Origin of the sequence: Chryseobacterium luteum, assembly GCF_000737785.1 — a bacterium.
Taxonomy (GTDB): Bacteria; Bacteroidota; Bacteroidia; order Flavobacteriales; family Weeksellaceae; genus Chryseobacterium; species Chryseobacterium luteum.
This window is the reverse complement of sequence record NZ_JPRO01000002.1, coordinates 1-115343: the sequence shown is the minus strand read 5'-3', so window position 1 is coordinate 115343 and position 115343 is coordinate 1. Positions and strand designations below refer to the sequence as shown.

Here is a 115343-nt window from a genome sequence, read left to right as displayed (position 1 = left end):
CTTAGGAGCTTATCTGGTAATGAAAAACTGTCTGGAAGACGCAGGCTTAACTGCTGATGAAGTAGACCATATCAACATGCATGGTACCTCTACTCCATTAGGAGATATTGCAGAATCCAACGCAATTTCAAGATTACTGGGCGAGCACGCTTTTGATATTCAGATTAATTCTACAAAATCAATGACCGGCCACCTTCTGGGTGCTGCAGGTGTTATTGAAGCTATTGCTGCATTAGGAACTATTATTCATGGTATAGTTCCGCCTACCATCAACCATTTTACTGATGATGAAAATATTGACCGCAGACTGAATTTCACATTCAATACAGCTGTTAAGAAAGATGTAAAAGTAGCCATGAGCAATACTTTTGGATTTGGCGGGCACAATGCCTGCGTTCTATTTAAGAAAATCTAAATTCAATGAATGGAGTTACAGAAATACTTTTCTAAATTCCTTCTCAAACAAAGAAAAAGAAAATTAACGGAGAGAGACTACTTCCTTAGTACCGAACTGAAAAAAATGTTAGGTGCAGAGGTTGAGAATATTGCTCTTTACCGTGAGGCTTTTTCTTTAAAAAGTTCTTCTAAAAATCAAGACAGCAATTACGAAAGACTTGAATTTTTGGGAGATTCTGTTTTGGGTACAATTATTTCCTGTCATCTGTTCCAGACCTATCCTCAGGCTAACGAAGGATATCTGACCCAGATGAAATCTAAAATTGTTAATAGGAAGAATCTTAATAAATTAGGTGAAAACCTAAAGCTTACCGATCTTTTGCAGAAGCAAGGATCCGCAGCATTGGGCGAAAACATTTCCGGAAATTTATTTGAGGCACTTATTGGTGCCGTATACCTGGACTTCCATTATGATGCCTGTAAAAGAATCATTCTGGAAAGACTGCTTACACCCACGGAAATTAATAAGCTTGAAAATAAAATTGTAAGCTACAAAGGCCTTTTGCTTGAATGGAGCCAGAAGAAAAAAGTAAATATAAAATACGAGACCTGCGAGGAATTCCAGGCCAATAAAGCAGTAGTATTCAGGTGCCATGTCTGGCTGGGAGAGGAAAAGATCGCCAATGCGACAGAAACTTCCAAGAAGAAGGCGGAAGAAAAAGCAGCACAGAGAGCATTTTATATTTTAAACAAAAAAGAAAACATACTTGGAAATCCAAAAACTTTATGATCTGAATGATATAGAATTTGAAGATATTGCCATAGGATTGGTAAGATTAGCAAAGGATATACCTGATCACGAGTTTTTCTACAAAGTCAATCAAATCAACGGTCTCGCTTTTTCCAGGAAGAAAGATGTTATCATTCACGGGGCTTATTATGACTATCATTTTCCAAGATTTGAAGCTTATCACAGGTTTACAAAGACATGTTTTACATTCATTTCAAACCGGTCTTCGGAAAGTAAGCAAAAAAAACTACAGACCGAGCTCTTCACAGAAGAAGAAAACATTAAATTTTTATTAAATAATCAGGTAGATGTAGAATATATTCTGCATACTTCGGAACAAATTCCTGATTTTTCCGTAATTTTGCTCCCGGAAAATCTTGTGTTTCCGATACAAGATTATATATTAGGTTCTGAGGAAGAACTTTATCAAATTATCCAGTATTATGAATAAGTATTTAAAGAAGACAAAAATTATTGCAACACTAGGACCTGCTTCATCATCGAAGGAGGTAATGTTAGGACTAATGAAAGCGGGTGTTGATATTTTCAGAATAAATTTTTCACATGCAGACTACGATCTGGTTCGGACTAATATTGAAATTATCAGGGAGCTTAACCAGGAATACGGCTTTTCTGTAGGTATTTTAGGAGACCTTCAGGGCCCGAAACTGAGAGTAGGTGTTGTAAAGGAGGGTTCATACCTGAACCCCGGAGATATCCTTACCTTTACCAACGAGAAAATAGAAGGTGATTCTACTAGGGTTTATATGACTTACCAGCAGTTTCCTCAGGATGTAAAAGTTGGGGAAAGAATCCTTATTGATGACGGAAAACTAATGTTAGAAGTTATTGAAACCAACCAGATAGATACGGTAAAAGCAAAGACCATTCAGGGGGGACCTTTAAGCTCTAAAAAAGGAGTAAATCTGCCGAATACCAATGTATCTCTTCCTGCCCTTACGGAAAAAGATATTCAGGATGCCAACTTTATGCTTGATATGGAGGTTGACTGGATCGCACTTTCGTTCGTTCGTCACGCACAGGATATTATTGACCTTAAAAAACTGATTGACGGCCATCCAAACGGTAAATTCAAAACTCCGATCATTGCCAAGATCGAAAAGCCTGAAGGCGTTAAAAATATTGACGAAATCTTATTGGAATGTGACGGACTGATGGTTGCCCGTGGTGACCTTGGTGTGGAAGTTCCGATGGAAGAGGTTCCGGCTATCCAGAAAAACCTGGTAGAAAAGGCAAGATTCTATTCAAAACCGGTAATTATTGCGACCCAGATGATGGAAACAATGATCAACAGCCTTACACCTACAAGAGCGGAGGTAAATGACGTTGCAAACTCTGTGCTAGATGGTGCGGATGCAGTAATGCTTTCCGGAGAGACTTCTGTAGGAAGATATCCGGTTCAGGTAGTTGAAAACATGTCAAAAATTGTAAAGAATATCGAAAAAACTCACTTTTATCAGCATAAAAATGAGCCTATCGAAAAAGATTATAACTGTATTGACGACAGATTCATTACGAACAGGGTATGCCTTGCAGCGGTAAGAATTGCTAAAACCACCAATGTTTCTGCCATTGTTACACTGACTCATTCAGGATATACTGCATTCCAGCTTGCAGCTCACAGACCGAATTCACACATCATTGTATACAGCGGAAACCGAAAAGTGATCACGATGCTGAATCTTGTCTGGGGAGTTCATGCCTTTTATTATGACATGAAGAAATCTACCGACGAAACCATCATCCAGGTGAACATGTTAACGCATAACCACGGTTATATTGAAAGCGGAGACTTTGTAATCAACATCAATGCTACTCCATCTTATGAAGGCGGAAAAACGAATACGTTGAGACTGACAACAGTTTAAGCAATAAGCAATAAGCAATAAGCAATAAGCAATAAGCAATAAGCAAAATTACTTTTTGACTACCATACAAAAAAGTCCCGGAAATAGATATTTCCGGGACTTTTTATATTGCTAACCATAGGTTTACATGAGTACACTATACTTTGTACATTTTACATTATATAATTAATTCCCCACAATAGTTTTAGGAGTAACAAATTCTCTCAATGCCAGTAATGACAGCTCAGTTCCGTAACCGGAAGCTTTAGTTCCTCCAAATGGAAAACGCGGGTCAGAACTTGTCATTCGGTTGATATTCACGGTTCCGGATTCAAGATTTTCGATAAAAAATAACTGGCGCTCTTTATCTGCTGTCCATACAGAATTTGAAAGCCCGAAAGGAATATCATTCGCCATTCGCAATGCCTGTTCATCATTTTCAGCAACCATTACCATTCCCAGAGGCCCGAAAAGTTCTTCCTGGAGGATTGGATTGCCTTCTTTCACCCGGATCAGTCCCGGGTTGAATTCATTATCAGAAATTCTTTCCAATGGAATGATAATTTCGGCTCCGTTTTCCAGAGCTTTATTAAACTGCTTTTCCAGATCATCAGCAAGGTCAGGTCTTGCCATACCGCTGATTTTGGTTTCTTTATCGTTGGGATCTCCCGGAACAAACTTTTTATATTCTTCAATAAATTTCGGAAGGAATTCTTCTTCTATTTTCTGATCAATGATGAACCTTTTAGCGGCAACACATGTTTGCCCGCAGTTCTGAAGTCTGGCCTGGGCTCCCACTTTTGCTGCTTTGTCCAGATCTGCATCATCCAAAACAATAAATGCATCGCTTCCGCCCAGCTCAAGAAGAGATTTTTTTATATTCAATCCTGCCGTGGCAGCCACTTCTCCTCCTGCTCTTCCGCTTCCTGTAAGACTTACCCCTTTCACGGCATCATGCTCAAGGATTTCTTTTACTTCTTTGTGTCCCACTTCCAGATTCTGGAAAACACCTTCCGGAAAACCTGCTTCTGAAAATATTTCTTCAATAGCATTTCCGCTTCCGAAACAGATCGAAGCATGCTTCAGAACAACTGTATTACCGGATAAGATAGCCGGTGTTACAAATCTCAGTACCTGCCAGAAAGGAAAGTTCCATGGCATAACCCCTAAAATTACTCCTTTCGGAACATAACGGATTTCAGAGTAGGTATATTCAGAATCTACTTTTTCAGGTTTTACTGTATTTTCGGCTTCCGCATAATAATTCATCATTAATGCAGACTTTTCAACCTCAGCAATGGATTGTGAGATTGGCTTATTCATTTCAGCGGTGATAATCCTACCGAATTTTTCTGAATTATTCTTTAAAATTTCTGCCGCTTTTGCGATCAGCTTCTGCCTTTCTTCAAACGGCACTTTTCTCCATTCTGAAAATGTCTTATCTGCTTTGATAAGCTTATCTTCAATTAACTGTTCCATAATTTAATTCTGTTTTAAATTCAAAAAATGAATTCATTAATGCTTTTTTCTAAAAGCAGTGTGAAAGTAGCAAATTTTGTTTCTTTAATGCGAAATAAAGCAATGATTTTTCTCTATCGGAATAATATAGTATCCTTAAATCATAAACCATTCATTCACAAGGCAGGCGGCCAGCCTTGAGGTCATGTCCTGAATATCCAGTGAAGGATTAACTTCTGCTGCATCTAATGCTATCAGTTTTTTGCTTTTCAAAATATGCCTGTAAAAATGCATAAAAGCAGCATCCGCAAAGATTCCATTGTAGGCAGAAGCGGAAACTCCCGGAGCAACCGATGCATTGAAAACATCCATACAGATGGTAAGGTAGACAAAATCCACACTCTCCATCAGCTCATCAATACGCTGATAGATGGACGGAAGGTTTTCAAAAAAGAGTTCATCGGCAAGGATATATTTCATCCCGTAATGATGGGCTGTATCGAACAGTTTCAGGGTATTGGAATTTCTCTGGATCCCGATATGGAGTGAATTGATCTGTCCTTCCTGTGCAATCTGCCAGAATCCGGTTCCTGAACTTGCCCCTACTCCATTTTCCGGCTGCCTGTTGTCGAAATGGGCATCTATATTAATTACTCCTATTTTCTGTTCCGGAAAGGCTGTTTTTACGCCTAAATAATGAGCATAGGTTACTTCATGACCTCCGCCTAAAACAAGTGATTTTCCCCCTTTCAGCAGTACCTTTGAAACATTTTTCGCAAGGCTGTTTTGGGTACTTTCCAGATCACCGTTTTCACAGGTAATATTTCCGAAGTCAAGAAGGGAGAAATCCGGACGGATCACCGGAAAATTGGACATATTTTTACGGATTACATCCGGGGCATCTTTAGCACCCTGACGGCCTTTATTTCTTCTCACGCCTTCATCTACGGCGAAACCATGCATAACGAAATCATCTGCTTTAATATTGTCGTAATTATGCTCTTCTTTAACTCTCTGAAATATTCTGTGGAAAAGAAGGTCTTCTCCGTCTAATCTGCCTTGCCAAACCATAAATCTGTTTTAATTTACATTATAATGCTCAAAACTTTGCCAGTATTTATCTTTATAAATTTCCAGCGAAATGTTATATTCAGGATTTTCTTTTATTATCCGGTCAAAAACTTTAGAAGGCTGTCTGAAATCTTGGCCCGCTAAATAAATGCTTTTGCTGTTATCCGCAGTTTCTCTTCCAATGTACAAATTTCCGTCTTTTGGGGTAAGAAGTTCTATCGCCTGGTCTTCAATAGCATTCATTTTATTGTAATCTGCTTCTTCCGGAAAACCGGTATTGTTGTTTCCGTCGTAAGCAATTTTCAGAACGGAAATCCACGGATATGAAGCTTTGGCACTGTATTTTAATAAAGAAGTATTCACGGTGGCCATAAGCGGCATCCCGTTTTCCAAAGTGGCTTCAAGAAGAGAAAACTCATCTTCATTTTCCAAAACCTGTAGGTCTTTATACTTTTCTGTAAATTCTCTTTCTCTCCAAAGCAGAAATTCTTTTAGTTTTTCTATCGGAATCAACTCGTTCTCCGCCTCATTTTTACCAATAATACTAAAGGTATCAATTTGAGTGGCAAAATTCAGTTCACCTAAGAAATTATCCAGAAAAATACAGACCCCTGTTGTAGCTGTTCCTCTGTTTTCTTCGTTTAAATCTTCATATACAAAAGCCAGATCTATCTCATCCGGATAGCCTTCTATTTCGTTTGAATAAAAGTAAATATTGTTTTTTGTAAACTCACAACCGCCCATTCTTACCCCGACATTTTCAATATCCATTTCCGGTTTTAGGGCTGTAAATTTCCAGTGGCCAAGCTTTGGAGCAGCAGAAATAAGCTCTTCAGCAAAAACTATTTTTTTCACATCACCTTCTACCGTAATAATAAGTTCGGCCGTATTGTCATCACACATTCCTGTGAGAAAATAGTATCCATCATTTATCTTAGTAAGCTCGGGAGACATGATATCAAAAAACTGTTCTTCAATATGCTCTCTGTTCTTAACAACTTCAAAAAAAGTTTTTTCTTTTGTCAAAAACCAGTCCCAAAACTCTTTATATGTTCCGGTCTCCTTTTCACCCAGTATTTTATCAAAATTTTCCATAATTAATGAATAAGATTTCCATTGATATAAACATTTTCAGCATTCAGGCTTCCCTGATTGTAAAGAACATTCTGGAAATTATCTGTTTTAAAGGTTACAAAATCTGCTTTCTTGCCAACTTCCAGCTTTCCTCTGTCTCCAAGTCCTAACGCATGGGCTGCACGGAATGTCATTCCGGCTAAAACTTCAGCTGTAGTCAATTTTTCAAACGCAGCTAAAATGGAAGCCTGGGTAATTAAATTCCCCATCGGTGCAGAGCCAGGATTCCAGTCACTGGCAATGGCCACAATTGCTCCTGCATCCAATAGTTTTCTGGCAGGTGTAAATTTTTCACCCAATCCTAAACTGGCACCCGGCAGTGCGGTAGCTACTGTATCTGATTTTGCTAAAAATTCAATATCTTCATCAATGGTAGCTTCCAAATGATCCGCAGATTTCGCGCCCACTTCTACTGCAATTCTAGAACTTCCCGGCGTAAACTGGTCTGCATGAACTGTGATATCAAAACCTAAATCTTTAGTTTTAAGGAGAAAATCTTTACTTTCTTCAGGCTGGAACGCAGATTTTTCAATGAATATGTCTACACGCTTAGCCAATGCTTCTTCTTTTACTTTCGGTAAAATTTCTGTAAGGATATAATTTAAATATTCCGGGTTGCTTCCTGCAAAATCTCTTGGTTTCAGGTGTGCGGAGAGACAGGTAGGAACCAGCTTAGCTTTTGTATGATCCTGTGCTTTTTTAATTATTCTGAGCATTTTAAGCTCGTTTTCCACATCCAATCCGTAGCCGCTTTTTATTTCAATGGTTGTAATTCCTAATGATACCAGGAATCCTATCCTTTCCAGTAAGGTCTTTAACAGCTCTTCTTCTGAAGCATTTCTCGTATGCTGGACAGAACTCCAGATTCCGCCTCCGCTTTCGGCTATTTCGAGATAGGTTTTTCCGGCATTACGCATCGCAAAATCATTGGCCCGGTTTCCTCCAAAACAGATATGGGTATGAGAATCTACAAATCCAGGAAGGGCAATTTGTTCTCCCTCAATGGTAACCGTCTCTATATTTTGATTTTTAGATTTCAGCGCTTCAAAATTTCCTGTTTCTTTAATTTTACCGTCATCTACTACAATTCCTCCATCTATGATAACTTGTAATTGTTCGTCAGATAATTTTCCTCTCAGGGGAAGGTCTGCAAGGGTTACAATCTGCTTAAAGGGTCCTATTAACTTCATTGATCTAAAAATTAAGCTACAGCTTGTTTATAATTCGTTTTTCCTCTCAAAAATACTTAAAATATCTTTAATCTGCTAAATCTAAATTAACATGTGTGCTATCTTCTACCCTCGTATCTATCCCCGCCCACGATCACCTCTGAAATTTCTCAGTCTAAGTTTTACCCTTGGTCTAAATTTCCTATCTTTGAGGTAAATGAAATGAATTAATGCCAGATTTTTTACACCCAGATAAGGACAACTACTCGCATGAAGAGCTGATGCAGGAGGAGCAGATCCGTCCCCAGAGTTTTAAAGACTTTGCCGGGCAGAGAAAAACTTTGGAAAACCTCGAAGTTTTTGTGAGTGCTGCCAAGAGACGGGGTGGTGCTCTGGATCATGTTCTTCTCCACGGTCCTCCGGGTCTGGGTAAAACCACTTTGGCCAATATTATAGCCAATGAACTTGGGGTAAACTGCAAAATTACTTCCGGCCCTGTTTTGGACAAACCAGGTAGTTTGGCAGGCTTACTGACGAATCTGGAAGAAAATGATGTTCTTTTTATTGATGAAATCCACCGTCTTTCTCCTGTTGTGGAAGAATATCTGTATTCTGCCATGGAGGATTATAAGATAGATATCATGCTGGAAAGCGGTCCTAATGCAAGAAGTGTGCAGATCGGCCTGAATCCTTTTACCCTGGTAGGTGCCACTACAAGAAGCGGGATGCTTACAAAACCAATGCTGGCAAGATTCGGAATACAAAGCAGACTTGAATATTATTCGGTTGAGCTTTTGTCTATGATCATACAGCGGAGTTCAAGGGTTTTGGGAAGTAAAATTTATGAAGATGCAGCTATAGAAATTGCCAGAAGAAGCCGCGGAACACCGAGAATTGCCAATGCTTTACTGAGAAGAGTACGTGATTTTGCAGAGATCAAAGGAAACGGGGAAATTGAAATTAACATTACAAAATATGCATTGAATTCTCTCAACGTGGATGAGTTTGGTTTGGATGAAATGGATAACAGGATCATGCGGGTCATGATTGAAAACTTCAAAGGAAAACCTGTAGGAATTTCTGCCCTCGCTACCTCGATCGCTGAAAACCCTGAGACTCTGGAAGAGGTTTACGAACCGTTTTTGATCCAGGAAGGATTCATTATCAGAACACCAAGAGGAAGAGAAGTTACTGACAAAGCCTATGATCATTTAAAAATATCCCGTCCGAAAAATCCGGGAGAATTATTTTAGCAGTCTATGTTTATTCCAAAATTATACAGAAGCGAGGATCATGATCTGATGAAAGAAATCATCAGAGAAAATGCTTTTGCCTTACTTATTTCTTCCGTTGAAAGAATAAGAGCGACCCATTCCATGATGATGCTTAATGAGGACGATCCTGAGAACATCTATGTGGAAACTCATATTTCAAAAGCCAATCCTCAGGCAAAAACATTAAAAGACGGGGAAGAAGTTCTCTGTGATTTCCTGGGAGCTCATACTTATATTTCGAGCAGCTGGTATGACCATATAAATGTTTCAACATGGAATTATGAAGCTGTACAGATCCACGGAAGGATACAGCTTATGAATCATGATGAGCTTTATCAGCATTTGGAAAAACTAACTTCCAGGTATGAAATTTTTCAGAAATGTCCTGTAATGGTAAAAGATATGGGCAGGGAGTTTGTGGAAAAGGAAATGAAAGGAGCTTTCGGGCTGAAAATAATTCCTACAGAAATATTCATCAATCAAAAGCTTTCTCAGGGAAGGAAGGATCATGATTATCAGAATATCATCTCGGAACTTGAAAATTCGGATGAGAATGGAAGAAAAATTGCTGAAAAAATGAAATTAATAAAGAAATAATAATCAAAATATATATGAAATTATATCCAATACAATGTGGAAAATTTAAACTGGATGGCGGCGCCATGTTTGGAGTCGTCCCAAAGAGTCTGTGGGAAAAAACAAACCCTGCAGACGAAAAAAACCTGATCGAGCTGGGAACCCGATCCCTGCTTATAGAAGACGGCAAAAAGCTGATTCTCGTAGACTGCGGTCTCGGCAATAAACAGGATGATAAATTCTTCGGGCATTATTCGCTTTGGGGAGATGATAATCTTGATAAAAATTTAAAGAAGTTCGGTTTTATAAAAGAGGATATTACGGATGTATTCCTTACCCATCTTCACTTTGATCATTGCGGAGGTGCTATTGAATGGAATGATGACAGAACGGGATACAGACCAGCCTTTAAAAACGCTCAGTTCTGGACCAATGAAAATCACTGGCAATGGGCTACAGAACCTAATGCAAGAGAAAAAGCGAGCTTTTTGAAAGAAAATATCCTTCCGATGCAGGAAAGCGGACAGCTTAATTTTTTGCCGCTTCCCGGTACGGGAAATTACGGTTTCGCGCCTGATCTGAAAATGGACGTTATCTTTGTAGACGGGCATACGGAAAAGCAGATGCTTCCTGTGATTCAATATCAGGAAAAAACGATTGTATTTGCAGCAGATCTAATTCCTACTGCAGGGCACATCAACCAGGTGTATGTAATGGGATACGATACAAGGCCTCTTCTCACTATGGAGGAAAAAGGAAAGTTCCTGAAGCAGTGTGTAGATAATGAATATCTTCTGTTCTTTGAACATGATGCACACAATGAACTGGCAAGTCTTAAAATGACTGAAAAAGGGGTAAGATTAGACCAAATTCACAGTTTTAATGATGTTTTCGGATATTAATTTGATTATGGAAGAGTTACATTCAGAAACACAGAAGACAGAACCGGAACCCAAGGTTATAGGACTTACAGGCGGTATAGGTTCAGGAAAGACTACCGTAGCCCATTTTATTGAAGACTTTGGATTTCCCGTTTATTATTCAGATGACAGGGCTAAAGCTATTGTTAATGAGAATGAAGATTTAAAGGCCAAAATAAAAGGTTTACTGGGCGATGAAGCTTATGATGCGAAAGGTCTTTATGACAGGAAATTTGTCGCAGAAAAGGTTTTCAATAATAAGGAACAGCTTCATGAATTAAACGAAATTATACATCCTGCCGTACGCATTGATTTTGAAGAATGGCTGAAAAAACAGACTAAATACATGGTCTTTAAGGAAACGGCCTTACTGTTTGAATTAAAGCTGAACAAGCAATGCTACAAATCGCTCCTGGTCACTGCAGAAGACAATATCAGAACAAAAAGGGTAATGGACAGGGACGGAAAAACCTACCGCGAAGTAGAATCCGTCATGGAAAAGCAGATGTCTGAAAAGGATAAGATAAAACTGGCAGACTGTATTATCCACAATAATACAACCCTGGAAGATCTTAAGGAACAGACTGAACGGATCATCTTCAGTATTGAATAAAAAAGCCTCGTTAGGAAATCATTCTAACGAGGTTTTTTAATGTTTTTTTACGAAAACATAAACTTTTCCAACAATAAAAAAGCCCTCATTACTGAGGGCTTACTTGTATTTGAAATTTAAATATTATTCTTTAATAAATTTCTTTTGAACTGTTATACCATTGTCTTCGATATCTATTACATAAATACCATTGATCAATTTGCTAACATTAACCTGGTTGTTAAGCAGAATACCGTCACCGATAACCTGTCCTGCAGCATTGTAGATCTTATATTTAGCTCTTTTGCTGATATTCTTCACATACAATACTGAGCTTACCGGGTTAGGGTAAATCATGATATCGGTCTGATTAAGAGAGTTTGGTATTCCCGGTTTAGCGATTCTTACTGAGTAATCCTCTACTTCCCCGTTGGCAAAATTAGTACAGTTCACAGGAACTCCGTCTCTCATCATTGCCACTCTCATTACTACATACTTATAGTTTGTCATGCTTATGTAAGCATCTACAGGTACGCTGAATGTTCCGGTAACAGGACTTGTAGTGTTCGGAGGTGATGTAAACACTCTTTCATCAAGATCAAAATATCCGTTTCTGTTGAAATCGATCCATACCGCAATACCTTCATCATGGTTGGTTCCATTCCATTTTTTCTCAATCGTGATCTGATTTCCTGTAGATCCCTGTACCATTTCTATGAATGTACCAGGTACTCCCGTATAATCTGTATAGCTGGAAGGTCCTGAAGCATTTTCCATTTTCGGTCTTCCGGTTGGTATTACTGTAACTTTTGAAATATGTTCGTTAACAGCGTTTTGAGAACCCATCTGGCAGTAGATTACAGTAGGTGTTGTGAAATAGTATGGAGGTGTATATGTACCCGGCGTACCGCTACAAACGTTCACAACCTGCATTTCATATTTCGTTTCTTCCAGTAATCCTGATATCGTATAGGTATTCGTTGTTAAAGGAACATTTGTCCAGCTTGGAATACCCACTTTTCTATATCTCAGGATGTAGGTTGCCCCAGGGAAACCTTCCCATGTAACTTCAGCCGATGTAGGCGTAAGCTGGGTAATCGTTAATCCCGGAGGAGGAAGTTCACATATTCTTTCCGTAGTAAATACTTTCGGATTTGAGTACGGGTTAAGAGCAGTTTCTCCAACACATTTATTAGCAACTCTTACTTCATATTTTGTATAAGGATCTAAACCTGTCAACAAATGATTATTGGTAGGAGGCGCAATATTAGGTACCTGAGTCCAGGTAGCAGCTCCTACTTTTCTCCATTCCAGTGTATATGTAGAGCTCGCTGCAAGCGGTGCCCAGGTAATCAGTGCAGAGTTGGTAGTAATACCGCTTACTGTAACATTTGGAGGGGTAGGGTCGCATCGGGTTACGAATGTTTTAATAGCTGTAGGTGTACCAACAACATCTCCACAAACAGTAGCAACCTGAACTTCATAGATTGTAGCTGGTGTTAAACCTGTTAATACAAGAGGAATATTATTCAGCAATGTTGAAGCATATACTTCTGTCCATGCTCCCGGAGGAGTTGCCTGAACTCTGTATCTTACAAGGTATGTTACAGTGTTTGCAGCTCCCGATAAAGCAAGCGAAGCAGAGTTATGAGTCGCTGTTATCGTAGGCTGGTTTGGCATTGTATTACTACATGGTCTTATTTTTACCGCATAGTCTTCAACCTCACCATTTATTGCATTCTGGCACAATACCGGAGCACTGGTACGTTTAAGCACTACTCTCATTGTAGTAGTAAGCGCTCCCGTATAAGCTGTTCCCGGAACATTAAAAGTTGCCGTTACAGGAGTTGCCGTGTTCGCTGCCGAATTGATGATCCGTTCTGATGCGTCAAAAACTCCGTTTCTGTCATAATCTATCCAAACTGATACCGCATCATTGCTGGTTGAACCTGTCCATCCTTTTGCTATAGAGATCTTATTATTTAAAGAATTTGCATCAAGGGTGATCAATGTTTGAGGTGTTGAATAGCTTGTATAGTTATTCTGTACAGTTGTATTACTCATCACCGGAACTCCAGGGTTAGAAGATATAACGGTTACATTTGAAATGTGGTCGTTAGTTCCTGTACCTGTCATCTGACAGTATGAAAGTGGCGGTGTTGTAAATGGCACCAATGTAGAATACGTTCCTAAAGTTCCATTACATCTTGTTGCAACCTGAACTTCATACTGGGTCTGTTCCGTTAAACCTGGAATAGCAGCAGTTGTATATACATTTCCAGGTGCTGGTACCGGATCCACAGTAGTCCATCCAGCTGTTCCGGATCCAACTTTTCTGTATCTCAAGGCATAAGTTGCTCCTGTAGTGGAAACCCAAGAGAATGTAGCACTTGTAGCTGTAAGGTTAGAAACAGTAATACCGGTTGGAGCAGCAGTTGAACATACCTGCTGATCAATAAATCTTACAGCATAATCCTCTACTTCACCTTGGCTAAATGTACCACAAGCTACAGGCACATCAAAGTATTTCATAGATACACGCATACGGGTAGTAAGGTTTCCATTATAAACATTTGGCAGTGCAGGCACTACGAAATTATTATTGGTTACCGGAGTAGTTGTATTATATGTAGTATCTAATATCTTTTCATTGGTTTCAAAGATCCCATTTCTATTATAATCTATCCATGCAACCACACCAAATGATGATGAAGAGCCTGGATAATATTTGCTGACACTGATTTTATTCCCTGTAGAGTTTCTTACCAATGTAACTAATCTTGCTGGATCTGCAGTATAATCCTTATACCCATCATATGCTGAATTGCTCACCATAAGCGGTGCATTGGTTGGAGTAATAACTACGCTACTTATATATCCGTCTGAAGTAGTACCTGTAGGGTTGGAAGTACAGTAAGTAAGAGCCGGTGTAGTAAAGTTTACACTAGACGAGAATGCTCCCTGGCTTCCACCGCATATTGTAGCGATCTGAACCTCATATTGCGTCTGCTCTGTAAGATTGGATAATGTTAAGCTACTTGAAAACGGTGCAGTAAGAGTAGTGGAAACCCATGGTCCTCCTGCTACAGGTCTGTACTGTACAACATAAGTACCTCCTGTTGTTGGTATCCATGAAACAACAGCAGTGCTTGGCGTCACATTATTAACAGCAATATTGGTGGGTGGTGCTGCACTACATGGCTGTAAAGCCACAACATTTAATGTAAAATCTACAAAGTTACCCCAATCCGCAGGTCCGCAGGATACAAGAGTTCCAATATATGATACTGCGGTTCTCACTCTGTAGTTTCCGGCTGGCTGCCCGGCTGGTATAGGAATGGTTGCAGTTGCTGAAGTAACATAACCGGCAGTTGCCAGCATGGTTTCCCCCGCATCATTAAAACTCATGTTATTATTCCAGTCAACCCAAACATAGTAATAGTAAGTACTGGTTCCACTGCTCAAATTCATCGTCACTGTATTAGTAGGCAGTGCCGTAATAACAGAAGCCGTACTATTAACATAAGCTGAATAAGAAGAAGCAGTATAGTTTAAATTCGTAATGGCGCCTGATGTGTTAACCGCTTGCATATAATGGTTAGTAGAACTTGATCCTCCTGTCGGTGTACAGAATCCTGTAAGGACAGTCTTTGGTCCTGTCCATGTACTCTGATCTGTTCCTGTACATCTTGATCTCACCCATACATAATATGTAGTATTGGCTACCAAAGGGCTAAGCGTTGCGCTGGTTGTTGTAACCGTTTGTGACGGCACTGTTGCACCAGTTGGTGCTGTAGCGGATGTGCTGTAATAAACATCGTATCCACCGGCAGGTGCAATAGATGGTGCTGTCCAGCTGATTACTGCATTCGTTTGCGTTACAGCTCCTACAGCCAGTGCTGAAGGTGCTATACATGAAGGTGGCGTAGTTAGTGTTAATTGTCCTATCCACGTACTCTGATCACTGGCACTACATTTTGATCTTACCCATACATAGTATGTAGTATTTGGCACCAATGGAGAAAGAGTTATCCCTGTTCCGGTAACCGTTTGTGACGGCACCGTTGCACCAGTTGGTGCTGTAGCGGATGTACTGTAATAAACATCATATCCTCCTGCAGGTGCTGAAGAAGGTGCACTCCAGCTGATTGCTGCAGTCGTTGCTGTTAAAGTTCCTAAAGTTACACCCACGGGTGGTAAACAGGAAGGCGGAGGACCAAAAGTTAACTTAACATTGGGTCTGTTGGAATTAACTGTTCCGGCAGTTGCTAATGAAGCAGAATTATCTTCTTCAATATACATATGCCGTGAAGCAGAATTAGAGTAAGTAAAGTCATTTCCTGCTATACCTCCTGTCCCAGTGCCGCCGTAGCTTACCTCAACTAATACCACCAGATTTTCTACCCCGTTATAATAAAAAGGGGATTGCAGAGTAATTGTATTCCACCCTGTAGTTATATTATTGAGGGTTCCGGTATAGACCAAAGTGGCTCCGGCAGTTGATGTAGCCCAGTTTTGTGCTGCAATAGTGGTCGTTGCAGCAGGAACAGATTTTAAATAAACCTTTACCGGAGTTGTTGCACTCGAAGCTGTTGTTGCATTCCATGCTACCGAAAGCACACTACCTCCTGCAGGCAGGTTGATTTCTGCGGCAGTATAAAGTGATGCATCTCTTTGAAATCCATAGTATACACCCAAAGGATATCTTTGAGTAGCCGTTCCTGTACCAACGGTGATTGTTTGTGCCTGTGAAAACAGTCCGAAGACCATACAAAGCAATGTTATGAGCACCTTAAAGGGTCGGCTCATTTTACAGAGTAAAAATCCACTCATATTTTTAAATTTAGTTATAATAACAATAGTAAATAAGTATAGTGTTTCCTATTTGTGGTGTTCAAATGCGATTTTGAACATCCATTTTTACAGATCAACTGTAATAAAAAAAATAGTTTTTTAATTCATACGCTAATATTTTAATAATTACACAAATCTAATAATTTTTTCACTATTAATGTATTCATTCCAATATTTTTTTGTAAAAATTTCACGATAATAATGCATTATATACATTAAAACATAAAATCCTCAAGCAAGCCTGAGGATTTTATATTATTTTTAATGAATGTTATTTTTTAATGAATTTGGATCTGAACTGATCTTTTCCTTTATCATCAATTGTAATCACATATCCACCTTTCACTAAAGATGAAACATTGATTTTTCCGTCGTTGATATTTCCATTTCCTACAATCTGTCCCGCAGCATTGTAAATTTTATAAGCCGCTTTATCTGAAACTTTGGTTACATTTAAAATGTCGCTTACCGGATTAGGATATAATTGAATACCATCCTGAGGGTTAGCAATATCTTTTGTTCCTAAACCAGATGTAACTACCACGTTATAATCTTCAAACTCTCCATATGCACTATATGTACCACAAGCATCTCCGATATATTGATTAGCTGTAGTAGTATATAACATACCCACACGCATTCTAAGACCTAAACCTGTAACTGCAGTTGCAGGCACTGTGAATGTAGCTGTAACAGGACTTGCAGCAGTAGTTGCAGAAGTCAGAATTCTTTCAGAATCTTCAAAATTCCCATTTCTATTAAAGTCGATCCAGGCTGAAGTTGCTCCAGAGTATGGGCCAGTACCGCTTAACCATGCTTTTCCAACTGACAGGGTATATTGAGTACCCACTACTAAGTTCACCTGTAATGCAGGGTTAGTAGAATAATCTGTGTATAAACTAGCAGAAGAAGTATTATTTAAGTTTGCAAGAGTTACGTTTGCAATATGATCATCAGTATCATCAGCAGAAGACGCTGCACAATAAGTAAGCCCTGAAGTTGTAAAGTTTGAAGAAGCAGAATAAGCTCCGGTAGTTCCTGAACAAACTGCTGCTACCTGAACCTCATAAGCCGTACCATCAACAAGACCGGATAGTGTTATACTATTGCTTGAAGTTGTAGTTTGCTGCCATGTAGTTTGTGATACTTTTTTATAACGAACAACATAAGTTGCAGAAGTAATAGGAGCCCAGCTTACACTAGCATTACTTGCGGTCACATTACTTACAGTAACTCCAGTCGGAGCAGAACCGTCACATGCAGCAAAAGTAGTAACCAATACAGATTTAATAGCATAGAATACATTCCCGATTGAAGAGACTCTTAATTTAATTGTCTGTCCATTCAATGAAGAAGGGAACGTTACACTTTCAGAACCATCATTAGCAGTAGAAGCCGATAATGTTGTCCAAGTTGCACCATTAGGATCTGTAGTGTAATCGATTTTCACATTTGCTACACTATAAGGTGCAGCTGTAGTATTTGCCACATCCCATTCAACTGTAGATGCTGCATTAGATGCTGCATACTGAGTATTGATTTTAAATGGTCCGTCATTACCTACAACAATAGTCTGTTCTGTAAACTGAGTTTGCTGTTGAGCAGGATCAGGGTTATTATCTCTTACTGTTACAGCATATTTAGTAGTTCTAGGAACCATAGAGACAGACTCCCACTGATTATTTGAGTTATTTAAAACTCCTGCTAATACAGAGGATAATTTAGGAAAATATCTCGTAGGATTAGTAGTTGGCACTACTGATCTGAACGAAGCCCCGCTAGTGGTAGTTCCCAAGTTATTTTTATTAATTGCAACACTTGCACCGTTAACCTGCTCCCATGTATAAGTCATAGGATTGTTTTCGGCATCTGTAGCAGAAGCTGTCAATACAAATGCAGTTCCTTTAGGAATGTTATAGGTAGGCAAAGCAGCAATTACCGGAGCATTGTTTGCAATGGATGTTTCTACATCACAAGTTTTACTGATCAGGTTTGCCTGAACCTGCTTGATACTTGCAATATGAAAATAAGCATCAGAATGAGCCTGAACATCAGTATTAGGGCCTGTAATTCCAGCATATCCCATAATTGTAGTTCCTGAACCCGGCTCAACATTTATTGCTCCAGTTCCTTCAAGAGCATGAGAGAATGTATGGTTACCTCCCAACTGATGACCCATTTCATGAGCCACATAATCGATATCAAAGTTATCACCCTGAGGAATACCATCTGCAGGGGAAGTATATCCTGATCCTTTTTGTTTAGATAAAGAAGTGGCTGGTGTTGGTGTCTCCGTAGGATTTACACAAACACATCCTATACATCCTGCATTTCCTCCGCCTCCGGAATCACCAAATAAATGCCCTATATCATAATTGGCACTTCCAACATTAGCATTTAATGTTTGCTGAAGCTGAACATTCCAACCATCAGCATTACTAGTGTTATTCTGATCAGTACCTACAGAAGGGATAGAATAAGGATCAGTAGAACCATTTAAATAAATAACATTAGGAAAATTCTGCAAGTTAAGATGAAGTGCAAAATCTTTTTCAAAAACGCCATTTACTCTGGTTAAAGTAGCATTTATTTGTGTCAGAGCACCAGCAAGGGTACCTCCAAACTTTTGAGAATACTCCCCTGTTACAGACACCACCAATCTCATAGTTCTGTATTTCTTATCAGACATCTTTGAGAAATCAGTTGTCTGATTGGTAAATGAGCTTCCGTTCTTCAACATCTGGTCAATCTGAGCTACCGCAGCAGGGCTTTCTGTAGTACTACACGTAAAACTCTTCCCTGCAGTAGGTTTTGATTTAGGATGAATACCATATACCGTTTTATCTGCATTTTGCGGTTCTATGAATTCATAATTCCCATTTTTCATAACCATTGACTGGAAATCATTATTCGAAAAAGAGAATCTTAATGACTTGGAGGGATCATCAATCCCAACTCCCACATAAGATCCAAGCTGATATTGATCCGCCAATTCTTTTACAACAACCGGGAAGCTGTATACCGCAAATTTTTCAATTTTACCACTCAGAGTCGGTAAAGAAATTTCAACAGGTTTTGCATTTGGCCCTGTCTCCTGAGCATTCTTAAGTTGCTCTTTAATCTTATTAAGATCTAACTTATAATAATTACGTACCAGAGAGAATTTTTCTTTTCCTCTCTCGTAGGTAGTGGGTGTCCACTGTGCCAAAGCAGAGCCTCCTATCAAGCTACAAAATAAGGCAGTAATGATTTTTTTCATAAAAAAGACTATTTTTAAATTCCTCAAAAATAATCATACATTAGCAAAAAACATCAAAAATATTTACTTTTATTTTAATTTTTTATTAGATCGTCTTAAAAATGAAAGCATAAAGCCATAAAAAGTATAAAAAAAAGTATTAGAAAGATCACTAATACTTTTTATAATTTTATAGGAATTACAGTTAATTCCCTGCATTATTATACGAATTCAAAATTTCCACAGGATACCATTATATAAGATATCCACATAACATTAATAAAATTTATTCTAAAATTTATAGGCAATATTCCATGCGAAGCCCATATTGAATTTGGTGGAACTTCTTCCGAATCCCGGAACAATCATAGGTGTAATATCATCCTGTTTGGAAGTATATACTAAATATCTGGGTTGAAGATTGACGTCTATATAAAAATCAGATTCAAACAGCTGCACTCTTCCTCCCAATGTTCCTTCTACCCAGGCTGAGGTCTGTGATGAGGAAGGAAATGCTACAGATGAAGAGCTTCCTCCAAATCCGCGGACCGGAACCGACAAATATTCCTGATTATAGAATGCTCCTCCGATTTTACCTCCTGCATAAAACCCGTTAAATTCATTTTCCAGGTCTTTTGCCAGCATATAAAACGCGCCAATTTTCACAAACGGGCCACTTGCTTTTGCATCGTACCCGTTCTTTTGATATATATTTTTCTCAAAACCGGCTTCTGCAACAGCATGAATATTTCCTTTCACCTTTGATGAAATAAAACCCTGGTAAAGCACTCTGTCTGAGAAAAAGGAAACTCCTGCATTAAGAACATCAAGACCTACCATAAAATTAGGTTTGTATTTTTCCTGTATTTTTTTGGTTTCTGTGGTCTCCTTTTTTTCCTGAGCGAACCCGGTTATTGCTATGATGCTAAAAAAGAAGGAAAAGATTAGTCTTGTCTTCATTCTCTATTTGGTTTTGTCCTGCTTCGAGCTTCTGTACAGGGTTTGATTGTATTAATTGTGGGTTTAAATTCTCATAGGTCTTTTTGATTCCGCATCCCGGAGAAACATACATGCTCTTCGTTGTATAATTAATCCTGACATGAGATTCTTCTCCTTTATCTGCCAGCCTGAAAAAAACGTCTGTATAAGGTGAATCATCAACTCTTAACGGGATAAGCCTTGAATCTATTTTCGTGGTTTTCCCCAGCTGTACTTTTCCGGAACCGTAATCTACGGCTACATATAATGAGTCCAAAGTCACTGCTTTTCCGGACTCCAAAGACTTGAATGCTACTTTGATTCTTGGTGTTCCTTCACCGCTTTCACAGATATCGTCATCTCCTCCACAGGAAAAAAGCATTCCTACAAAGCAGATGATGATGAGAAATTTAAAATATTTCATATTAATATTTGAAATTCAAATTTAAATAAATTTATTTTTTAATAAGCAGTGCTATATTTTCCACATGATGGGTTTGCGGGAACATATCTACCGGCAGGATTTTCACTAATGTATAATGTTCTTTCATCAAAGCAAGGTCTCTTGCCTGTGTTGCTGAATTACAGCTTACATAGACTACTTTTTCCGGAGCAAGCTTCAATATCTGCTCAACTACTTTCTGGTGCATCCCGTCTCTTGGGGGATCGGTAATTAAAACATCTGCTTTCGGATGGTTTTCCAGGAATTCATCGTTAAAGACATTTTTCATATCTCCACAATAGAATGTGGTATTGGTAAGACCATTTAATTCGGCATGTTCAATGGCTGCATCTATTGCTTCCTGAACGGATTCTATCCCTATAACGTGTTTTGCTTTTCTGGCAACATATTGGGCAATAGTCCCTGTTCCCGTATATAAATCGTAAACGATTTCATGACCCTTTAAATCAGCAAATTCTAATGTTTTCCTGTAAAGTTCTAATGCCTGTTTGTAATTGGTCTGAAAGAATGATTTGGGTCCGATTTTAAATTTCAAGCCATCCATTTCTTCCATCAGGAACCCTTCTCCGAAATAGATATTGATATTTAAATCGTAAATAGAATCATTCTGCTTCGGATTAATGGCGTAAACCAGGGTTTTGATCTGTGGGAATTTCTCCACCAAGAACTGGAAAAGTTTTTCTCTGTTCTGCTTTTCTTCTCTGTAAAGCTGGAACAGTACCATCCATTCGCCTTTAGAGTTTTGTCTCATCATTAAGGTTCTCAGAAAGCCTTCCTGATTTCTTACATCAAAGAAATCCAACCCATTATCTACGCCAAACTTTTTCACAGCTAAACGTATGGCATTGGAAGGATCTTCCTGCAGGAAACATTCTTTAAGATCCAGGATCTTACTCCACATCCCGGGAATATGGAAGCCTAAAGCGTCCTTGCTGCCGAAATTCTCTTCGGAACTTATTTCATATTGGGTAAGCCATCTCGCATTGGAAAAGGAAAACTCCATTTTATTCCTGTAGAAATACTGTTCTTCGGCACCTAAAATTGATACGGTTTCAAAGTCATCAATTCCGCCGATTCTTTTAATGTTATTATATACTTCTTCCTGTTTGAAATCAAGCTGTTTTTCGTAGCTCATATTCTGCCATTTGCATCCACCGCATGTCCCAAAATGAATACATTTAGGTTCTACTCTGAATGGCGAAGGCTCTACAATTTCTACGGTTTCTGCCTCATAGTATTTGGACTTGGATTTTTTCACTCTGGCATTTACCACATCTCCCGGAACGGCTCCGGAGATCAGTACTGTTTTTCCTTCTTCCGTTTTTCCTATCGCAACACCTTTTGCTCCTGCACCGAACAGCTTAATATTTTCAAGAATTATATCTTTCTTCTTTCTCATCCGTAAACTCAATTTCTTTTAATGGCTGGAAGAAACCCTCCGGCGCAATGCTACACTTTATTTCTATTTTTCTAATACAGCCGAAAGAAATCTTCCGGTTTGATTCCGCAAAAATACAATAAAAAAAACCTTATCCGAAGATAAGGTTTCCATCTATGTTAAAGTTTATTATTTTGTAGGGGCAGGCTGAGGATTTACAGGCTGTGCTGAAGGATCCATTTGCATTCCCGGCTGCATCTGCATATTAGGATTAGGTTCTACTCTTGGTGCAGAAAGACCTGTAAGTTTATCCAGGATGGTTACAACCTCCTGCTCTCCTAAGTTCACAAAAGATCTGCTGGCAATCTTCCCGTCTTTATCTACAACCACGAAGCAAGGCAGTTTGAATCCGTAAACTCCGTATTTTTTAGCGATATCAGATTCCAGACCTTTTTCTCCATAAACATTTGTACCAGAAATTCCTTTTAATAAGGCACTGCTGGTTTTTATAAACTGATCTTTTGTATCATCAACGTTTACAAAAACAAAGTTCATTTTGGATTTATAGAAATTCACAACTTCTTTCAGTACAGGAACTGTAGCTTCGCCGATGTAAGGATTCCAGGATGCATAGAAGAACAGCATATATGGTTTTCCTTTATTTTCAGAAAGCTGATAAGATTTACCGTCTGCTTTTACCAGTGATGCTTCGGGAGCGGCTTCTCCTACTTTAAGTCCATTGATTGCCAACTGCATTTTAGCCAAATCTGCTTTGATTCCTGCATCTGTAATGTTTGCATCAATGATTTTTTTAACTTTTTCAGTATTTTTTGCAGGAGCACCCGGATGAATATCCTGAGCGACTACAAATGCCAACAGGTAATCTTTAGCGGTCTGCGAAATTTCTTTTCTGTCTTTCAGGAATGGAGCAAAGACTTCAGAAGTCATCATGTCTGTTTTTCCTTTGGTCTTAGCTTCAGCATATTTTTGGAAGTCAGGACTCATTTTTACAAGCAGATACTGTCTGTATAAAGGAATGGTTTTCACCATTACATCTTTGTTCTCTTCCAGTTTGGTTTCGTAATCTTTGAAAGCTTTGGAAACTTTAAATGAAGGATTTCCTGATATCTGACGCTGTGACATCTCATAGTTGGCAAGAAGGTTAAGTATAGTTACTTTAACGTCATTCTTTTTCCACTCCAGGATTCCTTTGCCAGGGTTATTTTTCTGAGCCAGGTCTTCTACATTCTTATTGATATCGGCCTCGATTTTCTGAGCTCCTTTTAAGAAAGTTTTTTCGTCCCCGGACATTAACTGCTGGATGTTGATTTTACCTCCATATTCACCCAAGAATTTTTGGCTGGCCTGAAGGAAATCATTATTTTTCTTGGCATCTCCTGTAACTACGAATTCATTTGGGAAAGTCATTGCATTTCCTGAGATATTCAGCTTCTGCCCGCCTTCAAGATAAATCAGATTCTGTCTTCCTGCATAGTTGATCACATACATTCCGTCTTTAGGAGCATCGAAGCTTCCTGTAAAGTTTCCATTTTTATCTAAACCAATATTAACAAGTGGAAGGGTTGCCACACCAGAAGCTTCAACAAATTCAATTCTTTCGAGTGGTGAACTTCCGGTAATTTTTCCTTTAACTTCAACTTTTTTTGAACAAGACATCACAAAAGCTGTGATGATAAACAATAAAAGATATTTTTTCATTTCAATTTTAATATTACGCAAAAATACGTTTTTTACGGCTTGTTGATTAACACTATTTATTTTTTTTGAAAATTTTATGAGAACCTGTTAAAATGAACTTTAAGGTTTTTTTGATCTATAAAATTTTTCACGGAAAAAAGGATATTCAAAAATGATGATCCTTTTATCCATACACTAAGTGCTCACCAAATATAGACTTATTATATAAAGAATATATAATCCAAATAACAACTTAACAAATTTTAACAGGTATAGTGCATGCATAAAAAAATCGTCTCCATAATGAAGACGATTTTTTATGTATTTGAATAGGTTTTATCCCTGATCTACCATAGCAGCCATATATTCTCTGTTCATTCTGGCGATGTTTTCAAGAGAAATTCCTTTCGGGCATTCAACTTCACACGCACCTGTATTGGAACAGTTTCCGAATCCTTCTTCGTCCATCGCTTTTACCATGTTCAGAACTCTTCTTTTAGCTTCTACTCTACCCTGAGGAAGTAAAGCAAACTGGGAAACTTTAGCTCCAACGAATAGCATTGCAGATCCGTTTTTACAAGTAGCCACACACGCACCGCATCCGATACATGCTGCAGCATCCATTGCTTTGTCTGCATCTTCTTTTGGAACCGGAATCGCATTGGCATCCAATGTATTACCTGAAGTATTCACGGAAATGAAACCTCCGGCAGCCATTACTCTGTCGAATGCGCTTCTGTCTACCATTAGGTCTTTGATAACAGGGAAAGCTGCACTTCTCCAGGGTTCAATAACGATGGTTTCACCGTCTTTGAACATTCTCATGTGAAGCTGGCAGGTAGTGATACCTGTATCCGGGCCATGTGCTCTACCGTTGATATAAAGGGAACACATCCCGCAGATTCCTTCACGGCAGTCGTGGTCGAAAGCAATAGGTTCTTTTCCCTCGTTAATAATATTTTCGTTCAGGATATCCAGCATTTCCAGAAATGAGGAATCTGTAGAAACATCCGATATTTTGTAGGTCTCGAACTGACCTTTGGTTTTGCTATTTTTCTGTCTCCAAATTTTTAAGGTAAGATGAAGGCCTTTTTTTGCACTCATAATTATTTATTTATAGGTTGGAGATTATTTGTAACTTCTTGCTTTAACTTCAATGTTTTCGTAGATCAGATCTTCTTTGTGCAGAACTTCAGTTGTGATATCATCTGTTTTATATTCCCATGCTCCCACATATTTGAAGTTAACATCATCTCTTTCAGCTTCACCTTCAGGAGTAGCATGATCTTCTCTGAAGTGTCCTCCACAAGATTCGTTTCTGTGTAATGCATCGATTGCCATTAATTGTCCCAGTTCAATAAAGTCTGCTACTCTGAATGCTTTTTCAAGCTCAGTGTTCATCCCTTCTGCGTCTCCCGGAACTTTCACATCGCTCCAGAAATCTTTTTTCACCTGTGCAATTTCAGCAATAGCTTCTTTCAAACCTTCAGGAGTTCTTCCCATTCCCACCTTATTCCACATGATGTGTCCTAATTTTTTGTGGAAATAATCTACTGAATGCGTTCCTTTATTATTTAAGAAGAAATTTACTTTGTCTTTAATTTCTTTTTCAGCCTGATCAAACTCACCAGAAGTCGTAGGAATTGTTCCTGTTCTGATGTCTGCAGAAAGATAATCTGCAATCGTGTAAGGAAGTACGAAATATCCGTCTGCCAACCCTTGCATCAAAGCAGAAGCTCCCAATCTGTTAGCTCCGTGATCTGAGAAGTTAGCTTCACCGATTACGAAACATCCAGGGATTGTAGATTGTAAGTTATAATCTACCCAAACACCACCCATGGTGTAGTGAACTGCAGGATAAATCTTCATAGGCGTTTTGTAAGGATCATCGGCTGTAATTTTTTCGTACATTACGAATAAGTTACCGTATTTCTCCTCAATCCAAGCTTTTCCTAAATCATAGATCTGCTGATCCGTAGGATTGTGAATATGTTTTTCGATAGCGGCTTCTTTACCTTTTTTGATGATCTCTGTAGAGAAATCCAGGTAGACACCCTCTTTAGTATCATTATTCTCGATTCCGAAACCAGCATCACACCTTTCCTTACCAGCTCTCGACGCAACGTCTCTAGGCACTAAGTTTCCGAATGCAGGATATCTTCTTTCTAAATAATAATCTCTATCTTCTTCTTTAATATTTTCAGGTCTTAATTTCCCTTCTCTAATAGCAACTGAATCTTCAATTTTCTTGGGAACCCAGATTCTTCCTGAGTTTCTTAATGATTCAGACATCAAAGTAAGTTTAGACTGCTGTGTTCCGTGAACCGGAATACAAGTCGGGTGAATCTGTACATAGCAAGGGTTTGCGAAGTATGCTCCTTTTTTGTGGATTTTCCAGGCTGCAGAAACGTTGGATCCCATTGCGTTTGTAGAAAGAAAATATACGTTTCCGTAACCTCCCGAAGCAATGACAACGGCGTGAGCAGAATGTCTTTCGATTTCACCTGTTACAAGATTTCTTGCAATAATTCCTCTTGCTTTTCCGTCTACAATAACAAGGTCAAGCATTTCATGACGGTTGTACATCTTGATTCTGCCTTTACCGATCTGACGGCTCATTGAAGAATATGCTCCCAGCAATAACTGCTGTCCTGTCTGTCCTTTTGCGTAGAATGTTCTTTTTACCTGAACTCCACCAAATGAACGGTTATCTAATTGACCACCGTAATCTCTTCCGAAAGGTACTCCCTGAGAAACACACTGGTCTATGATATTGGCAGAAACTTCAGCTAGTCTGTAAACGTTAGCCTCTCTTGCTCTATAGTCACCTCCTTTGATGGTGTCATAGAATAATCTGTACGTAGAGTCACCGTCGCCCTGATAGTTTTTAGCGGCATTGATCCCCCCCTGTGCAGCAATTGAGTGTGCTCTTCTTGGGGAATCCTGGTAGCAGAATGCTTTTACATTATATCCCTGCTCAGCCAGTGTAGCTGCTGCAGAACCTCCTGCCAAACCTGTCCCTACAACAATAATATCAATCTTGTCTCTGTTGTTTGGTGCAACAAGGTTCATATGGTCTTTATGATGCTTCCATTTATCCTTTAAAGGACCAGCCGGAATTCTTGAATCTAATTTACTCATATTGGTATACTGATATTATTGAGTTACGAAGTGAAAAATTGCAATAAAAATAAAGCCTGCAGGAATAAGGATTGAATACCATTTTCCAAAAGCTTTGATTACCGGAGTATATTTCGGATGTCTTGCGCCGATAGACTGGAACGAAGATTGGAAACCGTGAGCCAAATGCAGCCCCAGCAAAACAAAAGAGATCACATATAGAGCAACTCTCCAAAGATCTGCAAACTTCTCATGCAGCTCCGGCCAGAAACGTTCTGCATCAGGAGCAAGTCCTTCCACATACTTGTAATTGATTTCATGAAGCCAGAAATCATATAAGTGAAGCGCCAGGAATGCTAAAACAACCGCTCCGGAAATAATCATATTCCTGGACATCCATGAAGAATTCACAGAAGGGTTGTTTGAAGCGTACTTTATAGGACGCGCTTTATTGTTCTTAATTTCAAGTACGAATCCCATGATGAAATGGAATAGAACTGCAAAACCAAGAACAGGCTGCATTAAGAACTGCACAAAAGGATTATAGCCCATAAAATCTGATGCTGTATTGAATGCATCACGATTGAGGACTGATAACAAATTGGTCGTCAAATGCAGTATAAGAAAGATCAGCAAAAATAGAGCTGATAATGCCATCGCATATTTTCTACCTATCGTAGAACTCGTTAAACCTGCCATATAAGTTTAAATTTGAATTTCCCACAAAATTAAGAAATGTTAACAATATCGCGAAGTGAGAAATCTCACAATTAGCCAGTTTGTAATCTTTCTAAATAAGAATGTATCACATTATTTAAAGGGGAAAATGAAAAGTACGGTTTATTATTTCAAATCATAAATTTTGCCATCATAAACTACCTTTTCTGCTGTCTGGGGAAAGGTCTTTATTTCCATGATCCGGATACGTCTTGAAGAGCAGTATGGACCTGCGATAAATTTTAAAATTTTCTTTTTGTCCGAATTTTCTCCTATCCAGAAACAAGCCTTACTCCCTTTCTTCACTGATATTACTTTAGCCTTATTAAAATCGTGGAACACAATTTCCTCTTTCTGATTTTCAAAAATATTAAACCCTATCCTGATCATACAAAAAACCATAACCATCGCTACTATCCTGATTAAATTTTTAAAATTGATATTTAATAGCAATGGTCTCAGCGCATAAACGATAAGGGATAAGGATATTACTTCAGCAATATTCATCGCTATATTTGAGTAAAACAGCATATCTCTTTCTGAAAACCAGTGAATAAGGTTCAATAATATCCGGATAGATTCGTCATATACGAAATTGATCCATGTAAAATCTATCTTCAATCCTATGAGAAGCGTCATGAAAAAAGAAAATACGATGAGTATTTCTGAAAACGGAACAATCAGAATATTGGCAGGTACAGAAACCAGCGAGAACTGGTGAAAATAATAAAGAACCAGCGGAAGCGTTGCAAGTTGTGCAGAAATAGAAATGGTAATAGTATTGATTATCAGTTTTTTAAAATAACCTTCCTGTCGGGGAAAATATTTTAAAAGAGGCTGATTGAGCCAAAAGATCCCTAATACCGCCAGAAAGCTGAGCTGAAAACCTACATCAAAAAGCTGTTGTGTATCAGCCACCAAAATTATCATCACCGACAGTGAAAGGGAATGAAGCAGGTCCGGTTTTCTCTGAAGCAGCACATAGACAAAATATACAGTGAGCATAATGCAGGAACGCATTACTGAATTTCCGAAACCGATAAATGCAGCAAAGAGCCAGATAAAGGAAATACTGGAAATAACTGCATATTTTCTGAGCCGGAGAGGACTGAAGCGTGTCAGCAAAAAATAAAACATTCCAAAAATGACGACAATGTGAGTCCCTGAAATAGCCAATAGATGGACCATCCCGGATCTGTTGAAATCCTCCACGGTCCCGGAATCCATTTCTGTTCTGTCTGCCAGGATAATCCCTTTTAGAAACTCCCGGGTTTTGGAAGACATTTCAACGTTGTCGATCTTTTGCAGTATTTCTATTCTGCGTTGCTGAATGCGTTCATTTAAATTCAAATCTGTTCTTTCTGCTGAAAGAATATTACTGGATATATAACATTGATATTCAATATTTTTCCTTTTCAGATACTTAGCATAATCAAACTGAAAAGTGTACTGCGGAGATTTTGTTTTTGACACGTAGGCATCAGCTTTGTAATAATGTCCGAAATCAAGTTCTTTATTGGTTTTAGGGATATAGAGAATGGCATTGAAATATTCTTTTCCGGCACGAATAACGGCTTCATATTTTTTATTTTTTTCTGTAGAGTTCAATTTTTTGGAGATCTTAAAGAATACGGCCGCGTTTTGAGGAACAGACAGGTTACCGGATGAAAAGGTATTGAAAAAATGAAGGATTATTCCAGCTCCGAAAAACATCAGTCCCAGCAATATTGCCTTTGCTTTGTGCAGAAAGTAAGAATTCAAAAAATATAAAATGAAAATTACGAAACAGCCTGCAGACACCATGTAAATCATCATTTTGTCCAACGGTAATTGATCCTGAAGAAGGATTCCGAGGATAAAACAGACGGATAAAATGAGAAGTGGCTGCTTGTTCAACTGTTCAATATTTATAATCAAAAAGGTATTAATTTGTTTGATTATTAAATAACACAGATTTTGCAGAATTTAAATAGTATTTCTCACCCGAATGAATAAAACAGGGCTTGATTATTTACTATGAAATAAGATTTTATGTGGAAAAAATAAAAGCCCTCCGCTAAAGACAGTTTGGTATTAAAAATGACCGTTACCGCAGTTTTATTATTCCAGTTAAAATGTTTAATACAATATCTTCTTCTGGGAATTAAATTTCCTTATAAAGATTTACTTACAGAATTATTTACCGCTTAAAAAATGATCGGCCAGGCGCTTGGTTTCTTTTATATACAACCGGGAGTCTTTTCCATAATCTTCATATTTGAAATCTCATGATTTTTTGGGAACTGCAGGTTCTATCTGTATTCCTTCATGCCATTCATTAAAGGAAGTGATCCCTATAAAGTCCGGATTTACGTTTACAGCAGTGATAATATTTCCCATCCATTTTAGGGTTCCGTACCAGCCATAATAGAAAATCTGTACTTTATCTCCGGATTTGCTGTTTTTTGCGAAATTTTTCGGTGAAATGCAGATGAATAGAATTACCGCCAGAAAGCTTTAAAAAAAATTCATTTGATAAAATTTAAATCTATAAAATTATTCAGCATATGGATGATCAGAAGCTAAGATCATTTCAGAAAGAGTCATTAAATGCTTAAAATAACATCGGCCGCTTTTTCACTGGCTCCTTTTCCGCCAAGCTTTTCTCTTAAAAGACTGTAATCTGCCAAAACCTGGTTTCTTTTTTCGCCTTCTATCATTTTGTTGAGTTCTTCAACTAGATTTTTCGTATTCAGATCGTTTTGGATCAGTTCTTTCACAACTTCCCTGTCCATGATCAGATTGACCAGAGAAATATATTTGATATTTTTAACGAGTCTCTTTGCAATGGCGTAAGAGATTTTGCTTCCGCGGTAGCAGACCACTTCCGGAACATTAAGCAAGGCGGTTTCCAGTGTCGCTGTTCCTGAGGTTACTAAAGCAGCTTTCGAGCACCTGAGCAGATCGTATGTTCTGTTGGAAACAAAATGAACGTTATCATCCACATATTTTTGATAGAATTCTTTCGGAAGGCTTGGTGCACCGGCAATGACAAACTGGTAATCTTTAAAATGCGGTCTCACGGAAAGCATTATTTCAAGCATTTTCTCTACTTCCTGTTTTCTGGAACCGGGAAGAAGTGCAATGATTTCTTTTTCATTAAAGCCGTTTTCTTTTTTAAACTCTTCAGCACTGATGTCTTTCAGACCGGCAATAGCATCAAGAAGCGGATGTCCTACAAAATGAGAATGAACACCGTGCCCTTTGTAAAAATTTTCTTCAAAAGGGAGAATAACCATCATTTCATCTACATACTTTTTAATGATCTCTACCCTGCTTTCTTTCCAGGCCCAGAGCTGCGGAGAAATATAATAGACTACTTTTATCCCTAGTTCTTTTGCAAATTTTGCAATTCTCAAATTAAATCCGGGATAATCAACCAGAATAAGAATATCGGGCTTATTTTTTCTGATATCTTCTTTACAGAATTTGATATTGTTCAGGATGGTTCTTAAATTCATAGCGACTTCCAGGAAACCCATAAATGCCAAATCACGGTAATGTTTTACCAATATTCCTCCCTGTGCTTTCATAAGATCGCCGCCCCAGAACCTTATTTCCGCCTGCGGATCTTTCTGTTTAAGGGCTTTCATTAAGTTGCTTCCATGCAGATCACCGGAAGCTTCTCCTGCAATAATATAATACTTCATTTCTATAGTAAGGATAGAGAACAAATTAAGGTTTACTTGATCTTAATTTGTAAATTTGTCCAAAGATAATGATAAAAAATGTCAGAAGAATTTGAAATCCGAAATAAAATTGCTGAAAGCGGCTTTGTGAATTTTGACCTGTCTACCCTGATTCCTAAGGGAATAAGAAAGGGTATTGACCTTAAAGATTTTCTTTTCCAGGAAATGATCCTGAAGGAAAAAGATTTCAGGGAAAAAGTAGACGCTATAGATGCTGAAGAGTATAAAGACGCTTATATATATATTTACAATTCTGTGGACACCATTGTTCCGCTGTGGGCGTATTTTGTACTGACAGCTAAACTTACGGACGTCGCCAAAAAGATAGTATTCGGGGACCGTGAAGATCTGGAAGTGATCCTGATGCATAATGCTGTTCAGACTTATGATTTTGAGGATATGAGAGGCAAAAGAGTTCTTGTAAAAGGCTGCTCTGATAAAGAAATTCCTGAAAACGCGTATATAGAACTGGTTGAACAACTGAAACCGATGGTAAAATCCCTGATGTTCGGCGAAGCCTGCTCTAATGTTCCTATTGTAAAGAATTAACATGAGGAACTCTTTATCCGCCTTATTTTTATTCTTTATTTTTCTGGTAATTTACTATTCCGGGAGCTTCACAAAAATTCCTTTTGCAGACTGTGTTGGTTTTGTGCTGGATGCTGAGAAAGGTAAATTCATGACAACTGCTACGGCAACTACTCATTTTTTATACATCAATACGGTCATTTTAATTAAAAACATAACCGGTCTTAATGGAATCGAGGCAAGCCGTTTATTAGTAGTTTTTTCAGGAGCTGCAACCGTTTCCGTAATCTATCTTACCGCTAAAAGCATTACGAAAACAGAATGGGCTTCTCTCACAGCAGCTTTTGTTTTTGGTTTCAGCTTCTCATTCTGGCGAAATGCAGAGATTGTAGAAGTATATACCTACAATACCTTATGGGTAAGTCTTTTTTTCTTTTCAATCATTAAGAGTTTTATAGAAAATAAAAAACAATATATCGTATTGGCAGGTCTATTTTTAGGCATCAGTCTTTGGGTACATATCCAAAATATTTTACTGATCCCTGCTTTTTTGCTTTTCCTTTTTTATTTTAAAGATGATAAAAAATATTCCTATCCATCCCTGCTGGTGTTTGGGCTGTTATTCGCATCATTATTTATTCTGAATATATCTCAGGGGCTTCCCTTCAAGTCCCCATACAGCTCGGATCAGGGAAACTGGGTGGAAGAATCTTTCCAAAAAACCTTTTTACAGTATGTTAAAGATTTTCTCCAGTCTTTCGCTTACCTCATCTATAATTTCAATATATTTACTTTTTTCGGAGTAATGGGTGCTTTATTTCTATACAAATCCAATAGAAAAATGTTCTTTGTTTTTCTTGCAGGATCTTTGTGTGTGTATGGCTTTTCAACTTTTTATGCAGTTTCGGATAATTATGTTTTCTTTCTTCCTTTCAACATTATTTTTGCACTGTCTGTGGGATACGGACTGTCTCATCCAAAATATGCAGCTCTCAAAAAAATGTCATGGGTGTGCCTGCTTATTCCCCTGGGATATTTTCTCAGCTATAAAACCGTTTTCCAGACCGAAACAGGAAAAGCACTCCACAACTTTAAAAAGTATAAAGGAGGGCTGGATTATTATATGCTTCCGTGGATGAATGACAACGTGGGTATTCTTGAGTTTACAATTGATAAAAAAGAAGCTCCGGAACCTATTAAATGGATGACTTTGAGTGCTGTGGAATATATAAAACTGATGAAAAGCAAAGGATATACAGAGGAGGAGATCAAAAAACTTTAACAATAATTGTGAGGTGAAAAATTTCGTGAATCACATTTTTTGATATCTTTGATTTACTTAATACTTTAAAATAAACACAATATGAGCTTAATCGACCTACTTACAGGTAACACCAGCAATCAGGTTGCTGAACAGGCAGAAAACAAATTCGGAATCAGCAGAAACCAGATCATCGCGCTATTGGCAGTAGCTGCCCCTTTGGTTATTTCTTACCTTAGAAACAAATCCCAGGATGCTAAAGAAGCAGAAGCTTTAAATAATGCATTAGATAAAGACCACGACGGAAGCATTCTTGATGATGCCTCACAAGCCGAGGCCAGACAGGCGGAGGGAGGATCAATCCTTGACCATGTTTTTGGCAGCCAGAAAAGTACTGTTGAAAATCAGCTTTCTCAGAATACGGGAATCTCAATTGACAAAATCGGACCTGTTTTAGCGATGCTGGCTCCGGTAATTATGGGATACATCGGTAAAGAAAAACAACAGAACAATGTAGGAGCAGGAGGTCTGGGAGATCTTTTGGGAGGGATTCTTGGAAATGCATCCAACCAGGCTCAGGCCCAGCAATCAAGTCCTTTAAATGATATTTTAGGAAGTGTTTTGGGAGGAGGACAATCTCAATCGGGAGGAAACCCGCTTAACGATATCCTGGGAAGCGTACTCGGCGGAGGCGGAGGACAGCAGCAACAGGGAGGCGGATTAGGAAGCATCCTTGGTAATATTTTAGGAGGAAAATAATTTAATTTTGTATATTGAAAAAGGCTGAAGATTATAATCTTCAGCCTTTTTATTTTTAGCTCTTCGCTTTAGTTTCAGAAGAACCAACTGGCTTGGAAGATTTTCTGGGTCTTCTCTTGCCATAACTTCCCGCATTAATCTTTCCTCTTCTTGATTTTTTGTCTCCTTTTCCCATAATGTATAGATGTTTTTATTGGTTAAACACTAAATTAGAAAATATTGTATACATCAAAAAATTAAGGCTGTTAAAATTTTTATAAATCTAATATAAGTCAGGAAGCTTGAGGGGAAGTTATTGAGGCTGAAAGCAAACTAAAGCACATCTGTATTACTTTTTACACCTGATAAAGTATCCCGAGGTACAGTCTGGAGAAATCCTAGATAAGGATATATTAGTAACTTCCTCTTCCAACCTCCATCTATTTAAACCTTCACCGTCTTCCACTTCCCTTTTTTAAACAAAATGAAAGCAACAATAGTAATTAACATTTCTGCAGCAGGAATAGATATGAACACTCCTTTCGGGCCCATCCCGAAATGTTTGGAAAGAAAGTAAGCCAGCGGAATCTGAAACAGCCAGAATCCGAAAAAATTCACCCAGGTCGGTGTCCAGGTATCCCCGGCTCCGTTAAAGGCATTGATGAGTACCATTCCGATTCCATAGAAAATAAATCCAACGCTCATAATGTGCAATGCATTTTTGGCAACATCTTTAATCTCTGTTTCCTGTGTGAAAAATCCTACAAGAAAATCTCCAAGCAGGAAAAATATCAAACTTACCGCCAGCATAAAGATCACATTATATTTCACCGTTTTCATGACAGACTGTTCCGCCCTCAGCATCTCATTAGCTCCCATATTCTGTCCGACCAGTGTAGAAGCGGCATTACTCAGTCCCCAGGCGGGAAGCATAAAAAACATCATCAGCCTCAACGCCGTCTGGTATCCCGCAGAAGCATTTTCTCCTCCGGTAGTGGCCACCAGTTGGGCGAGAAAAATCCAGCTGCATGAAGCAATCACAAACTGGAAAATTCCGGGAGTGGCTATTTTTACAATAGATTTTATCTGCCTGAAATCAGGAGTAAAATAAGAAACTGCTATACGGATCTGGGTATCAGCAACCAAAAGATGGTACAATTGATAAATTACTCCAACACTTCTTCCTATCGTAGTGGCCAAGGCAGCTCCCGTAAGACCCATCGCAGGAACAGGTCCGAAACCTTTGATGAGAACCGGACAGAGAATGATATTCACAATATTGGCGATCCAAAGAGATTTCATGGCAATGGCCGCATTTCCGGCTCCTCTGAAGATTCCGTTGATCAAAAATAACAGCATAATGATCACACTGCTTCCCATCATGATTCTCGTAAAATCTTTTCCATAAGCCGCAGCTTCAGGTTTTGAACCCATCAGGATCAGAATTTCTTCAGCATAAATAACTCCGAACAAACTTAGAATGGCGGTAATAATAAACGAAACGAGTAAAACCTGCGCTGCACTTCTGGAAGCCTGCTCCGGATTCTTCTCCCCGATCCTACGGGCGACCAGCGCCGTTGCGGCCATACTCATTCCTATTGCAATAGAATACATGACCGAAAGTACAGATTCCGTTAAACCAACGCTCTGGATTGCATATCCGCTTTCTTTCAAATGCCCGACGAAATATAAGTCGACCAAAGCAAATACGGATTCCATAGCCATTTCCAGCATCATGGGAACAGCCAGTAAAAGCACGGCACTTCTTATCGTTATTTTCGTGTAATCCACTTCGTCACCACTAAAGGCTTTTTTCAAAAACTCTATATATTTTGCCATTTCCTGATCAATAATTATCTGATTTTCAAAAATACAAATTCAATTCTTATAAAAATTTAGTTACTCATATCAAAAAAATAATTTAGATTTGTATATTCTTAAAATGAATCTTATGAAAAAAATAATCTCTACTGCTTTTCTACTTGTAATTTCTGCATCTGCCAATATGCTTTCTGCTCAGACTCAGACACTCAGCAAAGCTCAGATTCAAGCCATTCAATCTGACAATGTTGCTTCATTTAAAAAGAATTTTTCAAAAGCAGATTACAACAAATGCTTTCCCCTTAAAGATGAAACTTTCAGTGCATTAGGTTTCAGCTCTCTTTATGGCAGAAATAATATTGTTAAATATCTTTTGGACAGCCAGGCAGATATTAATAAGGAATGTAACGGTAAAACTCCCCTTGCATTAGCTAAATTGGGAAACAAAGAACAAACCGTACAGCTGTTGATACAAAAAGGAGCTGCCAATAATTAATTAAAAGCCCTTAAAATACTATACAAAACTTCCGAAAGGAAGTTTTTTTGTTTACAGAACCTGCAAAAATCCTATCTTTGCATCCGGAAATTATGGTTGAAAACTTCATGATCAGAAAGCTCAACCCTATATCTTAAACATTGAACCTTAAACAAATTAGTATGTTTCGATCACACACGAACGGAGAATTATCTCTGAAAAATCTTAATGAAGAAGTTACACTTTCCGGATGGGTACAGACTATCCGTGATAAAGGATTTATGATTTGGATAGATCTTCGGGATCGTTACGGAATTACTCAGTTGGTTTTTGACCAAGACCGTTCTTCAGTGGAATTGATGGAAAATGCAAAGAAACTGGGGCGTGAATTCGTGATTCAGGTTACTGGAAAAGTTATCGAAAGAGTAAGCAAAAACCCCAATATTCCAACAGGAGAAATCGAAATTTTAGTTGATAAATTAGAAGTTCTTAATGAATCCCAGCTTCCGCCTTTCACCATTGAAGATGAAACAGACGGTGGCGAAGAATTAAGAATGAAATACCGTTACCTGGATATCAGAAGAGCTCCGGTAAGAGATAAACTGATCTTCCGCCACAAAATGGCGCAGAAAGTGAGAAATTATCTTTCAGACGAAGGATTTATAGAGGTTGAAACTCCGGTTTTAATCAAATCTACTCCGGAAGGAGCAAGAGATTTCGTTGTACCAAGCAGAATGAATCCGGGACAGTTTTATGCATTACCACAGTCTCCACAGACTTTCAAACAGCTTTTAATGGTTGGAGGAATGGATAAATATTTCCAGATCGTGAAATGTTTCCGTGACGAAGATTTGAGAGCCGACAGACAGCCGGAATTCACACAAATCGATTGCGAAATGGCTTTCGTAGAGCAGGAAGACGTGATGAATGTTTTTGAGGGAATGACAAAAACTCTGATCAAAGATATTACAGGTCAGGAATTCGGAGCGTTCCCAAGAATGACGTTCGCCGATGCGATGCAGAAATACGGAAACGACAAACCGGATATCCGTTTCGGAATGGAATTCGTGGAATTGAATGAATTAGTAAAAGGAAAAGATTTCAAAATATTTGATGAAGCCGAATTGGTTGTCGGAATCAATGTTGAAGGATGCGCTGACTATACAAGAAAGCAAATCGACGAATTAGTTGATTGGGTTAAAAGACCGCAAATCGGAGCTTCAGGAATGGTTTGGGCTAAATTCCAGAATGATGGTGTGAAAACTTCGTCTGTAAATAAATTCTACAACGAAGAAGATTTAGCAAAAATCATCGGGAAATTCGGAGCAAAAGAAGGCGATTTAATGTTAATTCTTTCAGGAAACGAACACAAAGTAAGAACCCAGCTTTCTGCGTTGAGAATGGAGCTTGGAAACCGTTTAGGATTAAGAAAAGGAGACGTATTTGCACCACTTTGGGTTGTTGACTTCCCGTTATTGGAATTCGACGAAGAAAGCGGACGTTACCACGCCATGCACCACCCTTTCACCTCTCCAAAACCGGAAGATATTCATTTGCTAGAAACTGATCCCGGAAAAGCAAGAGCCAACGCATACGATATGGTCTTGAACGGAAACGAGATCGGCGGTGGTTCGATCAGAATTTTCGACAGAGATTTGCAGTCAAGAATGTTTGATCTATTAGGATTCTCGAAAGATGAAGCAGAAGCACAATTTGGATTCCTTATGAACGCCTTTAAATACGGAGCTCCGCCTCACGGTGGTTTAGCTTTCGGGTTTGACCGTTTGGTAGCGATTCTTGACGGAAACGAGGTGATCAGAGATTATATCGCATTCCCTAAAAATAATTCAGGGCGTGATGTGATGATCGACGCACCAGCAGCGATTGCCGATGAACAGCTCGATGAACTGGAATTGAAATTAAATTTAAAAGCATAAATTAGAAGCGGAGATTTTTCTCCGCTTTTTTAATAATTTCAAATGAAAAAACTAATAACAAAACTAAATTATCTTTTTATTCTGATAGGATTTTTCGGTTCAGCTCAGAATTATATAGTTGAAAATGAAAAACTAAAAGGGAATATAAAATCTATCGATTTATTTATTATCGAACATGGTAACAAAGAAAAACCTGTGGATCTACAGACCTTCGATTCAAAAGGGAGACCTCTTATCGTAAAAAAATACAATGATGGATATTTGAGAAGCGAAGAGAGAAATGAATATCTGCCGAATCAAATTATTACTACGCTTTGCCAATCTTGTGGTGATAATTTTGACAGTTATTTTTCTAAATTTTCAATCAAAGAAAATCAAAAACATCCGTATTCTGGTTATGGAACGAATGACCCAAGTGTAAAACGAAAAATTTTCAAGACCACAGATAAAAAAGGCAATGTTGTTTTAGCAAAATATTATAACGTAGAAGGATACCTTATTTCTATCACAAAATCTACTTATAACGCTCAATCTAAACTTCTTTCAAGAGAAAGCTCTGATGATGAAAATAAATTGCTTTCAAACAGCAAATATATTTACAACAAGAATAATTCAGTAATTGAAGAAATCAGCAAAAGTGAAACCCAACCTGAATTAAAAATGAATTATTTCTACGATAATCTCGGAAGAATAAAACTTGAAAAACAAAACTATAACAATAGCCTTTACGAAACATCTTATGAATATGCTAAAGTAAAAGATACTGCAAAAATTTTAAAATATTCTGCAAGTCCACCAAAAGAAAAAAAGCTGTACCAGATTGAATTAACTTATCCAAAACAAAAAGGTAAAATCATAGAAAAACAAAATGTATCTGACAACAAAGTCGGCTACAAAACAGTTTATGAATATGATGAATCCCAAAAATTAGTTGTACAGAAATATTACGATGACAAAAGTGAACTCATCAGTGAATCGCATTATTTTTATGATAAAAATGGAAACTGGAATGAAATCAATACTTCCGAAACGATAAGTGTAATTTATAATAACGATGCACCTAAAAAAGAAAATCAAAAAAAGAAATACATCAGAAAGATTGAATATTATTGATTTTAAGGCAATTTTATCTTTTTCAGTATGAAAAGCAATAATCTATCTTGAAAACAAAAAAGCGGAGAAAAAATCTCCGCTTTTCTTATTTTTGTGATTCCCTAAAAAAGAAATCATCCAATTCAGAAGCCAGTTCCCCAACTTTTTTCATAAGAATTTCATCATACTTTGCATAAAATTCATTATTTTTCACTTCAAAATATTCCGGATAAAAATTCTTAACTTCTTTTTGCACAGCTTCATCTACCGCTTCTGTAAATAAGGTGCGTCTCGAATTACTATTGGCAAGATCAGGCTGAAGCTGACGTTCAAATTCCCGGAAATCTTTAATATCGGAAGGATCTATTGTTTTTTCTGACCATTCAATATGTCTATTTATTTTATCCGCAGGAAGGTTTTTAAAATACTTTTCTACAAAAGAATGCACCGTAAATTCTTCTTCATGCAATACTTTTAAGATCTTGCCATCTTTCATCCCATAACTTCTGATACTTTCGCTAACTTTATTAATGTAAGCCGCAGCATCAGGTTCAGAATTTCTAAGATACTTTATTATATCCCACAAGTATACAATAAAAGGAACAGAGACTTCATTTCCGTCATCTTTTTTAAAGAAAATATAGAATTTCACAAGGTCCGTTCCGAAATCTTGCATATCACTGATTTCTTCAATACGAGTAATCTTATTCATCATTTGTAATTTATTTTAGATATTTTAATTAAGGATTTACAACAAATATATTAAATTTCCCTACGGCACAATCATTGCATTTTCATACAAAACGTATGACAATGAAAGCAATTTGGAACGGCGCCATTGGCTTTGGTTTAGTCAATATTCCTGTTAAAATTTACTCCGCCACAGAAACCAGTAAATTGGATTTGGATATGCTCGATAAATCCGATTTTTCTAATATCAAATTCAAAAGAGTCAACGAAAAAACAGGCAAAGAAGTCAAGTGGGCAAACATTGTAAAAGGCTATCTTATGGACGATAAATACATCGTTTTGGATGAAGAAGACTATGAAGCTGCGAGTCCCGAAAAATCAAAAATTCTTTCCATAGAACATTTTGTAAAAGAAGCTGAAGTTGACAGTGTTTATTTTGAAAATCCTTATTTTCTTGAGCCTCAAAAAAATGGAGAAAGTGCTTATAGACTTCTGATAAAAGCCTTATCAGAAACAAAAATGGTCGGTATAGGAACTTTTGTTCTTCGTGACAGCGAAGCGATCGGAATGATCCGTCCTTACAACGATGAAATTTTGGTTTTAAACAGATTGCGGTTTGCTCAGGAGATCAGAGATTACAAAGATTTAAAAATTCCTGCTAAAAAAGCTCCGAAACCTGCCGAACTTAAAATGGCGAAAAATCTTATTCAACAATTATCCGAAAAATTTGATCCAACTGTTTATAAAAACACGTATTCCGAAGAGTTATTGAAAATTATTAAGAAAAAAGCAAAAGGTAAATCCGTAAAGCTTAAAAAGTCAGAACCTGCAAAACAAGGTAAAGTGATTGACCTAATGGCCCAATTGAAGGCCAGTCTACAAAGTCCAAAATCTAAAAATGCATCATAATGGCTCTCAAAGATTACAATGAAAAACGTAAATTCGACGAAACAAGCGAACCTAAAGGAAAAACAAAAAAAAGCAAAGACAAACTTATTTTTGTAGTACAAAGGCATGCTGCATCGCGTTTACACTATGATTTCAGGCTGGAAATGGAAGGCGTTCTGAAAAGCTGGGCAGTTCCGAAAGGTCCGTCTTTAGATCCAAAAGATAAACGTCTGGCGATGGAAGTTGAAGACCATCCTTACGATTACAAAGATTTTGAAGGCAACATTCCCGAAGGAAATTACGGAGCCGGACAGGTTGAAGTCTGGGACAGCGGAACATACGAACCTTTGGACGATACAAGCCAACTTTCCGATGAAAAAGAATTGTTGAAAGAGTTAAAAGCCGGTTCAATAAAATTCATTTTACAAGGCAAGAAACTGAAAGGTGAATTTGCTTTGGTTAAAATGAAAAATGCTGAAAATAATGCCTGGCTTTTAATAAAACATAAAGACGAATTTGCTGAAGAAAATTATGATGCTGAAGAAAACACATCCAAAAATTCTGCGGTAACGAAATTTTTAGAGGAAAAAAAAAAGCCTGAAAAGCAACAAAAAGAAGTCATAACTTCGGAAACCAAACCCAGATTTCAAAGATTCAACTCTTTGGTAGACGAAAAAAAATTAGAGAACTACATCAGGCCTATGCTGGCCAAATCTTTTGAAAATGCCTTTGATGATGAAGATTGGGTTTTTGAAATAAAATGGGACGGTTACAGGGCCATTGCCGATCTCAGCCATAAAAATCCCCTGTTCTATTCCCGGAACGGAATTTCATTTTTATCAAAGTTTGAAAAAGTCACCAAAGATTTTAAACAGCAAAAGTATAAAATGATTCTCGACGGAGAAATTGTAGCCTATGATGAGCATGGAAAGCCCAGTTTTCAACTCCTACAACAAATTGGGGACAATCCCGCTCTTGCTTTAACATACCAGGTATTTGATCTTCTGTGGCTGAACGGCCATTCTACAGAAGAACTCCCTCTTATACAGCGAAAAGAGCTTTTAAAAGAAGCGTTAATTGAAACCGATGTTATCAAATACTGTGATCATATTCCCGAAAAAGGCATTGTTTTTTTTAACCAGATGAAAAAATTGCAACTGGAAGGAATGATTGCTAAAAAGGCCAACAGCTTATATACCGAAAATTACAGAACCACCGACTGGCTTAAAATAAAATTCTCCAATACTGATGAAGCCATTATTTGCGGATTTACGGAACCCAGAGGATCCCGGAAGAATTTCGGAGCTTTGATTCTGGGGAAATACATTGATGGAAAGCTTATTTATTGCGGACATACGGGAACAGGTTTTAATCATGAATCTTTGAATCTGCTTCATCAACGGTTATTAAAACTAGTCGTAAAAACTTCTCCTTTTGAAAAGAAACCCAAAACAAATATGCCTGTAACCTGGGTAAAACCTGAATTGGTGTGTGAAATAAAATATTCTGAAATCACGAAAGACGGCATTTTCCGGCATCCTGTTTTTATGACAATCCGGGAAGATAAAGAACCCGAAGAAATTACCGTCAGTCCAACTAACGAAAAACCTAAAGAAATGAAAGCTAAAACTTCAAAAAAAACAGAAAATCCCGAAAAAGAAAAGGAAATCACACTGGATAAACATACAGTAAAGCTCACCAACCAGGATAAAATTTATTTTCCGAAAGACGATATTACAAAAGGTGATGTGGTAGAATATTATCAGTCTGTTGCTGCTTATATTTTACCCTACTTAAAAAACCGTCCTTTGTCACTTAACCGCTTTCCAAACGGAATTGAAGAGCAAGGGTTCTATCAGAAGGATGCGGGAGACAGCATGCCGGACTGGATCAAAACCACGGAGGTTTATTCGGAATCCAACGATAAATATATTGATTATGTGTACTGCAATGATAAGGCAACTCTGGCTTATCTGAATAATTTAGGCTGTATTGATCTCAATCCGTGGAACAGTGCACTTCCGGATCTTGAACATCCTGATTATCTTGTATTAGACCTCGATCCTTCAAAGAAAAATACATTTGACGATGTGATTGAAACTGCCCTTCAGGTAAACGAAGTTTTAAGTTCAATCCATATTAAAGGGTATTGTAAAACTTCAGGAAGTACAGGAATTCACGTTTATATTCCGATGGACGGAAAATATGATTTTGACCAGGTGAAAGATTTTGCTCATATTTTGATGAAACAGGTCAATGAAAAGCTTCCGAAAATCACCACTTTAGAAAGAAGTCTACAAAAAAGAGACGACAAGAAAATTTATCTGGATTATCTGCAAAACAGGACCGGACAGACTTTGGCCAGTGCCTATAGTTTACGACCAAAAGAAGGCGCTTCTGTTTCGATGCCTTTGGAATGGGAGGAATTAAAACCCGGACTGAAGCCGACTGATTTCAATATTCACAATGCTTTGGAGAGAATTAAAGAAAAAGGAGATTTGTTTAAACCTGTTTTGGGTAAGGGAATTGATATGATGAAGGCTTTGGAAGTGTTGCAAGAAAATGAATAGTTTTTGTATTTTTGAATGAACGAAAAATAAAGAATGAAAACTTCAATTTTATTATTAATTCTCATTTTTTGCCTGAGTTGTTCTGAGAAAAAAATAGATAAAAAGTCAAACTATGATCAACCGAATTATTCATTTAATAATATATTAAGCTACGGCAAAGAAGATACCATATTTATAAAATCACGATTTCAAGATTGTGGAGAATGGGGTGGTCATGAGGAATTAGTTAAAATCTACCGCTCAGAACGAAAACCCAAGTTGACTTATGTCAAATTCAAGGTTGATTGCGGAATCAGAAATTCATTAGGTCAAATAATTCAAACCAAAAAATTTACTCAACATATTTTATTATCAAATTCACAGCAATTAGTATTGATGAAATATATGAATGATTTAATGAAATTTCAGTTTCTTAAAGAAGAAATTTCACATTCCGGAAACTCCTTTTATTTAAGTAATACCAAGGGAGATTTGAAAATTTCTCATTATGGAGACCAATCTTTACCTTTAAACAGTTACAATACTTTAATGACTGCATTAAAGCTTCCAAAAGTAAATATTGAAAACAGGTAATTAAGGCAATTTCGCCACCAAACTCTCCGGCAATATTTTCAAAATAATATAAATCATCTTCCATTTAAAATTCGGAACGATGGTGAAAGAATTTCCTGCATTGACGATATGTTTTGCAACATAATCGGGCTCCATGATTAAAGATTCATTTAATTGTAAACCTTCATTGATTTTTGTTCTGATATAACCGATTACCAACGCATTTACTCTGATATTTCTTGAAACCAGTTCTTGCCTTAAACCAACTAAATAAGTTGTAAAAGCTGCTTTTGTACTTCCATACACGAAGTTGCTTTTTCGACCTCTTACTCCGGAAAGTGAAGAAAGCCCGATGATTCTTTCCAAGTTTTTATTGCTTTCGTCCGTCGCAATGATATTGAGGATAGAGACCGCACCCATATAATTCACCATTATCATCTGTTGAGTTCCTTTAAAATCTCTCAACGCTTTTTCGTTATCAACTAAAAATCCGGCTGCATAAACTACAATATGAGGTTTTGAAGGAAGTTCATTATAAAATTTCTGGTGAGAGCCGAAATCTACGGCATCAAAATAAAGAATGGTCACCTTTAAAGAATCAAGCTGATTATCTCTAACAAATTTCTCAAGGGAAGCTGTATCCCGCGAAGCCGCCAATACCGAAAAACCCTTTTCCATGTACTGTTTCATACATTGTTTAGCTACATCTGAATTAGCACCTAAAATAAGAACGGTTTTGCCTGTATTTTGATTCATCGGATAAAGATATTTTTTTAGCACAAATTCTACAAATGTTTTCTAGAATAACACGATCATTATTCAGGTTAAACCATTAAGTTTGAATTCTTCACTGCGCTCTAAGTGACAGTTTTGTGTGAAGATAATTATATAAAAAGGTTCGGCGCGGTGAGCAAAGCTCACCGCGCCGAACCGCAATATTCATTAAAACTGGAAAATTATTTCTTCTCAGTTTCGATTTCTTTTTTCTCCGTTGTTTTATCTGCTGCTTTTGCCTTGTCTCCAAAACGCGCTTCAGTAAATTCTCTGGAAACAGCAGCTTTCTCAAATTTCAGCTTTCCGGATAAGGTTTCGATAACGAATCCATCATCCTGAACCTGGGCAATTCTTCCGTGAAGACCAGAAGTAAGCACTACTCTGGTTCCTACTTTTAATGCTTCCTGAAAATTTTTCTCTTGTTTTGCTTTTTTTTGTTGAGGTCTTATCATTAAGAAATAAAAACCTACAAACATCACCCCCATCATGATCAGCATCATAGATGAAGATCCTCCGCCTGGAGCTGCCTGCAAAAAGATTGATAATATAGTCATATTATGGTTGAATATTTGCCGTGAATGTTAATTTAATAGGAGCTTTTTCTATATTAGCAAATACATCTGCATACTTCTGAACGTTTCCGTCGAAGCTTGAAGAATCAAAATGCAAAGTGATTTTCCCTTTTTTCCCCGGAAGGATAGGATCTTTGGTAAAATCTGGAGCTGTACATCCGCATCCTGGCTTTACTTCAGATATCACCAAAGGATTTTTTCCTGTATTGGTAATTTCGTAAACATGCTCTACTTTATCTCCTTTTTTGATCTTTCCAAAATCGAAGTTGTTTTCAGACAGGGCAACTGATGTTAATGGCTGGTTAGAAACCGGGGCCACAGCAGCTGTTTCAGCCGGAACCGGCGCAGCGGCAGGATTACCGGGAGCTAAATTGGTAGCACCCGCCGTAGAATCTGTAATATCAGCAGCTTCTGCACCGGCAGCAGCTTTCTGGTTTTCTTTTTTACAAGAAACCAAACCAAAGCCTATGATAGACAAAGCGATAATCGATAACGTCTTTTTCATATTTAAAATATTTTATATTCTATTTAAATCTTTACAATATTTATCTAAAATTCCGTTAATGAAAATATTGGAACGGTCTGTTGCAAATACTTTTGCAATTTCAATATATTCATTGATAATAACTCTTGAAGGTGTGAAAGGAAAATTGTCGAGTTCCGAAATAGCAGTTGACAAAATGACTTTATCCATTAAAGAAACTCTTTCCAGATCCCAGTTTTCCAATCTTCCGCTCAGGGTTTTCTCATTAGCTTCCCAGTTGTTCAGGGTATCTCTAAGTAGTTTTCCGGCGAAAGCTTTATCTTCTTCATCTTTAATCATTTTAATTAAAGTTCTGCTTTCTTCATCTTCTTTCAGGAAACCGATTGTTTTCTGTACCATAGAGTTGGCAATATGAATATCATCATACCAGGAAAGTTCTTTATCACTAAGATATTCCTGAAAATCCTCATTCTCAGCAATGTATCTTAAAAACAGCTTCCCGATAAATTTCTGATCAGCTTCAAAAGAGTATCCGTCTTCTTTCATAAAATCCTGGTAACGCTTTCCTGCTGTCATTCTCTGGAAAGTTTTCACCAATACATCATCATGCAGATCCCATTTCAGCTGTTTGTACTGTCCTGTGAAAAATAACCTTTCAGGATTTTCTTCAAGCTTGATCAGTACCTGGTTGTTGATGAATTTTTGGTTAGGATTAATTTCGGCATCAGTTTTAAGATATTTGTTCTTACCAATCTCGATTTGGGTTTCTGCCAATTCTTTCAGAGCCACCAAAAAATTAAGCTGATAGATATAGAGATTATAGATTTTCTCTATTCCTGAGAACATATTTTTCTCTAAAACATCAAATTTCAGAGGATTCTGATAGTATGAATACACTGTTTGTACTACTTTTTCACGGATTTGTCGTCTTCCTAACATTCAAAGAGCTTTTTATGGGTGCAAAGATACAAAAATTAAAATTGATGAAATTCGTAGTGTGCCTACATTTTTGTAAATTTGTAAAACTTTATGAAAGCGCTAAAAACCTTAAACCCTTACTTTTGGAAGCACAAAATATTATTGTTTTGGGGGTTGTTATTTATCATTGCCAGTAATTTCTTCAATATCTATAAAGTCCAGTTTGTAGGGAAGTCTGTGGACGAGCTTACAAAAGGCGGGAATCTGGGCTTCAATAATCAGGTTTTGGTTTATGTTGCCATTATTGTGGGATGCTCGCTTCTAACGGGATTTTTTACTTTCATGATGCGCCAGACGATCATTGTCGCTTCAAGAAGAATTGAATATGAACTGAAAAATAAAATTTACAGACATTACCAGGAGCTGTCTCTGACGGATTACAAGCAGACTACTATCGGGGATCTTATGAACAGGCTGAGCGAGGATGTTGTGGCGGTCAGAATGTACCTGGGTCCGGGGGTAATGTATGTAGTAAATCTCATAATTCTTCTGCTGATCACCAGTATTTATATGGTGAAAACGGACGCATCTATGACTTTATGGACGTTACTACCGCTTCCCATTTTATCCTATATCATATTTAAGGTAAGTTCAATTATCAATAGGAAATCGAAGATTATGCAGAAAAGCCAATCTGCGATCTCTACTTTTGTACAGGACAGCTTTTCAGGGATCCGGGTGGTGAAGTTTTTTGCCAAAGAAGACTATATCAAGAAAAACTACGGAATAAAAGTAACCGATTATCAGGACAAAGCATTGGATCTGGCTAAAACTGAAGCCTATTTCTTTACCATCATTTTATTCGTAATCGGGCTGCTGAATGTGGCCGTTATCTTAATCGGCGGACAGAAATACATTGCAGGGGAATTAAGTGTCGGTAAAATTGCCGATTTCTTCATGTATATTAATATCCTGATCTGGCCGTTCTCTATGGTGGGCTGGGTAACTTCCGTCAACCAGAGAGCTGAGGCTTCGATGCAGAGAATTAATGAATTTATGGATAAAAAATCCGAAGTCATCAATACCAATTTTGAGAATTATCCTATTAAAGGCGATATTGAATTCAGAAATGTTTCGTACGTCTATCCGAATACGGGAATCCGGGCACTGGATAACTTAAGCTTTAAGATCAAGGCCGGACAATCTCTTGCGATCATGGGGAAAACAGGAAGCGGGAAATCTACCATTGCTCTTCTGCTGTGCCGACTTATTGATCCTACAGAGGGAGAAATTTTAATTGACGGTAAAAACCTGAAGGAACATAATCTCACCAATTATAGAAATTTCATCGGGTATATTCCCCAGGAGAGTTATTTATTCTCTGATTCTATTGAAAACAATATAGGCTTTGCGATTGATCATCCGTCTCACGAAAAAGTGGTGGAATACGCCAAGATTGCAGATGTCGACAAAAATATTGTAGGATTTAAAGAACAATACAAAACACTTGTGGGAGAACGCGGGGTGATGCTTTCGGGAGGACAGAAGCAAAGGATATGCATCGCAAGGGCTTTAATTAAGGATCCAAACATCATTATTTTCGATGATTCCCTGTCTGCCCTGGATACGGAAACGGAGCAGAATATCCTTGAAAATATTGATAAGAAAATAAGTAATGCCACATCTATAATTATCACGCACAGAGAGTCTAGCGCTCAAAGAGCAGATAAAATCATCAACCTCACCGAAATTACCAATTCTGTAACTGCTTAGCGATTTCATTCTCAATTGTTAAATAAATCATAAAAAAAATTTTGTGATTAAAAGAATTCTTTTATATTTGTTCTTAACAAGATTAAAAAATATCTAACAATGAGTGAATACAAGGAACGCCATGAAAATGAAATTTTCACGAAGGTGTTAAAAGCAGGAAGAAGAACTTATTTCTTTGATGTGCGCGAGACGAAAGCAGGAGATTATTATCTTACGATTACTGAGAGTAAAAAGAACTTCGGAGAGAATGGAGAAGCTACATTCGAGAAGCACAAAATTTATCTTTACAAAGAGGATTTTAAAAGTTTCCAGGAGATGTTTAATGAATCCACAGATTTCATCATTAATGAAAAAGGTGAGGATGTAATATCAGAAAAACATGACAAAGACTTCAAAAGCAAATCATTCACAATTGATTCTGACGACGAAGTTTAAAAAAAGAATATTCTAAAAACACAAGCATCTGAAAAAGGTGCTTTTTTTATGCCGTGACGGGAAATAATACAGACTTATAATTCTTTTAAGCTTAATTCTAATCATTCGTTCTTAACGGTTTGAAATCTACTTCTATTCATTGTTCATGTTATAATGAAAAAAGTACACTGTTGAAGTGTACTTTTTACCGGATGTTTATTTTAACCTGAGTTTGGGATAAGAAAGAAATGCTTGAAACTAATTTTATTTTATCACAAAGGTGTTTATTTTAATCCTTATCCGAATTCATCTTATTTTAAGACTTATATTCTTTTTTTATCTGGGAAAGAATGGTTGGATCCTGTATTTCATCGTCTTTGGCTAATAACAATACTTTAGACATCAACTCTGCTGATTTCGGATCATCATCTGCAAAAGGCAGGAACAGTCTTCCTCTATGCTGGGAATGAACAGGAAGGATGGAGAGGTATTTCCCCGGAACCTGGTGAACTATGGCACTCCCTAAATGCACACTGTATTCTGCCATTTTACCTTTTACCAATACATGTGAACCTTTAATTCTTACATTATCCAGCTTGAACAAACGGGCCGTTTCCTTCATAAGCACAGCCCTCATTTCTATAGAAGAATGGCTGGCTTCCGGATCTACTCCGCCTGCATGAGCCACAGAAACCACCAGATCTATATCACGCATTACCTCTGAAAACAGTCTTGGATTGATGTCTTCAAAAGGAATGTTTTTATAGTCTTTTAATGAATGGAATTCTATCGTTTCCAGCGTTGGGGCTTCTACTTCAGCCGGAGAAAACCAATTGGCTTCGGCATACATTTTCACCTGGAAGCCTTCTTTATGATATACTTTCTGTAAGCCTTCTTCATAGTCTACTTTCCAGCCTCTTGTTTTGAGCAATGCCAATGTCTGCATCGGCTGAACCTGGTGTCCTGCGTAGCGGCGGGAAACGGATTTTTCCTTCAGCTCATCAGGTGTCGGCACATACAGTTCCCTGAATATCTGCTTGAACGGCTGAATAAGCTTTTCCGTAAAACAGTAGTGTTGATAATCATTCCAGACGGAATGCTGATGCAGATCTACACAATGGGCAATGCGTAAAGTACCGGTTTCGTTCAGCTCGTGAATTTCTCCGTGAACACTAACCAGGTTTCCTTCATGATAGAATCCTATTTTGTGATCGCTGGAAATCAATACCAGCTTTTCCAGGTGTTTTACAATAACGGGATGATCAAAAAGATTCCTGATTTCTGCAAAAAGAAACTCGTCACCCCGTACCATGGCTTCTTCCAGTCCTTTTCTGGAACGGGTCCATTGTTCGCGCATGATTTTACGGTAGCTTCCTAATTCTACAATCGCTTTGTCTTTTTTGATCTTTGGCGGAATAGATTTCAACTGTTTATCATCTCTGAATACAACGATTTCAGCCTTTCCATCAGTCTCTATAATCAAACCTACTGTAACTCCGTCTATGGTAACCTGTGTTTCTTTAGACAGAATGGTCTGAATTTGCTTGGTTTCCATAGCCCAGGTTAATCTTACCGGGTCCGGATAACCTGCATTCCGGGCTAAGTTTTCCAATGCCACGCGGATAGCCAGGGCTTCACTTGACTGCTTCATAGAGCCAAATTCCTTGCTTTCTTTTTTAAACTGCTGAATGTATTCGTATCTGCTCAACACATCTTTTTCAGGATTGGCTTTACTCAAAGGTACAAGCCCGTACACACGAAGATAATCCTGATCACGTTTGTCTTTTACTTTTGCGGTTACTTCTTTTATCTTCAAATCGCCTGTAAGTGTATCGGAATAAAGTCTTGCCCTCCGGTGTCCGTTTCCGTCAGATATATATTTAGCAGATTCATAGAGCATTTCCCAACGGGCTTTGCCTAATTCTTTGTAAGCTTTTGTAAACCAGTCTTTATCTACTGCCCCATCCTGAAATTCCTGAACATCTACTGATGAATATTTGGCTACTTCACTTTCCAGTTCCGAGTTCTGAGCCTGATACGCGCTGGTTTTGGTATGGGCATGCATCCACCAGATCGCTGAATCTAGGCCTTTCCAGCCTAAATAACTACTGATCAGTTTCTGCCACTGCGGTGCATATACGGCAGCCTGTATCAAACGAAGTTCTGCGATCTTCTCTTTCTTCATCATTTCATTGAATGATTCCTGTGTATCACTTTCTAAAGGATAGGAATTTTTGATCAGATAAGAGAACAGTTTCTGCCTGGTCATGCTTTCATTACCATAACTGTAGATATAATTGGCATAAAATCCTGATTTACCGAGTCCTTTCAACAGCTGTACAAGCCGGTTGGTTCCATGTATAGTTTGAAACTCCTGTACAAATTGGGAAACCGGAGTATTGGCATCACCGCGAATGAGCTCCACGTCCAGGAACTTATTCTGTACTTCTTCTATCATGGGTTTCAGGAAAGGAAATGTTTCCAGATATTTTTCATAATGGTGGTATGCTTTAGCCCTGGTAAGGTCCCGTATGGCAGATTCTGCAGTAAGAATTCCTTCATACAGCTCACCTTTGGTAATGAGCTCCAGTTCATAGGCTTTACAAAATAAATAGAAAGGCGGTACACTGATTGTAATATTTTCCTGTAAACCATTATACTGCATCCACCGGTATAAATTCCATTGTTTAATATGCTGCTCATCGGTGAGGCCTTTTAAAGGAACCGCCTTTAGAAACACATCGAAAAAGCCCAGCTGCTGCCACCCGTTTCCTCTATAGGTGTAGTAATAGTCTTTATCATCTTTTCCTTTATAGTTGATGATATCCGCAGGAAGATTGGCAAACAGGGTACTGCAGGCATCAAGTAAGAAATCCGTCTTTTCTTCAAATGAAAATTTATATTGCAGTGATTCAAGAATTCTGCTTATTGGATTATTCCAATAATAATTTTCTTTCAACGGATTGGGTATGAAATCTTTATGATAAAACACATAGTCCTGTAAAAAATCTCTGAAAGCTTTTCTGTCGCAATTTTCAATAAAAGTTATCAGGAATAAATCCTGCGGCTGCAGCCCTGAATCTTTATACCATTGTTCCCATACTTCATGCAGAGGGAAGTTTCCGGTCAATTGCTCCGGGGTAAAACCTTCAGTATTGTTTATGATATACCGGAAGGTATTTCCCAGCAGTAATGTTATTTTAAAGGAACCATTCCAGTCGTCTGCTTCATATTCATGGTCTTTATTTTTAAGGAATAAATCGTTGAGCTTTTTTAATTCTTCCCTGATATGGCTGATTGATTGGGTGAAACCGTACTTATCCTTTTTAGTTGCCTGTGCATAGACAGAACCGGAATCAACTTTAGGCAGTTCAAACTTTGACACCACGGAAGGATCATAAAATCCGAATCCATTTTCTGCTGAAAGTACTTTTTTATCATCAGAGGGAGTAAGCTGATCGAGCAGGCTTTGTTCCCTTTCTGATACTTTCGGTTTTTCAGTGTATTGCAGGATCCAGTTTCCAATTTGTGCAGCTACCCTTTTATCTTTTTGAAGCTGAAGCATGATATCCAATGAAGCCGTTCGCTGCTCAATGTCTCCTTTGGCCATCAATTCATCAACCAATGAAGCAGCTACTTCATCTTCCTGCTGTACAATAAGCTCTATCAGTTTCTTTCGGAGTGTACCGCCTTTTCTTTTAAACATATCAAAGAAGGTAAGCACTTCCTCTTTATTTAAAGGGCTTTGCTGCAACACATTGATACCCGAGGCTACCATGGATTCACCTCTGTCTTTTATAATTCTAAATGCAAATTCTTTTTGGAAGGGAGTGACAGCCTTTTTCTTTTTTCCGAAATTATAGGAGTAAGAATAACAGTAGAAATCCCCTAAAATAGCCCGTGAAAGCTGCTCACGCAAGGACAGATCAAACTGGTCAAAATAAGAAAGGACCAGGTTCAGTTTTTCTGTATCCTCGCCGACCAAATAAAACATGGAAGCGTATAAATTGCTTTTACTGAAAGTCGCATTAAGCCAGGAGAATATCTTCCCTTCAAATTTCTTTTCCTTTACGTCAATCTTTTGAGTAAGCTCGTGTAGTTTTTCAAAGAAACCGGGATAATCTGTATTATTGATATAGAATTTTGAAGCCGCATTGGCACTTAATAATGTTGATAAAGGTTCGCCCGTAAAAGCCAGAACCTGCAGATCACCTTCCAGAACCGCTTTGTAGTATAATGGCATTTGGATGTAGGGATCATAGGTTTCTCCGGCGAACTTTATAGCCAGACACTTCTTTTCCACAGTACCGTGGTCATACAACTGATGCAGATAAGGAACGGCTTTTTCAACGTCCCATACGGACTGTACCCACAGGGCCATATAAACTTCATTGTTATTCTTGCTTTTTATAGCATCAGGAATCTGTCCGGGATTATTGAAATAGGTATTCGCTAATGATACAATATTTTTTACGACAGATTCTTTTTCCGCATCCCAGCCTAATCCAGTCCAGGTATCTATGGAACGGACAACGGATGAAAAACGAGTCAGTTTATGCTCTACAATCACATTGGTCATATATTGTAAAGCTCCAATGCTGGTTTCATCCAGAGCTTCCAGCACAGTCTGCCGCAAACCTTCCTGACGTTGAGCTGCCAGCAAGAGCTTTTCCACCAATTCCCAGCAATGCTGCTGTTCACTGTTGAGCAATGCTTTTATAATGTTCCGGGAAACTTTTCCTTCAGGATGTTTATTGAAAATAATATCTTCAATCAGCTGATAAATGGCTGTATTTCCCGTATCTATAGCTGCTGACCAGATGTAGAACTGATTGGGACTGTTCGATATTTCATTGTCATAGATGATCTGCTCTTCCAACGAAAGGTCATAATACTGTTCACTTCCGTCACTGTAAGAATAAATGCTCGGAAACTGCAGCAGATTCCCCAACAAATTCATCTGGTTAAGAAGTATATACCTGTCATTATGAGGTGCCCGGAATGAACGCCGGTAGTAGCCTGTCTGATACATTTTATAGGGCATTTTATTCCAGGCGTGTTTCACCAGATCTGCATTCCCTCCAAAAAAATAAGTCAGCAACTTATAATACTCTTCATCATCCCAAATATTGGGCTTTATATATTTTTTGATTTTTTCGGACTTTTCAGAACCTAAGGTCAAATTCTCAAAATAGTTGGTCTTACCAACGATCAGCAATCCTAATTCTGCCACTTCTTTTTGAAGTTCGGGTTTTGAAAGAAGTTGTGACAACACTTCTTTTTCTACCTGTTCTTTTAAGTCTTTCCGTAAATTCCTGTAATGATTTACCGTCTTTTTTGATTCTAATTTTTCTGTGATTTCCATTTATTTTGAATTCGGTTTTCCTTAATTACCAATAACTTCCTGCGAGAAATGTAAGCCTGATGAAAGTAAATGTATGCTGTAAACTCAGATCTACAGTTTGGGTGAGGCTGTCAAGCTGTTCATCATTATAAAATACAGCAAACATACCATCTTCAAAAGACTGAACAGCATTTTCCTGTGCTTTTTGAAGATCTGCTTTTTTTTCATTATAAATGCTTCCGAAGCCTGCCTTGCCGGTATCAGTAAGAATATTCAGGTAGTCATCCAAAGGAATTTTTGTATCATCCGCATCTTCCAGCTCAAATGATTTCGCATTGAATGTTTCTACCTGCTGCTGAACAATTAATTTTAATAAATTCTCTAATGAGATTTTGGGATCGTTGTATGCAATTTCAAGTTTCTGCTCAGAAAGAATGGGATGCTTTCTGCCCAACTGCTTCACCGTAACCTTTATTTCCATATATATGAAGTTGATATCAATAAATATAGGAAAATTTTATGATGAAGAACGCTTTCAACCTTCACAAAAGGACATGAATTAAGTCAGAAATCAGGTTTATATTTTTACATCTTATCATTTTATCCTGAACTCAGCTTATTATTTAAATAAAGATTTTACACACTTAAAATGTTGAAATCATTCCCCATTAAATAAGATGATATTTGAATATTGCAGAATTTTTTATAAAAGAAAATCGAATAGTACAGAATTTTTAGTGGCCGAAATTCACTTCAATAATGCTATAAAATAAAAAAGTACACTTTAAAAAGTGTACTTTTCTTGGGTGAATGAGGGGTCTCGAACCCCCGACCTCCGGAACCACAATCCGGCGCTCTAACCAACTGAGCTACAATCACCGTTTTGGTGGTGCAAATATAAGAAAGATTTTTTAATTACAAAATAATTCCTTCAAAATTTTTCATCGCAATAAGCTTCTCAGACGTAAATCCCTCAGCATAAGCAACTCCTGACAACCGTCCCAAATCCTGAGCACGGTAGGTAAGACTTTCAAAGAAATCTTTTGTCGCAATGGGAGTAACGGGCTCATTGGAAGCAGGATCGTAGAACTGGGTTTTGAAGGCCATGCAGGCTTCAATTTTTTTATCTAAATGTTCTGATATATCAATAACAAATTCCGGTTTGATATCTTTCCACTGGATATAGTGAAAGATTTGCTTTGGCCTCCACACTTCCTGGTTTTCTCCTTCCAAAACGGTTTCAATTTTTCTGAGTCCGGATAAAAAGCACGCATCGGACACTAATTTTGCTCCTTTTGCGTGATCCGGATGTCTGTCATCAATGGCATTGGCCAGAACGATTTCAGGGCGGTATTTGCGGATCATTTTTACGATCTCCAGCTGATATTCTTCGGAATTCACCAAAAACCCATCTTTCATGCCTAAATTTTCCCTGGCAGAAACGCCAAGGATCTTTGCGGATTCACCTGCTTCTACTCTTCTTGTTTCATCAGTTCCCCGGGTTCCGAGCTCTCCTCTTGTAAGGTCTACAATGGCACATATTTTACCCTCCGAAATCATTTTGGCAATAGTGCCGCCACATCCCAGCTCTACATCATCAGGATGTGCTCCAAAAGCAAGTATATCTGTTTTCATATTTTCAAAGATAAGATTTAAAATAAAAACTTCCCAAACATTAAGAATGGGAAGTTTTAATATTTATAATTTAAATTTTAAATTATTTATTGATTTCTGCATTTAATTTTACAGCATCCTGATAAGTAGGATCAAGCTGTAAAGATTTAGCTACATAATCTTTAGCTTTTGCACGATCGGTATCTTTATTCATATACGCTACTGCAAAGTAAGCATAGGCCAAAGTCTGCTTGTTAGCTTCCTGATCTGCAGGTTTTACTGTACTGATGAATTTTTCATAAGCAATTTTCGCTGCATCATTATTTCCTGCCTGCTGGTAGGAATACCCCTGGCTGTAATAAGCCGGAGCCCAATCAGGAAGAAGAGTACTCATTTTCTGCCATGTAAGTATTGCACCGTTCCAGTTTTTAGCATCCTGGTAAGCTGTTGCCAACTTAAACAAAGAGTCCGAATCCTGCGGATTAGCCGCTACTTTCTTCTTCAATGCTTCAATTTCCGGTGTAGACGGTCCTTTTTCAGCCTCAGCCTGGGAAGCTCCTCCTCCTGCAATGTTGGCAAGTTCCATATCCCACTTCATTGTTTCATCTTTAGCAGCTTTAGCAATTGCAATTTTCTGCTGAGATTCCGTCATTAAAGCTGATTTTTTAGCCGCATCAGTTTCAGTTTTAGCCAGTCCTGCTGCGATAAGTCCCTGAAGACCCTGATCTGCAGGCTGCAGTCTTGTTTTTTCTGCCTGAGATATGAAAGTATCCATACTCTGCTTTGCTTCAGCATAGTTTCCATCTGCATAAGACTGGTAAGCTCTTAACTTAAATTTGATTGGATCATCAATTTTATCAAAGATCTTATCCAGTACATTTTTGGAGTTGGCATAATCTTCGTTTGTGAAGTATAATTTTGCTATTTCCAACTGTGTATATGGATCCTCATCAGCATATTTTGTATAGTTGATAAGGTCTTGAGTTGCTTTTGCATTCTCCTGGTATCTGATATCGTAAGAAGCCAAAGCTTTGTATGCCGGAGCATAAGTCGGATCTACACCGATTGCTTTGTCAATGCTCTGCTTAGCCTGCTGCCATTGCTGTGCAGCCATCCATAACGTAGCCATTCTTGTATAAACAGACGCTTTATTTTTAGCTAAAGGCAATGCTTTGTCATAAGCAGACATTGCTTCACCCGGTGCTCTTTTTATTCTGTATGCATCTCCAAGGGTATAATAGTAGTGAGCAGGAACTCCTTTTTTCTCAGCTTTTTCGATAGCTTTCGTCAGATACTGAATCGCTGCATCAGGTGCATTGTTTTTCTCAAACAAAGTTAGAGCCTCTGCTGCTCTGAATAACACTTCAGCATCTTTTTCTCTGGAATCAGCTACAATTTTCTGAATTTCAGCAACTGCGCTTTTATCTCCTTTACCCAGCTTCACGGTAGCCAAACCGATTTTGTTAAGGTAGCTTTTGTTATCTGCAGCTAAACCTTTGTTAAAGCTCTCAATCGCTTTAGCATAATCAGGCTCTCCCTGCTTTAAGAACGTATTTCCTAAATAGAAGTAATTTTCTGCTGTAGGTGCTTTGGCAACCATTTCCGTAAAATTGGTTTTAGCCTGTGCGTATTTATCACTGTCTATACTGTTAATACCATCCTGCAGCGTCTGTGCAGTGGCTAAACCGGAAAAAAACACTACGGCTGCTCCAAAAGCAATTTTCTTTACATTCATAATCATTATATCTTTCATTTTATATTTTTCTATATTTCGAGTTATATGCTCCACAATTTTTAGACCAAAAAAATAATTTTATAGGGGGTATACTATTTTTTAGTATTTTTTAACGCATCTGTACTTCTCTTTTATATATATTGTAGGGCTGCAGACCTTCTTTCTGTACGATCATCTGGCCTAACTGAGTACATGAATATCTGATAAATCCGTTAGCAATATTAAAGTTGCCTTCATTTGTTAAAAAGTAAAGAACACGGGTAAAAGGATAATTCATTTCACGAAGACCGGCAGCATCTGCATTATATAGTTTTCCGTTATCTTCAACCGGAAGAATTTTAACCATATCTCTCAGCTTTTCAGAAGTTTTATCGTAAGGACGGCTGAACGTGTTCAAGCCTATAACCCCTATTTTATCCGGGTATTTCCCCATCTCTTCTATGATATTCTGATTTCCCGGAATAATGGAAAATTTAAGCTCTTTTGGCTGCTTACCGAGTTTCTGTGCAACAAAGTTCAGGTTGCTTGAATTGGTCCCGTCAAAAATAAAATTTTTATCATCAGATCCCAATCCGTTCTTTATTTCATCCATGGAAATACTCTGTTTCGGAGAATCTTTTGGAACAACGAATACGACTGCATCTGCGGCAAATCTGGCAGGGAGAAACTTTAGATCCACCTGTTCTTCATATGCTTTTTTCTCTTCGGGAGTAAGATCTCTTGACATTACGGTTATTCTTGCTTTATCTTTCAAAAGATCAAGAAAAGCCAAATCTTCTTTTTGAGTTACAATTTTGATACGGGTTTCCGGATAATTGATCATATATCCGTCTGCCAGTGCCTCGGTAACGCTTTTAAAAGACTCGTCAGTAAGTATGGTAAGATCTCCTTTGTGATAGGAGGGAGATTTGTCTTCTTTTTTGCAGCTTACAGCAACGATGCTTATAAGAGAAAGCAACGCAATTTTTAAACTATTTCTCATCTCCTGAATCTTTAAGTCTTGAAACTGCTCTATAGATTCTGAATATTCCATAAAGAATGAGCACTGAACCCATCGCGTAAGCAATAGCAGGCTCTAAAATCGTAAAGAAAAATTTGTAGATAATAACTACAATTCCCAGCACGATATAAAATAATCCGGTAACTAAGGATAACCAATTGAACATCATGTAACAAAAATACCAAAAAAAATAAAAAGAGAAGCATATGCTTCTCTTTTTATTTATAAGTTGAATAATAAATTTTATTCAAAGTTCATCGTAAACGGTACGCTATAGTAAGATCTAACGCTCTCCCCGTTTCTTTTCGCAGGAGTCCATTTTTTCAGTTTCTTAACTACACGAATCGCTTCACTGTTGAAGTCGCCGTTTGGAGATTTCTCTTCAATAGTAACTCCGGAAACAGTTCCGTCTCTTTCTACAACGAACTTAAGTTTTGCCTTAAGGGTACCTTCACCTCCTTCCATTAAAGAAGTGTCAAAATTTTCCCCAAGATATTTTCTTAATGCGGCCATACCTCCAGGATATTCTGCAGACTGGTCTACATCTTTGTAGATCTCGTTAGGGTTATTTGTTTTTACTTCCGCAGTACTGGCTTTGTTACCAGTAGATGGCGGTGGTGGCGGTGGTGTATAAGCCGGAGCTTTTACCCCTTCCTGATTATTTAAACCAGTCGTCGTTTCTAACTGCTTAGAAATTGGCGGCGGTGGTGTTTCAATCTTTGGAGCTTTTACAGGCTCCGGAACTACGTTCTGAATAACCTCAATTTTCTCCTCTTCTTTTGGAGGAGGTGGTGGAGGTGGTTCTTCTTCTTTTGGCTGCTCAATGATCGGATCTTCTTCAATAATGTTTACCAGATCCGCCTTCACTTCTTGCTTAGGTGGTTCAGTAAGTCTCTTAATTGTAAGATAGATAAAAGGAGACAAAGCCGCAACCAGGAATAATGCCGTTCCAACAATAAAAGATTTTGTCAGAAGTCTTGGATACTGATGTCTGAGATCATAGGCACCATATTCCTTATTTCTATTTTCAAATACAATTTCATCTAAAGTAAGATTCTGATTGTATACATTTTCATCTGCCATAGCTTTACAGTTTTATGGTTAAATTACTTTGTAGCTGGTGCAGCCGCAGCTCCATTATTCCCAACTTTTCTATCATAGATGGCTTTTTCCCAAGGCTTCACATCGGTTACCCCGTACTGCTCGCTTTTGGTAATGGCCATTTCGTCAAGAATATCTACAAAGTTCTTATATACAGCATCGTCAGTCGGCTTGATAATAACAGTAAATTTTGTTTTATCTGCTGCGCCTGCTTTTGCTTTCTCAATTATTTTTCTAATACCTTCTCTGTCGTAAGTAGTCTCATTAAGATTCTGATCAGTTAAAGATGTATTATCCTGCTGATGCCAAAAAATCTTATTGTTTTTACCCAATAATAAAGAGATTGAGTTAGAAAGCTTAATTTCTGTTGGAGGTGGTTTTGGCTGATCCTCTTTTGGTTTCGCCGGAAGACCTAAATCCATTACATTCGGTTTGCTAAATGTGGTTGTGAACATAAAGAAGGTAATCAATAGAAAACCCAGGTCCACCATCGGAGTCATATCTACTCTGGTATTCTGCTTCTTGGAACGTACTTTGCCGCCTTTGCCGCCTTTTTCCTGTACTTGTACTTCTGCCATTTCTAAATGATATTATTATGGTTTACCTTCTTGTGATGTAATCAACCAGAATTTAAGAAAATCAATATCTCTTAAACCTTCAAATAAGCTTTTAACTTTAGGATATTCAGTGGTAACGTCTCCTTTGATTGCCAATTTGTAATCAGGATTTACGCTTAAACTTTGTTTTACCCATTCTACTAACTGCTTATTTGTACTATCCATAGGAATCCCGGTAGGACTCTTAAAGCTTTTCTGCTCCTCATCTGACAAATCAAGATAGCCTTTCAGTTGGTTCATTGGAACCCCAATTGCTTGTACTTTTTGAAAGGCAGCTTTTTCCTGGTTGGTAAAAGTCATATTATACTTTTGGCCCATTTTTTCTAAAAGCTGTAATCTTTCTGATGCATTTTCAACCGGCTGGAAATAGAATTTCCCGTCCGGAGTCGCGTTGATGGTCATCAAACTTGCATCAGGAAGTAACTTCTCTGATATTGAAGATGGCGGTTTAATCTGCTCCACGTCAGGTTTTTTAAACTGAGTGGTCAATATAAAGAATGTAAGCAGCAGGAATGCAACGTCACACATTGCCGTCATATCCGTCACTACTCCATGTCTTTTTGGTTTGACTCTCGCCATTTGTTTTGAATTATTTAAATTAAACTTCTTTTTAATTGGAATGCAAATTCCTTGCTAGAAATTCTTAGTTGAATTCAGCGAAAGACTGCTGGATGCTCATAGCGATCTCGTCGATCTTATAAGTTAATCCGTCAATTTTAGAAGTAAAGTAATTGTAAAGAATAATTGCGATAGCTGAAGTACCAATACCTAATGCCGTGTTGATCAAGGCTTCGGAGATACCTGTAGAAAGTGCAGCTGCATCCGGAGTACCACCTCCTGAACCTAATGCAAAGAATGCTTTGATCATCCCGATTACAGTTCCTAAAAGTGCGATTAGTGTAGCTACAGTACCTAATGTAGAAAGAATCATCATGTTCTTTTCAAGCATTGGCATTTCAAGAGTAGTAGCTTCTTCGATAGCTTTGTTAAGAGCTACCATTTTCTGCTCTTTATTTAAAGTAGTATCGTGAGAAAGCGCTTTGTAAGTAGTAAGACCTTCTTTCACTACGTTACCTACAGATCCCTGTTGTCTGTCACATTCTTCTAAAGCTTCATCAATTTTGTTCTGATTCAATAAGTTTCTTACCTGAACCACGAAGTTGTCTAAGTTTCCTTTTCCAGCAGCTTTACCTAGTACGAAATATCTTTCAAAAGAGAAAACGATTACAGTAATCATGAAAGTAATCAAGATTGGTACGATAACCCCTCCTTTGTAGATAATACCTAAGAACGATTCCGGGTGAATGTCTTTTCCTTCAACACTAGAGAAAGCTACAGAACCACTACCTAGTTTTTCTGCGTCTTTAAAGTTTCCTGGGTTCCCAAGAACAAATAAATAAATACAAACTCCTATAACGAATAAAATAGGAATAATAACAGCCGGGTTTAAACCTCCTGCTTTTCTAGCAACTACTTGCTCATCATTTTTTGAAACATTCATTTCCATATTTAACTAAATTATATTGTTTTAAAATTTTACAAGGTGTAAATTAAAGGCAAAATTAATTAAAATGCAAGAGTCTGAAATAAACATTTTGCATTTTTCTGATAAAGAAAATTTAATACGATTTCGATATAGTAATTATTTTTAATTATTTTATTTATTTTCCTCAATTTTAACATTTCAATTATAAATTTAAAAAAATAAGGCCCTCATTTTTTTAAAATTCCCAATGTTAACTTTTTTTTAAATTACGATATTCACAATACGGTGATGCACTACGATGATTTTTTTGGGTGTTTTACCCTCTAAAACCGACTGTATCCTTTCATCTGAAATCACCAAATCTTCTACCTCCTTAGCGGATAACTGAGCCGAAAGTGCGATTTTGAACTTCATTTTACCGTTTACACTTACCGGATATTCAATTTCGTCTTCTACCAGATAATCTTCATTCAATATAGGGAATTTTTCAAACTCAACAGATTCTTTATTTCCCAGTAAACTCCAAAGCTCTTCACAGATGTGTGGCGCGTACGGAGAGATGATAACGGCTAACGGCTCCAAAATATTGCGTTTGTTACATTTTATTTTTTGCAGCTCGTTCACAGCGATCATAAATGAAGATACGGAGGTATTGAATGAGAAGTTCTCAATATCATAAACGACCTTCTTTATTAAGGTATGCAACACTTTGTATTCTGCTTTGGAAGGCTCTTCATCGGATACTTCAAACGTATCTCCGTTGAAATACAGGTTCCAGAATTTTTTAAGGAAACCGTAGACTCCGCTTAGTCCTTGTGTGTTCCATGGCTTGGACTGCTCCAAAGGCCCCAGGAACATTTCGTACAGCCTCAATCCGTCTGCTCCGTATTCTTCACAGATATCATCAGGATTTACGACGTTGTATTTGGACTTGGACATTTTTTCTACCTCGCGGTCCGTGATGTATTTTCCTTCTTCTAAAATAAATTCTGCATCTGCATAATCCGGTCTCCAAGATTTGAATGCTTCAGTATCTAATTCGTCAGATGCTCCTTTTAATAAGGATACATCCACATGGATTTTTTGAGTCTGATAATTACCCGCCAGATTTTTGGAAACATATTGGTTGGTTCCGTCAATTCTGTATACAAAAGCACTCATCCCCAAAATCATCCCCTGGTTGATCAGTTTCTGGAAAGGCTCATCCTGATTAATATATCCTCTGTCTTTTAAGAACATATTCCAGAAACGGGAATATAACAAGTGTCCGGTTGCGTGTTCGCTACCTCCGATATATAAATCTACCTGCCCCCAATAATCAGCCAATTCTTTTTTCACAAAAACCTCCTGATCATTCGGGTCCATATATCTAAGGAAATACCATGAGCTTCCCGCCCAACCCGGCATTGTAGATAATTCTAATGGAAATACGGTTTTATCATCAATAAGATCTGTGGAAACAACTTTTTGACCGGCTTCATCCCAGGCAAATACTTTTGCATTTCCTAATGGTGGATCCCCGTCTTCTGTCGGCAAATATTTTTCAACTTCAGGAAGTTCCAACGGTAAAGCGGAAACCGGAATCGTGTAAGGCATTCCTTCTTTATAATATATAGGAACGGGCTCGCCCCAGTAACGCTGTCTTGAAAAAATGGCATCACGCTGTCTGTAATTGGTAGTTCCGTGACCGATCCCTTTTTTCTCAATAGCATCTATTATTAATGATTTTGCATCACTGTAATTTAATCCGTTCAGAAAATCAGAGTTGACACAAACCGAATCTTTAGAATCGAAAGATTTTTCCTGAACATCTTCTTCAGTTTCAACCACTTTTTTAATTTGCAAATTAAATTTCTTGGCAAATCTGTGATCGCGTTCGTCATGTGCAGGAACGGCCATTACAGCCCCTGTTCCGTAACCCATCAATACATAATCTGAAATATAGATTGGCATCTTCTCATTACTGAAAGGATTGATGGCATAACTTCCGGTAAAGGCACCGCTCACGTTTTTCACGTCAGACATTCTGTCCCTTTCGGTTTTTTTGGAAGTTTCTTCTATATAAGTATCTACTTCTGCTTTCTGAGCTTCTGTAGTAATGGTATCCACTAAAGGATTTTCAGGAGCCAATACCATAAAGGTAGCTCCGAAAATGGTATCGGGTCTTGTGGTGAAAACCTCAACGGTTTCATCGTGACCTTCAACATTGAATCTAACCTGTGCTCCCTGGGATTTCCCGATCCAGTATTCCTGGGCATCTTTAAGAGGCTGCGGCCAGTCTAATGTGTTAAGCCCCTGCAATAATCTTTCAGAGTAAGCGGAAATTCTCATGCTCCACTGCATCATTTTCTTTTGGAATACAGGGAATCCTCCTCTTTCGGATTTTCCGTCTTTTACCTCATCATTGGCCAATACGGTTCCCAAAGCCGGACACCAGTTTACGGTAGTCTCTGCCCTGTAAGCCAGACGGTAATTTAACAGGATGTCTTCTTTATCAAGAACTGAAGACTCTTTCCATTCTTCTGCCGTGAAATTCAACTCATCGTTCTGACTGGCATTTAATCCTTCAGTTCCTTTTTCTTCAAAATGCTGAATTAAAGTATTGATGGATTCTGCCTTATCCGTATTTTTATTGTACCATGAATGATACAGCTCTATAAAGATCCACTGTGTCCATTTATAATAAGAGGCGTCTGAAGTTCTCAGTTCCCGGCTCCAGTCGAATGAAAAACCGATCTTTTTCAGCTGCTCTTCATATCTGTTGATATTTTCCTCGGTTGTGATCGCCGGATGCTGTCCTGTCTGGATGGCATACTGCTCAGCAGGAAGGCCGAAACTGTCGTACCCTACCGGATGAAGAACATTAAACCCCTGGTGTCTTTTATATCTCGCATAGATATCTGACGCAATGTATCCCAGCGGGTGCCCCACGTGAAGCCCTGCCCCGGATGGATACGGAAACATATCGAGAACATAAAATTTAGGCTTGTCTGTGTTATCGGAGGTTTTATAGGTTTGATTTTCCTCCCAGTACTTCTGCCACTTTTTTTCTATCTGCTGATGATCGTAAAACACTTTTTATAATAGATGTTAGATGTTAGACTTTAGATATTAGAATTAGTTCTTTATCATTAATTCCAAATCAGGATTCACAAAAATAATGATTTTAAAAGAAATGGAAATTTTAATTTTTGATTAATTAATGAATACCCTTCAATAAAAAAATCTCATCCGGAGATGAGATCTATGATAAGGTATGAATGTATATTTACTGAGGAATTCTTTTCATGGTAAAGGTTCTTGTCTTATATACAGTCGGGTCCTGAGTCTCTTCTCTAAATGCCACGTTTAAGGTAGTATCATTGAGGGTAATTATTTTACCGCTGGATGGCTCCACGGTACCCTCATATTTAACTATTACCGTTTTCGCACTTCTATCATATGTATAGGTAAAGTTCCTTTGTGATGTAATAGCACACTGTGGAGTTGTACCAATTTCTCCCCAATCGTTTCTTTTTCCGGATGTCTGGGTATTGAATCTCCATCTGGAATTTTTCTGACAGTCGGTATATGTAATAAGATCCGAAACAGGGTCTTCACCTACCTCTACAGTAGTAACCACTTCTTTCAGCGGCTGCCAGAGGCCTATAAGCGGATATTCCATCTCATTATCGCCATCATCATTACATCCCGTAGCTACAAACAATGATAAACCTGCAAATAGTAATGCTAATTTCTTCATAAATAAAATTTTCAAGGGCTAAAATTATAATTTTTTTGATTTATATCACCATTTTTTGTGAAAAATAATTTCGATAAAGTATATTTCTGAAAATTTTAGAGCATTAAGCTTCAAAACAAACATTATTTAGCAAAATAGTGAATCTCGGTTTCGCCCTCTATTTATTAAAAAAACTATTTTTGCAGAAAGAAACAAAAATGCAAAGTATAACGAAAAATAATTTTGACTTCATCCGTGTTCTCCTCGCTTTCATTGTCTTTGTAGGACATTTGGGGGCTTTAAGCGGCTCCAGCCGGCTCACCTTTCTAACCCACAGCCCCGTAGAAATTGCTGTTTTTTCGTTTTTCATTGTCAGTGGTTTCCTTATTGCAAGGAGTTACGAAAGATCTTCCAGCCTGAAAAGCTATGCAAAGAAAAGATTCAACAGGATCGTTCCTGCCTATTTACTGGTTGTATTTCTCTGCACTATTCTTCTGAGCCTGGTAAGTACACTGTCTTTTTCTGATTATTTTGGCAACATACAGGTGTATAAATATTTCTTTTGGAATTCAATTTTCATGAATTTCATGGCACCTTCTCTTCCGGGAGTATTCGGAAATGCGGCTGTAAACGGTGCTCTTTGGACGCTTAAGATTGAAATGTGCTTTTATTTCGCGGTCCCTCTGATCTTTTTATTGTTCGGGAAAAACAATAAGTACAGGAATCTCAGCCTGATTGTCCTGTATTTTCTTTCGCTGATCTTTCTTAATTATTTTGAAATGACGGGAAAGTCCCAAATTTCGAGGCAGCTTCCGGGTTCACTATGCTATTTTATTGGAGGAATGCTGATTTATTTTCATTTTGAAACTTTCATCAAACATAAAAATACCCTGTTCATTATTGCCATCATAACGGTTTGGATAGACCTGATCCTGCACATCAAACTATTCTCTCCCATCATGATCAGTATCATTGTGCTGTACATCGCCTACTCCCTGAAATTTCTTAATAATTTCGGAAAATACGGAGACTTCACTTATGGCATTTATATATTCCACTTCCCTATTATCAGGGTGTTTGCTGCGCTTGGACTGTTTGCCGGCTACAATCCTTTTTTCATGAGTTTTGTCTGCATGCTGGTAGTTATCGGAGTAGGAATTGCATCATGGCATCTTTATGAGAAAAAATTTTTATAATTTTACCCCCAGTAAAAACACCAATGAAAGACCTGGTCTCCATCATCACCCCAAGTTATAATTCTGCCGAATTCATCGAAGAAACGATACAATCTGTTCTGAACCAGACCTATGACAACTGGGAATGGCTCATTACGGATGATCTTTCCAAAGACAATACCGTAGAGATTATACGAAAATACAATGATCCCAGGATAAAGCTACAGATCCTTAATAAAAACGGAGGTGCCGGAAATGCCAGAAACAACAGCCTGGAAAGAGCCACGGGAAGATATATTGCCTTTCTGGATTCCGATGATTTCTGGTATCCTGAATATCTGGAAACAATGACAGATTATATGCAGGAAAACAATGCGGAACTGGTCTACTGCAATTATTCGAGGTGTAATGAGCAGTTACAGCCTGTTTTAAAGGACTTCATGGCAGATAAGGTGGTAACCTTCTCTAATCTTCTGAAAACCTGCAGACTGGCCCCGGTTTCTACCATGTACGACACCAAAAGGGTTGGGAAATTTTTATTTCCTGTTAAAAGCAAACGTGAAGATCATGTGATGTGGCTGAATCTTCTGAAGGTAATTCCCGAAGGAATGCCCATCAATAAAACTCTGGCAAAGTACAGGATGCGTGAGAACAGCGTTTCCCGAAAGAAAAAAAATATCATCATGGATCAGTATCTGGTCTATAAGGACTTTATGGGGTTTTCTACTGTAAAATCTTTTTATTATACGGCCAATTGGGCTATTAATGGGTTCCTGAAATATTCAAAAATTTTTAATTAATGGAATATTCAAAAGAGTTTAAAGCGGCATTGAGTGCTTTTTCCAACGTAGAAAAAGACCGTCTTATTTTCAGGCTTCTGAAAAAGGATAAGCTTCTGTCTAAAAAACTGTATTTTGAACTGATCGATCAGGAAACTACGGATGATAAAAGGAATGCAATGGAAGAGAATGTTGCGGAACAGGTTCTTCTGGCCTCAAAATATGTTGGAAATGCCAAATATTTCCTTACCATTATCCGAAAACTGAGCGCAGAGATAACGGAACATATTAAAATTACAACGGATAAATTCGGGGAAGTTTCACTGAACCTTTTGCTGGTCAACAGAATCCTGGATTCCAACAGTGATTTCAGCAGACAGAGATTTGATAACGTGTATAAGCTTTATATTTATATCATCAATAAAGTGTTCAAGGCACTCGTATTAACTAAAAAGCTGGATGAAGATTACTGGATGGAGATTGATGAACTTCTGAGAGAAACGCAAAGTAAAATTTCGGAAAATCATTATCTGCAGAAGCTTTGTATCAATAATGGCCTAGATTTCAACTGGTTTGAAACCGAAAAAATTCCGGATCATATAGATGAGATCATGAAAGATATCAAAAGCCAGGGATTTTTAAGATAAAATCTTTTGCAGGATAAGCCTTGTGGCATCAGGCTTTTCGTCTACAAATCTCCGGGCATTCCCGGACATTTCTTTAAGTTCTTCCTCATTATTCAGAAGAAACAGCACAAAATCTGCTGCTGCATATTCCTCTGTAAAAGATTTCCCTCCATCGGCCGCAATAAGATCGTCTGCCTCAGGATTCTTTCTGTAATGATTTCCAAAGATTACAGGAATACCAAATGTAGCCACCTCCAAAATATTGTGCAGCCCGGCATCATGAAAACCGCCCCCTACCACAGCTAAATCTGCATAAGAATACAGTTTTGACAATAAACCGATACTGTCGATGATCAGGACCTGAGAATTGAGGCTGGAAGGTTGAACATTTTTAATTTCACTGTATAATAAGGCGTCCGGAAAGGAATGTTTGAGATTAGCTACTCTTTTCAGGTCATGAGGAGCCATAATCAATTTTAGACCGGCACTCATTCTGGAAATCGTGACGGCTATTTTTTCCTCCGCCTGCCAGGAACTCCCGAATACTACAGCTTTATGATCACCTATAAACTCTGAAATAAAATCAACATGATTGTTACGTTCTCTAAGCTGTTTTACCCGGTCGAATCTGGTATCTCCCGTCACTGAAGAATTATTTAATCCGATACTTTTCGCTAATGCAAAAGAAAATTCAGTTTGATGAAAAAACCAGTCCACATTTTTTCTGAGCTGCTTCACAAACCATTTCCCGTAGGAAGTAAAGAAGGCCTGTCTTTCATAAAACAAAGCAGAGATGACATAGATTTTAGCACCTTTATTTTTAAGTTCTGCCAAAAGATGATACCAATAATCATATTTAACCGTAAAAAATAATTCTATATCGAATTGGGAAATAAATTCTTTTACGGTACTTTTCTTATCAAAGGGAAGATAACAGATCACATCTGCGATATGTTTCTTTTTCATTACATTTTCGTAGCCGGATGGAGAAAAGAAGGTCACAAGGATCTTATGCCCCGGAAATTTCTCTTTCAGCTTTTCCAGAACCGGAAGCCCCTGCTCGTATTCGCCCAGACTGGCTGCGTGCATCCAGATTACTTTATCCGACGGCAAAAATGCAGCTTTTACTTTGCTTAAAGACTGCTTCCTTCCTTCAACGCCTTTTTTAGTTTTATCATTAAACAAAGCGAAAACTTTCATTCCGAAGATGAGAAGGCTGATAAATAGGCTGTATAGAAAGGACATTTAATTATTTTTCAATTTCAATTCGGTCATTATGGGTAGACGGGCTGGAAATAACAAGAAACTCCAATTCATCCTTAGATTCATTGGAGATACGATGTTCCGATTTAGGCTGAATGGAAATACTTTCTCCTGCCTTTACCGGAATTTTTTCATTATTAATATCAAATACAGCTTCGCCTTTTAAAATGTAAAAAACCTGCTCTGCCGTTTCATGGAAATGCAGTTTCTCAGCCGTTCCTGCGGGCATTTTTTCCTGTTTTACGGAAAGTTGGGCAGAATCATTCAAGATCCAGCTGTCGCAGCTGTTTCCCCAGATATAATGTTTTGAATTATTTTTAGATTGTATCATTTGAATATCGGTACAAAAAATCCGGTCGTATTTATGAATGGAGCAAGTTTTTGATTACTCTCAGCTTATGCGTATGCTTATTCATTTCTTTGTTGAAGATCCCGGTAGAATCCAGGATATCTATCCTCACCTTTCCTGAAGCATGAATGATCTTCTGGTTTTCAAGCATAATTCCTACGTGAATAATTTTGCCCTCGGGGTTTTCAAAAAAGGCCAAATCACCGGGCTGGCTCTCTTCCACAAAACTTAAAGGTTCGCCTATTTCTGCCTGCTGATAGGTATCTCTGGGCAGTTTGATATCATGAATTTTATAGACAAGCTGGGTAAAACCTGAGCAGTCTACCGCAAAAAAGCTTTTCCCTCCCCATAAATAAGGTACATTAAGAAATTCCCTGGCGGCCAAAGCTATGCTCTCACGAAGATCATGGCTCCTTCTTGAAGCCACCGCCTGAAATTCCACCTCGGAGCCCATAGACAGGAGGGTTTTTCCATCATTCATCAATACGGAAGAAAAATCTTCAGTCACTATGGTCACTTTTCTTTTTGCCAGCTCTTCCTCTGTTACAGGTTTCAGCTGTTTGGTATCCATCCATCCTTCATATCCGTCATAGTGCATTTTTATTCTGGTCCAGTTTTTATTCACTTCCAGAATATCTGCACTTTCTCCAAACAGTATTTCCGTAACAATTTCCGCTTTGTCAGAATTCTCTGCACGAACCGGTGCTACTGTAACATTACAAATTCCTTTATTCATTTATTAAGATTAAAAGATTGAATGATTTCAAAAAATTTAAATCATTCAATCAGATTCCGCAAAATCTTTTAATTATTTAATGATTTAAATTTTTAAATCTCGTAATTTATTTTCTTCTCAGAAAATTTACTCCGTCACGCAAAGGTAAAATAAGATTTTCAAAATCGTCGTCTTTTGCGATCAAATCATTCAGTTCTTTGATGACCTGTGTAGATCTTTGTTTCGGATTTTCTTCCAGCACTTTCCCGTACCACAAGACGTTATCAAACATCACTACTGAGCCTGTTTTTGTTCTGGGCTTGATCAGCCGGAAGTATTCAGCATAATTTTCTTTGTCGGCATCTATGAACACAAGGTCAAAAACCTCATCCGTTTCCTTTAAAAATTCTTTGGCATCCTGAAGCTTAAAATTGATCTGTCCGGCATATTCGCTTTCTTCAAAATATTTTTTCGGGAGATAGGCCAGATCTTCATTGATGTCTAATGTGGTAATTTTCCCGTCTTTAGCCAGCCCAGATGTCAGACAAAGTGTGGCATATCCTGTAAAAGTTCCGATCTCCAGCACATTCTTAGGCTGCATCATGTTGGAAATAATCGTTAAAAGCCTTCCCTGCTGATATCCGGATATCATATGCGGCTGTGTGGTTTTCTGATAGGTCTCTCTTCTCAGTTTTTTCAGAATTTCAGGTTCTGAGGAAGCATGTGTTTCCAGATACCTGTCCATTTCAGGATTTTGTTCTTCAAAAAAGCTCATACTGCAATTCTTTTATGTTATTCAAAAATACTTAAATAACCTGACTCCGGGGTAAAAAAATGAAAATTAGGTAGCTGGAAGTTATGATCAGGCTTATATTTCCGACAGTTACAGAGAAATGTAAAAACAGCCTTCAAAACAATAAAAAATAGAAGCACAGCTGTTATTCCTGCTCCCATCTTCCTTATTCTATTAAAATATTCCGTAAAAACCCTGTTTAAAATACCGTGAAAATACGGATATGTTTGCATTGAAGTTAATCATACATTTGCAGAGAACAAGGGTAAATACTACAGAAATGAATGTAGGGGCAAAACTAATAAACACCGAGAATCAGAAGACCGCAGGGCCAAAAGGCAAGGCGGATTCTTCGTCTAAAAAAACCAAGACAGAAATATCCACTTCTTTTTTTCAGCGAATTATTTCATTATTGAAAAAAGAAGAATTAATTTGATTAAAAAAATAAATCCCGAATAATTTCGGGATTTATTTTTTATGGGTATATTTCAATTACTTCTTAGGAGTAATATCCATTAACTTCATGAACTCATCCAGCTTAGGCATAATGATGATTTCCGTTCTTCTGTTTTCCGCTCTTCCGGAAACGCTCATATTGGTTGCTTTAGGATTGTATTCAGAACGTCCGCCAGCTGTCATCCTCGCAGGATCCACACCAAACTGCGTCTGAAGAACCTTAGCTACCGCCGTACCTCTCAATGCAGAAAGATCCCAGTTGTCTCTTGGCAGATTAGGTGAGCTTAAAGCTGCGTTATCTGTATTCCCTTCAATCAGTACAGAATATTTATCATAATCATTGATGACCTTGGCTACTTTTCCTAATACTTCCTGGGCAGCAGGCAGTACATTGTAATCCCCTGTTTTATATAACATTTTATCTGAAAGTGATATCATTACCACACCTTTCAATACTTTTACCTGTACATCATCATCCGCAACATTATCAAGAGATCTCTTAAGCTTGTTGGACAATGCCATATTCAGGCTGTCATTTTTGGCATTGTTTGAGATCAGCTGCTTGATATATGAATTTGAGGCATTGATTTCTCCTACCAGTTTATCAATATTAGCCGAGCTTTTCCCTGTATTTGAAAGACAGGCATCCAAAGACGATTTCAAAGCATCATGCTGACTTTTCAAGAGATTATTCTCACCTGACAATGCAGAATTCTGAGACTTTAAATCCTGGATCTCTCTTTGTCTTTCCCCGATATTTTCAATACACTGCTTATAGTTGGAGCTTAATGCGTCATACTGCTTTTTGCTGACACAAGATGTCAGTCCCAATGCCATTACAGATACTCCTAAAATTTTAATAATCTTCATATGTAATCATTTTTAGACGAATCAAAGTTAGGAAAATTGAATTGAATTTTATGGATTATCTTTGCATAAAAGAAATCCTCAACATACCTCTTGGAAAAATTCAGTTTTAAAAAACAGCTTGAAAATCTTGTCAGAAATCCGGAAAATCACAGCTATCTTCTGGCTGTAAGCGGTGGTGCCGATTCTATAGTTATGGCCTCTCTTTTCCGGGGTTTAGGGCTTACCTTTCAGATAGCCCATATCAATTATAAGCTCCGGGGTGAAGATTCTGATCTGGATCAAGAAACGGTTCAGGATTTTTGTGAGAAAAATCATATCCGGTTTCATCTGTACGAGGTTTCAGAAAAAGATAAAAAACCAGAAAATTCTATTCAGCTTTGGGCAAGGGAAATCCGTTACCGCTTTTTCAGGGAAATTCAGGAACAGGAAAACCTGGAATTCCTCGTTACCGCCCATCATCTGAATGACCAGCTGGAGACTTTCATCATCAATCTTTCCAAAGCTTCCGGCATCAATGGACTGAGTGGAATTCCGGCCAATAAGAATACTATGCTCCGTCCTCTTTTAAATTTTTCAAAAAAAGAAATTTATGAGTACGCTGAGAAAAACAGGATTGATTTCCGGGAAGACATTTCCAACAAAAAAAGTGATTATTTAAGGAATAAAATCAGAAATGAAATCATTCCCAAACTTTTAGAAACGAATGAGCATTTTCTGGAAAATTTCAAAAAGAGCTCTTCTTATCTAAACCAAACCAGGGATTTTGTAGAAAAACAGATCGGAGAAATTGAAAATCAGCTTACGGTATTTAACGCGGAGCATACAATATTATCCAAAGAAAAGCTGGGCCGGGAAAGCGCTTTTGTACAGTTTGAGATTTTAAAGAAATACGGATTCGACAGGAAGGAAGAAATTCCAAAGATTTTTACTGCGGAAAACGGCAGCTCTTTTTTTTCAAAGGACTACCAGCTGATGATCAGCCGCGATGAATTAATTTTCATCAGTAAAAAACAAAAGCAGGAAACCAAAGATGAAATTCTTCTGATCGAAAATTTTGACTTTTCTAAAAGCCAGATGAATATCAGTCTTGAAAACACGATTGAAAATATTGACGGAATCAATAACAGTTTTGAGTGGGATTTTGATGCCGCAAAACTTCAGTTTCCATTGCGTTTAAGAAAACAGCAGGATGGCGACGGCTTTTATCCGGCAGGTTTTTCAGGCAAAAAGAAAGTTTCTAAGTTTTTTAGGGACGAAAAATTATCTATTTTAGTGAGACAAAAAACATGGATCTTAACAGACCGTGAAAATTCCATTCTGGGAATTATTCCTTTCAGGCAGGACCGAAGATTTATGGCAACAAAACACACAGAGAAAGTTCTGACCATTACATGAACAAAAGAACGACAAACGCTTTAGCTATCGAAGATTTCCAAAAAGACAGCAATGTTGCCTTTGCCGTTCTGTATCAAAAATATTTCGGGTACACCCGGAAATTTGTTCTTGGAAACAAAGGGAATTTAGAAGATGCGGAAGATGTTTTTCAGGATGCTTTGATTATTTTATACGAGAAATTGTACGATGACGATTTCAAAGCCTACACTTGTCTTGCCAATTATGTCACCGGAATTTCTAAAAACCTATGGCTGAAAAAACTGAGAAACCGAAACTTTTTTGTGGAAATTCACGAAACCTATTATTTTGAGAACAAGGAAGAGATTAACCAAGCCATAGAAAACGAAAGAGATTATTGGGACAAACTCAATGATTATATCAATGAAATCTCTTCTCACTGCCAGAATCTCATCCACGATATTTTTATGAAGAATAAAAATATCGGAGAAATACAGGAAAAATACAAGTATTCCAGCAAACACAATGCTCAAAATCAAAAGCATAAATGTGTAGAACAAATACGGAAAATAAAAAAAGAAGATAATTTTCAAAACTGATTATCAATACATTATAAAAAATCACTATTTCATTGGGTGATTTTTTTTGTTTTTGGGAACTTCATAGTAAATACTTTATCTTATGTTCACAAAAACAATTTATACACTCTTCTTTTTAATTGCAATTTCGTTCAATGCGCAAAGCAAAACCGGAATTAATTTTCAAACTAAAAATTTAGAAGAAGCCAAAAAACTAGCACAACAGGAAAACAAGCTCATCTTCATTGATTTGCACACGACTTGGTGCGGTCCGTGTAAACTGATGAAAAAGAATACGTTCCCGAATCCTGAACTGGGGGAACTTTTCAATAAAAATTTCATCAGCCTTTATATTGATGCTGAAAAAGAGGGAACAGAACTTGCCAAAAAATTCAAAATCGTTAATTATCCTTCCTTTCTTTTTTTAGACCAAAACGGCGAACTGGTGCAGTATGAATATGGATATTACAACGCTGCACAATTTTTAAATGTCGGACAGTCGGTTTTAGAAAAAAGAAAATTGAACAAAAAAACCAAAACGCTGGAAGAAGTAAAAGGCAAAATGGTGGGCGAAACCATTCCTGATTTTACTGCGAAAGACCAATTTGAAAAAACATTTTCGCTGTTTCAGGAAAAAAAGAAAACGGTGTTGGTTTTTATTCGTGGGCAATGGTGTCCGTACTGTAATAAATACATCGAAAGCCTCCAACATCTTGCTCCGGAATTACAATCGAAAAACACAAGATTGGTCATCATTTCTCCCGAAAAACCTGAGTTTATAGAAAAAACCATCAGCAAAACCAAAACTGCCTATTCTGTTTTGTATGATGAAAACTACAGAATTGCAGAACTTTTTGATGTTCTGTACACACCAGAGAAAAAAACGCTTGATTTCTACGAAAAACATTTGGGAGACGATTTCAGAAAAAGCCGTTCCGATGAGTCTGGAAGACTGCCCGTTTCTGCCACCTACATTTTAGACGAAAATCAAAAAATAATCTGGAGACATTTCAATCCCGACTATAAAGAAAGAGCTTCTTTGGAAGATATTTTAAAACAACTTTAATATGAAAAATATAATAATCATCCTGACTTTTTGGGTTTCGTTTTTTGCATCTGCTCAAAAAAAAGAGCACCGAAATTTAGAAAACAAACTGGCAATTCAGGGCTATGATCCTGTTTCTTACATCGAACAGAAAAAAGCGGTAAAAGGTAAAAAGGAATTGGCAGTTAATGTAAACGGAGCTATTTATTACACTTCTTCGGAAAAAAATAAAGAACTCCTGAAAAAAGATCCCGCCAAATACGAACCTGTTTATGGAGGTTGGTGTGCTTTTGCACTTGGAGATTACGGAGAAAAAGTGGAAATCAATCCTACAACTTTTAAAATAATCGGTGGAAAAACTCATTTGTTCTACAATAAATTTTTCAACAATACCCTCTCTTCCTGGAATAAGAACGAGGAAAAACTGAAAAAAAGCGCAGACCAAAACTGGAAAAAACTGACAGAAAAATAAACAATTTATCCTAAAAAAATCACTATGAAAACATTTAAATTTTTGTTGGGAACAGCAATTTTACTTCTTCTGCAAAGCAATTACATCTTTGCACAAGGATGCAGTGATGCTGGTTTTTGTACAGTTAACAGCTTTCAGCCAAATAGTAACGACAGCATCAAATCTTACCACAATCAGATTAAAACCGGGATTTTCTTTGGTAAAGCAGACAACTCAATTTCTGTTTTTGGAAATTACGTAGAATACAACAGACAACTCGGAGATAAATTGGGCATTGATGCAAAATTGACCACTTTGGCACAAAACGGAAATGATATTTCCTCTTTCGGACTTTCCGATCTTTTTCTGAATGCCAATTATAAAGCCGGTAACAGTTTGAAGTTTACTTTGGGTGCAAAAATTCCTTTGTCAGATGCAGGAAACTCCAATAACAATTTACCGTTACCAATGGATTATCAGTCCAGTCTGGGAACTTTTGATTTGATTCTGGGAGTTGGATATGAATTTAAGAAAATACAGTTGGTTGCCGCTCTTCAACAGCCGTTAACACAGAATGACAATCAGTTTCTGGTTTCACAATATCCTGCAAGTTCGGAGTTGAGAGGATTTTTATCCACCAATAAATTCCAAAGAAGCGGCGATGTTTTGCTGAGAGTTTCTTATCCTCTAATGATTAATTCAAAAATAAGACTTACCCCAAGCATTTTGCCGATTTATCACCTGAAAAACGACCGATTTACTAACCAAAACAATGTAGAACAAGAGATTAAAAACTCAGAAGGACTTACACTGAACGGAAATGTTTATCTGGACTACGAAATCAACCAAAGAAATGGCATTCAGCTTAATATGGGTGTTCCTTTTCTTGTGAGAAAATCCAGACCTGATGGATTGACGAGAAGCTTCATCGCTAATGTAGAATACAGGATAAAATTTTAATTCCCTCAATCAGAAAATTTATCACAAATAAAAACATCAGAAATTATGAAAACAATGATCATTACCTTCATTACAGCCCTTCTTTTGGTTTCCTGCATCCGAGAAAATACCGCAACAGAAGATTTAATGGAAATGGCTCCGGAAAATGCTACGTTAAAATATTCCGGAAACTTTATGCAGGGACCTTATGGAAATAACGTCAACGGAAAAGCTGAAATTTATCAAAAAGACGGAGCTTATACTTTGGTTTTTAATGATGGTTTCACGATTAGCAATGGTCCGGATTTGTATGTTTATGTCAGCAAAGAAGAGCAACCTTCACAATTTGTTTCGTTAGGAAAACTGAAATCTGTAAACGGCGGACAAGCCTATACTTTCACAAGCCCGGTAAACTTTGATGAGTACAAATACGCAGTTGTTCATTGCCAACAGTACAATCATTTATTTTCTTACGCCTTACTTGAAAAATTATAATTATACAAATATGAAAAACTTTATCAATTGGGCATTAAGAATACTTCCCGCTATCATTTTGCTGCAAACTTTATTCTTCAAATTTACTGCTCATCCGGATTCTGTCGCTATTTTTTCTAAGCTTCATGCAGAACCTTTTGGACGGATCTTTTCAGGTATTTTGGAACTCATCACGGCAGTTTTAATTCTGAATCCGAAAACTACTTTTTGGGGAGCCATGTTAGGATTTTTTACGATGATTGGAGCTATAACTTCACACATTTTCATTCTAGGAATTGAAACCAATAACGATGGTGGAAAATTATTTTATCTTGCTCTTACCGTTCTTGTTTTCTGTGTGATTCTTTTATTTAAATTTAAAAAAAGTAAAGTATGAATAAGGACGAATCGGTTTATGCCATCTTACACGAGATTCTTACCGAGCAACAGAATTTACTTAGAAAAGTTTCAGCAAAAATGTACACCCACAATATTCCTTCACTGGACGGTTCTACTATTGGTGGTCATACGAGACATATTATTGAGTTTTTGGAAATTTTACTGAACACTTATGATACTAATCAAATTAATTATGACGAAAGACAAAGAAATCTGGAATTAGAAAAAAATCCTGAAAAAGCGATACAGGCTATTTCCGAAATACTTGCCAACATCAACTTGCCAAACAAAAATTTGATGATGCATCAGACCGTGGGAAATGTTTCTTTGGAAATCCCCACCAATTTCTTTCGGGAACTTTTGTACAACATCGAGCATTGCATTCATCATCAGGCATTGATAAAAGTGGCTTTTAATGAGATTAAAATGAGTCATTTACTCAACAAAAATTTCGGAGTTGCACCTTCGACTATTCAATACAGAGAAACTCAAAACCTAAACTAAATGTGTACTGTAACGTATTTTCCGCTTAAAAACAAAATCATTCTGACTTCTAACCGAGACGAAAAACCCAATCGCTCTGCACAGGAAATTCACAGTGAAAATCACATCTTTTATCCGAAAGATGCCACAAAAAAAGGAACCTGGTTTGCGGTTTCAGAAAATGGGAATGCTCTGATTTTATTAAACGGAGCTTTCGAAAATCATCAAAGAAAAGCAGAATACCGAAAAAGCCGAGGAATCATTGTTTTAGATTTAATGGAGAAAGAAAACATCTCCAACGCATTACAACTAATTGATTTACAAAATATTGAACCTTTTACTTTGGTTATTTTTCAGGGAAATCAATTGGCAGAATTTCGTTGGGATGGTTCGGAAAAACATTTTAAAATATTAGATATAAATCGTCCATACATTTGGTCTTCCGCTACTTTGTATGATAAAATTGCAACAGAAAAAAGGAAACAAATTTTTAAAGAATTTCTGAAAAAGAAGACGATTTCTGAAGAAACGATCTGGGATTTCCACCATCAGAAAACCGATGATCTGGAGAACGGAATTACTATAAAAAGACAAAACACGATACAAACCATCAGTACAACACAGCTCGTTATTTCTGATAAAATCACCTTAAAACATCACAACCTACTTAATCCATTTTCAAAACCTGAAAAAATTTCCCTTAAAAATGAAACTCAAACATCGCCTTCATAAACTTGCACATTGGGAATACTGGTCAACTTTTTCCATTTATTTGCCACTTTTTCCGGTTTGGCTCTACTGTGCCTGGAAAGCAAAAACGCTCTTGTTTTTCCATGGTGCAAATCCTTCCATAAAATATGGAGGAATGGCAATGGAAAGCAAAAAAGAAATCTATGATTTGATTCCCGAAAACTGGATTCCGAAAACCATTTTTGCTTCCTCAGAAACTTCATTTCAGGAAATTTTATCTGAATTAACATCACAAACTATCAACTTCCCTGTTATTGTAAAACCAAACATTGGATTGAAAGGTTTAGGCGTTGTTCAGCTCGAAGATTTAAATGAATTAGAACGGTATCAAAACAATAATGATTGTGATTTTTTAATTCAGGAAAAAATAAATTACCGGAATGAAGTTGGCATTTTTTACCATCGTTTTCCAGACGAGAAAAAAGGAAAAATTACCGGAATGGTGAAAAAGGAATTTCTTTCTGTAAAAGGAAACGGCAAAAAAAACTTGAGAGAACTGGTAATGGAAAATCCGAGAAGTGCTTTTCAAATCAAAGCTATAGAACAAAAAATGGGAAATGAAATAAAAAAAATAGTTCCTGAAAACGAGGAAATTATTTTAATTCCGTTTGGAAGCCATACCAGAGGAGCTAAATTTACAGACATTTCAACTGATGTTACAGAAAAATTAGAGCAAAAAATAAATGAAATCTGCACCAAAGTGAATGGCTTTTATTTCGGAAGGCTGGATGTGATGTTTGAAAATTCAGAGCTTTTACAAAAGGGCAAAAATTTCAAAATCATAGAGATAAATGGTGCTAAAAGTGAACCCACTCATATGTACGACCCAAAGCATTCCTTATTTTTCGCATGGAAAGAAATCTCCAAACACTGGAAAATAATGGCGGAAATCAGCAGGAAAAATCACGAAACAGGTTTTCCTTATTTGGAAATAAAAGAGGGATTTTTAGCTTTAAAAAATAATCTGGCTATAGAAAAAAAGCTGAGGAAGATTTCTTCGGTTGATTAATCTGCAAAAAACAATTACTTTTGTATAATAGTATTTACATAAAATAAAAATATGAGATTTTCTTCGATTTATAAAATTTCGTTTCTCCTTTTCTTTTTTATTACTCTCGGATTTTCGGCACAGATCAAGAACCCTGTAAAGTTTAAGTTCACTGTTAACGACTTAGGGAACAATCAATACGAAGCGGTTTTGAATGCTACCATGGAAAGCGGCTGGCATATTTATTCCAAAGATCTTCCTGAGGATACGGGAATTCCTACCGAATATAAAGTTTCAGGGAAAAACATCGAACTGATCGGAAAGTTCACCGAAACCGGTAAGAAACACGAGGAATTTTCAGAAGCTTTTGGAGGAACCATTGTTTTTTATTCCAATTCAGCCGGTTTCAAACAGAAATTTAAATTAAAAGATCCTGCGAAACCTGCAGACGTTACTTCTGAAATTACTTATCAGACCTGTGACGACAGGGTTTGCCTGGCTCCGAATACTTTAGAATTCAATCAGAAAGTAACCCCGAAAGGATCCACAGAGGAAACGGCGGAAGAAAAACCTGAAACTACAAAAGATTCGGTGAAAACGCCAGCAACTGTTACAGCAACTCCTGAAAAAGGAAAAGCAGTGGCTGCAGAAACTTCAGAACTGGATCCAAAGCAGCTAAAAATAGCAACCATTGATTTCCAGAAACCTTTAACCGATTGCGGAACTGCCGTGGAGCAGGTTGGCGAAAATTACTGGACTTATTTATTCTTAGGATTTGTGGGGGGACTGATCGCTTTGCTGACACCTTGTGTTTTCCCAATGATCCCATTAACAGTTTCTTTCTTCACGAAAGGGAATAAAAATAAGGCAAAAGGCAAAAGAGACGCCCTGATCTATGGATTTTTCATCCTTCTGATCTTTGTTCTTTTAAGTCTTCCTTTCCATTTGATTGATGGAATTGCCGGGAATATTTTCAATGAAATTTCTACAAGCATATGGCTGAATATTGCCTTCTTTATTATATTCATCTTCTTCGCAGGAAGTTTCTTCGGATACTATGATATTACACTGCCGAGTTCTATTGCCAACAAGTCTTCAAAAGCAGAAGAAGCCGGAGGAATCATCGGGATTTTCTTCATGGCACTTACCTTGGTTATCGTTTCTTTCTCGTGTACCGGCCCTATCCTGGGAAGCTTACTGGGAAGTGCAGTGACAGGATCTACGAATGTTCCTATGCTCCTTACCTTTGCTCTGGCAGGATTCGGACTGGCATGGGCCATCGTTTTTGGATTGCTTGCTTTATTCCCGCAGGCTTTGCAGAGTCTTCCAAAATCCGGAGGCTGGATGAATACAGTAAAAGTGGTTCTTGGTTTCGTAGAATTGGCTTTAGCTTTAAAATTCTTATCCAAGGCAGATTTGGTTTCTAAAACATTCTTATTAAAAAGAGAGCTTTTCATCGCTATCTGGATCATAATTGCATTGGGACTGGCCCTTTATTTATTCGGAATCATCAGGTTTCCGCATGACGATAAAAAACCGAAAATCTCGATTACAAGGAAGATATTGGGAGCTTTAGGAATAGGTTTCGTGATCTATCTGATCCAGGGATTAATTCCTGCCGAGCGTCCAAAGCTACAGCTGTTAAGCGGAATCCTGCCTCCTTTGAATGTAAGCTATCTTCATGATGAAAAAGACGGAATCCTGGGCATGCATCCTGAACATGATTTCTTTAAAGCTGTTGAACTGGCTAAAAAGGAGAACAAACCTATTCTGATCGACTTTACCGGGTATGGCTGTGAAAACTGCCGAAAAATGGAGGAATTCGTATGGAGCGAGCCGGATATTTTACCTATCCTTCAAAATGATGTTGTTCTTGCTTCTTTATATGTAGATGATAAGGAAGAGCTTCCTGAAGATCAGAAAACAAAGATCGATCTTGGAGACGGGCAGATCAAGAAAGTAAAAACGATCGGTGACCGGTGGAGCTTATTCCAGCAGGTGAATTTCAACAACAATTCCCAGCCACACTATGTTCTGATAACACCGGACGGAAAAGTAATCAATACTCCGGTATCCGGATATATGCCGAAAGAAGATTTTAAGAAATTCTTAGAATGCGGTGTTAACTATTATAAGACAACGAAGTAAGATTATTCTCAATATAATAAAGCCTTATCAATTCATTTTGGTAAGGCTTTTTTGTACACTTATCAGAAGAATATCTACACTTACTAATTGACAGGATAACAATTGTATTTTTTTTATTAAAGGCTTCTATAAATATTAGTCAATTCATAAACGGCGCCTACATTATCCAGGTAGAAAACCAGGGAAAGATTATTCTATCTGAGAAACTGCTCATAAACAGATAGCAATCATCCTCTTAAAAATTCATAAAGCCTTATCAGTTCATTTTGTAAGGCTTTTTTTACACTTAGAATAGGATGACACTAATTAATTTTATTGAATGGAAGAAAATATTTATTCGTAGATTCGACAAAAATTTCAAATAAACACAAATGAAAAAATTATTTTACATTCTTGCAGCCTTAAGCTGCTTAACACTCTATGCCCAAGCCCCAAATATTCAGTGGCAAAAAACTTTAGGCGGAGCAGATTCTGAATCTGCGGAATCTATTTTACAGACATCAGATGGCGGATTTATCACAGTAGGAAATACAAACCCTTATAACAGCTCAAATATCCTTGCTATAAAGTTAGATTCGTCCGGAAATACACAATGGCAAAAATCATTAGGGGGAAGTAATGATGACACTGTAAACTCTGTATTACAGTTTTCAGACGGATATATTATTTCCGGAAATTCAAATTCTAATAATGGGGATGTTACAGGAAATCATGGTGGACTTGATTATTGGATCATAAAGCTCGATCTTTCAGGAAATATTCAATGGCAAAAAACTTTAGGCGGAACTTCTCACGAAATCATATTTTCCATTAACAAAACATCTGACAATGGATATATAATTTCTGGCGCTTCATCATCATACAATGGGGATGTTACAGAAAATTATGGAGATTATGATATTTGGATTGTAAAGTTAAATTCTTCCGGCAATATCCAATGGCAAAAAACTTTAGGAGGAATTAATGACGATTTCCCACAACAAATAAAGCAAACCTCTAATGGAGAGTATATCGTTGTTGGAAGCTCCTACTCAAACGTAGGAAATCATGGAGATAGTGATATTTGGGTTGTAAAATTAAATAGTACAGGAAATATTCAGTGGCAAAAATCATTAGGAGGAAGCGGAAAAGATGTACCGGATAATTTTCTGCAAACTTCTGATGGCGGATATATCATTGCAGGAACGTCAGAATCTAACGATGGTGATGTTATCGGAAATCATGGAGGAAAAGACACCTGGATTGTAAAGCTGGACGCGCTTGGTAGTATTCAATGGAATAAATCATTAGGAGGAAGCGGAGAAGAACCGGGATCACCTCTAATTCTTCAGGCAAATGATGGCGGTTATACTATACTAACTACTACTACTTCAAATGATGGAGATATTGTTGGAAGCACTCCTTCAACTACATTGATGGTTAAACTAAATAATACAGGGAATATTCAATGGAAAAACAGTTTCAATAATCTTGGATCTAATAATATAGGAGAATTCCCTGCATCACTTACACAAACATCTGATAATGGTTACATTATAAGCATAAATATGGAAGATACAGTCACTCACATTTATAATATTTTAGTTATGAAACTGGATGCAACAGGAAACATTGTGTGGGAAAAACCAATTCATGAAAATATGATTACCTCTGTTAAATCCCTTGAAAAAACTACAGATGGTGGATTTGTTCTTGCCGGATATTCAAGTGGTTATACATATGCAGATTTTTTGATCGTAAAGTTGGGTTACCCCGGAACATTAGGACTATCAGAGGTAACTAAGAGCAATCAGATTTTGGTGTATCCCAATCCCGCAAAAGACGTTGTTTACCTTGATTATCTTCCTACGGGGTCGACAATCAGCATCACCGATATGTCCGGAAAAAAATTATTCTCGGAAAAGTATAATGGTATAAAGGCTTCTATAAATATTTGTCAATTCATAAACGGAACCTACATTATCCAGGCAGAAAACCATGGAAAGATTATTCTATCTGAGAAACTGCTCATAAACAGATAGCAATCATCCTCTTAAAAATTCATAAAGCCTTACGAATATAAAACTTCCTAAGGCTTTTCTATGTCAAACATTCTATAAATTTAAAATTTTATTATCATTTATCAATTTTAGGTATAAACTTTGTATAGATTCCTCCAAATAAGTATCAACACTTTACTTTTCATCAAAAACCGTTTAACATTTAAAAATATTAATTATGGCTGAAGTAATTGCACAAGACAAACAGGGAGGCAAGCAAAAGAAAAAACTAATCCGGGTAGACATGACTCCAATGGTGGATCTGGGATTTTTACTGATCACATTTTTCATGTTTACCACCAATTTCACAAAACCCAATGTGATGGATCTGGGACTTCCGGCAAAAGATCCTAACCCAAATCCAATAGACAGGCCTGTTATCGGAGATAAAAACCAGGTTACCTTTATTCTCGGAAAAGACAACAGGGTATTTTACCATCAAAGTAATGAGACAGATTTAAATTCAGGAAACCTGAAAGAAACTGATTTCAGCGGCGTGAAAATCTCGAAGATTATTTCTGAAGCCTACAAAAACGCTCCGAAACCTGAGAACTTCACAGTCATTGTAAAACCAACCGATGAAGCCAATTATAAAAACTTTGTGGACATTCTGGACAATATCGCAATTTCTAAAAAAGAAAAATACGGTATCACCGATATAAAACCCTGGGAAAAGAAAGTTTATACTGAATTAATCAAGTAATACCAAAAGAGCATTTTTGAAATGCTCTTTTTTTATTTAAATTTGAAGAAACAACTGAGATTATGCTGAATTTTGAAAGAAAAGGAAACGGAAAAGAAACTTTGGTACTGCTTCACGGCTTTATGGAAAACCTTTCCATCTGGAGCGATATGGAACCCCATCTTTCCGATCAGTTTTCACTGTTGAAAATTGATCTCCCAGGCCATGGACAATCTGATATCTTAGCAGAGGTTCACACCATGGAACTGATGGCTGATGAAGTAAAAAAAGTTCTGGATCACGAAAAACTGAATAAGGTTCATCTTTTGGGACATTCTATGGGAGGATATACTTCACTGGCTTTTGCTGAAAAGCACCCTGAATCTCTTAAAAGCCTGACTCTCTTCTTCTCTACTTATTTCCCCGACGACGAAGAGAAAAAACAGCAGCGAATCAAAAGCTACAGGATCATCAGGGATGCTTTTGCCCATTACGTCAAAGCTGGTATTCCGAATCTTTTCAATCCCAATGAAAGGGATATTCTGGAAGGAAAAATTGAAACCGCTCTTGCAACCGCCCTTTCTACCAACAATATGGGAGCTCTTGCCTGCGTAAAAGGCATGGTGGAAAGAACGGACAAAAAACATATTCTGGAAAATCTGGAAGCTAAAATTTTAATCCTGGCGGGAAAACATGACAATGCTGTAAAAACAGATACGATGATTAAACACCTTCCGGACAGAACCAATATAAAATCTTATATCCTGGACTGCGGACACAACGGACACTGGGAAAAACCGGGAATCTGTGCAGAAATTATCAATACGGAGCTTCTTCACAACCTGCCCAAAAAATTAGTGCTGTAAAATAACCAGGCAGCACAGCGTAGCCGGTGTATGTCAAAATTTCTTGTATCTTAGTAGGGATTAATTACTTTCAATGGGTTTATTCTCGTTCAAAAAAAAGAGACCACCGGTTATCGGCCTCACGCTTTCCGGTGGAGGCATGCGTGGAATTGCCCATATAGCAGTACTGAAAGCACTGGAAGAATACAATCTGAAACCGCACATCATTTCAGGGACCAGTGCCGGCTCCATTGTAGGGGCATTTTATTCTTTCGGAAAATCACCGGATGAGATGATGGATATTGTAAAGCAAACCACATTCTTTTCCAGGTCTTATCTGAAACTTTCCAAAAACGGTATTTTCAGCTCAAATTTCATCTTAAAGCTTTTTAATGATCACTTTCCCGAGAATGATTTTAAGATCTTAAAAATCCCTGTTTACGTCACCGCCACAGAAATGACCCACGGAATTGTGGATTTCTTTTCGGAAGGCGAGCTTTTCGGGCCGCTTCTGGCTTCATCAAGTGTTCCGTTCATTTTACCTCCTGTGAGAATGGGTGAAAAAATATATGTTGACGGAGGTGTTCTGGATAACCTTCCCATAGAGCCGATCATTGATAAATGTGATTTTCTGATTGCTTCCCACGTCAATTCAATAAGCTATGATGAATTAAATAATATGAGCCTGATGAAGGAATTTGACAGGATTCTGCATTTAGCGATTGCCAAGTCGGTTTATTCTAAAGCCAAATCCTGTGATATTTTTTTAGACCCTCCTAAAATGACGAAATTCAGCTTATTCAGCAAGAAAAATCTTGATGTCATGTTTCAGGAAGTATACGAGTACACCTGTCAGGCATTGGAGGAGAAGGGATACTCCAAAGTCAGTCTTTAACCACCCCACGCTCCCGGAAATTCATAAGCAGATTGCCGAAATCCCCTATTTTTTCCGATACTCCGTAAAAATTAGGTGTATATTTAGGAATGCTTATTCCATCTTTATAAATCCTCACAAAAATATCGGTTCCGTCAACTTTGGTTCTGTTTCCGCTCTCTCCCAAACCTATATAATCGCACCAGCAAAAGAGCTCATACAGTTTCATCCAGGCCTTAGGATCGGTCTTTTTTTCTACCATCTTACCTTTACTTTCTGAATCTTTAAAAGTCACGGTGTTTTTATCTATTGTAAGTTCCGACCAATACCCGAAAGGAGAGACTTCCCGAATTGAGATTTTATCAAACTTCTGCTCCGGATCATAGGAATAATATGCAGACATCGTCTGGTTGGAATTGATGTAATAAACATCATTTCCGATAAAACCAAGATTGACGTTTTCAGAAACATGGTCAAATAAAAAATCCTTTAATACTCCGTTTCTATACAGGATGCTGAATTTTCCATTTTTCTTTACGGCACCAATAACATCACCGGAATAGTTTGAAAGTACAGAAACTTCATGCTTTGATTTTAAAATCAAGTTCCCGTTCCAGTCAAAATAAAACCAGTTTTTTCTTTTTTTGAAGCCTAAAAATTGTTGATGAACCTGATTATTCTGTTCTTTATTAAAAGGAAGAGCCTCATCATAATCATACGGAATTACAGTATGGGCCGTATTATTTTCCAAGCCGTATTTCTTATCTATTCTTGCCAAAACAAAATTTTCGGAAAGTGATATAATGCTATCGTACATGGGAGGACAGATCTCTTTATTAAAACGATCTGTTACCGTAAAACCATACTTCCCGGATTCTTCAGACTTATAGGCTTCAAGAAATTTTGATTTGGAATATTCACGTTCACTGGCAGGAACATATTCTTTATTCTGAGCACCGTAAAAATATTGAAAATCTCTAAAAACAAGCATATTCCGAGAATAATGCGGTCTGTTCGATTCATCAGGCAAATTTTTATCAATCAAAAAAACACCTTCCCTGTCTACCAGGTTATATTGATCGTTAAATTTTACAATAGCAATATTATGAAAGAAAGGATAAGCTTCCTGAAATTTTTTATCAAGAACTTTCCTGCCATTGAGAATATTGGTAAAAACAAAACTACCGTCTTTGAAAACAGGTTTGATACTGTCTTCCACAGCAGACTGAGACTGAAGAATATTCAGATTAAAAGGATAACAATCCTGTGCAGATAAGATGTCAGAAAAAAGGATAATAAAAAATACAATACTTCTTTTCATACATCCAAATATCTGAACATTATAAAGTTTCTCCGGTCAATCTGGATTTGAATGTTTCTATGGTATCCTGTAAAGATTCATTTGACTTTCCACCCGCTGCATTGATATGCCCTCCGCCGCTGAAATATTTTCTGGAAAACTGGTTCACATCCACATCATCCTTACTTCTGAAAGAAATTTTAATAAAATCATCATACAGGTCTTCCATAAAGAAAGCCGCCATTTTTACCCCTGCAATGCTCAGCCCATAGTTTACAAAACCTTCTGTATCTCCTTTCTGGAAACCAAATTCTTTCAGCTCGTTTCTTGTAAGAGACAATACCGCTACCTTGCCGTCGTTTACCACTTCTATTCTACCCAGTACAAGAGCAAGAAGATGAAGACGGGAAACTGTATTGGTATCCCATGTATTTGAGGTTATAATGGAAGGATCGGCTCCTTTCTCTATCAGATTGGCAATAATCCTGTGCGTCGTTGCGCTTGTGGAACGGAAACGGAAACCGCCTGTATCCGTCATGATCCCGGTATAAAGACATTCTGCAATATCCTGATTCACCAGTTCCTCATCTTCCATTGCTTCAATGAAATGATAGATCATCTGTGAAGTGGCAGGAATCACCGTGTCAGAATACACAAAATCGAAATTTTCCGGCTGCTGGTGGTGGTCAATAAGAATTTTTTTAGCTTTGGATTTGCCCAGCCATTCACCTAACAATCCTATTCTTGAAGGAGAATTAAAATCAAGACAGAAGATAACATCCGCCCCACTGATCAGGTCGGATGCATACTTTCTCTTGTACTCCCCGATGATCACTTTTTTGGATTCCGGCATCCATTTCAGAAATTTCGGAAAATCATTAGGAACAACCACTTCTGCCGAAATTCCCTTTGCCCCCAGATAATGTTTTAATCCCAGGCTGGAGCCTATAGCGTCTCCGTCCGGATTATAGTGAGTAAGGATAACTATTTTGTTTTCAGGCGTAAGTAATGCATTGATATCTAAAAGTTCTGCTGGTGTAAACATCGTGTGTTTATTTTTCTTTAAATTTGAGTTTTCAAAGATAGAGCTTTTAAATAAATCATCTATATATTATTTCTTTACACAAAATTTCGTTTCCAGGCGCAGTTTGTCCATATAGAGATAAAAAGCATTTCAAATAATTTCTAAAAAAAGATGAGTAAAATTTGTAACTTTTAAAAATTTCTATATCTTTGCAACCTGAAAATTAATAGATTAATTACGATTTAAATATATAGTAATGAGTAAAAGAACATTCCAGCCATCAGAAAGAAAGAAAAGAAACAAACACGGTTTCAGAGAAAGAATGTCTACGCCAAACGGGAGAAGAGTTTTGGCAGCAAGAAGAGCTAAAGGCAGAAAGAGTTTAACTGTTAGTGCAGCCCGCGCTAAGAGATAATATCTCGGATATCATATACAGATCATGCTTGAAAAGAAGTTTTTCAGGCATTTTTTGTTGTTAAAATTTCCTAAAGTTTAGGGTTTTTAAGCTTCTTTTTTCTATTTTTAAGATCTGAAAAAATATTTTAGAAATAGCACCATAAAATTGAATTATGCCGCATACACATATCTCCGGAGATAATATTATAAGCTTACAGCACGCAAAAATTGCGCAAAAAAACTTCACTGTTCTTACTGACGTTAATCTTAACATCAAAAAAGGCAGATTCTGCTACCTTATCGGAAAGACAGGTTCAGGAAAAAGCTCGCTTCTGAAAACGCTTTACGGACACATTCCTTTAGCATCAGGACATGGAGCGGTGGTAGGCTTTGAACTTGCCAAACTGAAACCTTCAGACATTCCTAACCTGAGAAGAAAGCTAGGTATTGTATTCCAGGATTTTCAGCTGCTTTCTGACAGAACGGTTGAGAAAAATTTAAAATTCGTCCTTGAAGCAACAGGGTGGAATGATAAAATAAAAATAGAAGACCGCATCAACGAAGTGCTGGGAAGTGTCAACATGAAAAGCAAGAAGCATAAGATGCCGCATGAGCTTTCCGGAGGTGAGCAGCAGCGTATTGCTATTGCCAGGGCCTTACTTAACCACCCTGATCTCATCCTTGCCGATGAGCCTACAGGAAACCTTGATCCTGAAACATCCAACGAAATCATGACGCTTCTAAAGCAGGTAGCCCTTGAAAACGGAGCCGCTGTGGTAATGGCAACGCACGATTATCATATGATCCAGAATTTCCCGGGAGAAGCCATCAGGTGTGAAGACGGAAAAGTTTCCGTGCTGGATACGGCAGAATTATTTGAGTAAAATTGAAAGACTTAAGGATTAAAAATTTAGATAAGACTAACGTTCATCATCTATTTTCTATTTCTTAAAGACATGAAACTCCTTCGTGAGTTCAAGATATGGGTCCGAGTATTGTCTCGGACTTTTTTCTATCACAAAATCAAATTCCCCGACCGCTTCTTTTCTGAACGAAAATTCAAGAACTAATCTTTTCGTTTTTGAATTTTCAATTCCTTTAATATTGATCTTACGCTTTAAGAACAGACCATTTTCCGAGGCTTCTGCAACAAAATAATCCCCAGCTTCAGCAGGAATAATAACTGACAAAATACCCTGACCGGACAGCAGTTTTACAGAAGCAACAATGAGCTGCTGAAAATTGAGCTCTACCGTTTGACGTGCAATTTTATCCTTATCGGATCCGGATTCTTCAAAATACGGAGGATTTGAAACAATCAGATCAAATTTCTTTTCTGTTTCAAAGGTTTTAAGATCCTGATGGATATTTTTCAGTCTTGCATGAAAAGGTGAGTGTTCAAAATTGATTCTGGTGAGTAAGGCCGCCTCTTCATTGATATCCAGCCCAAGAAAAGATGCATGGATATTTCTTTGCGCAAGCATCAGTGAGATAAGCCCGGTTCCGGTCCCTATCTCCAATACTTCCGAAACATTCTCTGCATCAGCCAAAATACCCAGCAAAACACCGTCCGTTCCTACCCGGAAGACGTTTTTCGACTGCTGAATTTCAAAATATTTAAATTTAAAAGGCTTCACTATAAATTCGTAGGTAGTGTAATAGTAAAGGTAGAGCCCTTCCCTACTTCTGATTTCACCGTGATCTCCCCTTTGTAGTCTTCGATCATTTTTCTCACCATAGAAAGTCCAAGCCCCATCCCGCTGTTTTTAGAAGTAAAATTAGGTTCAAATATCCTTTCGTACATGTTTTCAGGAATCCCGATCCCGTTATCCTGTACGGAAATCATAACTCTTCTCTGGTGCTGTTCCACATCTACGTTGATGATCAGTTTACGCTCATCACTTTGGGCCTGTTTTGCATTGGTGACAAGATTGGTAATGATCCTGGAAAGATAAATCCTGTCCATATTGATCATAATATCCCCCTTATTGGAGTGTATAAAAATCCCTTCATCATTGAAAACACGAAGGATATCTTCAACTTCTGTATTCAGATTAATGACTTCGTTATTTTTTTCGGGAAGCTTCGCAAATTCTGAGAAAGCCGAAGCAACAGTAGCAATCAGGTCGATCTGATCCACCATGGTTTTGCTCATCTGCTTTACTTTTTCCCTGATGTTTGGGTCTTCGGGATCAAATTTTCTTTCAAAATTCTGAATCGTCAGTTTCATAGGTGTTAAAGGATTTTTCACCTCATGAGCCACCTGTTTTGCCATTTCTCTCCAGGCTTCTTCAGACGCTTTGAACCGCAGCCTTTCTTTCTGATCCTGGATTTGCAGGATCATTCTGTTGTAAGCTCTTGCCAGTGCATTAAGCTCATCGTTTTTATAGTATCTGATAGGCCGCATTTCATTTTCAAATAAGGTAATACGGGTGATCATATCAGAGAATTTAGTGATATTTTTTGCCAGGCTGTTAGACGTTACCCAGCTTATCCAGATGCTGAACAGAATCAGGAAAATATCGACCAGCAAGATGTATTTAATATATTGATGAAGAACATCCAGATAAGCAGATTCGTTATGGTACAAAGGAATATATACAATTCCTATAGGTTCAAGCTCATTGTTTTTTAAAAGGAGATACGAGGAAGTACGTCCTGCGTCTTTGGTCTTGTCATACCCTTTAATATCAACCCTGGAATCGGTAGCCAGAATTTTATTGACAATATTAAGGGGAATGGTTTTCTGATCAATAAGACTTTCATCTTTATTGGAAAGAAGGTAATTTCCTCTCAGATCATAGATTACAATATCATGCTGGTTGATATCTGCTATTTCAAAAATCTTATTTCCCAAAACCTGCGGCAGATCCTCCGTCTCAACAAGTGTGCGGCTCACTGCATAATCCAGGTATCTCATCACGGCATTGGTCTTCTCCTGCATATCAATATTACTCTGCTGCAGGGAATTGTTCCTTAAAACGAAATAGGGAACCAGCGATGTAGCGACAACACTTAACAAACATACGAGTAAGAACCCGAAAAACACGCGGTTCCTTAAGCTATATCCTCTGTATTTACTTACTGGCATCCTATTTTTTAATTAACCTAGCAATATACTTACCAATGATGTCAAATTCTAAATTAACTTTATCTCCGATTTTAAGATGCTGCATATTCGTAAACTCCCAGGTATATGGAATAATAGCTACAGAAAACTGTATATCTTCACTTTTCGCCACGGTAAGGCTTATTCCGTTTACCGTAATGGAGCCCTGCGGAACCGTTACAAAATTACCGTTGTCTTCATATTTAATGGTTATAAAATAGCTTCCGTCCTTATTTTCAATTCCTGCTACTTCACCGGTCTTGTCAACGTGTCCCTGTACAATATGTCCGTCCAGCCTTCCATCCATCTTCATGCATCGTTCAAGATTTACCACAGTGCCTACATCCCATTTTCCAAGATTGGTCTTTTCCAATGTTTCATTGATTGCCGTTACCACATACTGATCATCTTTAATCTCAACAACTGTAAGGCAGCAACCGTTATGGGCAAGGCTTTGGTCTATTTTCAGTTCGTTTGTAAAAGGGCATGTTAATGTGAAATCTATGTTGCTTCCTTTCTCTTCAATCTTTTCAATAATGCCAACTGCTTCAATAATTCCTGTGAACATATTATTTTTTGCTAAATTTGTAAATTATAATCTTCAAAGATAATCAAAATGAGCCCAAAAAACCATAAAGTACGAGTAGGAATTTCAATCGGTGATTTTAACGGCATCGGTCCGGAGATCATCATGAAATCCCTGATTGACAAAACCATTACGGATTTTTTCACTCCGGTGATTTTTGGCTCGGGAAAGTTATTTACCTTCCAGAAAAATATTTTCAAGCTGAATCTGAATTTCAACTACATCAATGAAGCATCGCAGGCTCAGGCAGGAAAACTCAATATGGTGAACCTGACTAAGGAAAATGTAAACGTAGAACTGGGAGTTCCTACGGAGGAATCTACCAGAATGGCCATTGATTCTCTGGAGCTGGCTACCGAAGCTTTAATGAAAGGTGATATCGACGTTCTCGTTACAGCACCCATCAATAAGGATGAAATGGTAAAAATGGGCTTCAAACATGCCGGACATACAGGATATTTTGAGGAAAAATTCAGTAAAAAAGGATTAATGTTCTTAGTTACAGAAGATCTTAAAGTCGCTGTTTCCACGCACCATATCCCGATTGCCAGCGTAGCCGAAAATATTTCCAAAGAAAAAATAAAAAAACAGATCAGAGCCCTGAACCAGACACTCATAGAAGATTTCTGTGTACAGAGACCTAAAATTGCGGTATTGGGACTGAATCCCCATGCCGGGGACGGAGGCGTGATCGGAAAAGAAGAAATGGAGATCATAGAACCTGCCATAAAAGAACTTTCTGACAATGGAATACTGGCTTTCGGACCTTATCCGGCAGACAGCTTTTTCCAGCCTAATAAATACAGAAACTTCGATGCTGTTTTAGCGATGTACCATGATCAGGGGCTTGCACCATTCAAAACACTGGCCTACGAGGAGGGTGTGAATTATACAGCAGGACTTCCGTTTATCAGGACTTCTCCGGACCATGGAGTGGCCTACGATATTGCAGGAAAAAACGTGGCCGATGAGCAGAGTTTTACCGAAGCTATCTTCACGGCTATCAAAATATTCAAGAACAGAAGCGAATATAACGACCTGATGACCAACCGTATGCAGCCAAGAAAAATGGTCGTAGACAACGGGGTGGATGAAGATCTTCCGGATGAAAATGAAGGATAATTTGTTAAAACAAATTTTAAATTAATTTGTTATGTATTTTATTTGTTATTATAAAAAAATTGCATATTTTTGCACACTCATTTTATGGACAAGTTAAGAAACTATGACGTAAGCTTTTCCGGACTTAAAAACGGGAAGCACGTGTTCAAATTTGAGATAGATAAAACGTTCTTTCAATTATTTGACACTGAACAGGAATTTACAAATCCTAAAATAACAGCAGATGTTTTTCTTGAAAAGCATACTACATTTTTAGAATTTGAGATCAAAGTAGATGGAACAGTGGAGCTTATTTGTGATATCACAAATGATGAATTCGACTATCCGATTGAAAACGAGATCAGGGTTTTGGTGAATTTTGGTGAAGAATATGATGACAGCAATGAAGACGTCATTACCATTCCAGCCTCAGATCACGCATTCAATGCGGCACAGCTGATCTACGAAAACGTACAGCTTTCTATACCAATGAAAAAGATTTCACCGAATGTAAGCGATGAAGATCTGGAAATTCTAAACAGGTTCAGTCCAAAAGATATTGAAGAGCCGGAAGAGGAAGAACCCGGAAGTGACCCGAGATGGGAAGCACTGAGAAAGTTAAAAGACAATAATTAAATAAAAAATAATTTAAATATGATGAGATGATGAATCTCATCGCTCATCAATTAAAAAAGTTATTCAAAATGGCACATCCTAAGAGAAGACAGTCGTCCACAAGAAGAGATAAGAGAAGAACTCATTATAAAGCAGTAGTTCCTCAATTAGCGAAAGATGCAACAACTGGTGAACTTCACCTTTACCACAGAGCTCACTGGCATGAAGGAAAACTTTACTACAGAGGTAAAGTAGTATTGGAAAAAGAAGTTGCAGCTACAGAAGAAAACTAAGAGTCGCTTTTCACTGAAAAAGCCTCATTTTAATACAAAAACCGCCCAATTTTGATAAAATTAGGCGGTTTTTTGTTGTTTTTTGTGTTTTTTTGGTATCTTTGGTGCAAAATCAAATATCAAATTTATGGACATTAAAGACATACAAAATCTTATTAAATTTGTATCTAAGGCTGAAGTTTCAGAAGTAAAATACAAAACTAAAGATTTCGAAATTACTATTAAAACTCCATTAGCCGGCAGCGATACGGTTTATGCACAGCCTGCAGTATACCATACAGCTCCTCAGGCAGCAGCTCAGGGTCCCATGGCAGCTCCGGCAGCAGCTTCTGTTGAAAAAACTGAAGCAGTATCTGATGACAGCAAATATGTGGCTATAAAATCTCCTATGATCGGTACTTTCTACAGAAAACCGTCACCGGATAAAGATGTATTTGTAAACGTAGGCGACGAGGTTTCTACAGGAAAAGTAGTTTGCGTGATCGAAGCAATGAAGTTATTCAACCAGATCGATTCTGAGATCAGCGGGAAAATCGTGAAGATCCTGGTAGACGATGCTACTCCGGTAGAATACGATCAGCCTTTATTCTTAGTAGACCCATCTTAATTTAGAGGTTAGATGTTAGACATTAGATGTTAGACTTAATTTCTGCATTCAAAATAACATTATCTAATTTTCAAATTATCTAATTTTCAAATTGAAGAAGATGTTCAAAAAAATATTAATAGCCAATCGTGGCGAAATTGCAATGCGTATTTTACGTACCTGCAAAGAAATGGGGATCAAAACCGTTGCTGTATATTCTACCGCAGACAAAGACAGTCTCCATGTAAGATTTGCTGATGAAGCGGTTTGTATAGGCCCTCCTATGAGCAAAGACTCATACCTTAAAATCCCTAACATTATTGCGGCGGCAGAAATCACCAATGCTGATGCTATACACCCAGGTTATGGATTCCTGTCTGAAAATGCCAATTTCTCCAGAATCTGCCAGAAAAACAACATCAAATTTATTGGTGCTTCTCCTGAGCAGATCGAAAAAATGGGTGATAAGGCAAACGCTAAAGCAACCATGAAAGCTGCAGGTGTACCATGTGTACCTGGTTCTGACGGATTGATCGAATCTTATGAGCATGCTGTAAAAGTGGCTGAGGAAACAGGGTACCCTGTTATGATCAAAGCTACCGCAGGCGGTGGCGGAAAAGGAATGAGAGCTGTATGGAAAGCTGAAGACCTTAAAGACCACTGGGAATCTGCTATCCAGGAAGCTGTGGCTGCCTTCGGAAACGGAGGAATGTACATGGAAAAACTGATTGAAGAGCCAAGACATATTGAAATTCAGGTTGCCGGTGACCAGTACGGAAAAGCATGTCACCTTTCTGAAAGAGACTGTTCTGTACAGAGAAGAAACCAGAAACTGACGGAAGAAACTCCTTCTCCATTCATGACTGATGAGCTTCGTGAGAAAATGGGTGAAGCTGCTGTAAAAGCTGCTGAATTTATTGGATATGAAGGAGTTGGAACCATTGAATTCCTTGTAGACAAGCACAGAAATTTCTATTTCATGGAAATGAATACAAGAATCCAGGTAGAGCATCCTATCACTGAGCAGGTAATTGATTATGACCTGATCAGAGAGCAGATCCTTCTTGCGGCAGGAACTCCTATTTCAGGGATCAACTACTTCCCGAAACTACATTCAATCGAGTGCAGAATCAACGCTGAAGATCCTTATGCAGACTTCAGACCTTCACCGGGAAAAATCACCGGATTAAATATCCCTGGCGGACATGGAATCCGAGTGGATACCCACGTTTATTCCGGTTATACAATTCCTTCTAACTATGACTCAATGATCGCCAAGCTTATCACTACAGCTCAAACCCGTGAGGAAGCTATCGCTAAAATGAGACGTGCGCTGGAAGAATTCTATATTGAAGGAGTAAAAACGACAATTCCTTTCCACAGACAGCTGATGGATAATGAAGATTATCTGGCCGGAAACTATACTACGAAATTCATGGAGGATTTTGTAATGGATAGAAAATATGATAATCACTAAGATTATTGATCTGTAAATTTTAAACTGCCTCATTTTGGGGCAGTTTTTTTATTGCCGTTCTCCATTACTTCTTTTTCAAAAATATTCAGCTATACTTTTATCAATTCCTTTCTAATCCCCTTCCCATCGGGACTTAATAATTCCTTAATATTAGAGTTCATAAACCTCTGATTACCAACAACCAGCCAACCTAACAGTTGTTAGTCGAAGAATTACGACACTTTTTAAAATTTCTTCAAATTTTTTTTTCTGATTCTGTATTTACTTTTAAATTTGGTGACATAGAATAACAATCACACAATATTAACACATTAAAATTTACTAATCATGGCAGAAAGAAATTCAAGAGGAATCTTAAAATTCAACGGCGGTGAAGGACAGAAGTTATTAAAGCTTAACTACAGTGTATCCCGTTCTACAGACGTATCAGGAAGAGTGGCATCAGACCCCTCCAATGCACTGATCAAAATTACAGTGGAAGCTACAGAAAAATCAGACATTCTGGAAAGTCTTCTTAACGGAAAATACAAGCCTACAACCGGAGAGGTTACATTCAACAAATCTCACGAAGAAGGAACATTAACTACTTTGAAGTGGGAAAACGGATATGTAATCCGGCATGAAGTAGACTTCGATGCAGTAGATGATAACAGCATGTATATCACATTCGTTGTCAGCGCAGAGCAAATCGATCTTGGAAATTCTTCTTACAGAGGAGAATGGCCTACCTCTTAAAAATGTAATTCCTACAGCAAGAAAAACAGCAGACAGGATGGTAAAACCCAACGTGAGGGATGCTGTTCTGTCTTTTTTGGCTGTATTGGCTGTTTTTATTAATTGTCTATCAAAAATAGAGACAGATGATATAGGATTATATTATCCGGTTTTTAGTTGACACCAAAACATCAATAATCATGGAAGAAAGCAGCAATTTTTCATTCCGTCCCAATCACTATAAAGCGCCTGCTAATGCAGATAAGATCTCTGTGAACCATATTCCCGGGATCAATCGTGTGGTAAAACTGGATATTGTGATAGAAGGGAAATCCGTCAATCATTTTAAACATTTCCGGTTACAGCAGAGTGCAAGACGGCATCACCATTTCGAGCTTACCCTTGCTCATGACTCTTTGGGAGCCGCTCAGAATCATAATCTTGAGCAAGCCCGCCAGTTCTTAGGAAAACGGATCACCGTAGTTTTTAAATACAAAGATTACGAAGATGAAAGTCCTGAAAGAACTTTTGTCGGGGTTATTACCAAAGCGGCATTCAGCCAGGAAAAAATGAGCCTAGGCAATATTGTGCTGAAAGGCGAGAGCCCTACGATCCTGATGGATTCTGCTCCCCATACACAAAGTTTTGGAGGCACCCAGGCAGTCAATACGGGAATTATTGCGGACAAGATCATTAAAGAAGCATTAGGTTCTTCGAAATTCGACTTTAGGGTGGATCCCCAGAATAAAAGCTATATCAATTACAGCTCACAATACAACGAAACGCATTACAATTTTCTCGCAAGAACTGCAGAAGCCTATGGTGAACAGTTTTATTATGACGGTGAGATCCTCCACTTCGGAAAACTTCCACCATCTGAAAAAGCGGTCCGCCTTATTTACGGCAGCAATGTAAGCGATGTACAGGTAGAACTGAAAGCAGTACACACAAAACCTGAATTTTTTGGATACAGCAGCAGCAGCCACACTAAAATGCAAGGCTCTGAAAATAATATCAGGCACTTGGGAGAAATTCCGGCCAAAGCCTATGAACTGAATAACAATATCTTCAAAACCCGTTCGCTCTCCCCTGCTCCGGTTAACCCCAACATGTTCATGGATGTTAATGATTCACAGAAAAGTGCGGCAGGAAGTGCAGCTGTAGAAGTTTTTACAGTTTCAGGAAATACCACGGTACCGTTTCTTTATCCGGGATGCTGCGCAGATATTGAAATGCGCAAGCCTGATACGAGCGAAACCTCTTATTTTACAAAGGTGACCATTACAGAAGTTATTCATGAAGTAAATGCAAGAGGATATTATACCGGAAGTTTCGAGGCAGTGGCCGAAGGGACCGGGTTTATGCCTAAACCGGATTTTATCATTCCCAGTGCACAACCCCAAATAGCAACGGTCATTTCAAACACAGACCCTATGAATCAGGGAAGGATACAGGTACAGTTTGACTGGCAGCGGAATCCCGATACGACTCATTTTATAAGAATGATGAGCCCTGATGCCGGTGGAACAGACGCCATTACCCAGAACAGGGGGTTTGTAGCTATTCCTGAAGTCGGGGATCAGGTTATGGTAGGTTTTGAATATGATCATCCTGATTTTCCTTTCGCAATGGGCGGAATGTTTCATGGTCAGGTAGCTTTGGGAGGCGGACTGAACAATCATATTAAATCAATCCAGACCAGAAGCGGTAATAAAATTATATTTAATGACCAGGAAGGAAGTATTTTCATAGAAGATCCGAGCGGCAATACATATTTGATGGATGGCAAAGGAAATATTACCGTAAATGCTCCAAAGAATATGACATTCACTGCAGGAGAAAATGTACAGATCAACGCAGGGCGCAATATTATAGCTTCTGCACAGAGAAACGTTAATATCATGGCTGGCGAAGACATTACCGAAACGGCAAACGATGATTATAATCTGACAGCAAGCAATATTATTGAAACTGCAGAAATGGGCAGAAGCTCCAAGGCAAAAAATATTACAGAAAACATGGAAGCCGGCTCATACATCAGTACAAAGGATGCGATTAATGTAGAAAGTGCCAAGGAAGTCAATATCAATAGTGGCAAACAGGTAAAAATGCAGTAAGAATATACCAATATATGTTTAAAAATATTTTTAAATACTTTTTTATACCGGGAATCTTATGGTTTATGATCCATTCAATTTATATAATAAATGATGGATTAACCAATACTCAACAAAATACTGATTTAGCTGTTGTGTTCGGTAATAAAGTTAATGAAGACGGAACATTATCTCCCAGATTGAAAGCCAGGCTGGATGAGGCCGTCAGACTATATGGAAAAAAGCAGGTAAAAGAAATACTGGTAAGTGGCGGCTTGGGTAAAGAAGGGTATTGGGAAGGAAATGAAATGAAAAAGTATTTGATTGAAAATAAAATACCTTCCGAAAAAATTCTTACGGATAATTATGGAGATACCACTGAGAAAACAGTTATTAATTCTGTAAAAGCAGCTGATAGTTTAAAGTATAAAAGTATTGTTTCAGTATCTCAGTATTATCATCAAACCCGTATTAAGAAATTATTCAGGAACTGTCACTTTGATCATATAACCAGTTCCAGCCCTGAGTATTTTGAAATTAGAGATGTATATTCAGTCTTTAGAGAATTTTTTGCCTATTATTTATAGTACAAAAGAAGAACATAATATAAAACTTGTATAGCAACGATGTAGAGCTTCCCAAGGTGCTTTTGACTGAAAACATTTTTTATGTAGAGTAAAAGTTCCGGACTTTGAAACAGAAAATATATTAAATAACCAATGTAAAAACTTTATAGCAGCATGGAAGGCGGAAATATCATACGGAATGTTTTTGGCAAATCTTATAAGGAAGCAGAGCAGATCATGAAAGATGCTTCCAAAGGTGCTCTTGACTTTAAATCTCCACAGGAAAATACTTTCTACGGTAAAAATGGTGGCAAAAAACTGGATGAATATGAAGCCAAGAAAGATAATACCTTACTGGTAACCAAGGTTGAAGGCCCACTGGATGACAATGGCGGAAAAATAGACAAACCCAAAGAAGGAGAAAAACACTGGTTCAAAGCAACATTTAACAGGTCTGCAACAAAAAGTGAGTATAAAAAACTTTTGTGGCAACTGAAGATCAACGGAGCTTCTATCCCTTTCTTTTTTGATTATTCTTCCATTGAAGGCAGTACGCAGACCATACAGGTGAAGCTGCCATGCTATGATATGCGTGCCTATGCTTATTTTAAAAGCCCGATCGACAAGGTAAGTGTGGAAGTAAACGTAAAGGGTCTTACATTCCCTATGCTGGTTCTTCAGGGCACGAGGAGAAAAGGAAAAAAAATTATTATTAAAGATGGGAAAAAGATCAGCAGTAACGATACGGCTGTAGATATGCTTTATGGAGATTACCCGGAGAATATAACCGGATTTAATAAACTCAAAGCAGAATTATATACGGAAAACTATAATACAGAAAAACAGGACAGCTGGTACAATACCACTTCCAGAGCAGACAATGCAACCCATAATGCAGATTATACGATAAAAAAAGTAGAAGACTTCTGCAACAAATCCAGTGATGAGCTGTTTAAAATATTCAAGAGCGAAATTGAATGGTATTCAAAGGGCAAAGTGGAAACCGTTGCAAAAAAAATGGTTGACAGAATGCAGGCCAATTCAGGAGGTGAATTCTCAGATAAAGACCTTACGGATGCCGTTATTCAGCATGAAAACTCACAAGCATTTATTTCGTCAATAAAATCTGTAATACAATCTTATCTGACCAAAAACAACGGTGATATCCAAAACCTGGAAATCACGGATTCTTCCAACGGGGTTTTATACAAAGACCTTGTTGACAGGGGGGTGGACAATCCTAAGTTCAGCGACAAATTCAGTGGACTGGGCATCACAATCAATGATGTCTGGGCTTATCAGATTTATATAACACGGTACAAAAAAAATGGGCGCAGTTTTGAGATGGGATTGGAATATATCTATTACGATCATTTTGGGCTGGATTATCCGGACATTCAAAAATATGACAAGGATATATTTTACAGCTGGTTTGTTTTACAGCATTTCAGAGGCTATCAACCGTTCATTACTAAAATAGATATTGTAGGAGAATTCAAAGGGACATTCTAAAAATGACTGATCAATGGGCAAAAAAATTTATATAATTATCATTCTTGCGCTGGCTGTAGTGGCCGGCATCCTCATCTATAACAATTTGAAAATGAAAAACATCAATATAAAACCAATAGATAAAGAATTTAATTCACAATTGGAATTTGGAATTCAATACTATACGATTTCCGGCTACAGTAATCACACTTCTGAAGAATTGGCCTTAGATATCCAAAATTATCTGGATCAAAACAAGAACGATATAAAAAACGCAAAAATGATTTTATTCTATGAAGATTCATTTTTCAGCAATTACAAAAAAAACATGCGGGAATCAGCCAGAGATAATGAATTCGGGGGGATTGAAGGCCATCAGGATAATCTGGTCGTTAAAGTATGGTTTGATACACCGGGAGCAAAACCTGAAGAACATCTGGTCATTTACAAGGACGGAAAAATAGTATTTGATAAAGTGAAATAATAAAACAGATATGGAAGAAAACCAGGTAAAACCTTTTCAGAAATACTCATCAGAAGTACATACTTACCAGGTGGAAAACACACTGGAAGTACGGTTCGGTGAAACCAAAGGCTTCCATTCATCCTGTAGAGTCACCTTGCAGGAAACTGAAAATGAAGACCAAACCAGGGACTGGCTTATAGAGAAAATAGAAGATACTCCCCTGCCTTCTGAAAACAACTTTATGGAAATCCTTCACGAATTGGAAAAGAGTTCTTACCCGGTAAAAATAAAAGTAGATGAAAAAGGAGTGTTCTTAAATGCTACAGATCATCAGAAAAATATAGAAAGCTGGAAACAGAAAACAGAAGGCATTCACGAAAAATACCCAAACTGTGACCTATTCAGAAGCCAGTATCTCGCAGCTTTCGAAGATGAAGAGCTTTTTTATAAAAATAAATTGAAAGAACCTTTTTGGAACCTTCTGTTTTTTGCCCCTTCCTATGTGGACAACGGAGGCGAAAATCAGGAATCTATTACATGGAATATTAAAGGAACAGGAAATATACAATGCTCCGGGATCATCAGAGCAGAACAGAGAGATTACGGTTTTGAGGCTTTTTTCACTTCGCAAACCGTAGTGCCGGATACTATCAAAGAAGAAATAAACAAAAAATATTCACGTCAGGCCGGACCATATAAAGCAGAACTCACCATACAAATGCAATATAACTCCCGGAAAAAGCAGTATGCAAAAAAGAAAGCAGATTTTATCCTGTCAGACGGAGACGAAATAGTATACCAGGAAACAAGCAGTATTATATAACTTTATGAACACTTGACATGGCAAATAAAGGATTTATTATTGTAGAAGGAGCTACCGCATACTGCAGCAGTTCCGTCGCCAACAACTCCAAAGGAACAGCTGTTCCGATGGAAGTAAAAAGCCAGAAAAAAAAGCTCGGCAAAAACAAATATTTTGCACAGGGAAAGCCCGTGGCAACATATCTTGATGATAAAGCAGAAAGCTTCGGCGGAGGAAACGGCTTCGGTAACTGCAAAGGTTCAGACGGTAAAACATATCCCTGCAAAGGAAAGTGCAACCTTAAGTATAAAGATTATTATGAAAATGTAGAGTTCAACAAAAGTATGAAAATACTGCTGGATGTTTCTACAGCTACCTGCCCGGGATATGGTATTCCGGGAACTATTGCGTTTGCTACGACCGGACAGGCCAACAATGTTTCGCAGATCGATGTAAAAGAAGCAGACGAATTCTCTGTGGCCAATGCCTCGCCGCAATGGGAAACATCAGCTGCATCTTCCGCTACAACATCAGTGAATTCCATTTCAATGACACTCCCTATTCCTGTTGCAAAACCATCCGGAACCTATTATTATGTCCAGCTGCAAAAAAATCCTTTAACTCCTTTTTTAAATCCTTTCTCAGCCGATAATCTTACCCTGAACGCCCAGTTTAAAGGCGATGCCACAAAGATTATATGGGCCCTTTTTAAAGGAGAAGACACTAAAGACAAAGTAAAAACATTCATTGGCCTGGGAAGTGTTTTCAACCAATCATTAAGCAAGACTTTTGACAGCCTTCCGGAAGGAAAATACAGGATCGAGGCTTACGGCAAAAAAGCCGGTGATAAAAACTGTGCAATCATCATTGAAGTGGTAAAAGATTTCGTTAAAAAAATTGTCACTCCCGGAACCTCTACCCTGGTCAACATCCCAATTCCCGTATCCGTAGAATATAAGCTGAATACCAGTGCCGATCAGATGAAAATTCTGAACGGAAACACCTTCATGCCTTTATCCAATACAGCACAATGGCGGATAAAACAGGGCACGACAGTACTGTACAACAGTCATTCCGGAACCGTCTCCCCTCACATTCTCGGTGTAGGCAGAATGGGAAATACAGCAACACTTAGCTTTAAAAATGCCGGAAAATATACCGTGGAAGCATTTACGGACCCCAATGATCCCAAGCCCGAATCTGTGGAGATCAAAATTGAAAATACATTGGGAGTGATGGGGGTAAGCGGAGAACCCGGACTGCTCCGATCCGGTGATATGCTTAAAGTACAGGCCTCCAAATTCAATGTGGTCTATCTTCCAGCCGTCGGAAAAACAGTACACTGGTATCTGAAAAAAGAAGGAAAAGGAAGAATAGCGGCGTTTGAAAGTTCAACTTCTTTCAAAACGGCCATGATCAATAAAAGAGCAGATGCTTTTCTCAGCCAGGATGCACAACTCTCCAGCGGAGAATATCTGGGGAAATATGTTCTGGAAGCCTATGCCAATCCGCTTGGAGCTGGAAAACAGCCTGCATTTACAGGATCAGACACTTTCCATTTTGAGATCATTAAAAACGTAATTGATAAGTTTACACTTCCCGCAGGAAACATTCCCAAAGGAACAAAAGTAAAATACACCGCTACAGCAAGAATTGCAACGCTGGCAGGAAACGAAGCGATAAAAATAGAAGTTCCACAAAACGTTACTGACAACGGAGACGGAACGCTTACATTCAATGAGCTTGGGGAATTTACCATTTCTGCTTATTTAACAGGAGATCATACGGATAATAAAAAAACTGACACCAAAATAAAGGTTTCCCAACCCACCATTAAAAGAGCGCTTTGGGCATACGGAACAGGTGTGAAACGTACAGAAACAGGTTTTGGAGAAGATACTTACGGCTTCGTGGAAATTGACGGTCTTCAGAATCAAACCCTGAAGGTAAAAGTATGGGTAAAAGGAGAAGGCGATGACTTCTACAAAGAAAAAGACAAATACATGCTGGAAGAAAAAAGCATAACGCTTAACAGCGAAGGCAAAGCTTCTTTCCTGATAAATACCACTGAAGATTATAAGAAAAAACTGGATGCTGCGATTCCCAAAACAGCAGACAACCCTACGCCCAAATACCGCCTGGTATTTACTATAGAACTGCAGGCAGGCACCTCAGCAGATGTGGTACTTCCAGCGAGCATTTCCATCGGGGAAACACGTCCCGTGGTCATAGATGCCGCTACAACCTATCTGGAAGTTCTGGATTCAAACGAAGAACTTATCATTACTTCTGAACAGAAAATTGTTTCCATCATGTTTTCCACAGAAAATGGAAAAGATATACAGCGCGAACAGACTTTTTATGGAAAAAGCCATAAAATTTGGGCACACACAGTCAATATGACTGAAGAAGTCTTAAAAATTGATGTTTTCAAAGAAGTTCCCAAGGAAGGCCTTAACGAACAAAACCACATCGTCTATACACACGAAAGCAAAGAGACTTACAAAGAAGAAAAAACAGGTAAAGACGGCCTGTTAGAAGTTTCTTTCACCGCCAAAGAAGAATGGAAAAACCCACCTAAAAACTTCGATTATTATATTGCACAGGTTTCAAGGCAACTGAAAGATCCTGCCGATGCCAATAAAAAGATCTGGAAAGCTGAAAAAATTCAGGTCACCATAAATAATACACTTCCGGCTGATCTGGTACGAACAGAAGATATGGAAAAGCTGGGAATTAAAGCCCATAAACAGGACGGAACACCTTTTACCCAGGATGAAATGCTGGAACTCAGAAAGCAGTTTATCTTCTATGAAGCCGGCTGCCTGAAGGTTTCCCAGAAAGAAACCCCGGAAACTATTGATAATGATGTGATGCCGGTAGTGGTGGAAATGGCGGAGGTGAGAAAGCAAAAAACTTGTTATTGTGACAGAGCATTCACCGAAGCAGAGGTTCGAAGTTTAGTTAAACACATGCGGGGTAAAGAGGAAATTTGGAGTTCCACTAATATGGACCGTGAAAGTTTTGCCGATTTAACAATGGAGCTCAATGCCATGTTTAGTAAATATTCCATTAATAAGTGTATTCAAAAGATTGCATTCCTGGCTAATGTATATTCTGAGACCGGCTTTTTCAGGACAGCAGGAGAAGAGTCAAGCAATCATGACTCAAGTGGATATAGGTATAAGGGACGGGGAATTCAGCAGCTTACCGGAGACGGAAGTGATCCTGTTGCTTATGCGGATTATGATGAAACAGTTCCAGAGGATGTTGTAAATAATCCAGAATTAGTTGCGACCAAACTTTATTTGGCTGTAGATAGTGGCGGATGGTTTTGGTCTATCTATAAAAAAATACCAACATGGAAAGAAAATCCACATAAAAACTACACCCAGGCAGAAAAAGATGCTATGAAATTTAAAAGAGAGTACTTCAGCAAAGCTTTGGGAAAGACATTAAATGAAACTGCGGCATTAATGGAAGAAGATGAAGAACGTTATTATTTTTTAATATGCAAGGTATTAAACGGGTATTCTCTCACTCATAAATTAGAAGTAAAACCAAATGGATGGGATGATCGCAAAACTGGCCTTTCTAATCTTAAAACATGGTTTAAGTATGATAAAAATGTCTGCAAGGATGGAGGTATATTACCCAACCTTGAAGGAAGAGCTCCCTGGATGGAACTGGCGTGGAAGGAAGAAGCCAGAAACCTGGTTGAAACCGGAACCAATAAAGAAATTCAAAAGTTTTTTGACGGAACACCATATGAAAGTGAAATGAAAGCCGGAACAAAAGATGAAACAGATATAGCATGGTGTGCTGCATTTATCAATTGGGTTATGAAGCATTATGGGTATGAAGGAGTCACCTCTGATAAAGGATATGACGCTGTAAGAGCTTTAAAGTGGGCAACATGGGCAGAAGGAAAAGATTTAGGAAAACCGGTATATGGTGCTATTGCTGTTAAAACAAGAACAGGCGGAGGGCATGTAGGTTTTGTAGCAGGCAAAAAAAATGGTAAAGTTGTAATTTTAGGAGGAAATCAGTCACAGAAGTTATATTGTGTAGCCTATGATATTTCTGACTATTTTGCATACGTAATTCCTAAAAATTATGAAATAACCGATGCGGATTATATTCTGCCTGAATACAAAGGAAATCCTGGGGCAAAAGGATCTGAACAATAAAATGATTAAAATGGAACATAGATTTTTAATTGGCTTGCTTTTTATCTCATCATTTCTGGTTTCATGCCAGGAAAAAAAAGTCAGCAGCCCAAATATCCAAGAAAGCACGAACAGTTTAAAACCTAATCAAGACATTAATATCATGCTGAAAAAACAATTAGAGTACGGAAAGCCTGCATTTGACAATCCATATCAATATTCAGAAAAAGATCTGGAAGTAACTGTACCGATATTGAGCCAGCTTCTTACAGACAATGGCTACAAACCAACTAATAATGAAGAATTTAACACAAAAATAAAACAGATATTCAACAGGATTATTGATCCAAAATCAGCCAGTAATTTTCTATATGTTAATTTTTTACATCAATGTGACCGGTCCTTTAATTACCTCCCTAATGATGCGGAGAATAACGGAATATTTATTATAAAGAATTTAAACTTCATTACTGAGCTCTACCCCATTCCAGGCATTATTGATTATCAGAAATCATATAATGAGACAGCACAAGAAGAGAACACTTTTTCGAAAACCTACAAAGATGCAAGCGGCAATGAAGTGAAAAAATATTTATGGAAAGATATTTCCAATCTGAAAGAACAACGCAAAAAAAACATCCAGACATTAGTCGCCCGTAACATGTATCTGTTCAATGGCAGTAAAGCCCATTACAAATGGCTTATTCTCAATGACCCGTATTTTATGGAAGGCTTGGTAAAAACTTTTGGATATACTGACGATCCGGAATTACTAAAATGGGTTATAGAAAAAACAAAGTTTAATAAAAGTGATCCCTCAGACTATGGCAAATTATTCTGGACAAAAGACTGCGATGGAAATGCAAGATTACATATTAACACATTTAAATTATTACAGAAGTTATACACCCCTAATGATACATCTGAAAATAGATTTACTCTGGGTAACATCAAAGGGTATTTGGAATATTTGGGCAATAGTGAAAGTCCAGAATCTAAAATCTTAACAAAAGCCGAGAAAGTAAAAATAATGGCCAATTTGGCTTATTTTGCAGAACAGTATAAATATAACCCTTCTTATAACAGTAATGCTAAAATAATGGGAAGGTTACGGTTTTTTCTAAGTCAGGAAGATATTGATATTTTAGAAAAGAATAATTATTTCGGGCTCCCAAAATTCAAAGAATGGTGGGATAACGCCGATTACGATGAATATTTCGTGGAAGAATGTGAATATAATGGCTCTTGCGGACCAGACAATCAACCTTTGAATATAACGGAATGGCGAAAACAACACCCTAAAAAATAAAACAAAAGCATGGCTTAACAGCTGTGCTTTTATTTAGAAAGTAAACATCCAATAATGATGAAAAACATTTTCACTACAAAATCATTCAATTCAGATTTCAGCATATCCAATGACCTTCAAATCTTTAGCAAGTTTAACATATTCATTATTCTTTTATTATTTCCTGTTTTAGTTTTTGCACAGGATCTGGATCATGTGATTTTGAGACAAGAATTGTTATTCAGAATTCCTCTTAGCACAAAAGACTACGGATTACATGGCAGCATACAGAAGCTGCAAAAAATGACTTCCTATTCCGATACCCAAATTCCGAAAACATATGAGACTCTTTTCTTTTCAGGGAAGGGACTGCTTACAAAAAGAGAATTCTACAGAGAAGGAGAAAAAGATGCAACAGTTACATCATATTATCATTACAGCAATAAAAAAATTGACAGTATAACCACCAATACCCATACAGAAAAAGAAGTATTTAATTACGATAATAATAACAGGCTTATTAAAAAAATCACCTACGGAAAGTATGAAGAGACCAGGGATGAAATTGATGAAGTAGAGAATTTTTATTATAATTCTCAGGATTACATCATCAAATCGGTTAAAGACCTCTCAAACCTCATTACTGAATGTAAATACAACAGTAACAGCCAACTTATACAGATCAAAAGTTTTTATAGCGATAATCCTAAAGATACGGATGTAACCGAATACCAGTTTCAAACTTCTGATAAGCCTCATACCGCCATAACTAAAGAGAACGGAAAAATTCAAACTACATTCCTTTACAAATTTGACACCAAAGGAAACAACATCGAAACAACCATCATCTCTCCGGATAAAACAGGTAAAACCATAAAAAATAATATCACCTATGATAGCTCGGGCAACATAATATCCAATGTTACCTTAAATAACGGCAGTAAAACAAGTGTACTGATTCAGGAGATAGAATACCAGTAAACATTGTATCATCGGGAAAAAGCCAATGAACAGAATAGCAAAATAACACCCTGAAAAATAATACAAAGCATACTCAAAGATATAAAACCTGCATTGCCTTATTTATGAAAGCAATATTTTCTGAAACCGCGTCATCCACCCTTAAAATACACTTCAAATACACCCATGTACCGCATTACCTTTTTGTTCATACATCTCATTAATAATGCTTAAATTTGTCGAAAACCAAAACATATGTCAACAGCAGTAACAGCAAAAAACTCACAGTATTTTATTGACCTTGAAGACAAACACGGAGCCCATAACTATCACCCTCTTCCAGTGGTTCTTGACCGCGGGGAAGGCGTTTTTGTCTGGGATGTGGAAGGCAAAAAATATTATGATTTTCTTTCAGCATATTCTGCTGTGAATCAAGGACATTCCCACCCTAAAATTGTTGCCGCTTTAGTAAGCCAGGCCCAAAAACTGGCCCTGACATCCAGAGCATTTTACAATTCAAATTTGGGTGAGTACGAGCAGAAAATCACTTCCCTTTTCGGATTCGACAAGGTTCTTCCCATGAATTCCGGAGCTGAAGCCGTAGAAACTGCCGTAAAATTAGCCCGGAAATGGAGCTATGAAGTAAAAGGAATTTCAGAAAACGCAGCCAAAATCATTGTTTGCGAAAATAACTTCCACGGAAGAACAACCACCATTGTTTCATTCTCCAATGATCCCGATGCCAACCAGAACTATGGTCCCTTCACTCCCGGATTTATAAAGATCCCTTATAATGACACCGCAGCATTAGAAGAAGTATTAAAAAGAGAAGCAGGAAATATCGCCGCCTTTTTAGTAGAGCCGATCCAGGGAGAAGCCGGTGTTTATGTTCCGGACGAAGGTTTCCTGAAAAATGCTTCTGAACTGTGTAAAAAACATAACGTATTATTTATTGCAGATGAGGTTCAGACCGGTATTGCAAGAACCGGACAGCTGATTGCATGCCACCACGAAAATGTACAGCCAGATATTCTGATCTTAGGAAAGGCCCTTTCCGGAGGAATGTATCCCGTTTCTGCGGTGTTGGCCAATAACAGCATCATGAATGTGATCAAGCCGGGACAGCACGGTTCCACTTTCGGAGGAAATCCTATTGCCTGTGCAGTGGCAGTGGCAGCACTGGATGTGGTTGCTGATGAAAAACTGTCAGAAAGAGCAGAGCAGCTGGGCCAGCTTTTCAGAGCCGAAATTGAAAAAATCATCGAAAAAAACAGCCTGATCACCAAAGTAAGAGGAAAAGGTCTTTTAAATGCTATTTTGATCAACGATACTCCGGACAGCTCTACCGCATGGAATTTATGTCTGAAGTTAAAGGAAAACGGTCTTCTCGCAAAACCTACCCATGGTAACATCATCAGATTGGCACCACCTTTGGTTATTACAGAGGAGCAGCTTTTAGACTGCGTCAGAATCATTGAAAAAACTATCACAGAATTTCGTTAATGAAGTTATCAGTCTGTTACATTGTTTTAAATGGAGAAAGTATCATTGATAAGAGTATCAGCAGCATCTACGAGATCGCTGACGAGATTATTGTCGTTGATTCTTTTTCCACAGACAAAACCAAGGAAATCTGTAGTGGATTTCCGAAAGTAAAATTTATCCAAAAAAAATTCCACGGCTTCGGCTGTCAGAAAAACTATACCCTGACCGAAGCTTCAGGAGAATGGATCCTGTTCCTGGATTCCGACGAAGTTCCGGATAAAACGGCTGTAAATGCCATTAAAGAAATTTTAGAAAGTCCCAACCCTTCCCATAACGTATACGAGATCCACTTCAACAATATCCTGCTGAAGAAAACCATTAAATATGGCGGCTGGGGCAACGTATGGAGAGAAAGATTCTTTAAAAAAGGTCACGGAAAATACACTGATGATCTGGTGCATGAATGCTTCATCACACAAGACAGAAAAGGAAAGCTGCCCGGGAATATTGATCACTACACCTATAAAAGTATTGCCCATCATATTGAAAAGATCAACAAATACACACAGCTGATGGCGGAAAAAAAGTTTTCCAGCGGGAAATCAGTATCTGTTTTAAAGATCATTTTTTCTCCTTTCTACGACTTCATGAAAACCTATTTTTTAAAATTCGGCTTTCTGGATGGTGTCGCCGGATTTTACATATCCATTACCGGAGCTTTCTACACTTTCCTGAAATATATAAAGATCAACGAACTCCGGAAATTCAAATAACATTCTTCAGATTTAACAGTAAAATAACCCGACTGCCTATCAATTTTAGAGCAGCAGATCTGCGTTTCTTATTATTTTCAGATTCAATATCCTTAAAATTTAACCGTTCATAGATAGCTGTTGGCCTCCTTTTAAACAACACCGTTTCATTATCAATACACAGAAAATATTTTAACGTGAGTTTGGATTAAGGGTTTAATTGGCTTGTTTTTATTTAAAACGCAATAACCACAACGTATTATTAATCAAATAATTATCTTTTTCGTTCGCAAAGGCACTCTGTTCAGCAATTGATTGCAGAAGCCTTAGCTGAGTGAAACGCCGTTGCGGACGGAAAATTATAGATAACAAAATTGAGAAACCCTATCGTACATAATGTTTAAATAAATATATTCTATTCTCTTAACCCAAACTGAGGTTATTTTATATTGCTTTGCTGAATGAAATGCCCCCTTGCTTTCCTTATTATACACAACAAAATATATTTCTTTGTTTGCCTTTGCAATAAATAAAACGGGTTTTATGCATTTTCCTATCCCAGACTCTTTATGATAATTTCGTAGCCAGCTTATGAAAAAGTTTGAATTTATTTTAAGCTATTTTTAAGCTGGTGCATTCAATATTTAATTAAATTTGAATATTGTAACAAATATTCGTTTTTGCAGACTTATACACCATTAAGTAATCAATTAAAAACAATAGAATTATATGAACCGTAAGTAAATTTATGGTCCAAATTCCATAAAGCATACAGTTTTATAAAATTCAGATAACCATGCTCAGATTTGTTAAAAGAACACTTGGATTTTCAGAAACAGAAAGTGTCCGAATTCTCATGTATCACAAAGTTCTGCCGGAGAAAAAAATCTCCCGCAAAGATTTGCTGACTGTTTCACTGGAAGATATGGAACAGCAGTTTAAATACATTAAAAATAATTACAACACCTTATTTTTTAATGACCTGCAGACCAACAGCCAGCTGAAGCGTAAGCTCATTCTGACTTTTGATGACGGCTACCTCAACAATTTTCAATACCTCATTCCTTTACTGGAAAAATACCGGCTGAAAGCCACCATCTTCATTCCAACCGAACTTATCCAGAAAGGGGAAACAGAGGAAAACCGCCAGATGATGACATTTGATGAAATCAAGTCTCTGAATCCTGAATTTGTTGAAATTGCTCTGCACAGCCATTCCCATAAGAACTATTCACAGATCTCCCTTCAGGAAGCAGAAGAAGATCTTTATAGGAATATAAGTACCCTGGAAGAAAAAGCCATTCCTTTTACAAAGGTCCTGGCCTATCCTTACGGGAAGTTTCCCAAAAAAGGAGAACAGAAAAAAGAGTTTTTTTCCATACTTGAAAAGGCTGGAATTACTTCTGCAGTACGCATTGGTAACAACATTGCCTATTACCCGTGGAAAAATAAATTTGAGATCAAAAGAATTGATATCAAAGGAGGCGACAGTTTCGATGTATTTAAGTGGAAACTGAGACTTGGCAAGATCAAGCTTTAATTCAGCAATTCACTGTAAAGCTTTTCATAAGCATCCGCCATCTCAAGGTATCCGAATTTTATTGCTCTTTCTTTAAACTGTAAGGCATATTCATCTGTTTTTGAGCCGTAAGCCTGCATTCCGGATGCGTACACCTCCTGCATATGCTCCGCCGAAAAGTCGTCAAAATAAAAAGCCAGATCACCGCCAATTTCCGGAAGACTGGTCAGCCTGCTCAGAAAAACAGGTTTCCCGAAATACATGGCTTCCACCGGAGGAATTCCAAAACCTTCCGCCAGTGATGGATGACAGTATGATTCACAGTGCTTTAGAAGGAAATATTTTTCGTTATTATCTACATTTTCCAGGATATGCACCCGGTTTTCCAAGCCCAGGGCTTTTACTTTTTCTAAAAACTTTTCTTTATAAGCCGATTTTGCAGAAGAAGTGATAAGTACTAGATCCCTGTCATTCTGTGAAATAAGGTCCAGAAGAACTTCCTGGTTTTTCTTAGGAAAAAGTACCCCGATATTTAAAATATATTTTTTTCCTGTGAAACTGTAGCTCTTCCCGGATCTGATCTCTATATTTTCGGGAAATATCAGTCCGTTATAAATAACTTCTACCTTAACATTATTTTTCAGGGTAAAAAGCCCTCTGTTCTTAAGAAAATCTTCTTTTACAAATTCCGAGATACAAACTATGGCATCCGCATTTCCGATGTTTTTCTGAACAAGATTGGTTGTTCTTTTCACTTTCTGCTCCGAACTTCCATCGTGGAGAAAATTAAGATCGTGAAGTGTCACTACCTTTTTTTGCCCCTTTTTTACGGTATGAAAGTATTCAGAAAGCTGATGGGCAGTATGGATAAGGGAAAAATGCCGGGTATTGATGGGGATTTTCTTTTGCCAGAATTTCCAGTCGATAATATTAAAGTTTTTTTTTGTCTGCGGAATATTTTTTTCCGGACCATAAAAAGTATACTCAAAATCAGAGGTTTTCTCGTCCAGACCCCTTATTAATGAAACACATACGTTCGCAATTCCCGACTTAGGGTACTTCAGTCTTTCGGCATCAATTAAAATTTTTTGGGTCATTATCGTCAGGCTTTTCATCAAAAATATAAATTTAAATATGAAATTTTTATTTTTGCAGTATGAAAATTTGTTTAATCAGCTTCGATTTCTGGCATTATGATGAACACATAGTGGAAAAACTGAGTGATAAAGGCATTGAGGCATGCCATATCAACATCGGAGCCTTTACCCATAAAAATACCGGAGAGCGTATAAAAAACACTTTCAGCAAAATTTTTCTGGGAAAAAATCCAAAATATCACAAAAGACAAAGTTTCATACTGGAATCCCTGGAAAAAATAGGCAGGCAGGATCAGATTCTGGTCATTAACCCGGAAGCTATTGACGAAAATATTCACCAGAAGATCAGGGAATACACAGACCGGAACATCGCTTATCTCTACGACAGCATGGCCAGGAACCCTGCAACGCATCTTCTGCACTATTTCGACACTATATTTTCTTTTGACGATAATGATGTGAAAAATTTCGGATTCGAAAAGATCACCAATTATAATTACCTCGATTATATTCCGGCATCCCGGCAGCATCCGAAACTGGATCTGTTTTACATCACGTCTTATGACCAGAAAAGACTCTCTGCGCTTAATCTTCTGATCAACCGTCTGCATCCTATGAAAATAAAATTCCAGGTGTATATGGTTGGGAAAAAGGGTTGGAAAAACAAACTGAACCAGATTATTGATAAGAAGAATATTGATATTTTAAAATTCGGAAGAAAAAAAATACCTCATCACGCACTCCCTGGCTATTATAAGAATACCAAAGTGATCCTTGACCTGATGCGTGCTGACCAGACGGGACTCAGCTTCAGGATATTTGAAGCAATGGCCCTGGAAAAGAAAATCAT

At 37.7% G+C, this 115343-nt stretch carries 103 protein-coding genes and 1 tRNA gene (1 of these 104 running past the window's edge); 57 read left to right on the top strand and 47 right to left on the bottom strand.

The features are described 5' to 3' along the window. The 4 genes in view from fabF to pyk are tightly spaced (at most 9 nt apart) and all read left to right on the top strand, a layout consistent with a single transcriptional unit that may run on beyond the window. Positions 1 to 415, top strand: partial view of a beta-ketoacyl-ACP synthase II gene (gene fabF / locus IX38_RS04040; RefSeq protein WP_034702000.1) — the 3' portion only. The gene continues 830 nt to the left of window position 1, outside the view; the window shows 415 of its 1245 coding nt (coding positions 831-1245); the start codon falls outside the window, past its left edge; it ends in the stop codon at positions 413 to 415. 9 nt (positions 416 to 424) lie between these two features. Then, positions 425 to 1186, top strand: a complete 762-nt coding sequence (gene rnc, locus IX38_RS04035; protein WP_034701998.1) for a ribonuclease III — start codon at positions 425 to 427, stop codon at positions 1184 to 1186. After that, the gene (locus IX38_RS04030; protein WP_034701995.1) at positions 1164 to 1637 is read left to right on the top strand and encodes an IPExxxVDY family protein; all 474 of its coding nucleotides are present in this window, start codon (positions 1164 to 1166) and stop codon (positions 1635 to 1637) included. Before rnc ends, IX38_RS04030 begins: the two co-directional genes overlap by 23 nt. Next, entirely contained in the window at positions 1630 to 3075 is a 1446-nt protein-coding gene (gene pyk / locus IX38_RS04025; protein WP_034701994.1) for a pyruvate kinase, read from the top strand. The genes IX38_RS04030 and pyk overlap by 8 nt, the downstream gene beginning before the upstream one ends. A gap of 165 nt (positions 3076 to 3240) precedes the next feature. On the opposite strand, the gene IX38_RS04020 is transcribed toward pyk, so the two are convergent. The 4 genes from IX38_RS04020 to hutI all read right to left on the bottom strand — a co-directional run bounded on the left by IX38_RS04020 (position 3241) and on the right by hutI (position 7907). Continuing rightward, entirely contained in the window at positions 3241 to 4533 is a 1293-nt protein-coding gene (locus IX38_RS04020; protein WP_034701992.1) for an aldehyde dehydrogenase family protein, read from the bottom strand. A gap of 135 nt (positions 4534 to 4668) precedes the next feature. Continuing rightward, the gene (hutG, locus tag IX38_RS04015) at positions 4669 to 5583 is read right to left on the bottom strand and encodes a formimidoylglutamase (protein ID WP_034701990.1); all 915 of its coding nucleotides are present in this window, start codon (positions 5581 to 5583) and stop codon (positions 4669 to 4671) included. 9 nt (positions 5584 to 5592) lie between these two features. Then, positions 5593 to 6678, bottom strand: a complete 1086-nt coding sequence (locus IX38_RS04010; protein ID WP_034701987.1) for a DUF695 domain-containing protein — start codon at positions 6676 to 6678, stop codon at positions 5593 to 5595. Between the two features lie 2 nt (positions 6679 to 6680). Next, on the bottom strand, positions 6681 to 7907 hold the full coding sequence (hutI, locus tag IX38_RS04005; protein ID WP_034701985.1) for an imidazolonepropionase: 1227 nt from the start codon (positions 7905 to 7907) through the stop codon (positions 6681 to 6683). A gap of 209 nt (positions 7908 to 8116) precedes the next feature. Between hutI and ruvB the strand changes: the two genes are divergently transcribed. From ruvB to coaE, 4 genes are read left to right on the top strand one after another with little or no spacing between them, the layout of a single operon-like run. Then, on the top strand, positions 8117 to 9139 hold the full coding sequence (gene ruvB / locus IX38_RS04000; RefSeq protein WP_034701983.1) for a Holliday junction branch migration DNA helicase RuvB: 1023 nt from the start codon (positions 8117 to 8119) through the stop codon (positions 9137 to 9139). A gap of 6 nt (positions 9140 to 9145) precedes the next feature. Further along, on the top strand, positions 9146 to 9757 hold the full coding sequence (locus IX38_RS03995) for an FMN-binding negative transcriptional regulator (protein ID WP_034701981.1): 612 nt from the start codon (positions 9146 to 9148) through the stop codon (positions 9755 to 9757). Between the two features lie 14 nt (positions 9758 to 9771). Further along, positions 9772 to 10638: an MBL fold metallo-hydrolase gene (locus IX38_RS03990; RefSeq protein ID WP_034701979.1), complete on the top strand. Its 867-nt coding sequence runs from the start codon at positions 9772 to 9774 to the stop codon at positions 10636 to 10638. A gap of 7 nt (positions 10639 to 10645) precedes the next feature. Then, positions 10646 to 11269 (top strand): dephospho-CoA kinase, encoded by a 624-nt coding sequence (gene coaE, locus IX38_RS03985; protein ID WP_034702495.1) that lies wholly within the window; start codon positions 10646 to 10648, stop codon positions 11267 to 11269. Positions 11270 to 11392: 123 nt separating this feature from the next. On the opposite strand, the gene IX38_RS21860 is transcribed toward coaE, so the two are convergent. From IX38_RS21860 to lpxB, 12 genes are all read right to left on the bottom strand, one after another. Beyond that, positions 11393 to 16081, bottom strand: a complete 4689-nt coding sequence (locus IX38_RS21860) for a fibronectin type III domain-containing protein (RefSeq protein ID WP_117585877.1) — start codon at positions 16079 to 16081, stop codon at positions 11393 to 11395. Between the two features lie 292 nt (positions 16082 to 16373). Beyond that, the gene (locus tag IX38_RS03975) at positions 16374 to 19361 is read right to left on the bottom strand and encodes a reprolysin-like metallopeptidase (RefSeq protein ID WP_034701977.1); all 2988 of its coding nucleotides are present in this window, start codon (positions 19359 to 19361) and stop codon (positions 16374 to 16376) included. A 270-nt stretch (positions 19362 to 19631) separates the two neighbouring features. Continuing rightward, positions 19632 to 20300 carry a DUF6048 family protein gene (locus tag IX38_RS03970; protein WP_034701974.1) on the bottom strand — a complete coding sequence of 223 codons (669 nt, stop codon included), beginning with the start codon at positions 20298 to 20300 and terminating at the stop codon, positions 19632 to 19634. Further along, a complete protein-coding gene (locus tag IX38_RS03965; protein WP_034701972.1) occupies positions 20266 to 20742 on the bottom strand; it encodes a DUF6452 family protein in 477 nt (158 codons plus the stop codon). Before IX38_RS03965 ends, IX38_RS03970 begins: the two co-directional genes overlap by 35 nt. Before the next feature lie 31 nt (positions 20743 to 20773). Further along, a complete protein-coding gene (rlmD, locus tag IX38_RS03960) occupies positions 20774 to 22180 on the bottom strand; it encodes a 23S rRNA (uracil(1939)-C(5))-methyltransferase RlmD (RefSeq protein WP_034701969.1) in 1407 nt (468 codons plus the stop codon). Between the two features lie 168 nt (positions 22181 to 22348). After that, a complete protein-coding gene (locus tag IX38_RS03955; protein WP_034701968.1) occupies positions 22349 to 23878 on the bottom strand; it encodes a TlpA family protein disulfide reductase in 1530 nt (509 codons plus the stop codon). A gap of 315 nt (positions 23879 to 24193) precedes the next feature. Continuing rightward, positions 24194 to 24961, bottom strand: coding sequence for a succinate dehydrogenase/fumarate reductase iron-sulfur subunit (locus tag IX38_RS03950; protein ID WP_034701967.1), 768 nt, complete (start codon positions 24959 to 24961; stop codon positions 24194 to 24196). A 24-nt stretch (positions 24962 to 24985) separates the two neighbouring features. Next, positions 24986 to 26998, bottom strand: coding sequence for a fumarate reductase/succinate dehydrogenase flavoprotein subunit (locus IX38_RS03945; protein WP_034701964.1), 2013 nt, complete (start codon positions 26996 to 26998; stop codon positions 24986 to 24988). Between the two features lie 15 nt (positions 26999 to 27013). Continuing rightward, positions 27014 to 27676 (bottom strand): succinate dehydrogenase cytochrome b subunit, encoded by a 663-nt coding sequence (locus tag IX38_RS03940; RefSeq protein ID WP_034701962.1) that lies wholly within the window; start codon positions 27674 to 27676, stop codon positions 27014 to 27016. Between the two features lie 144 nt (positions 27677 to 27820). Next, a complete protein-coding gene (locus IX38_RS03935) occupies positions 27821 to 29611 on the bottom strand; it encodes a ComEC/Rec2 family competence protein (protein ID WP_228377906.1) in 1791 nt (596 codons plus the stop codon). Between the two features lie 348 nt (positions 29612 to 29959). Further along, a complete protein-coding gene (locus IX38_RS23165) occupies positions 29960 to 30073 on the bottom strand; it encodes a hypothetical protein (protein WP_228377905.1) in 114 nt (37 codons plus the stop codon). 206 nt (positions 30074 to 30279) lie between these two features. Then, positions 30280 to 31383, bottom strand: a complete 1104-nt coding sequence (lpxB, locus tag IX38_RS03930) for a lipid-A-disaccharide synthase (protein ID WP_034701960.1) — start codon at positions 31381 to 31383, stop codon at positions 30280 to 30282. Between the two features lie 78 nt (positions 31384 to 31461). Here lpxB and IX38_RS03925 point away from each other — a divergent pair, with 78 nt between their 5' ends. The 3 genes from IX38_RS03925 to IX38_RS03915 all read left to right on the top strand — a co-directional run bounded on the left by IX38_RS03925 (position 31462) and on the right by IX38_RS03915 (position 33970). Next, on the top strand, positions 31462 to 31971 hold the full coding sequence (locus IX38_RS03925; RefSeq protein WP_034701959.1) for a DUF2480 family protein: 510 nt from the start codon (positions 31462 to 31464) through the stop codon (positions 31969 to 31971). A gap of 1 nt (position 31972) precedes the next feature. Continuing rightward, a complete protein-coding gene (locus IX38_RS03920) occupies positions 31973 to 33232 on the top strand; it encodes a protein O-mannosyl-transferase family (protein ID WP_034701956.1) in 1260 nt (419 codons plus the stop codon). Positions 33233 to 33313: 81 nt separating this feature from the next. Next, positions 33314 to 33970, top strand: coding sequence for a DUF937 domain-containing protein (locus IX38_RS03915; RefSeq protein WP_034701954.1), 657 nt, complete (start codon positions 33314 to 33316; stop codon positions 33968 to 33970). A gap of 55 nt (positions 33971 to 34025) precedes the next feature. On the opposite strand, the gene IX38_RS22280 is transcribed toward IX38_RS03915, so the two are convergent. Beyond that, entirely contained in the window at positions 34026 to 34145 is a 120-nt protein-coding gene (locus IX38_RS22280) for a 30S ribosomal protein THX (RefSeq protein WP_084680188.1), read from the bottom strand. A 248-nt stretch (positions 34146 to 34393) separates the two neighbouring features. Next, the gene (locus IX38_RS03910; RefSeq protein ID WP_034701952.1) at positions 34394 to 35788 is read right to left on the bottom strand and encodes an MATE family efflux transporter; all 1395 of its coding nucleotides are present in this window, start codon (positions 35786 to 35788) and stop codon (positions 34394 to 34396) included. Positions 35789 to 35900: 112 nt separating this feature from the next. Between IX38_RS03910 and IX38_RS03905 the strand changes: the two genes are divergently transcribed. From IX38_RS03905 to IX38_RS03895, 3 genes are all read left to right on the top strand, one after another. Next, entirely contained in the window at positions 35901 to 36266 is a 366-nt protein-coding gene (locus IX38_RS03905; protein ID WP_165570695.1) for an ankyrin repeat domain-containing protein, read from the top strand. 161 nt (positions 36267 to 36427) lie between these two features. Further along, positions 36428 to 38182: an aspartate--tRNA ligase gene (gene aspS, locus IX38_RS03900; RefSeq protein WP_034701948.1), complete on the top strand. Its 1755-nt coding sequence runs from the start codon at positions 36428 to 36430 to the stop codon at positions 38180 to 38182. A 42-nt stretch (positions 38183 to 38224) separates the two neighbouring features. After that, positions 38225 to 39295 (top strand): hypothetical protein, encoded by a 1071-nt coding sequence (locus tag IX38_RS03895; protein ID WP_034701947.1) that lies wholly within the window; start codon positions 38225 to 38227, stop codon positions 39293 to 39295. A gap of 85 nt (positions 39296 to 39380) precedes the next feature. On the opposite strand, the gene IX38_RS03890 is transcribed toward IX38_RS03895, so the two are convergent. Further along, positions 39381 to 39989 carry a hypothetical protein gene (locus tag IX38_RS03890; RefSeq protein WP_131368634.1) on the bottom strand — a complete coding sequence of 203 codons (609 nt, stop codon included), beginning with the start codon at positions 39987 to 39989 and terminating at the stop codon, positions 39381 to 39383. Between the two features lie 98 nt (positions 39990 to 40087). Here IX38_RS03890 and ku point away from each other — a divergent pair, with 98 nt between their 5' ends. From ku to IX38_RS03875, 3 genes are read left to right on the top strand one after another with little or no spacing between them, the layout of a single operon-like run. After that, positions 40088 to 40873 carry a non-homologous end joining protein Ku gene (ku, locus tag IX38_RS03885; RefSeq protein ID WP_034701944.1) on the top strand — a complete coding sequence of 262 codons (786 nt, stop codon included), beginning with the start codon at positions 40088 to 40090 and terminating at the stop codon, positions 40871 to 40873. Beyond that, positions 40873 to 43422 (top strand): DNA ligase D, encoded by a 2550-nt coding sequence (gene ligD, locus IX38_RS03880; RefSeq protein ID WP_034701943.1) that lies wholly within the window; start codon positions 40873 to 40875, stop codon positions 43420 to 43422. Before ku ends, ligD begins: the two co-directional genes overlap by 1 nt. 33 nt (positions 43423 to 43455) lie before the next feature. Next, the gene (locus IX38_RS03875) at positions 43456 to 43995 is read left to right on the top strand and encodes a hypothetical protein (protein WP_034701941.1); all 540 of its coding nucleotides are present in this window, start codon (positions 43456 to 43458) and stop codon (positions 43993 to 43995) included. Here the strand turns inward: IX38_RS03875 and IX38_RS03870 are convergent, their stop codons facing one another. The 4 genes from IX38_RS03870 to IX38_RS03855 form a co-directional block, all read right to left on the bottom strand. Next, a complete protein-coding gene (locus tag IX38_RS03870) occupies positions 43996 to 44730 on the bottom strand; it encodes an SDR family NAD(P)-dependent oxidoreductase (RefSeq protein WP_034701939.1) in 735 nt (244 codons plus the stop codon). It lies immediately after the preceding gene. 200 nt (positions 44731 to 44930) lie between these two features. Further along, the gene (yajC, locus tag IX38_RS03865) at positions 44931 to 45296 is read right to left on the bottom strand and encodes a preprotein translocase subunit YajC (protein ID WP_185097673.1); all 366 of its coding nucleotides are present in this window, start codon (positions 45294 to 45296) and stop codon (positions 44931 to 44933) included. A gap of 7 nt (positions 45297 to 45303) precedes the next feature. After that, entirely contained in the window at positions 45304 to 45825 is a 522-nt protein-coding gene (locus IX38_RS03860) for a DUF1573 domain-containing protein (protein ID WP_034701934.1), read from the bottom strand. 12 nt (positions 45826 to 45837) lie between these two features. Further along, positions 45838 to 46743 carry a transcription antitermination protein NusB gene (locus tag IX38_RS03855; RefSeq protein ID WP_034701932.1) on the bottom strand — a complete coding sequence of 302 codons (906 nt, stop codon included), beginning with the start codon at positions 46741 to 46743 and terminating at the stop codon, positions 45838 to 45840. 90 nt (positions 46744 to 46833) lie between these two features. Between IX38_RS03855 and IX38_RS03850 the strand changes: the two genes are divergently transcribed. Then, positions 46834 to 48495, top strand: a complete 1662-nt coding sequence (locus tag IX38_RS03850; RefSeq protein ID WP_034701930.1) for an ABC transporter ATP-binding protein — start codon at positions 46834 to 46836, stop codon at positions 48493 to 48495. A 99-nt stretch (positions 48496 to 48594) separates the two neighbouring features. Next, a complete protein-coding gene (locus IX38_RS03845) occupies positions 48595 to 48930 on the top strand; it encodes a DUF3276 family protein (RefSeq protein WP_034701927.1) in 336 nt (111 codons plus the stop codon). Between the two features lie 295 nt (positions 48931 to 49225). Here the strand turns inward: IX38_RS03845 and IX38_RS03840 are convergent, their stop codons facing one another. The 13 genes from IX38_RS03840 to IX38_RS03780 form a co-directional block, all read right to left on the bottom strand. Beyond that, the gene (locus IX38_RS03840; RefSeq protein ID WP_034701925.1) at positions 49226 to 54274 is read right to left on the bottom strand and encodes a DUF4132 domain-containing protein; all 5049 of its coding nucleotides are present in this window, start codon (positions 54272 to 54274) and stop codon (positions 49226 to 49228) included. A gap of 25 nt (positions 54275 to 54299) precedes the next feature. Further along, positions 54300 to 54734, bottom strand: coding sequence for a hypothetical protein (locus IX38_RS03835; RefSeq protein WP_034701922.1), 435 nt, complete (start codon positions 54732 to 54734; stop codon positions 54300 to 54302). A gap of 323 nt (positions 54735 to 55057) precedes the next feature. Beyond that, positions 55058 to 55133, bottom strand: a tRNA-His gene (locus IX38_RS03830). Positions 55134 to 55168: 35 nt separating this feature from the next. Continuing rightward, positions 55169 to 55888, bottom strand: a complete 720-nt coding sequence (gene bshB1, locus IX38_RS03825; protein ID WP_034701920.1) for a bacillithiol biosynthesis deacetylase BshB1 — start codon at positions 55886 to 55888, stop codon at positions 55169 to 55171. Between the two features lie 82 nt (positions 55889 to 55970). After that, positions 55971 to 57620, bottom strand: a complete 1650-nt coding sequence (locus IX38_RS03820; protein WP_034701919.1) for a tetratricopeptide repeat protein — start codon at positions 57618 to 57620, stop codon at positions 55971 to 55973. Positions 57621 to 57711: 91 nt separating this feature from the next. Next, positions 57712 to 58584 (bottom strand): PstS family phosphate ABC transporter substrate-binding protein, encoded by an 873-nt coding sequence (locus IX38_RS03815; protein ID WP_034701917.1) that lies wholly within the window; start codon positions 58582 to 58584, stop codon positions 57712 to 57714. Next, complete coding sequence (locus IX38_RS03810) at positions 58574 to 58771, bottom strand: DUF308 domain-containing protein (RefSeq protein ID WP_084680186.1); 198 nt, start codon at positions 58769 to 58771, stop codon at positions 58574 to 58576. The genes IX38_RS03815 and IX38_RS03810 overlap by 11 nt, the downstream gene beginning before the upstream one ends. Before the next feature lie 74 nt (positions 58772 to 58845). Next, a complete protein-coding gene (locus IX38_RS03805; protein WP_034701912.1) occupies positions 58846 to 59685 on the bottom strand; it encodes an energy transducer TonB in 840 nt (279 codons plus the stop codon). A 23-nt stretch (positions 59686 to 59708) separates the two neighbouring features. Then, positions 59709 to 60281 carry an ExbD/TolR family protein gene (locus IX38_RS03800; RefSeq protein ID WP_034701911.1) on the bottom strand — a complete coding sequence of 191 codons (573 nt, stop codon included), beginning with the start codon at positions 60279 to 60281 and terminating at the stop codon, positions 59709 to 59711. 15 nt (positions 60282 to 60296) lie between these two features. Next, complete coding sequence (locus tag IX38_RS03795) at positions 60297 to 60899, bottom strand: ExbD/TolR family protein (RefSeq protein WP_034701908.1); 603 nt, start codon at positions 60897 to 60899, stop codon at positions 60297 to 60299. A 64-nt stretch (positions 60900 to 60963) separates the two neighbouring features. Further along, entirely contained in the window at positions 60964 to 61827 is an 864-nt protein-coding gene (locus tag IX38_RS03790; RefSeq protein WP_034701907.1) for a MotA/TolQ/ExbB proton channel family protein, read from the bottom strand. Positions 61828 to 62067: 240 nt separating this feature from the next. After that, complete coding sequence (leuS, locus tag IX38_RS03785; protein WP_034701905.1) at positions 62068 to 64881, bottom strand: leucine--tRNA ligase; 2814 nt, start codon at positions 64879 to 64881, stop codon at positions 62068 to 62070. Positions 64882 to 65074: 193 nt separating this feature from the next. After that, the gene (locus IX38_RS03780; RefSeq protein WP_034701904.1) at positions 65075 to 65548 is read right to left on the bottom strand and encodes a lipocalin-like domain-containing protein; all 474 of its coding nucleotides are present in this window, start codon (positions 65546 to 65548) and stop codon (positions 65075 to 65077) included. 197 nt (positions 65549 to 65745) lie between these two features. Between IX38_RS03780 and IX38_RS03775 the strand changes: the two genes are divergently transcribed. The 3 genes from IX38_RS03775 to IX38_RS03765 are packed head-to-tail and all read left to right on the top strand — an operon-like array spanning position 65746 to position 68128. Continuing rightward, positions 65746 to 66723: an acyltransferase family protein gene (locus IX38_RS03775; protein WP_034702486.1), complete on the top strand. Its 978-nt coding sequence runs from the start codon at positions 65746 to 65748 to the stop codon at positions 66721 to 66723. Positions 66724 to 66746: 23 nt separating this feature from the next. Next, a complete protein-coding gene (locus IX38_RS03770) occupies positions 66747 to 67502 on the top strand; it encodes a glycosyltransferase family 2 protein (protein ID WP_034701901.1) in 756 nt (251 codons plus the stop codon). After that, complete coding sequence (locus tag IX38_RS03765) at positions 67502 to 68128, top strand: deoxyuridine 5'-triphosphate nucleotidohydrolase (RefSeq protein WP_034701899.1); 627 nt, start codon at positions 67502 to 67504, stop codon at positions 68126 to 68128. The genes IX38_RS03770 and IX38_RS03765 overlap by 1 nt, the downstream gene beginning before the upstream one ends. On the opposite strand, the gene IX38_RS03760 is transcribed toward IX38_RS03765, so the two are convergent. The 5 genes from IX38_RS03760 to IX38_RS03730 form a co-directional block, all read right to left on the bottom strand. After that, complete coding sequence (locus tag IX38_RS03760; protein ID WP_034701897.1) at positions 68120 to 69352, bottom strand: 3-deoxy-D-manno-octulosonic acid transferase; 1233 nt, start codon at positions 69350 to 69352, stop codon at positions 68120 to 68122. The genes IX38_RS03765 and IX38_RS03760 overlap by 9 nt on opposite strands. 4 nt (positions 69353 to 69356) lie before the next feature. Next, complete coding sequence (locus tag IX38_RS03755; protein ID WP_034701894.1) at positions 69357 to 69701, bottom strand: cupin domain-containing protein; 345 nt, start codon at positions 69699 to 69701, stop codon at positions 69357 to 69359. A gap of 31 nt (positions 69702 to 69732) precedes the next feature. Beyond that, positions 69733 to 70455, bottom strand: a complete 723-nt coding sequence (locus tag IX38_RS03750; protein WP_034701892.1) for a C40 family peptidase — start codon at positions 70453 to 70455, stop codon at positions 69733 to 69735. Between the two features lie 106 nt (positions 70456 to 70561). After that, positions 70562 to 71209: an O-methyltransferase gene (locus IX38_RS03745; protein WP_034701890.1), complete on the bottom strand. Its 648-nt coding sequence runs from the start codon at positions 71207 to 71209 to the stop codon at positions 70562 to 70564. A 510-nt stretch (positions 71210 to 71719) separates the two neighbouring features. Next, a complete protein-coding gene (locus IX38_RS03730; protein ID WP_034701884.1) occupies positions 71720 to 72553 on the bottom strand; it encodes an OmpA family protein in 834 nt (277 codons plus the stop codon). 90 nt (positions 72554 to 72643) lie between these two features. Here IX38_RS03730 and tilS point away from each other — a divergent pair, with 90 nt between their 5' ends. The 15 genes from tilS to IX38_RS03650 all read left to right on the top strand — a co-directional run bounded on the left by tilS (position 72644) and on the right by IX38_RS03650 (position 86622). Beyond that, positions 72644 to 73948 carry a tRNA lysidine(34) synthetase TilS gene (gene tilS, locus IX38_RS03725; RefSeq protein WP_034701882.1) on the top strand — a complete coding sequence of 435 codons (1305 nt, stop codon included), beginning with the start codon at positions 72644 to 72646 and terminating at the stop codon, positions 73946 to 73948. After that, on the top strand, positions 73945 to 74505 hold the full coding sequence (locus IX38_RS03720; protein WP_034701879.1) for an RNA polymerase sigma factor: 561 nt from the start codon (positions 73945 to 73947) through the stop codon (positions 74503 to 74505). The genes tilS and IX38_RS03720 overlap by 4 nt, the downstream gene beginning before the upstream one ends. Positions 74506 to 74587: 82 nt before the next feature. Next, on the top strand, positions 74588 to 75550 hold the full coding sequence (locus IX38_RS21855) for a redoxin domain-containing protein (protein ID WP_051884458.1): 963 nt from the start codon (positions 74588 to 74590) through the stop codon (positions 75548 to 75550). Between the two features lies 1 nt (position 75551). Next, complete coding sequence (locus IX38_RS03705; RefSeq protein WP_034701878.1) at positions 75552 to 76001, top strand: YHS domain-containing (seleno)protein; 450 nt, start codon at positions 75552 to 75554, stop codon at positions 75999 to 76001. A gap of 24 nt (positions 76002 to 76025) precedes the next feature. Continuing rightward, on the top strand, positions 76026 to 76940 hold the full coding sequence (locus IX38_RS03700) for a hypothetical protein (protein ID WP_034701876.1): 915 nt from the start codon (positions 76026 to 76028) through the stop codon (positions 76938 to 76940). 45 nt (positions 76941 to 76985) lie between these two features. Continuing rightward, positions 76986 to 77414, top strand: coding sequence for a DM13 domain-containing protein (locus IX38_RS03695; RefSeq protein WP_034701874.1), 429 nt, complete (start codon positions 76986 to 76988; stop codon positions 77412 to 77414). Between the two features lie 10 nt (positions 77415 to 77424). Then, the gene (locus IX38_RS03690) at positions 77425 to 77790 is read left to right on the top strand and encodes a DoxX family protein (protein ID WP_034702482.1); all 366 of its coding nucleotides are present in this window, start codon (positions 77425 to 77427) and stop codon (positions 77788 to 77790) included. Then, complete coding sequence (locus IX38_RS03685; protein WP_051884457.1) at positions 77787 to 78296, top strand: hypothetical protein; 510 nt, start codon at positions 77787 to 77789, stop codon at positions 78294 to 78296. Before IX38_RS03690 ends, IX38_RS03685 begins: the two co-directional genes overlap by 4 nt. Then, positions 78297 to 79007, top strand: coding sequence for an NRDE family protein (locus IX38_RS03680; protein WP_051884453.1), 711 nt, complete (start codon positions 78297 to 78299; stop codon positions 79005 to 79007). Further along, entirely contained in the window at positions 78982 to 80034 is a 1053-nt protein-coding gene (locus IX38_RS03675; RefSeq protein WP_034701872.1) for an ATP-grasp domain-containing protein, read from the top strand. The genes IX38_RS03680 and IX38_RS03675 overlap by 26 nt, the downstream gene beginning before the upstream one ends. 51 nt (positions 80035 to 80085) lie before the next feature. Then, a complete protein-coding gene (locus IX38_RS03670; protein ID WP_051884448.1) occupies positions 80086 to 82161 on the top strand; it encodes a protein-disulfide reductase DsbD family protein in 2076 nt (691 codons plus the stop codon). A gap of 371 nt (positions 82162 to 82532) precedes the next feature. After that, a complete protein-coding gene (locus IX38_RS03665; RefSeq protein WP_051884447.1) occupies positions 82533 to 84182 on the top strand; it encodes a T9SS type A sorting domain-containing protein in 1650 nt (549 codons plus the stop codon). A 196-nt stretch (positions 84183 to 84378) separates the two neighbouring features. Further along, complete coding sequence (locus IX38_RS03660) at positions 84379 to 84903, top strand: biopolymer transporter ExbD (RefSeq protein ID WP_034701870.1); 525 nt, start codon at positions 84379 to 84381, stop codon at positions 84901 to 84903. A gap of 62 nt (positions 84904 to 84965) precedes the next feature. Beyond that, a complete protein-coding gene (locus tag IX38_RS03655) occupies positions 84966 to 85748 on the top strand; it encodes an alpha/beta fold hydrolase (protein WP_034701868.1) in 783 nt (260 codons plus the stop codon). Positions 85749 to 85821: 73 nt separating this feature from the next. Next, the gene (locus IX38_RS03650; RefSeq protein WP_034701866.1) at positions 85822 to 86622 is read left to right on the top strand and encodes a patatin-like phospholipase family protein; all 801 of its coding nucleotides are present in this window, start codon (positions 85822 to 85824) and stop codon (positions 86620 to 86622) included. Here the strand turns inward: IX38_RS03650 and IX38_RS03645 are convergent. Beyond that, positions 86612 to 87922 (bottom strand): WG repeat-containing protein, encoded by a 1311-nt coding sequence (locus IX38_RS03645; RefSeq protein ID WP_034701864.1) that lies wholly within the window; start codon positions 87920 to 87922, stop codon positions 86612 to 86614. The genes IX38_RS03650 and IX38_RS03645 overlap by 11 nt on opposite strands. A 19-nt stretch (positions 87923 to 87941) precedes the next feature. Then, positions 87942 to 88946, bottom strand: coding sequence for a DHH family phosphoesterase (locus tag IX38_RS03640; RefSeq protein ID WP_034701862.1), 1005 nt, complete (start codon positions 88944 to 88946; stop codon positions 87942 to 87944). Between the two features lie 235 nt (positions 88947 to 89181). Here IX38_RS03640 and rpmH point away from each other — a divergent pair, with 235 nt between their 5' ends. Both rpmH and IX38_RS03630 read left to right on the top strand, forming a co-directional pair. Further along, positions 89182 to 89340: a 50S ribosomal protein L34 gene (gene rpmH, locus IX38_RS03635; RefSeq protein ID WP_034701860.1), complete on the top strand. Its 159-nt coding sequence runs from the start codon at positions 89182 to 89184 to the stop codon at positions 89338 to 89340. 154 nt (positions 89341 to 89494) lie between these two features. Next, positions 89495 to 90205 (top strand): cell division ATP-binding protein FtsE, encoded by a 711-nt coding sequence (locus tag IX38_RS03630; RefSeq protein WP_034701858.1) that lies wholly within the window; start codon positions 89495 to 89497, stop codon positions 90203 to 90205. A 57-nt stretch (positions 90206 to 90262) separates the two neighbouring features. On the opposite strand, the gene IX38_RS03625 is transcribed toward IX38_RS03630, so the two are convergent. From IX38_RS03625 to IX38_RS03615, 3 genes are read right to left on the bottom strand one after another with little or no spacing between them, the layout of a single operon-like run. Continuing rightward, positions 90263 to 90958, bottom strand: coding sequence for a tRNA1(Val) (adenine(37)-N6)-methyltransferase (locus tag IX38_RS03625; protein ID WP_034701856.1), 696 nt, complete (start codon positions 90956 to 90958; stop codon positions 90263 to 90265). Continuing rightward, the gene (locus tag IX38_RS03620; RefSeq protein ID WP_034701854.1) at positions 90958 to 92412 is read right to left on the bottom strand and encodes a sensor histidine kinase; all 1455 of its coding nucleotides are present in this window, start codon (positions 92410 to 92412) and stop codon (positions 90958 to 90960) included. Before IX38_RS03620 ends, IX38_RS03625 begins: the two co-directional genes overlap by 1 nt. 1 nt (position 92413) lies before the next feature. Further along, positions 92414 to 92998, bottom strand: coding sequence for a riboflavin synthase (locus IX38_RS03615; protein ID WP_034701852.1), 585 nt, complete (start codon positions 92996 to 92998; stop codon positions 92414 to 92416). Between the two features lie 48 nt (positions 92999 to 93046). On the opposite strand from IX38_RS03615, the gene pdxA reads away from it, so the two are divergent. From pdxA to IX38_RS03530, 17 genes are all read left to right on the top strand, one after another. Then, positions 93047 to 94138, top strand: coding sequence for a 4-hydroxythreonine-4-phosphate dehydrogenase PdxA (gene pdxA / locus IX38_RS03610; protein WP_034701850.1), 1092 nt, complete (start codon positions 93047 to 93049; stop codon positions 94136 to 94138). A gap of 84 nt (positions 94139 to 94222) precedes the next feature. Next, positions 94223 to 94753, top strand: coding sequence for a YceD family protein (locus tag IX38_RS03605; RefSeq protein ID WP_034701848.1), 531 nt, complete (start codon positions 94223 to 94225; stop codon positions 94751 to 94753). Positions 94754 to 94821: 68 nt separating this feature from the next. Then, positions 94822 to 95025, top strand: coding sequence for a 50S ribosomal protein L32 (rpmF, locus tag IX38_RS03600; protein ID WP_002976251.1), 204 nt, complete (start codon positions 94822 to 94824; stop codon positions 95023 to 95025). A gap of 127 nt (positions 95026 to 95152) precedes the next feature. Continuing rightward, on the top strand, positions 95153 to 95632 hold the full coding sequence (gene accB, locus IX38_RS03595; RefSeq protein WP_034701847.1) for an acetyl-CoA carboxylase biotin carboxyl carrier protein: 480 nt from the start codon (positions 95153 to 95155) through the stop codon (positions 95630 to 95632). Between the two features lie 100 nt (positions 95633 to 95732). Further along, positions 95733 to 97088 (top strand): acetyl-CoA carboxylase biotin carboxylase subunit, encoded by a 1356-nt coding sequence (gene accC, locus IX38_RS03590; protein ID WP_034701845.1) that lies wholly within the window; start codon positions 95733 to 95735, stop codon positions 97086 to 97088. Between the two features lie 327 nt (positions 97089 to 97415). Then, positions 97416 to 97823 carry a type VI secretion system tube protein TssD gene (gene tssD / locus IX38_RS03585; protein WP_034701842.1) on the top strand — a complete coding sequence of 136 codons (408 nt, stop codon included), beginning with the start codon at positions 97416 to 97418 and terminating at the stop codon, positions 97821 to 97823. Between the two features lie 179 nt (positions 97824 to 98002). Beyond that, positions 98003 to 99919, top strand: a complete 1917-nt coding sequence (locus tag IX38_RS03580) for a type VI secretion system Vgr family protein (protein WP_034701840.1) — start codon at positions 98003 to 98005, stop codon at positions 99917 to 99919. A gap of 14 nt (positions 99920 to 99933) precedes the next feature. Next, positions 99934 to 100485, top strand: a complete 552-nt coding sequence (locus tag IX38_RS03575) for a YdcF family protein (protein WP_051884446.1) — start codon at positions 99934 to 99936, stop codon at positions 100483 to 100485. A 153-nt stretch (positions 100486 to 100638) separates the two neighbouring features. After that, a complete protein-coding gene (locus tag IX38_RS03570) occupies positions 100639 to 101976 on the top strand; it encodes a DUF3289 family protein (RefSeq protein ID WP_034701838.1) in 1338 nt (445 codons plus the stop codon). 13 nt (positions 101977 to 101989) lie between these two features. Then, positions 101990 to 102439, top strand: a complete 450-nt coding sequence (locus tag IX38_RS03565) for a hypothetical protein (protein WP_034701836.1) — start codon at positions 101990 to 101992, stop codon at positions 102437 to 102439. Positions 102440 to 102449: 10 nt separating this feature from the next. After that, positions 102450 to 103244, top strand: coding sequence for a hypothetical protein (locus tag IX38_RS03560; protein ID WP_034701834.1), 795 nt, complete (start codon positions 102450 to 102452; stop codon positions 103242 to 103244). A 17-nt stretch (positions 103245 to 103261) separates the two neighbouring features. After that, positions 103262 to 107413, top strand: a complete 4152-nt coding sequence (locus tag IX38_RS21850) for a TIGR02594 family protein (protein WP_051884445.1) — start codon at positions 103262 to 103264, stop codon at positions 107411 to 107413. Positions 107414 to 107423: 10 nt separating this feature from the next. Further along, positions 107424 to 108701, top strand: coding sequence for a hypothetical protein (locus IX38_RS23160; protein ID WP_228377904.1), 1278 nt, complete (start codon positions 107424 to 107426; stop codon positions 108699 to 108701). 54 nt (positions 108702 to 108755) lie between these two features. After that, positions 108756 to 109661 (top strand): hypothetical protein, encoded by a 906-nt coding sequence (locus tag IX38_RS03545; protein WP_034701829.1) that lies wholly within the window; start codon positions 108756 to 108758, stop codon positions 109659 to 109661. A gap of 234 nt (positions 109662 to 109895) precedes the next feature. Then, positions 109896 to 111143 (top strand): ornithine--oxo-acid transaminase, encoded by a 1248-nt coding sequence (gene rocD, locus IX38_RS03540; RefSeq protein WP_034701826.1) that lies wholly within the window; start codon positions 109896 to 109898, stop codon positions 111141 to 111143. Then, on the top strand, positions 111143 to 111898 hold the full coding sequence (locus IX38_RS03535) for a glycosyltransferase family 2 protein (protein WP_034701821.1): 756 nt from the start codon (positions 111143 to 111145) through the stop codon (positions 111896 to 111898). Before rocD ends, IX38_RS03535 begins: the two co-directional genes overlap by 1 nt. Positions 111899 to 112673: 775 nt before the next feature. Beyond that, positions 112674 to 113417: a polysaccharide deacetylase family protein gene (locus IX38_RS03530; protein WP_051884443.1), complete on the top strand. Its 744-nt coding sequence runs from the start codon at positions 112674 to 112676 to the stop codon at positions 113415 to 113417. Here IX38_RS03530 and IX38_RS03525 read toward each other — a convergent pair. Then, complete coding sequence (locus IX38_RS03525; RefSeq protein WP_034702461.1) at positions 113414 to 114493, bottom strand: glycosyltransferase family 4 protein; 1080 nt, start codon at positions 114491 to 114493, stop codon at positions 113414 to 113416. The genes IX38_RS03530 and IX38_RS03525 overlap by 4 nt on opposite strands. A gap of 59 nt (positions 114494 to 114552) precedes the next feature. Here IX38_RS03525 and IX38_RS03520 point away from each other — a divergent pair. Beyond that, a partial coding sequence (locus IX38_RS03520) for a CgeB family protein (protein WP_034701819.1) occupies positions 114553 to 115343 on the top strand: 791 nt, incomplete at its 3' end.

Excerpts from the sequence above, each read along its gene's own strand:
- rnc (WP_034701998.1), top strand. The coding sequence starts at position 425 with ATGGAGTTACAGAAATACTTTTCTAAATTCCTTCTCAAACAAAGAAAA.
- pyk (WP_034701994.1), top strand. The coding sequence starts at position 1,630 with ATGAATAAGTATTTAAAGAAGACAAAAATTATTGCAACACTAGGACCT.
- IX38_RS04020 (WP_034701992.1), bottom strand. The coding sequence starts at position 4,533 with ATGGAACAGTTAATTGAAGATAAGCTTATCAAAGCAGATAAGACATTT.
- hutG (WP_034701990.1), bottom strand. The coding sequence starts at position 5,583 with ATGGTTTGGCAAGGCAGATTAGACGGAGAAGACCTTCTTTTCCACAGA.
- IX38_RS04010 (WP_034701987.1), bottom strand. The coding sequence starts at position 6,678 with ATGGAAAATTTTGATAAAATACTGGGTGAAAAGGAGACCGGAACATAT.
- hutI (WP_034701985.1), bottom strand. The coding sequence starts at position 7,907 with ATGAAGTTAATAGGACCCTTTAAGCAGATTGTAACCCTTGCAGACCTT.
- ruvB (WP_034701983.1), top strand. The coding sequence starts at position 8,117 with ATGCCAGATTTTTTACACCCAGATAAGGACAACTACTCGCATGAAGAG.
- IX38_RS03995 (WP_034701981.1), top strand. The coding sequence starts at position 9,146 with ATGTTTATTCCAAAATTATACAGAAGCGAGGATCATGATCTGATGAAA.
- IX38_RS03990 (WP_034701979.1), top strand. The coding sequence starts at position 9,772 with ATGAAATTATATCCAATACAATGTGGAAAATTTAAACTGGATGGCGGC.
- coaE (WP_034702495.1), top strand. The coding sequence starts at position 10,646 with ATGGAAGAGTTACATTCAGAAACACAGAAGACAGAACCGGAACCCAAG.
- IX38_RS21860 (WP_117585877.1), bottom strand. The coding sequence starts at position 16,081 with ATGAGTGGATTTTTACTCTGTAAAATGAGCCGACCCTTTAAGGTGCTC.
- IX38_RS03975 (WP_034701977.1), bottom strand. The coding sequence starts at position 19,361 with ATGAAAAAAATCATTACTGCCTTATTTTGTAGCTTGATAGGAGGCTCT.
- IX38_RS03970 (WP_034701974.1), bottom strand. The coding sequence starts at position 20,300 with ATGAAGACAAGACTAATCTTTTCCTTCTTTTTTAGCATCATAGCAATA.
- IX38_RS03965 (WP_034701972.1), bottom strand. The coding sequence starts at position 20,742 with ATGAAATATTTTAAATTTCTCATCATCATCTGCTTTGTAGGAATGCTT.
- rlmD (WP_034701969.1), bottom strand. The coding sequence starts at position 22,180 with ATGAGAAAGAAGAAAGATATAATTCTTGAAAATATTAAGCTGTTCGGT.
- IX38_RS03955 (WP_034701968.1), bottom strand. The coding sequence starts at position 23,878 with ATGAAAAAATATCTTTTATTGTTTATCATCACAGCTTTTGTGATGTCT.
- IX38_RS03950 (WP_034701967.1), bottom strand. The coding sequence starts at position 24,961 with ATGAGTGCAAAAAAAGGCCTTCATCTTACCTTAAAAATTTGGAGACAG.
- IX38_RS03945 (WP_034701964.1), bottom strand. The coding sequence starts at position 26,998 with ATGAGTAAATTAGATTCAAGAATTCCGGCTGGTCCTTTAAAGGATAAA.
- IX38_RS03940 (WP_034701962.1), bottom strand. The coding sequence starts at position 27,676 with ATGGCAGGTTTAACGAGTTCTACGATAGGTAGAAAATATGCGATGGCA.
- IX38_RS23165 (WP_228377905.1), bottom strand. The coding sequence starts at position 30,073 with ATGGGAAATATTATCACTGCTGTAAACGTAAATCCGGACTTTATAGGG.
- lpxB (WP_034701960.1), bottom strand. The coding sequence starts at position 31,383 with ATGAAGTATTATATTATTGCAGGAGAAGCTTCCGGTGATCTGCATGGA.
- IX38_RS03925 (WP_034701959.1), top strand. The coding sequence starts at position 31,462 with ATGTCAGAAGAATTTGAAATCCGAAATAAAATTGCTGAAAGCGGCTTT.
- IX38_RS03920 (WP_034701956.1), top strand. The coding sequence starts at position 31,973 with ATGAGGAACTCTTTATCCGCCTTATTTTTATTCTTTATTTTTCTGGTA.
- IX38_RS03915 (WP_034701954.1), top strand. The coding sequence starts at position 33,314 with ATGAGCTTAATCGACCTACTTACAGGTAACACCAGCAATCAGGTTGCT.
- IX38_RS22280 (WP_084680188.1), bottom strand. The coding sequence starts at position 34,145 with ATGGGAAAAGGAGACAAAAAATCAAGAAGAGGAAAGATTAATGCGGGA.
- IX38_RS03910 (WP_034701952.1), bottom strand. The coding sequence starts at position 35,788 with ATGGCAAAATATATAGAGTTTTTGAAAAAAGCCTTTAGTGGTGACGAA.
- IX38_RS03905 (WP_165570695.1), top strand. The coding sequence starts at position 35,901 with ATGAAAAAAATAATCTCTACTGCTTTTCTACTTGTAATTTCTGCATCT.
- aspS (WP_034701948.1), top strand. The coding sequence starts at position 36,428 with ATGTTTCGATCACACACGAACGGAGAATTATCTCTGAAAAATCTTAAT.
- IX38_RS03895 (WP_034701947.1), top strand. The coding sequence starts at position 38,225 with ATGAAAAAACTAATAACAAAACTAAATTATCTTTTTATTCTGATAGGA.
- IX38_RS03890 (WP_131368634.1), bottom strand. The coding sequence starts at position 39,989 with ATGATGAATAAGATTACTCGTATTGAAGAAATCAGTGATATGCAAGAT.
- ku (WP_034701944.1), top strand. The coding sequence starts at position 40,088 with ATGAAAGCAATTTGGAACGGCGCCATTGGCTTTGGTTTAGTCAATATT.
- ligD (WP_034701943.1), top strand. The coding sequence starts at position 40,873 with ATGGCTCTCAAAGATTACAATGAAAAACGTAAATTCGACGAAACAAGC.
- IX38_RS03875 (WP_034701941.1), top strand. The coding sequence starts at position 43,456 with ATGAAAACTTCAATTTTATTATTAATTCTCATTTTTTGCCTGAGTTGT.
- IX38_RS03870 (WP_034701939.1), bottom strand. The coding sequence starts at position 44,730 with ATGAATCAAAATACAGGCAAAACCGTTCTTATTTTAGGTGCTAATTCA.
- IX38_RS03860 (WP_034701934.1), bottom strand. The coding sequence starts at position 45,825 with ATGAAAAAGACGTTATCGATTATCGCTTTGTCTATCATAGGCTTTGGT.
- IX38_RS03855 (WP_034701932.1), bottom strand. The coding sequence starts at position 46,743 with ATGTTAGGAAGACGACAAATCCGTGAAAAAGTAGTACAAACAGTGTAT.
- IX38_RS03850 (WP_034701930.1), top strand. The coding sequence starts at position 46,834 with ATGAAAGCGCTAAAAACCTTAAACCCTTACTTTTGGAAGCACAAAATA.
- IX38_RS03845 (WP_034701927.1), top strand. The coding sequence starts at position 48,595 with ATGAGTGAATACAAGGAACGCCATGAAAATGAAATTTTCACGAAGGTG.
- IX38_RS03840 (WP_034701925.1), bottom strand. The coding sequence starts at position 54,274 with ATGGAAATCACAGAAAAATTAGAATCAAAAAAGACGGTAAATCATTAC.
- IX38_RS03835 (WP_034701922.1), bottom strand. The coding sequence starts at position 54,734 with ATGGAAATAAAGGTTACGGTGAAGCAGTTGGGCAGAAAGCATCCCATT.
- bshB1 (WP_034701920.1), bottom strand. The coding sequence starts at position 55,888 with ATGAAAACAGATATACTTGCTTTTGGAGCACATCCTGATGATGTAGAG.
- IX38_RS03820 (WP_034701919.1), bottom strand. The coding sequence starts at position 57,620 with ATGAAAGATATAATGATTATGAATGTAAAGAAAATTGCTTTTGGAGCA.
- IX38_RS03815 (WP_034701917.1), bottom strand. The coding sequence starts at position 58,584 with ATGAGAAATAGTTTAAAAATTGCGTTGCTTTCTCTTATAAGCATCGTT.
- IX38_RS03810 (WP_084680186.1), bottom strand. The coding sequence starts at position 58,771 with ATGATGTTCAATTGGTTATCCTTAGTTACCGGATTATTTTATATCGTG.
- IX38_RS03805 (WP_034701912.1), bottom strand. The coding sequence starts at position 59,685 with ATGGCAGATGAAAATGTATACAATCAGAATCTTACTTTAGATGAAATT.
- IX38_RS03800 (WP_034701911.1), bottom strand. The coding sequence starts at position 60,281 with ATGGCAGAAGTACAAGTACAGGAAAAAGGCGGCAAAGGCGGCAAAGTA.
- IX38_RS03795 (WP_034701908.1), bottom strand. The coding sequence starts at position 60,899 with ATGGCGAGAGTCAAACCAAAAAGACATGGAGTAGTGACGGATATGACG.
- IX38_RS03790 (WP_034701907.1), bottom strand. The coding sequence starts at position 61,827 with ATGGAAATGAATGTTTCAAAAAATGATGAGCAAGTAGTTGCTAGAAAA.
- IX38_RS03780 (WP_034701904.1), bottom strand. The coding sequence starts at position 65,548 with ATGAAGAAATTAGCATTACTATTTGCAGGTTTATCATTGTTTGTAGCT.
- IX38_RS03775 (WP_034702486.1), top strand. The coding sequence starts at position 65,746 with ATGCAAAGTATAACGAAAAATAATTTTGACTTCATCCGTGTTCTCCTC.
- IX38_RS03770 (WP_034701901.1), top strand. The coding sequence starts at position 66,747 with ATGAAAGACCTGGTCTCCATCATCACCCCAAGTTATAATTCTGCCGAA.
- IX38_RS03765 (WP_034701899.1), top strand. The coding sequence starts at position 67,502 with ATGGAATATTCAAAAGAGTTTAAAGCGGCATTGAGTGCTTTTTCCAAC.
- IX38_RS03760 (WP_034701897.1), bottom strand. The coding sequence starts at position 69,352 with ATGTCCTTTCTATACAGCCTATTTATCAGCCTTCTCATCTTCGGAATG.
- IX38_RS03755 (WP_034701894.1), bottom strand. The coding sequence starts at position 69,701 with ATGATACAATCTAAAAATAATTCAAAACATTATATCTGGGGAAACAGC.
- IX38_RS03750 (WP_034701892.1), bottom strand. The coding sequence starts at position 70,455 with ATGAATAAAGGAATTTGTAATGTTACAGTAGCACCGGTTCGTGCAGAG.
- IX38_RS03745 (WP_034701890.1), bottom strand. The coding sequence starts at position 71,209 with ATGAGCTTTTTTGAAGAACAAAATCCTGAAATGGACAGGTATCTGGAA.
- IX38_RS03730 (WP_034701884.1), bottom strand. The coding sequence starts at position 72,553 with ATGAAGATTATTAAAATTTTAGGAGTATCTGTAATGGCATTGGGACTG.
- IX38_RS03720 (WP_034701879.1), top strand. The coding sequence starts at position 73,945 with ATGAACAAAAGAACGACAAACGCTTTAGCTATCGAAGATTTCCAAAAA.
- IX38_RS21855 (WP_051884458.1), top strand. The coding sequence starts at position 74,588 with ATGTTCACAAAAACAATTTATACACTCTTCTTTTTAATTGCAATTTCG.
- IX38_RS03705 (WP_034701878.1), top strand. The coding sequence starts at position 75,552 with ATGAAAAATATAATAATCATCCTGACTTTTTGGGTTTCGTTTTTTGCA.
- IX38_RS03700 (WP_034701876.1), top strand. The coding sequence starts at position 76,026 with ATGAAAACATTTAAATTTTTGTTGGGAACAGCAATTTTACTTCTTCTG.
- IX38_RS03695 (WP_034701874.1), top strand. The coding sequence starts at position 76,986 with ATGAAAACAATGATCATTACCTTCATTACAGCCCTTCTTTTGGTTTCC.
- IX38_RS03690 (WP_034702482.1), top strand. The coding sequence starts at position 77,425 with ATGAAAAACTTTATCAATTGGGCATTAAGAATACTTCCCGCTATCATT.
- IX38_RS03685 (WP_051884457.1), top strand. The coding sequence starts at position 77,787 with ATGAATAAGGACGAATCGGTTTATGCCATCTTACACGAGATTCTTACC.
- IX38_RS03680 (WP_051884453.1), top strand. The coding sequence starts at position 78,297 with ATGTGTACTGTAACGTATTTTCCGCTTAAAAACAAAATCATTCTGACT.
- IX38_RS03675 (WP_034701872.1), top strand. The coding sequence starts at position 78,982 with ATGAAACTCAAACATCGCCTTCATAAACTTGCACATTGGGAATACTGG.
- IX38_RS03670 (WP_051884448.1), top strand. The coding sequence starts at position 80,086 with ATGAGATTTTCTTCGATTTATAAAATTTCGTTTCTCCTTTTCTTTTTT.
- IX38_RS03665 (WP_051884447.1), top strand. The coding sequence starts at position 82,533 with ATGAAAAAATTATTTTACATTCTTGCAGCCTTAAGCTGCTTAACACTC.
- IX38_RS03660 (WP_034701870.1), top strand. The coding sequence starts at position 84,379 with ATGGCTGAAGTAATTGCACAAGACAAACAGGGAGGCAAGCAAAAGAAA.
- IX38_RS03655 (WP_034701868.1), top strand. The coding sequence starts at position 84,966 with ATGCTGAATTTTGAAAGAAAAGGAAACGGAAAAGAAACTTTGGTACTG.
- IX38_RS03650 (WP_034701866.1), top strand. The coding sequence starts at position 85,822 with ATGGGTTTATTCTCGTTCAAAAAAAAGAGACCACCGGTTATCGGCCTC.
- IX38_RS03645 (WP_034701864.1), bottom strand. The coding sequence starts at position 87,922 with ATGAAAAGAAGTATTGTATTTTTTATTATCCTTTTTTCTGACATCTTA.
- IX38_RS03640 (WP_034701862.1), bottom strand. The coding sequence starts at position 88,946 with ATGTTTACACCAGCAGAACTTTTAGATATCAATGCATTACTTACGCCT.
- rpmH (WP_034701860.1), top strand. The coding sequence starts at position 89,182 with ATGAGTAAAAGAACATTCCAGCCATCAGAAAGAAAGAAAAGAAACAAA.
- IX38_RS03630 (WP_034701858.1), top strand. The coding sequence starts at position 89,495 with ATGCCGCATACACATATCTCCGGAGATAATATTATAAGCTTACAGCAC.
- IX38_RS03620 (WP_034701854.1), bottom strand. The coding sequence starts at position 92,412 with ATGCCAGTAAGTAAATACAGAGGATATAGCTTAAGGAACCGCGTGTTT.
- IX38_RS03615 (WP_034701852.1), bottom strand. The coding sequence starts at position 92,998 with ATGTTCACAGGAATTATTGAAGCAGTTGGCATTATTGAAAAGATTGAA.
- pdxA (WP_034701850.1), top strand. The coding sequence starts at position 93,047 with ATGAGCCCAAAAAACCATAAAGTACGAGTAGGAATTTCAATCGGTGAT.
- IX38_RS03605 (WP_034701848.1), top strand. The coding sequence starts at position 94,223 with ATGGACAAGTTAAGAAACTATGACGTAAGCTTTTCCGGACTTAAAAAC.
- rpmF (WP_002976251.1), top strand. The coding sequence starts at position 94,822 with ATGGCACATCCTAAGAGAAGACAGTCGTCCACAAGAAGAGATAAGAGA.
- accB (WP_034701847.1), top strand. The coding sequence starts at position 95,153 with ATGGACATTAAAGACATACAAAATCTTATTAAATTTGTATCTAAGGCT.
- accC (WP_034701845.1), top strand. The coding sequence starts at position 95,733 with ATGTTCAAAAAAATATTAATAGCCAATCGTGGCGAAATTGCAATGCGT.
- tssD (WP_034701842.1), top strand. The coding sequence starts at position 97,416 with ATGGCAGAAAGAAATTCAAGAGGAATCTTAAAATTCAACGGCGGTGAA.
- IX38_RS03580 (WP_034701840.1), top strand. The coding sequence starts at position 98,003 with ATGGAAGAAAGCAGCAATTTTTCATTCCGTCCCAATCACTATAAAGCG.
- IX38_RS03575 (WP_051884446.1), top strand. The coding sequence starts at position 99,934 with ATGTTTAAAAATATTTTTAAATACTTTTTTATACCGGGAATCTTATGG.
- IX38_RS03570 (WP_034701838.1), top strand. The coding sequence starts at position 100,639 with ATGGAAGGCGGAAATATCATACGGAATGTTTTTGGCAAATCTTATAAG.
- IX38_RS03565 (WP_034701836.1), top strand. The coding sequence starts at position 101,990 with ATGGGCAAAAAAATTTATATAATTATCATTCTTGCGCTGGCTGTAGTG.
- IX38_RS03560 (WP_034701834.1), top strand. The coding sequence starts at position 102,450 with ATGGAAGAAAACCAGGTAAAACCTTTTCAGAAATACTCATCAGAAGTA.
- IX38_RS21850 (WP_051884445.1), top strand. The coding sequence starts at position 103,262 with ATGGCAAATAAAGGATTTATTATTGTAGAAGGAGCTACCGCATACTGC.
- IX38_RS23160 (WP_228377904.1), top strand. The coding sequence starts at position 107,424 with ATGGAACATAGATTTTTAATTGGCTTGCTTTTTATCTCATCATTTCTG.
- IX38_RS03545 (WP_034701829.1), top strand. The coding sequence starts at position 108,756 with ATGATGAAAAACATTTTCACTACAAAATCATTCAATTCAGATTTCAGC.
- rocD (WP_034701826.1), top strand. The coding sequence starts at position 109,896 with ATGTCAACAGCAGTAACAGCAAAAAACTCACAGTATTTTATTGACCTT.
- IX38_RS03535 (WP_034701821.1), top strand. The coding sequence starts at position 111,143 with ATGAAGTTATCAGTCTGTTACATTGTTTTAAATGGAGAAAGTATCATT.
- IX38_RS03530 (WP_051884443.1), top strand. The coding sequence starts at position 112,674 with ATGCTCAGATTTGTTAAAAGAACACTTGGATTTTCAGAAACAGAAAGT.
- IX38_RS03525 (WP_034702461.1), bottom strand. The coding sequence starts at position 114,493 with ATGACCCAAAAAATTTTAATTGATGCCGAAAGACTGAAGTACCCTAAG.